Source organism: Phenylobacterium sp. CCH9-H3, from assembly GCF_001557235.1.
In the GTDB taxonomy this organism is placed as follows: domain Bacteria; phylum Pseudomonadota; class Alphaproteobacteria; order Caulobacterales; family Caulobacteraceae; genus Phenylobacterium.
In genome coordinates, this window is record NZ_LSJI01000103.1 from 1 (window position 1) to 115,343 (window position 115,343).

The 115,343-nt window shown below is 69.6% G+C and carries 97 protein-coding genes (1 of these 97 running past the window's edge); 61 read left to right on the top strand and 36 right to left on the bottom strand.

Going from position 1 to position 115,343, the window contains the following annotated elements; all coding sequences use genetic code 11:
* The 3 genes from AX721_RS09920 to AX721_RS09930 form a co-directional block, all read left to right on the top strand.
* On the top strand, window positions 1–341 hold a 341-nt coding region (locus AX721_RS09920), incomplete at its 5' end, for an NAD(P)(+) transhydrogenase (Re/Si-specific) subunit beta (protein WP_068875856.1).
* A gap of 314 nt (window positions 342–655) precedes the next feature.
* A complete protein-coding gene (locus tag AX721_RS09925; RefSeq protein WP_068875857.1) occupies window positions 656–1,495 on the top strand; it encodes a TauD/TfdA family dioxygenase in 840 nt (279 codons plus the stop codon).
* A gap of 110 nt (window positions 1,496–1,605) precedes the next feature.
* Window positions 1,606–2,430 (top strand): SDR family NAD(P)-dependent oxidoreductase, encoded by an 825-nt coding sequence (locus tag AX721_RS09930; protein WP_082765639.1) that lies wholly within the window; start codon window positions 1,606–1,608, stop codon window positions 2,428–2,430.
* Window positions 2,431–2,455: 25 nt separating this feature from the next.
* On the opposite strand, the gene AX721_RS09935 is transcribed toward AX721_RS09930, so the two are convergent.
* Entirely contained in the window at window positions 2,456–3,340 is an 885-nt protein-coding gene (locus AX721_RS09935) for a hypothetical protein (RefSeq protein ID WP_156467104.1), read from the bottom strand.
* 404 nt (window positions 3,341–3,744) lie between these two features.
* Here AX721_RS09935 and AX721_RS09940 point away from each other — a divergent pair, with 404 nt between their 5' ends.
* Together AX721_RS09940 and AX721_RS09945 are read left to right on the top strand one after the other, a co-directional pair.
* Window positions 3,745–4,644, top strand: coding sequence for an enoyl-CoA hydratase (locus tag AX721_RS09940; RefSeq protein WP_068875859.1), 900 nt, complete (start codon window positions 3,745–3,747; stop codon window positions 4,642–4,644).
* Window positions 4,645–4,666: 22 nt separating this feature from the next.
* A complete protein-coding gene (locus tag AX721_RS09945; protein WP_068875860.1) occupies window positions 4,667–6,178 on the top strand; it encodes an AMP-binding protein in 1,512 nt (503 codons plus the stop codon).
* Here the strand turns inward: AX721_RS09945 and AX721_RS09950 are convergent.
* Window positions 6,175–6,678: a universal stress protein gene (locus AX721_RS09950; RefSeq protein ID WP_068875861.1), complete on the bottom strand. Its 504-nt coding sequence runs from the start codon at window positions 6,676–6,678 to the stop codon at window positions 6,175–6,177. The two genes, AX721_RS09945 and AX721_RS09950, sit on opposite strands and share 4 nt — an antisense overlap.
* A 14-nt stretch (window positions 6,679–6,692) precedes the next feature.
* Window positions 6,693–7,868 (bottom strand): acetyl-CoA C-acyltransferase, encoded by a 1,176-nt coding sequence (locus AX721_RS09955; RefSeq protein ID WP_369796656.1) that lies wholly within the window; start codon window positions 7,866–7,868, stop codon window positions 6,693–6,695.
* Window positions 7,869–8,053: 185 nt separating this feature from the next.
* Between AX721_RS09955 and AX721_RS09960 the strand changes: the two genes are divergently transcribed.
* The 3 genes from AX721_RS09960 to AX721_RS09970 all read left to right on the top strand — a co-directional run bounded on the left by AX721_RS09960 (window position 8,054) and on the right by AX721_RS09970 (window position 12,708).
* Window positions 8,054–10,321: a TonB-dependent receptor gene (locus AX721_RS09960; protein ID WP_068875862.1), complete on the top strand. Its 2,268-nt coding sequence runs from the start codon at window positions 8,054–8,056 to the stop codon at window positions 10,319–10,321.
* A 279-nt stretch (window positions 10,322–10,600) separates the two neighbouring features.
* A complete protein-coding gene (locus tag AX721_RS09965) occupies window positions 10,601–11,854 on the top strand; it encodes an MFS transporter (protein WP_068875863.1) in 1,254 nt (417 codons plus the stop codon).
* A 68-nt stretch (window positions 11,855–11,922) separates the two neighbouring features.
* On the top strand, window positions 11,923–12,708 hold the full coding sequence (locus AX721_RS09970; RefSeq protein WP_068875864.1) for an SDR family NAD(P)-dependent oxidoreductase: 786 nt from the start codon (window positions 11,923–11,925) through the stop codon (window positions 12,706–12,708).
* A 26-nt stretch (window positions 12,709–12,734) separates the two neighbouring features.
* Here the strand turns inward: AX721_RS09970 and AX721_RS09975 are convergent, their stop codons facing one another.
* On the bottom strand, window positions 12,735–14,333 hold the full coding sequence (locus AX721_RS09975) for an MFS transporter (RefSeq protein ID WP_068875865.1): 1,599 nt from the start codon (window positions 14,331–14,333) through the stop codon (window positions 12,735–12,737).
* The gene (locus AX721_RS09980; RefSeq protein WP_156467106.1) at window positions 14,330–15,382 is read right to left on the bottom strand and encodes an NAD(P)-dependent alcohol dehydrogenase; all 1,053 of its coding nucleotides are present in this window, start codon (window positions 15,380–15,382) and stop codon (window positions 14,330–14,332) included. The genes AX721_RS09975 and AX721_RS09980 overlap by 4 nt, the downstream gene beginning before the upstream one ends.
* A gap of 285 nt (window positions 15,383–15,667) precedes the next feature.
* Here AX721_RS09980 and AX721_RS27890 point away from each other — a divergent pair, with 285 nt between their 5' ends.
* Both AX721_RS27890 and AX721_RS09990 read left to right on the top strand, forming a co-directional pair.
* Window positions 15,668–16,357 (top strand): TetR/AcrR family transcriptional regulator, encoded by a 690-nt coding sequence (locus tag AX721_RS27890; RefSeq protein WP_068875867.1) that lies wholly within the window; start codon window positions 15,668–15,670, stop codon window positions 16,355–16,357.
* Between the two features lie 147 nt (window positions 16,358–16,504).
* Entirely contained in the window at window positions 16,505–19,408 is a 2,904-nt protein-coding gene (locus AX721_RS09990) for a TonB-dependent siderophore receptor (RefSeq protein WP_156467108.1), read from the top strand.
* Window positions 19,409–19,847: 439 nt separating this feature from the next.
* On the opposite strand, the gene AX721_RS09995 is transcribed toward AX721_RS09990, so the two are convergent.
* On the bottom strand, window positions 19,848–20,300 hold the full coding sequence (locus tag AX721_RS09995; protein WP_156467109.1) for a helix-turn-helix transcriptional regulator: 453 nt from the start codon (window positions 20,298–20,300) through the stop codon (window positions 19,848–19,850).
* Window positions 20,301–20,600: 300 nt separating this feature from the next.
* Here AX721_RS09995 and AX721_RS10000 point away from each other — a divergent pair, with 300 nt between their 5' ends.
* The 15 genes from AX721_RS10000 to AX721_RS26790 all read left to right on the top strand — a co-directional run bounded on the left by AX721_RS10000 (window position 20,601) and on the right by AX721_RS26790 (window position 33,804).
* Window positions 20,601–22,439, top strand: a complete 1,839-nt coding sequence (locus AX721_RS10000) for a type IV secretory system conjugative DNA transfer family protein (protein ID WP_231733365.1) — start codon at window positions 20,601–20,603, stop codon at window positions 22,437–22,439.
* Complete coding sequence (locus AX721_RS10005; protein ID WP_068875871.1) at window positions 22,432–22,881, top strand: hypothetical protein; 450 nt, start codon at window positions 22,432–22,434, stop codon at window positions 22,879–22,881. Before AX721_RS10000 ends, AX721_RS10005 begins: the two co-directional genes overlap by 8 nt.
* Window positions 22,878–23,831 (top strand): P-type conjugative transfer ATPase TrbB, encoded by a 954-nt coding sequence (gene trbB / locus AX721_RS10010; RefSeq protein WP_068875872.1) that lies wholly within the window; start codon window positions 22,878–22,880, stop codon window positions 23,829–23,831. The genes AX721_RS10005 and trbB overlap by 4 nt, the downstream gene beginning before the upstream one ends.
* Window positions 23,832–24,149: 318 nt before the next feature.
* On the top strand, window positions 24,150–24,470 hold the full coding sequence (locus tag AX721_RS10015) for a TrbC/VirB2 family protein (RefSeq protein WP_068875873.1): 321 nt from the start codon (window positions 24,150–24,152) through the stop codon (window positions 24,468–24,470).
* On the top strand, window positions 24,470–24,739 hold the full coding sequence (locus AX721_RS10020; RefSeq protein ID WP_068875874.1) for a VirB3 family type IV secretion system protein: 270 nt from the start codon (window positions 24,470–24,472) through the stop codon (window positions 24,737–24,739). Before AX721_RS10015 ends, AX721_RS10020 begins: the two co-directional genes overlap by 1 nt.
* Before the next feature lie 7 nt (window positions 24,740–24,746).
* On the top strand, window positions 24,747–27,173 hold the full coding sequence (gene trbE, locus AX721_RS10025; protein ID WP_068875875.1) for a conjugal transfer protein TrbE: 2,427 nt from the start codon (window positions 24,747–24,749) through the stop codon (window positions 27,171–27,173).
* Window positions 27,121–27,891, top strand: coding sequence for a conjugal transfer protein TrbJ (locus tag AX721_RS10030; protein WP_231733367.1), 771 nt, complete (start codon window positions 27,121–27,123; stop codon window positions 27,889–27,891). Before trbE ends, AX721_RS10030 begins: the two co-directional genes overlap by 53 nt.
* A 10-nt stretch (window positions 27,892–27,901) precedes the next feature.
* Complete coding sequence (trbL, locus tag AX721_RS10035) at window positions 27,902–29,257, top strand: P-type conjugative transfer protein TrbL (protein WP_231733368.1); 1,356 nt, start codon at window positions 27,902–27,904, stop codon at window positions 29,255–29,257.
* Window positions 29,258–29,260: 3 nt separating this feature from the next.
* Window positions 29,261–29,944: a conjugal transfer protein TrbF gene (trbF, locus tag AX721_RS10040; RefSeq protein WP_068875876.1), complete on the top strand. Its 684-nt coding sequence runs from the start codon at window positions 29,261–29,263 to the stop codon at window positions 29,942–29,944.
* Entirely contained in the window at window positions 29,923–30,951 is a 1,029-nt protein-coding gene (locus AX721_RS10045; RefSeq protein ID WP_068875877.1) for a TrbG/VirB9 family P-type conjugative transfer protein, read from the top strand. Before trbF ends, AX721_RS10045 begins: the two co-directional genes overlap by 22 nt.
* Window positions 30,948–32,054, top strand: a complete 1,107-nt coding sequence (locus tag AX721_RS10050; RefSeq protein WP_068875878.1) for a TrbI/VirB10 family protein — start codon at window positions 30,948–30,950, stop codon at window positions 32,052–32,054. The genes AX721_RS10045 and AX721_RS10050 overlap by 4 nt, the downstream gene beginning before the upstream one ends.
* Entirely contained in the window at window positions 32,051–32,542 is a 492-nt protein-coding gene (locus AX721_RS10055) for a S26 family signal peptidase (RefSeq protein WP_068875879.1), read from the top strand. The genes AX721_RS10050 and AX721_RS10055 overlap by 4 nt, the downstream gene beginning before the upstream one ends.
* On the top strand, window positions 32,536–33,135 hold the full coding sequence (locus AX721_RS10060; RefSeq protein WP_068875880.1) for a lytic transglycosylase domain-containing protein: 600 nt from the start codon (window positions 32,536–32,538) through the stop codon (window positions 33,133–33,135). Before AX721_RS10055 ends, AX721_RS10060 begins: the two co-directional genes overlap by 7 nt.
* Window positions 33,132–33,404 carry a hypothetical protein gene (locus AX721_RS10065; protein WP_068875881.1) on the top strand — a complete coding sequence of 91 codons (273 nt, stop codon included), beginning with the start codon at window positions 33,132–33,134 and terminating at the stop codon, window positions 33,402–33,404. The genes AX721_RS10060 and AX721_RS10065 overlap by 4 nt, the downstream gene beginning before the upstream one ends.
* Window positions 33,405–33,444: 40 nt before the next feature.
* Window positions 33,445–33,804 (top strand): AlpA family transcriptional regulator, encoded by a 360-nt coding sequence (locus AX721_RS26790; protein ID WP_082765646.1) that lies wholly within the window; start codon window positions 33,445–33,447, stop codon window positions 33,802–33,804.
* A 12-nt stretch (window positions 33,805–33,816) separates the two neighbouring features.
* Here AX721_RS26790 and bioD read toward each other — a convergent pair whose 3' ends face one another.
* Together bioD and bioF are read right to left on the bottom strand one after the other, a co-directional pair.
* Window positions 33,817–34,497 carry a dethiobiotin synthase gene (gene bioD, locus AX721_RS10070; RefSeq protein WP_068875882.1) on the bottom strand — a complete coding sequence of 227 codons (681 nt, stop codon included), beginning with the start codon at window positions 34,495–34,497 and terminating at the stop codon, window positions 33,817–33,819.
* On the bottom strand, window positions 34,494–35,645 hold the full coding sequence (gene bioF / locus AX721_RS10075; protein WP_068875883.1) for an 8-amino-7-oxononanoate synthase: 1,152 nt from the start codon (window positions 35,643–35,645) through the stop codon (window positions 34,494–34,496). The genes bioD and bioF overlap by 4 nt, the downstream gene beginning before the upstream one ends.
* A gap of 69 nt (window positions 35,646–35,714) precedes the next feature.
* Here bioF and AX721_RS10080 point away from each other — a divergent pair, with 69 nt between their 5' ends.
* Window positions 35,715–36,977 (top strand): adenosylmethionine--8-amino-7-oxononanoate transaminase, encoded by a 1,263-nt coding sequence (locus AX721_RS10080; RefSeq protein ID WP_068875884.1) that lies wholly within the window; start codon window positions 35,715–35,717, stop codon window positions 36,975–36,977.
* Between the two features lie 80 nt (window positions 36,978–37,057).
* On the opposite strand, the gene AX721_RS10085 is transcribed toward AX721_RS10080, so the two are convergent.
* Entirely contained in the window at window positions 37,058–38,320 is a 1,263-nt protein-coding gene (locus AX721_RS10085; RefSeq protein WP_068875885.1) for a site-specific integrase, read from the bottom strand.
* A gap of 126 nt (window positions 38,321–38,446) precedes the next feature.
* Between AX721_RS10085 and AX721_RS10090 the strand changes: the two genes are divergently transcribed.
* From AX721_RS10090 to AX721_RS10115, 6 genes are all read left to right on the top strand, one after another.
* Window positions 38,447–39,154: a DnaJ family molecular chaperone gene (locus AX721_RS10090; protein WP_082765737.1), complete on the top strand. Its 708-nt coding sequence runs from the start codon at window positions 38,447–38,449 to the stop codon at window positions 39,152–39,154.
* 105 nt (window positions 39,155–39,259) lie between these two features.
* Window positions 39,260–39,550 (top strand): hypothetical protein, encoded by a 291-nt coding sequence (locus tag AX721_RS10095; protein WP_068875887.1) that lies wholly within the window; start codon window positions 39,260–39,262, stop codon window positions 39,548–39,550.
* Window positions 39,551–39,652: 102 nt separating this feature from the next.
* On the top strand, window positions 39,653–39,946 hold the full coding sequence (locus AX721_RS10100) for a putative quinol monooxygenase (protein ID WP_068875888.1): 294 nt from the start codon (window positions 39,653–39,655) through the stop codon (window positions 39,944–39,946).
* Window positions 39,947–39,951: 5 nt separating this feature from the next.
* A complete protein-coding gene (locus AX721_RS10105; protein ID WP_068875889.1) occupies window positions 39,952–41,178 on the top strand; it encodes an acyl-CoA dehydrogenase family protein in 1,227 nt (408 codons plus the stop codon).
* 73 nt (window positions 41,179–41,251) lie between these two features.
* Window positions 41,252–42,088 (top strand): SDR family oxidoreductase, encoded by an 837-nt coding sequence (locus AX721_RS10110; RefSeq protein WP_068875890.1) that lies wholly within the window; start codon window positions 41,252–41,254, stop codon window positions 42,086–42,088.
* A gap of 129 nt (window positions 42,089–42,217) precedes the next feature.
* Entirely contained in the window at window positions 42,218–42,727 is a 510-nt protein-coding gene (locus tag AX721_RS10115) for a hypothetical protein (RefSeq protein WP_068875891.1), read from the top strand.
* Here AX721_RS10115 and AX721_RS10120 read toward each other — a convergent pair.
* From AX721_RS10120 to AX721_RS10130, 3 genes are read right to left on the bottom strand one after another with little or no spacing between them, the layout of a single operon-like run.
* Complete coding sequence (locus AX721_RS10120) at window positions 42,724–44,715, bottom strand: CHASE2 domain-containing protein (RefSeq protein ID WP_068875892.1); 1,992 nt, start codon at window positions 44,713–44,715, stop codon at window positions 42,724–42,726. The two genes, AX721_RS10115 and AX721_RS10120, sit on opposite strands and share 4 nt — an antisense overlap.
* Window positions 44,712–46,019: a FecR domain-containing protein gene (locus tag AX721_RS10125; protein WP_068875893.1), complete on the bottom strand. Its 1,308-nt coding sequence runs from the start codon at window positions 46,017–46,019 to the stop codon at window positions 44,712–44,714. The genes AX721_RS10120 and AX721_RS10125 overlap by 4 nt, the downstream gene beginning before the upstream one ends.
* Window positions 46,016–46,723 (bottom strand): response regulator transcription factor, encoded by a 708-nt coding sequence (locus tag AX721_RS10130; protein ID WP_068875894.1) that lies wholly within the window; start codon window positions 46,721–46,723, stop codon window positions 46,016–46,018. Before AX721_RS10130 ends, AX721_RS10125 begins: the two co-directional genes overlap by 4 nt.
* A gap of 396 nt (window positions 46,724–47,119) precedes the next feature.
* Between AX721_RS10130 and AX721_RS10135 the strand changes: the two genes are divergently transcribed.
* The 6 genes from AX721_RS10135 to AX721_RS10160 all read left to right on the top strand — a co-directional run bounded on the left by AX721_RS10135 (window position 47,120) and on the right by AX721_RS10160 (window position 58,138).
* Complete coding sequence (locus AX721_RS10135) at window positions 47,120–47,764, top strand: PEPxxWA-CTERM sorting domain-containing protein (protein WP_068875895.1); 645 nt, start codon at window positions 47,120–47,122, stop codon at window positions 47,762–47,764.
* A 255-nt stretch (window positions 47,765–48,019) separates the two neighbouring features.
* Window positions 48,020–52,954 carry an autotransporter domain-containing protein gene (locus AX721_RS10140; RefSeq protein ID WP_068875896.1) on the top strand — a complete coding sequence of 1,645 codons (4,935 nt, stop codon included), beginning with the start codon at window positions 48,020–48,022 and terminating at the stop codon, window positions 52,952–52,954.
* 440 nt (window positions 52,955–53,394) lie between these two features.
* Complete coding sequence (gene paoA / locus AX721_RS10145; protein WP_068875897.1) at window positions 53,395–54,027, top strand: aldehyde dehydrogenase iron-sulfur subunit PaoA; 633 nt, start codon at window positions 53,395–53,397, stop codon at window positions 54,025–54,027.
* Window positions 54,024–54,974, top strand: a complete 951-nt coding sequence (locus AX721_RS10150; protein WP_068875898.1) for a xanthine dehydrogenase family protein subunit M — start codon at window positions 54,024–54,026, stop codon at window positions 54,972–54,974. Before paoA ends, AX721_RS10150 begins: the two co-directional genes overlap by 4 nt.
* 3 nt (window positions 54,975–54,977) lie before the next feature.
* A complete protein-coding gene (gene paoC, locus AX721_RS10155) occupies window positions 54,978–57,185 on the top strand; it encodes an aldehyde oxidoreductase molybdenum-binding subunit PaoC (protein ID WP_068875899.1) in 2,208 nt (735 codons plus the stop codon).
* Window positions 57,186–57,229: 44 nt separating this feature from the next.
* Window positions 57,230–58,138 carry a LysR family transcriptional regulator gene (locus AX721_RS10160; protein ID WP_068875900.1) on the top strand — a complete coding sequence of 303 codons (909 nt, stop codon included), beginning with the start codon at window positions 57,230–57,232 and terminating at the stop codon, window positions 58,136–58,138.
* 144 nt (window positions 58,139–58,282) lie between these two features.
* Here the strand turns inward: AX721_RS10160 and AX721_RS10165 are convergent, their stop codons facing one another.
* The gene (locus AX721_RS10165; RefSeq protein ID WP_068875901.1) at window positions 58,283–59,866 is read right to left on the bottom strand and encodes a fatty acyl-CoA synthetase; all 1,584 of its coding nucleotides are present in this window, start codon (window positions 59,864–59,866) and stop codon (window positions 58,283–58,285) included.
* A gap of 166 nt (window positions 59,867–60,032) precedes the next feature.
* Here AX721_RS10165 and AX721_RS10170 point away from each other — a divergent pair, with 166 nt between their 5' ends.
* From AX721_RS10170 to AX721_RS10220, 11 genes are all read left to right on the top strand, one after another.
* Complete coding sequence (locus AX721_RS10170; RefSeq protein ID WP_197422523.1) at window positions 60,033–61,106, top strand: aromatic ring-hydroxylating dioxygenase subunit alpha; 1,074 nt, start codon at window positions 60,033–60,035, stop codon at window positions 61,104–61,106.
* Window positions 61,107–61,236: 130 nt separating this feature from the next.
* Window positions 61,237–61,890: an RraA family protein gene (locus AX721_RS10175; protein ID WP_068875903.1), complete on the top strand. Its 654-nt coding sequence runs from the start codon at window positions 61,237–61,239 to the stop codon at window positions 61,888–61,890.
* 16 nt (window positions 61,891–61,906) lie between these two features.
* Window positions 61,907–62,920 carry an amidohydrolase family protein gene (locus AX721_RS10180; protein ID WP_068875904.1) on the top strand — a complete coding sequence of 338 codons (1,014 nt, stop codon included), beginning with the start codon at window positions 61,907–61,909 and terminating at the stop codon, window positions 62,918–62,920.
* A gap of 7 nt (window positions 62,921–62,927) precedes the next feature.
* Window positions 62,928–63,944 (top strand): hypothetical protein, encoded by a 1,017-nt coding sequence (locus tag AX721_RS10185; RefSeq protein ID WP_068875905.1) that lies wholly within the window; start codon window positions 62,928–62,930, stop codon window positions 63,942–63,944.
* Window positions 63,941–64,330, top strand: coding sequence for a RidA family protein (locus AX721_RS10190; RefSeq protein WP_068875906.1), 390 nt, complete (start codon window positions 63,941–63,943; stop codon window positions 64,328–64,330). Before AX721_RS10185 ends, AX721_RS10190 begins: the two co-directional genes overlap by 4 nt.
* 14 nt (window positions 64,331–64,344) lie before the next feature.
* Complete coding sequence (locus AX721_RS10195; protein ID WP_068875907.1) at window positions 64,345–65,655, top strand: aromatic ring-hydroxylating dioxygenase subunit alpha; 1,311 nt, start codon at window positions 64,345–64,347, stop codon at window positions 65,653–65,655.
* Window positions 65,652–66,317 carry an RraA family protein gene (locus tag AX721_RS10200; protein WP_068875908.1) on the top strand — a complete coding sequence of 222 codons (666 nt, stop codon included), beginning with the start codon at window positions 65,652–65,654 and terminating at the stop codon, window positions 66,315–66,317. The genes AX721_RS10195 and AX721_RS10200 overlap by 4 nt, the downstream gene beginning before the upstream one ends.
* Window positions 66,314–66,970: an RraA family protein gene (locus AX721_RS10205; protein ID WP_068875909.1), complete on the top strand. Its 657-nt coding sequence runs from the start codon at window positions 66,314–66,316 to the stop codon at window positions 66,968–66,970. Before AX721_RS10200 ends, AX721_RS10205 begins: the two co-directional genes overlap by 4 nt.
* A gap of 144 nt (window positions 66,971–67,114) precedes the next feature.
* Entirely contained in the window at window positions 67,115–69,361 is a 2,247-nt protein-coding gene (locus tag AX721_RS10210) for a TonB-dependent receptor (RefSeq protein ID WP_197422524.1), read from the top strand.
* Between the two features lie 78 nt (window positions 69,362–69,439).
* A complete protein-coding gene (locus AX721_RS10215) occupies window positions 69,440–70,726 on the top strand; it encodes an MFS transporter (protein WP_068875911.1) in 1,287 nt (428 codons plus the stop codon).
* Between the two features lie 89 nt (window positions 70,727–70,815).
* Complete coding sequence (locus AX721_RS10220) at window positions 70,816–71,529, top strand: TetR/AcrR family transcriptional regulator (protein WP_068875912.1); 714 nt, start codon at window positions 70,816–70,818, stop codon at window positions 71,527–71,529.
* A 52-nt stretch (window positions 71,530–71,581) separates the two neighbouring features.
* On the opposite strand, the gene AX721_RS10225 is transcribed toward AX721_RS10220, so the two are convergent.
* A complete protein-coding gene (locus tag AX721_RS10225) occupies window positions 71,582–72,721 on the bottom strand; it encodes a P1 family peptidase (protein ID WP_068875913.1) in 1,140 nt (379 codons plus the stop codon).
* 232 nt (window positions 72,722–72,953) lie between these two features.
* Between AX721_RS10225 and AX721_RS10230 the strand changes: the two genes are divergently transcribed.
* Both AX721_RS10230 and AX721_RS10235 read left to right on the top strand, forming a co-directional pair.
* Window positions 72,954–73,502, top strand: a complete 549-nt coding sequence (locus AX721_RS10230; RefSeq protein ID WP_068875914.1) for a cupin domain-containing protein — start codon at window positions 72,954–72,956, stop codon at window positions 73,500–73,502.
* A gap of 434 nt (window positions 73,503–73,936) precedes the next feature.
* The gene (locus AX721_RS10235) at window positions 73,937–76,129 is read left to right on the top strand and encodes a TonB-dependent receptor (protein ID WP_231733417.1); all 2,193 of its coding nucleotides are present in this window, start codon (window positions 73,937–73,939) and stop codon (window positions 76,127–76,129) included.
* A gap of 61 nt (window positions 76,130–76,190) precedes the next feature.
* Here AX721_RS10235 and AX721_RS10240 read toward each other — a convergent pair whose 3' ends face one another.
* From AX721_RS10240 to AX721_RS10340, 21 genes are all read right to left on the bottom strand, one after another.
* Window positions 76,191–77,801, bottom strand: a complete 1,611-nt coding sequence (locus AX721_RS10240; protein WP_068875915.1) for an ABC transporter ATP-binding protein — start codon at window positions 77,799–77,801, stop codon at window positions 76,191–76,193.
* A 1-nt stretch (window position 77,802) separates the two neighbouring features.
* Entirely contained in the window at window positions 77,803–78,657 is an 855-nt protein-coding gene (locus tag AX721_RS10245) for an ABC transporter permease (RefSeq protein WP_231733418.1), read from the bottom strand.
* Window positions 78,654–81,194, bottom strand: a complete 2,541-nt coding sequence (locus AX721_RS10250; protein WP_068875916.1) for an ABC transporter substrate-binding protein — start codon at window positions 81,192–81,194, stop codon at window positions 78,654–78,656. The genes AX721_RS10245 and AX721_RS10250 overlap by 4 nt, the downstream gene beginning before the upstream one ends.
* Window positions 81,195–81,228: 34 nt before the next feature.
* The gene (locus AX721_RS10255) at window positions 81,229–82,512 is read right to left on the bottom strand and encodes an acetylornithine deacetylase/succinyl-diaminopimelate desuccinylase family protein (protein ID WP_068875917.1); all 1,284 of its coding nucleotides are present in this window, start codon (window positions 82,510–82,512) and stop codon (window positions 81,229–81,231) included.
* Window positions 82,513–82,575: 63 nt separating this feature from the next.
* Window positions 82,576–83,904, bottom strand: a complete 1,329-nt coding sequence (locus AX721_RS10260; RefSeq protein WP_068875918.1) for an aspartate aminotransferase family protein — start codon at window positions 83,902–83,904, stop codon at window positions 82,576–82,578.
* A complete protein-coding gene (locus tag AX721_RS10265) occupies window positions 83,901–84,890 on the bottom strand; it encodes an alpha/beta fold hydrolase (protein WP_231733419.1) in 990 nt (329 codons plus the stop codon). The genes AX721_RS10260 and AX721_RS10265 overlap by 4 nt, the downstream gene beginning before the upstream one ends.
* Before the next feature lie 111 nt (window positions 84,891–85,001).
* Window positions 85,002–86,114, bottom strand: coding sequence for a 3-isopropylmalate dehydrogenase (leuB, locus tag AX721_RS10270; protein ID WP_068875919.1), 1,113 nt, complete (start codon window positions 86,112–86,114; stop codon window positions 85,002–85,004).
* Window positions 86,098–86,844 (bottom strand): glucose 1-dehydrogenase, encoded by a 747-nt coding sequence (locus tag AX721_RS10275; protein ID WP_068875920.1) that lies wholly within the window; start codon window positions 86,842–86,844, stop codon window positions 86,098–86,100. The genes leuB and AX721_RS10275 overlap by 17 nt, the downstream gene beginning before the upstream one ends.
* Window positions 86,845–86,854: 10 nt before the next feature.
* Complete coding sequence (locus tag AX721_RS10280; protein WP_156467111.1) at window positions 86,855–88,303, bottom strand: aldehyde dehydrogenase family protein; 1,449 nt, start codon at window positions 88,301–88,303, stop codon at window positions 86,855–86,857.
* Window positions 88,304–88,518: 215 nt separating this feature from the next.
* Window positions 88,519–89,367: a class III extradiol dioxygenase subunit beta gene (locus tag AX721_RS10285; RefSeq protein WP_068875922.1), complete on the bottom strand. Its 849-nt coding sequence runs from the start codon at window positions 89,365–89,367 to the stop codon at window positions 88,519–88,521.
* Window positions 89,367–89,753 carry a protocatechuate 4,5-dioxygenase subunit alpha gene (gene ligA, locus AX721_RS10290; RefSeq protein ID WP_068875923.1) on the bottom strand — a complete coding sequence of 129 codons (387 nt, stop codon included), beginning with the start codon at window positions 89,751–89,753 and terminating at the stop codon, window positions 89,367–89,369. The genes AX721_RS10285 and ligA overlap by 1 nt, the downstream gene beginning before the upstream one ends.
* A complete protein-coding gene (locus tag AX721_RS10295) occupies window positions 89,750–90,652 on the bottom strand; it encodes an amidohydrolase family protein (RefSeq protein WP_068875924.1) in 903 nt (300 codons plus the stop codon). Before AX721_RS10295 ends, ligA begins: the two co-directional genes overlap by 4 nt.
* The gene (locus tag AX721_RS10300; protein WP_197422527.1) at window positions 90,649–91,677 is read right to left on the bottom strand and encodes an amidohydrolase family protein; all 1,029 of its coding nucleotides are present in this window, start codon (window positions 91,675–91,677) and stop codon (window positions 90,649–90,651) included. The genes AX721_RS10295 and AX721_RS10300 overlap by 4 nt, the downstream gene beginning before the upstream one ends.
* Window positions 91,674–92,498: an NAD(P)-dependent oxidoreductase gene (locus AX721_RS10305; RefSeq protein ID WP_068875925.1), complete on the bottom strand. Its 825-nt coding sequence runs from the start codon at window positions 92,496–92,498 to the stop codon at window positions 91,674–91,676. Before AX721_RS10305 ends, AX721_RS10300 begins: the two co-directional genes overlap by 4 nt.
* Complete coding sequence (locus tag AX721_RS10310; RefSeq protein ID WP_068875926.1) at window positions 92,498–93,592, bottom strand: 4-oxalomesaconate tautomerase; 1,095 nt, start codon at window positions 93,590–93,592, stop codon at window positions 92,498–92,500. The genes AX721_RS10305 and AX721_RS10310 overlap by 1 nt, the downstream gene beginning before the upstream one ends.
* Window positions 93,592–94,275: a 4-carboxy-4-hydroxy-2-oxoadipate aldolase/oxaloacetate decarboxylase gene (locus AX721_RS10315; protein ID WP_068875927.1), complete on the bottom strand. Its 684-nt coding sequence runs from the start codon at window positions 94,273–94,275 to the stop codon at window positions 93,592–93,594. Before AX721_RS10315 ends, AX721_RS10310 begins: the two co-directional genes overlap by 1 nt.
* An 11-nt stretch (window positions 94,276–94,286) precedes the next feature.
* Window positions 94,287–95,228, bottom strand: a complete 942-nt coding sequence (locus tag AX721_RS10320) for a Gfo/Idh/MocA family oxidoreductase (RefSeq protein WP_068875928.1) — start codon at window positions 95,226–95,228, stop codon at window positions 94,287–94,289.
* A gap of 6 nt (window positions 95,229–95,234) precedes the next feature.
* Window positions 95,235–96,425 carry a 4-hydroxybenzoate 3-monooxygenase gene (gene pobA / locus AX721_RS10325; protein ID WP_068875929.1) on the bottom strand — a complete coding sequence of 397 codons (1,191 nt, stop codon included), beginning with the start codon at window positions 96,423–96,425 and terminating at the stop codon, window positions 95,235–95,237.
* Window positions 96,415–97,623, bottom strand: a complete 1,209-nt coding sequence (locus tag AX721_RS10330) for an MFS transporter (RefSeq protein ID WP_068875930.1) — start codon at window positions 97,621–97,623, stop codon at window positions 96,415–96,417. Before AX721_RS10330 ends, pobA begins: the two co-directional genes overlap by 11 nt.
* 43 nt (window positions 97,624–97,666) lie before the next feature.
* Window positions 97,667–98,491: a p-hydroxycinnamoyl CoA hydratase/lyase gene (locus AX721_RS10335; RefSeq protein ID WP_068875931.1), complete on the bottom strand. Its 825-nt coding sequence runs from the start codon at window positions 98,489–98,491 to the stop codon at window positions 97,667–97,669.
* Between the two features lie 22 nt (window positions 98,492–98,513).
* The gene (locus AX721_RS10340) at window positions 98,514–99,986 is read right to left on the bottom strand and encodes an aldehyde dehydrogenase (protein ID WP_369807898.1); all 1,473 of its coding nucleotides are present in this window, start codon (window positions 99,984–99,986) and stop codon (window positions 98,514–98,516) included.
* A 162-nt stretch (window positions 99,987–100,148) separates the two neighbouring features.
* Here AX721_RS10340 and AX721_RS10345 point away from each other — a divergent pair, with 162 nt between their 5' ends.
* The 10 genes from AX721_RS10345 to AX721_RS10390 all read left to right on the top strand — a co-directional run bounded on the left by AX721_RS10345 (window position 100,149) and on the right by AX721_RS10390 (window position 114,029).
* The gene (locus AX721_RS10345; protein ID WP_068875933.1) at window positions 100,149–100,637 is read left to right on the top strand and encodes a MarR family winged helix-turn-helix transcriptional regulator; all 489 of its coding nucleotides are present in this window, start codon (window positions 100,149–100,151) and stop codon (window positions 100,635–100,637) included.
* 96 nt (window positions 100,638–100,733) lie between these two features.
* Window positions 100,734–102,305: an AMP-binding protein gene (locus tag AX721_RS10350; RefSeq protein ID WP_231733426.1), complete on the top strand. Its 1,572-nt coding sequence runs from the start codon at window positions 100,734–100,736 to the stop codon at window positions 102,303–102,305.
* A 74-nt stretch (window positions 102,306–102,379) separates the two neighbouring features.
* Window positions 102,380–103,429, top strand: a complete 1,050-nt coding sequence (locus AX721_RS10355; RefSeq protein WP_068875934.1) for an aromatic ring-hydroxylating dioxygenase subunit alpha — start codon at window positions 102,380–102,382, stop codon at window positions 103,427–103,429.
* A 5-nt stretch (window positions 103,430–103,434) separates the two neighbouring features.
* The gene (locus tag AX721_RS10360) at window positions 103,435–104,160 is read left to right on the top strand and encodes a GntR family transcriptional regulator (RefSeq protein ID WP_068875935.1); all 726 of its coding nucleotides are present in this window, start codon (window positions 103,435–103,437) and stop codon (window positions 104,158–104,160) included.
* Window positions 104,161–104,171: 11 nt separating this feature from the next.
* Window positions 104,172–105,176, top strand: coding sequence for a PDR/VanB family oxidoreductase (locus AX721_RS10365; protein ID WP_068875936.1), 1,005 nt, complete (start codon window positions 104,172–104,174; stop codon window positions 105,174–105,176).
* Window positions 105,177–105,272: 96 nt separating this feature from the next.
* Window positions 105,273–106,217, top strand: coding sequence for a helix-turn-helix domain-containing protein (locus AX721_RS10370; protein WP_068875937.1), 945 nt, complete (start codon window positions 105,273–105,275; stop codon window positions 106,215–106,217).
* Between the two features lie 118 nt (window positions 106,218–106,335).
* Window positions 106,336–108,915 carry a TonB-dependent receptor gene (locus AX721_RS10375; RefSeq protein ID WP_068875938.1) on the top strand — a complete coding sequence of 860 codons (2,580 nt, stop codon included), beginning with the start codon at window positions 106,336–106,338 and terminating at the stop codon, window positions 108,913–108,915.
* A gap of 2 nt (window positions 108,916–108,917) precedes the next feature.
* Window positions 108,918–110,405 carry a benzaldehyde dehydrogenase gene (locus tag AX721_RS10380; protein ID WP_068875939.1) on the top strand — a complete coding sequence of 496 codons (1,488 nt, stop codon included), beginning with the start codon at window positions 108,918–108,920 and terminating at the stop codon, window positions 110,403–110,405.
* A gap of 8 nt (window positions 110,406–110,413) precedes the next feature.
* The gene (locus AX721_RS10385) at window positions 110,414–111,514 is read left to right on the top strand and encodes an NAD(P)-dependent alcohol dehydrogenase (protein WP_068875940.1); all 1,101 of its coding nucleotides are present in this window, start codon (window positions 110,414–110,416) and stop codon (window positions 111,512–111,514) included.
* A 226-nt stretch (window positions 111,515–111,740) separates the two neighbouring features.
* A complete protein-coding gene (locus tag AX721_RS10390; RefSeq protein WP_068875941.1) occupies window positions 111,741–114,029 on the top strand; it encodes a TonB-dependent receptor in 2,289 nt (762 codons plus the stop codon).
* A 165-nt stretch (window positions 114,030–114,194) separates the two neighbouring features.
* Here the strand turns inward: AX721_RS10390 and AX721_RS10395 are convergent, their stop codons facing one another.
* On the bottom strand, window positions 114,195–115,343 hold the 3' portion of the coding sequence (locus AX721_RS10395) for a TonB-dependent receptor (protein WP_231754708.1). The gene runs 1,515 nt beyond the window's last position; the window shows 1,149 of its 2,664 coding nt (coding positions 1,516–2,664); its start codon lies off the right edge, out of view; its stop codon occupies window positions 114,195–114,197.

The window sequence follows — 115,343 nt, forward strand, 5'->3', positions numbered from 1 at the left end:
GGATGCCCGGGCACATGAACGTGCTGCTGGCCGAGGCCAACGTGCCGTACGACGAAGTGTTCGAGCTGGAGGACATCAACTCCGAGTTCGCGACTGCCGACGTGGCCTTCGTCATCGGCGCCAACGACGTCACCAACCCCGCCGCCAAGACCGACCCGGCCTCGCCGATCTTCGGCATGCCGGTGCTGGACGTGGAGAAGGCCCGCACGGTGCTCTTCGTGAAGCGCGGCATGGCGGCGGGCTACGCCGGCGTCGAGAACGAACTCTTCTTCCGCGACAACACGATGATGCTTTTCGCCGACGCCAAGAAGATGGTCGAAGGGATCGTGAAGGGGCTCTGAGCCCTCGCTGAAGAACTCGCTCATCCCACCTCGGCGGACTTCGACAGTCAGGCGTCCCCGACGGGAGGGACAGATGCCCGGCGGCTGATCCCTTAAGTCAGGAACAGAGGTGGTCTGGTCGGCGAGACAAGCGCCGATGGGCCCGAAGCCGGTCGAAGCCGGTCGCTCGGGCAGATCCGACGCCTGGAGTTGGCCCCGCAGGTCGGTCTCCGGACGACCCCGCCGCCACCGCGGGCAGGGCGACCCCAGGTGGGTTGCTCCGAGCTCGTGTCACTCGCCGGCCGCATGGCCGCCATTGGTCTGGAGAACCTGAGATGTCTGCCGCGCTGAAGACGATCGAACCGATTGGGGTCGAGGTCGACCTGGACCTCCGCTCCCCTGAGCATGACGACGAGGTGAAGGCGCTGTTTGAGGAGCATGGGTTCCTCCTCTTCCGCAACCAGGACCTGACGCAGGATCAGCAGCGTCGCATTCTCGCGCGCCTGGGCCCCGTGCTCGAGGACTTCCGCACCGTCGGCTACGTCTCGAATACGCGCAAGGACGGCATCCTCGGCGACGCCGACGTGTCGTTCCACTCCGACTTCATCTACACGCCCGTGCCGGCCCTCGGCATCTCGCTGCATGCGATTGAAGTGCCCTACGAGGAGACCTGGACGAGCTTCGCCAACGCTGTGCGCGCGCTCAACAAGCTCCCTCCGCAACTGCGCGAGCGGATTTCGACCCTGACCGGCCTCAACCTCTTCGCCGCCAGCGAGGAGGGCCTCGGCGGACGCCAGCGGCTGGAAGGCTACCCGGCGGGGGCGCCGCAGGCGACGCACCCCCTGATCGGCGTCGATCCGATCACCAAGCGGGAGACACTCTATGTCACCCAGCAGAACACGACGCTGATCCCGGAAGTCGACGAAGCCGAGAGCGAAGCCATCCTGGCCGAGCTGAACAGCTACCTCTACGCGCCGGAAAACATCTATCAGCACCGCTGGCGTAACGGCGACTTCATCGTCTGGTCGAACCAGGCGCTGCACCACGCGCGCGGCGGCCTGGTCCCGGGTAAGACGCGCACCCTGCAGCGCGTGTGCATCACCGAAGCCGTGCCCGACCAGTATGACGCCCCGATCCCTGACGATCGGCTGCCCGAGCACATGCGGAAACACTGAGGCTTGCGGACGCAACTGACGCGCGGGTCTGGCCCGCGCGTCGGCCGACCCCGCGCCGGCGCGACGCGCCGCTCGGCCTGAACGGACTGGAACTTCGGAGCCAAACCACCGTGACCCCCCAAGACGTCGCTGACCTCTACTCGCTGAAGGACCGGACCGTCGTGGTGAGCGGCGGGGCCCGTGGGATCGGTGCGGCCGTGAGCCGGACGCTGCACGGCCTGGGCGCACACGTGGTCATCGCCGACCTCCTCGAGGAGGAAGGCCGCGCAGTCGCCGCGGAGCTGGGGGAACGCGCCCGGTTCGAGCGTCTGAACGTGACGGACGAGGCCAACTGGGAAGCCCTGATCAGCGAGGCGACCGCTTGGAGGGGCTCGCTGGACGTCCTGGTGAACTGCGCCGCCATCGCGGTCATGAACGCCATCACCGAATTCCCCCAGGCCGACTTCCAGCGGGTGCTGGACGTCAACCTGATCGGCGTCTTCCTGGGCGTGAAGCACGCCGGCCGCGTCATGCGCGAGCAAGGGCGCGGCAGCATCATCAACTTCTCGTCCGCCGACGGGACCCAGGGCGCCAACTCCATGGGGGCCTATGCGGCCAGCAAGTGGGCCGTGCGCGGCATGTCCAAGGTGGCCGCGATGGAACTGGGGCTGCACGGCGTGCGGGTGAACACCATCTGCCCAGGACCGGTGAACACGCCGATGCTCAACCCGCGTCAGCGTCCGGCGGCGGAGATCGCCAAGACCCACCCATGGATGACGCGCATGCCCCTGCAGCGCATCGCCGAGCCCATTGAACTGGCGGCCGCCTGCGGCTTCCTGGCGAGCGACGCGGCGTCCTTCGTGACGGGTGTCGACCTCATGGTGGATGGCGGCGGCACGATCGGCATGTACTACCCGCACCTCGCCGGAGGCCCGGGCGTTCCGCCGGCCGCCTAGGACGGCCGGCTGGCGCCCACGGCGCTCAGTTCATGAGGGCGAGCTGGCGGCTCGATCCATCGCGGCCGCCAGGCGCCTGGGCGGTGCGGATGGTCCGGCCCGGCCAGCGGCTCCAGGCGTCCAGGTACCACAGGAAGAGTTCGCGCTGCGTGGCGATCCCGAGCCGACCGTAGGCGCGCTTCCTGTAGGTCATGACCGTCTCGACGCTGATCCCCAGATCCAGACCGATGCCCAGGGAGGTCACGCCATAAATGGTGCGGCTGCAGACCTCGGCCTCGCGACGCGGCATGCTCGGCATCTGGGCCGAGATGCACGCTTCGATCTCGTCGAGGGATGTCAGGGCGAAGGAGACATCCACCGTGCCTTGCGCCAAGGCCATGTGCTTGGCCAGGACCGCGAACAGCAGCGGCGCGTTCTCCTCCACCGACGCAAGATGGTCCGACGCCGAGAAATCAGCGTCCGAGGACGACAGGGCAAGCCCGATCATCGCGCCCTTCGTCCGCGCGCAGATCAGCACCCGATCCTTGATCCCACGGCGGCCGTAAACGTCTTCGCGCAGCGTCTCGTCACGCAGCGCCCGAATATCCGTTCGCACCGTGGCCCGCTCGGCGTCCGCCAGCCGCGCCCGCGCCTCGGCGAAGGTCGGGTCCCTGCGCCAGAGGCCGGCGCCGAGGTAGCGGTCGAGCTTCCGGTAGTTTTCGGAGCTGCCATCGATACTGGCGGTCGTGACACCCATCAGGTTGTCCGCGGTGAGCGCATAGACCGCGGCGTGTTCGGCGCCGCAGATCTGGTGGAGTGACTTCACGAGGGCCGAGTCGAAGCCGCGTTGTCCAATCGACTCGATCAATGGAGGCAACCCAGCCCGCAGCAATTCCGCCGTGTGCCCAGTAAAGACTTGCGCCGACGCCATATCGTTTCCTCCCGATCGGTGCGTCCTGTCTTCGAACGCATCCTGTCGCGCGGATCTTCGTGTCCCTGTCTGCGACTCTAATACAAATACCCTCGGTCACAAACCGGCGGCGACCGCATAGGCCGCGGACGCATTGCCGCGGCGTACAGCAGCCAGCCGACGGGCCGAGCTTGAGGATCAGATACGCTTTACCTAAGGGCAGGTCTGTCCCGATGGACGGTGACATCGAGCGCCGGGGCGCCGTGCTAGCCCTGTCGCACTCGCAGCTTCTGCGCGTCCGGACGCGGACAACGACCCCTGCCGTTCTCCCCGAGAGCAGCCCCGCCGGGTCGCCAGTCTGGCCGACCGCTGAGCTGGCAACGGGCGGGGCCGACCCTGGCGCCCGGTCCCCTACGGAGACGCCGATGCTGAAGACCCCCGCGCCGAGCGCGTTCGAAACCATCGCCGTCGATCGCCCCCTCCCGGGCGTGGCGCGGATCACCCTGAACCGCCCGGACACGCGCAACGCCCAGAACGCGACCATGCTCTACGAGCTGAACGCTGCGTTCGACGCCGCTTCGCGCGACGATGAGGTCAAGGTGATCATCCTGGCGGCGGCCGGCCCGCACTTCTCGGCGGGCCATGACCTTCGGGTGAAGGACTTCGTGGCCGACATGGAGCCCTACGAGCCGGTCGGCACCTGGTGCGGCTTCGGCTGCCGAGGCGCCGAGGGTCGCATGGCGGTGGAGAAGGAGATGTTCCTCGGCCTCTCTGAGCGTTGGCGCAACGTGCCCAAGGTGACCATCGCTCAGGTCCAGGGCAAGGCCATCGCCGGCGGCCTCATGCTGATCTGGCCGTGTGATCTGATCATCGCCGCGGAGGACGCGCTCTTCGCCGACAACACCGTGGCGATCGGCGTGGCCGGCGCCGAGTACTTCAACCACCCCTGGGAGCTGGGCGTTCGCAAAGCCAAGGAGATGCTGTTCACCTCCGACTTCGTGACGGCCCAGGACGCGCACCGGTTGGGCATGGTCAACCACGTCGTCGCGCCGGCCCAGCTCGAGGCGTTCACCCTTGAGCTCGCCGAGAAGATCGCCCGCAAGAACAGCTTCGTGCTCAAGCTGGTCAAGGAAGCGGTGAACAGCGCGCAAGACGCGCAAGGCCGCGTCAACGCCATGCAGACCAGCTTCGCCCTGCACCAGCTCAGCCACGCCCACAATGTCGACCTCTTCGGGGTGCCCATCGACCCGACGGGCATCGCCGGCTCCCTGCAGGGCAAGGCGACCTGGAGCGATCCCAAGGCCGCGGCGACGCCGGCAAAGTAGACAGCAAGAAAGCCGACATCCGATGCCTTTGATTCCCCTGGGCCGCGTGCCCGCGATGCAGGCTGCCCGGCAGGGCGAGGACGCCTGGGCGATCCGCCATGGCGACGATGTGGTGACCTGGGGCGAGCTGGAGTTGCACGCCAACCGCCGCGCCTGGGCGTTCAAGGACGCCGGTATCGGCGTGGGAGACCTGGTCACCCTCGCCCTGCCGAACGGCTCGGCCTTCTACGAGACCATGTTTGCGCTCTGGAAAATCGGCGCGACGCCCCACGTCGTGTCCTATCGCCTTCCGGCGGCGGAGCTTCGCGCGATCGTGGCGGTGGCCAAGCCCAAGCTGGTGCTCGCCTCGAACCCCGAACTGGTCGCAGAATACGGCGCGAAGCCCGGCGACTTCGGCCTGGACCATCCCAAGTCCAGCGCCCACGAGGAGATCGTGGTCCCGCGCTGGAAGGCGATGTCCTCCGGAGGCTCGACCGGGCTGCCGAAGATCATCGTCGCGCCGGGCCCCAACGCCTTCGACACCGACAAGCCGCCGCCGCTCCGCTTTCCGGAGTCGGGCCCGATCCTCGCGACGGGGCCGGTCTACCACAACATGCCGGTGACGGTGAATTTCCGGGCCCTGTTTGAGGGCCACTCGGTTGTGGGTATGAGCCGGTTCGACCCGGAGGAGGCGCTGCGCCTGATCGAGGCGTTCGGCATCGAGTGGACCAGCTTCGTGCCCACCATGATGATGCGGATATCGCGGCTCCCGCCGGAAGTCAGGCTGCGCCACGATGTTTCGTCCCTGAAGACCGTCTGGCACTGGGCGGCCCCCATGCCGCCGGATCTCAAGCAAGAGTGGATCGACTGGCTGGGCCCAGAGACGATCTGGGAACTCTATGGGGGAACTGAGGGCATCGTCACGACGATCATCAACGGCGTCGAGTGGCTGGCCCACCGGGGCTCCGTGGGCCGACCCTACCTGGACAAGATCAAGATCCTCGACGACCAGGGCCGCGAACTGCCGCAGGGCGAGGTCGGCGAGATCTTCGCCCTTCCGGCCAGCGGCCAGGGCTCGACCTATGAGTACGTGGGCGCGGAGGCGCGCACCGCCGCCGGCGGATACGAAACCCTGGGCGACTACGGCTGGCTGGACGAAGACGGCTTCCTCTACATCGCCGACCGGCGCACCGATATGATCGTCTCCGGCGGCGCGAACATCTTCCCGGCCGAGGTGGAGGGCGCCTTGATGGCGCATCCCGGCATCGAGATGGCCGTCGTCATCGGCCTGCCGCATGAGGAGCTGGGCGCGGCGGCCCATGCCATCGTCAAGCCGGCGGCCGGATGGGAAGGCCGCCTCGATCATCAGGGCCTCGTGAGCTTCGTGAAGGACCGGCTGGTGACCTACAAGATCCCGCGCTCGTTCGAGTTCGTCAGTGAGCAACTGCGCGACGACGCCGGCAAGGTGCGGCGGCAGAGCCTGCGCGAGGCGCGCATCGCCGCGCTCGCCGCAGATGCGGAAGGCGGATCCAAGCAGTCTGCGGGCGTCGCCTAGCTGGCGGGAGGCGTCGCCGGCGTACCCTCGGGCGCGACCTCGGCGGACGCCTCCCCCTGCGCATCCAGCGTAGCGCTGGAGGCGACGCTGCGGCAGATGAGGACGCTACAGGGGAGGCGATCGATCAGATCGGCGCCGCTGTCGCCCCACCACCAGCGGTCGAGGCGGCTCCGGCGGCGGCGGCCCACCATGACGAGGTCGGCGCGGAAGGCGCGAGCATAGTCAGCGATCACCCTGGCGCGCTCGCCCTGTGCGGTCGCGCCTTGCGCCTTGAGGCCCAGCCCGCGAAGGCGAACCAGGCCCGACTCAAGCAGGGGTTCGCCGACGCCGCGCACCGGAAGCGGGTGGATGGCGTCGGCGATCGTCAGGGCGGGGTGCTCGCGCTCGACGATGAGCAGGAAAATCTCGGCCCCAGCGCTGCGGGCGACAAGAGCACCCTCGTGCAGGGCGACGAGACCCTCCCGGGTGCTGTCGCTGACGAGCAGGACCCGCGCGTACACCCCAGCGCCGGGCGCTAGAGGACTTCGAGCGCGAGCGCCGTGGCCTCGCCGCCGCCGATGCAGAGGGACGCCACGCCGCGCCGAAGTCCGCGCGCCTTGAGCGCACCGATCAGGGTGGCGACGATCCGCGCGCCGCTCGCGCCGATCGGATGACCCAGCGCCGTCGCGCCGCCGTTCACGTTGAGCCGTTCGTGGGGAATGTCGAGATCGCGCATGGCGATCATCGCGACGGCCGAGAATGCCTCATTGATTTCGAAGAGGTCGACGTCCGCCACCGACCAGCCCGCCTTCTGCAGCACCTTGCGGATGGCCAGCACCGGAGCGGTCGTGAAGAGGGCCGGCGCCTGGGCGTGAGCCGCAGCGGCGACAATCCGCGCTTCGACCGGCAGGCCGAGCCGCTTGGCGGTCGCGCCGCGGGCCACGACGAGGGCGGCGGCTCCGTCCGAAATCGAGGCGGACGACGCCGCGGTGATCTTGCCATCGTCCGCAAAGGCCGGCTTGAGCCGCGGCAGTTTCGTGGGATCGGCCTTGCCCGGCTGCTCATCGATCTCGACGGAGGTCTGGCGACCGCGCACGCTCACCACGACCGGCGTGATCTCGCGTGCGAAGGCTCCGGTTTCGATCGCGGCGTTGGCGCGCCTCAGGCTCTCGAGCGCGAAGGCGTCCATGTCCTCCCGCGAAAACTGGTAGGCGCGGGCGGTCGCCTCCGCGAAGGCGCCCATCGGCCGCCCGGGCTCGTAAGCATCCTCGAGCCCATCCATCATCATGGTGTCGATGATGCGGTCGTGACCGATGCGCGCACCGCCCCGGTGCTTGGACAGAGCATAGGGGGCATTGGTCATGCTCTCCATGCCGCCGGCCACGGCCACGTCGATGCTGCCCGCGGCAATCGCCTCCGCGGCCAGGATCGTCGCCTGCATACCCGAGCCGCACATCTTGTTGACCGTGGTGGCCTCGACGGTTTGCGGCAGGCCTGCGGCGAGGGCGGCTTGGCGCGCTGGCGCCTGACCTAGCCCAGCGGGCAGGACGCACCCCATGTAGATCCGCTCGATGTCCATCGGCTCGGCCTCAGACCGCTCGACCGCAGCGCGCACGGCGGCGGCGCCCAGGTCCACGGCCGAGGCTGGCGACAGCGCGCCTTGAAAGCCCCCCATCGGCGTTCGGGCGTAGCCCGCGATGATGATGTCCAAACTAGCCAGCGACGCCGCTCCCGTAGCTGTGGGATCCGCGTCAGCCGATCCCCGATGACATGGCTGCAGGCCGCTCCCTAGCAGGGCGCGCGCCCGCGCCTTGTCGCCCTCGATGGGGACAGGGCAGGCGCGGTCGCGCCGCTAGGTATCCGACAATCATGTGACGAACGAGGAGGGGTAGGGTCATGATGCGCAAGGTGTTCCTGTTGGCGGGGGCCTCCCTGCTGTCGGGCATTTCGGCGGCCGGCGGGGCGATGGCCCAGGAAGCGGAGAGCTCGACCTACGAAGTCGAGACCGTGGTGGTGACGGCCCAGAAGCGCGCCGAGGACGTCTCCAAGGTGCCGCTTGCGATCACCGCCGTCAGCGGCGAAACCCTTGAGAAGCGTCGGGTGGACGAGCTGCAGCAGCTGCGGGTGCTCGATCCGAGCGTGAACTTCCGGCAGAGCACCGGTCCGCAGGCCTCGGGCTTCATCATCCGCGGCGTGGGCACGAGCAGCTTCTCGACCGGCATCGAGCAGAGCGTGTCGACCGTGCTGGACGGCGTCGTCCTGGCCGATCCCTCATCGGCCCAGGACCTGACCGACCTGGAGCGCGTTGAAATCCTCCGGGGCCCGCAGGGCATGCTGTTCGGAAAGAACGCCTCGGCCGGCGTCATCTCCATCACCACCCGCGATCCTGAGCTGACCGACTACAACGGCCGGCTGAAGGTTTCGTACGGCGAGCGTGAGGACTACCAGGCCCAGGCCGTCCTGAATGCGCCGCTCTCGGACAGCCTGGCGCTCCGCGTCACCGGCTCCTTCCGCCATCTGAAGGAAAGCGTCGTCAACCAGGTCAATGGCCAGCCCGTCGATCCGGTGAACATCAAGTCCGCCCGGATGAAACTGCTCTGGCGGCCGAACGACGACCTGAAGGCGGTGTTCGCCGCCAACTATTCCTGGTCGAAGCACTTCTGCTGCGCCCCGGTCTGGCTCAACGCCACGCCAGGCTACATCGTGGCGCTGTCGAACAGCACCTACGGTGTGGAGACAGGGCTCGGCAGCGAGACCGCGGCCTATGACTTCCAGCCGACCGGCAAGGCGAAGATCTATGGCGCCTCCCTGAGCGTTGACTACAACCTCGGGGACTACACGCTGACCTCCGTGACCGGTTACCAGGAATCGCATCGCCTGGGTCATTTCGACGCCGACCAGCACGCCTTCGACTACCTGAGCTTCGGCGGCGCGCCGATCTCGTACCGGAACTACTCCGAGGAATTGCGGATCGCATCGCCCACCGGCGGTCGCTTCGACTACGTGGCCGGCGTCTATTATTTCCGCAGCTGGCTGACCAATACGGGGACGCTGGCGGGCTACCTGCAGAACCTCACGCCGCCCGCCACGCAGCCGACACCGAAACGTCTGCTAGTGAGCCTGTCCAGCTACACGAACAACCGCAACGAAAGCATCGCGGCCTTCGCACAGGGCAACCTCCATCTCACCGACCAGCTCTCCATCGTCGTGGGCGCGCGCTACACACACGACGACCTCGAGCTGCTCTTCGACACCGGACCGCTCATCCCCGGCAGCATCCCCTTCAACCCCCCGCGCACCTTCAGGAGCGCGCTGGACGAGGACAACATCTCCTGGCGCGTCGGACCTCAGTTTCAGGTCACGCCGGAGGTGATGGTCTATGCGAGCATCGCGCGCGGCTACAAGGGTCCGGGTACGAGCACCACCACCGGCGTGGTGATCGAGCCCGAGATTCCCATGACCTACGAGGCCGGGGTCAAAGGCACGGCCTTCGATCGGCGCATGCAGTTTGCACTGAACCTCTACCACAGTGATTTCAAGAACTTCCAGGCACAGGTCTTCGACCCGAATGTCCTGGCCACGGTTCTGCGCAACGCCGGCCGGCTGGAGACCCAAGGGGTGGAACTGCAGCTGCAGGGTCGGGTGACGCCAGACCTGACGCTTTCGTTCGCCGGCGCCTTCACCGACGCCCACTACAAGGACTTTGCCGGCGTCGCCTGCTATGCTGGCCAGCCCGAGCCGCCGTGCGGTCCGCCGACCCCGGGGTCGCCGCAGCGCGTCTTTAACGCCAAGGGCCTCAGGCTCAACGGCACGCCGAAGTGGACGTATTCGGTGACGGCGGACTACCGCCGACCCAACCTCATCGAAGGCTTTGACGGCTTCGCCCAGGCGTCCTGGAACTGGCAGGACGACGTTGTCTACGCCGCGAACGGCGACCCCGGCACCCGGCAGAAAGCGTTCGGCCTGTTCGACGGCGAAATCGGCATCGAACCGCAAGATGGACCGTGGCGCGTTTCGATCTGGGCCAAGAACCTATTCGACAAGCGCTGGGCTTCGCAGATCGGCGAGGCGCCGATCCGGGTCAACAACCCGGGCGGCTACACCGCCTATCGCAGCCCCGACTCGTTCCGTCGGGTCGGCGCCCAGATCGAGCTTCGCTTCTAGCGGTAAGCGCCAGGCCACCGGCTGCGGTGGGCCTGGCGCGGCCGGCTCACCGCCGATTTTCGGACTGGTCCCGGCCGTTGGGGACTTGTTGGCGGCGCGCATCGCGCCGCATCGATGGTTGGATAGACGCCGCGGCCGGCGTCGGCCCGGACGCACGCAATGGCCCAGAGCCAAGGTCGTAACCCTGATCTGCCGCCATCGACGGTGGGAAGCGGGGTTCTGAGTATCGGGCCCACGAGGGAGGCGTCCTTTTCGCGGGGATACCTGCGATACGCCCTCATGGTCCTGTTCCTGCTCAACGTCGTGAACATGGCAGACAGGTCCATCATGGGCGTGCTGCTGGAGTCGATCCGGCAGGACATGCACCTCACCGACACCCAGATCGGCGTCCTCACGGGCTTTGCGTTCGCCCTGTTCTATGCGGTAGCGGGCGTGTTCATCGCGCGCCTCTCGGATCTCTACGACCGCAAGTTCGTGCTCGCCGCCTCGCTCCTGGCCTGGAGCGCCATGACCGCGGCGACAGGGGCGTCGCATGGCTTCTGGCAGTTCTTCCTCGCCCGCATGGGGGTCGGCGTGGGCGAGTCCAGCGCCATTCCGACGTCGAACGCCATGATCGGCGACTACTTCCCGGCGGCCCAACGTCCCCTCGCGCTGGCCGTCTTCACCGCCGGATCCTTCCTTGGCGTCCTTCTGGGATCGCTGATCGGCGGCTACGTCGGGGCCCAATTCGGCTGGCGCTGGGCTTTCGTGGCCGCAGGGGTGCTGGGCCTACCCCTGGTCCTGCTGACCCTGACGCTCCGCGACCCTCCTCGGGGCGGCTCGGATGGGGCCGCGGTCGGAGAGGCTGCGACGTTCCGCACGACCCTGAAGACTTTGGCCGGTAACGAGGCCTTCCTGTTCCTCATCCTGGCATCGGGGTTCATTACGTTCCTATTGTTCGGCGTCATCGGCTGGTTCCCCGCCTACCTGATGCGCAAGCATGGTCTGGATCAGACGACCGTGGGTCTGTTCTTCGGGGTCGCCCTGAGCCTTGGTATGGCGGTCGGCGCCGTGTTGGGCGGCATCGCGGCCAACCGCTTGGCGGCGGGCTCCCTGCGATGGCTCACGCGCCTGCCCCTCCTGGCATCGCTTCTGTTTGTGCCGCTGTATGAGCTCGCGATCTTTGCGCCCGAACCCTACCTGGCCCTGGTGTTCATCGGGCTGGCCAGCGCCGTGGGCGGCGCGACCCTGGGCCCAGTGCTGGCGGCCATTCAAACCGTCCTTCCCCCGCAGATGCGCGCCACCGGGTCAGGCTTCACCGGGTTCTCGGGCAGTCTGATCGGACTGGGCGGCGCGCCGCTCGTCGTGGGAGTCCTCAGCGACCGGTTCGCGCGGGCGATGGACGCGGGCGATGCGCTGCAGCGCGCGCTGGCGATCGCCGTGCTCATGGGCGTGTTCGCCTCGCTGTTCCTCTGGGCTGCGGACCGTGCTTTTGGCCGAAGGCCTGCCGTGGCCGCCACGGCCCCCACATTCACACGGCGCCGGGCCTGGTAGCGGCGCGAACAACAACCGGTGCGGCGGCCAAGTCCGTCGCGTCGTAGGCGTGACGAAGGAGAGCGTCGATGGCGTTGGAGCAGCAGACCGACTACGGAGCGCGACTGGATCTCGCAGGCCGCGGTTTCGTGGTTCTTGGGACAGGCGCAGGCATTGGCGGGGAGGTCTGCCGCGCTCTGACCCAGGCCGGGGCCCGGGTGCTCTGCGTCGATCAAGCGCTCGCGGCGGCGCAACGGGCAGCGGACGAAGTCGGCGGGATCGCCATGGCGGCCGACATCACCCGCCGTCCCGACATGGAAGCGGTCTTCGCCAGGGCTCAGTCGGAGTGGGGCGACGACTTCCAAGGGGTGGTCGACGTGGTCGGCGTACCCGTTCCCGGTAAGCTCGCCGAGACCGACGACGCAACTTACGACCGGCAATTCGATCTGGTGCTACGCCATGCGTGGCTGACGATTTCAATCGCGGGGCCGATGCTCGCGAAGACCGGGTCAGGCTCGCTCATCTTCATCGGCTCACTCGGCGGGCTGCGATACCATCCCGGGGTCGCGCTCTACTGCACGGCCAAGGCGGCGCTGACGATGCTCGTGCAGGCGGCGGCGGACGAATTCGGCCCGTCGGGCGTCCGCGTGAATGTCGTCGCTCCCGGCCGGATCCGCGACTCGGGCGTCTCGCGGCCGACGGAAGATCAATGGGCGCGGATCTCGTCGGCGACGCCGTTGAAGCGCCCCGGAGAGCCCAAGGAAGTGGCCGGAGCGGTTCTCTTCCTGGCGTCCGACCTCTCGAGCTACGTCACGGGTGAGACGCTGGTCGTTGATGGCGGGGTGCGCGGCATGATCGCGACGCCGGCGTCGTGACCTAGGCGACCGCCACCGCCGGACGGTCAGCTCGCGGCCGGCGGTTCGCCGGCCGCCACGGCCCAGGCCGTCTTCTCTTGCTCCACGGCCGCGATCCGCCGGCCCACCTGCCAGAGAACGATCAGGGCGATCACCGGTGCAATCAACATGGCGAAGACCCCGGTCTGCAGCGATCCGGTCACCGTCGAGACCTTACCGCTGACATATGGCCCCAAGGAGATCGCGACCATGGTGTTGCCGACCAGATAGAGGGCTCCGACCGTCCCGTACATTCGCGGCAGGACGAGGTCCTGCAGCGCGGTGACCGCGCCGCCCACAATGGTGCTGGCGAAGAAGTAGATGAGGGGCGCGACGAGCAGATAGCTCTGCAGATCCTGTCGGGTGAACATGAAAAGCACGAGCGGGATGGGCACGGCCGCGGCGATCATGCAGACGAACAGGCGGCCACGGTGATCGCGCTGGCGCCAGCGATCCGCGAGAAAGCCGCCGAAGATCGATCCGAGGACGGCCGCGACCGCGCCGGGCAGGCCGATGAGCGGGCCGATCTCGGACGCGCTCACGCCAAAGGTGCGGATGGCGTAGGGGGACGCCCACAGAAGGGAAACGTTCCAGGTCATCCCCGCGCAGCCGAGCCCGAACACACACCAGGGGAAGACGCGACGCTTCCACATAAGTTCATAGGCCGGCGGATCCAGATGGCGGAGCGTTTGCACCCAGGAGACAATTGCGTAGAGGCCGAAGCCGTAGGTCACCCATTGGCCGACGTCTCCGGTCAGCCGGATCAGTAGGGCGGCGGCGGCCGCAATCAGCCCTAACGCGACCAGGTTGCGGACAAGTCCCCCTTTGAACCGGGCCGCCGATATGAGGGTGAACGGCGGAAGGATTGACATCAGGTCGGCCAGGAACAGCCGCCAGACGCCGGGGCGCACGACCGGCTGCGGCGTCCCGTCGGCCGCGAAGCGACCCGGTTCGCGCAGACTCAGCACCCAGAGCGCCAACAGCACGCCCGGTGCGCCCACGGCGAGGAACGCCACCTGCCATCCATGTAGTGCAAAGGGCGCCGCGCCGGCTCCATGCGCGTTGTTCCAGCTGTCCGACAGCCAGCCGCCCAGAGGCAGGCTGATCCCGGTTCCGAAGTAGGATCCGGCCGAGTAGATCGCGATCGCCAGTGCGCGGCGGTTCTTGGGAAACGTAGAGCCCAGGATCGAATAGGCGGCGGGCGAGGCGCTCGCCTCGCCGACGCCGACCCCGATCCGGGCCGCCGCGAGCTGGGGGAAAGAACTCGCCAGGCCGGAGAGCATGGTCATGGCCGACCACAGCCCGAGCCCCGCAGCCATGAGGCGGGTCCGCACCCAATTGTCGGCCAAGCGGCCCAGGGGGATCCCGAACACGGTGTAGAAGATCGCGAACGCCGTGCCGAACAGATAGCCCAGCTGGGCGTCGGTCAGCCCGAGGTCGCCTTTGATGTCCTCGGCCAGGATGGACAGGATCTGGCGATCGATGAGGCTGCAAGCATAGACCAGCACCATGACGCCGAGCACGTACCAGGCGTATCGCCCCGCGCGTTCCGGAGCCGTTGCGCGGAGAGGTGCCGAGTCCTGAGACGCCGGGTCCTGGGCGCTCACGCGGGCGCCTTCAGCGAGTCCATGTCGATGACAAAGCGATAGCGGACATCGCCTTTGGCCAGGCGAGCAAAGGCCTCGTCGACTTGGTCCATCCGGATCATCTCGACGTCCGCGGCGATCCCGGCGCCGGCCGCGAAGTCCAGCATCTCCTGGGTCTCAGCAAGGCCGCCGATCATCGAGCCGGTGACCACCCGGCGCCCCATGGCCAGAAGCATGGGCGACACCAGCGGCATGGTGGTGGGCATCCCCACCAGGCAAACGGTCCCGTTGAGCTTCAAGAGCTCGATATAGGGATTGAGTTCGTGGGTCCCCGAGACGGTATCGATGATGAAGTCGAACGACCCCCGGTGGGCGGCCATCGCCTCGGCGTCGGTCGAGAGCACGGCCGCCTCCGCGCCGAGCCGCTTGGCGTCTTCGGTCTTGCCGGGAGAGGTTGAGAAGACCACGACTTTGGCGCCCAAGGCCGCAGCGAACTTTACGGCGACATGCCCCAGCCCCCCCAGGCCGATGACGCCCACCTTGTGTCCAGGGCCGACGCCGGCGCGCCGGAGCGGGGAGAAGGTGGTGATGCCGGCGCAGAGCAGCGGCGCGGCGCCGGCGGGATCAAGCCCTTCGGGGACCACCAGCGCGAAGTGTTCGTCCACCACATAGTTGTTGGCGTAGCCGCCGAACGTCATGCGACCCTGGCGATCCGGCGCGCCGTAGGTGGGCGTCATGCCTTCTTCGCAATGCGGCTCAAGACCCTGACAGCAGGGCCCGCACTTGCGGCAGCTGTCCACAATGGTGCCGACGCCAGCCCAATCTCCCGGCTTCAGCTTTTTCACCTGATCGCCGACAGCGACCACCTTTCCGACGATCTCGTGGCCCGGCACCACCGGGTAGGCCTGCCAACCGTAGGCGTCTTCCACGGCGTTCAGGTCGGTGTGGCAGATGCCGCAGTACTTGATCTCGAGCACGACATCATGCGGGCCGGGATCGCGACGCTCAAAGCTGAACGGGGCGAGCCGCCCCTTCGCAGACATCGCCGCATAGCCATAGGATCGAACCACGATCAGCCTCCCAGAATCCTACCGGGCCGCCTCCAAAGCGGAGCCCGCTTTCGCGCGCGGCGCGGCAGGATCCGGCCAGGAAGCGGCCAGCCATTGGGCTGCATGGTAGGGGTTGGGATTGCGATTGATGTCCCCCGGGTGAGGGACCGGACGATGGGCGCCGCCGCTGCAGGGACGGTGTTCCAGGATCGGTCCGCGGTGAGGGCCAGACGCCGGTCGGCATTTCCGGGACGAGACGACAGCGCTTCGTTAGTCTCGCGAGGCCGCGGGGGCAGAGGGGACGTTTTGGCCAGGAAGGCGAAGACCTATCAGCGACGACGGAGCCGGGGCGAGCTCTCCCAGACCATCATGTCGGCGGCGACACAGCTCTTCGCGGACAAGGGGTACGCCGAGCCGTCGATACGCGAGATCGCCGATGCGGCCGGTGTGGCCCTGCCGACGCTCTACCGGCTCTTCGTCGACAAGCGGGACCTCTATGTTCAATGCGCGCTCTCGGCGGCGCGCAGCATCGGCCAGGAACAGCTTCGCGTCCGCGAGCTGGGGGGCGAGAGCGAGGTGGTCCTCTATCGGTACCTCCGACAATCGATGGAACGGCCGGAGGGGGATCGAGCGGCCCACCTCGCATTGGTCAACCGCGTGTTCCTAGACGGCGACGACAGCATTCTGTCCGGCCAGTTCGAAGCCTATCGCGCGTCCGCCTGGTACATCGACATGACAGCGCTCGCCGCTCGGGCCTCCGGGGGCAGGACACCCAACCTCAGAATGCTCATCCTGACGACCTTCATCTCCCAGCTCCGCACCACCGTGCGGATGTGGCCAGAGGCCGCCCGCGACCTGGGCACCCTGGATCAGGTGCTGCAGGAGACGCTGGCGATCCTCCTGCCCGGCGTCGATTGGGCGGCTGTCGCCGTGCAGGCAGGCCTCGCTCCAGAGCCCGACGTACGCGCTTCTACGACGTCCCTTTCTCTGCGCTGAAGCGGACCTAATCAGACCAGACCCCTCCGTCCCCCACGGCCGGCGGCGCGCGTCCCTTTGGAAGGGGACTTGTTCGCTTCGGCTCACATGACAACGCTCGTTGATATCAATCGATAACAACAAGCGTTCTTAAATTAGGGGGTGATCATGAATCTGCGCCATCCGCGCCTGCGCGGCCTGCGGCATGTCTGGCTCGCCACGACGGCGACAGTCGCGATCCATAGCGGCGCCCACGCAGCCGAGACGGCGCCGGAAGCGGACAAGGCCGAAGTCATTGAGGAGGTGGTGGTCACGGGGTCGCGCATCCAGCGCGACGGCTACGCCACGCCCACGCCCGTCGCGTCGCTCCCCGCAGAGCAGCTTCTGAAGGCTGCGCCCGGGACGATCTTCGAGGCCTTGGCCACACTTCCGCAAATGGCCAACACCTCGACGTCGATCAACACAACCCACCAGAACATCGGCCTTGTCCCGGGCACGGTGTTCAATCTGCGGGGGCTCGGCAGAACCCGCACCCTGGTCCTGATGGACGGTACGCGCTTCGCGCCGACCTACCAGGACGGCACGGTCGATGTAGACATCATCCCGCAGATGCTGGTCCAGCGGGTCGAGACCGTGACCGGCGGCGCGTCGGCCGTCTACGGGTCCGACGCCGTCGCCGGGGTGGTCAACTTCATCCTCGACAAGACCTTCACCGGAACCAAGATCACCGCCCAGGGCGGAGTTTCGAGCCGGGGGGACTACGAGAACTACAATCTCGGGCTGACCCATGGCCGCGACCTCGGCGAGCGCACTCACATCCTGGCGAGCGCCAACTACGTGGAGAACTGGGGCTTTCGCGCCAATGAGCGACCTCAGTACTACCTTTATGGTTTCCAGGCCGGCCAGGTCGTCGGCTCGACGGCGGCGGCGGGAACGGCGGCCAATCCGCGTGTCACCGTGCTCAATTCGGTCTGGAACGTCGTCCCATGGCAAGCGATCGCCACGTCGGGCCCGTTCCGAGGCGCGGTCATCTTCGGAAATGGCGAGTACCATCTCCCGGCGATCAGCGGGCTTCCCACCGGTTCGGCCGCCGTCTTTGTCGTGCCGCCGACGCAGCAAGGTGGCCGCTATCCCCTGCCGGGCGGTGGCACGTCCGACCTGACGACTGTGCCGGACGACTGGACCCAGGCGCCGCATACGCGCAACGCGACGGTGTTCGCGCGGATCAATCATGATTTCGGCGGCGATCTGACTGGGTTTGTACAGGCCGGCGGCGCCAAGTTCTCGCTCGACAACCTGGGCCATGCTCCGTTCACGACCGGGACGCGGATCTTCAGCGGCAATCCCTATCTGCCGGCGGCGCTGCAAGGGATGCTCACGACCTCGAACACGCCCTTCTTCACCTTCTCCCGTCAGTACACGGGCATCGGAAGCCAGGAGTCCGGCACCGACCTAACACACTTCAACCTCGGGGCCGGGCTGGACGGCAAGGTAGACCGGTTCGCCTGGCGGCTGCGCTATCAGCACGGCCAGTCGGATCTGCGGGGCTTCTACAACAAGATGATTGTCGCCACGAACTTCGCGGCGGCGTCCGATGCTGTGCGGGACTCCAGCGGCAGGATCGTCTGCGCGCCCACGCTGAGTCCGGATCCCGCCGTCCGCGCCCGCTACGCCGGTTGCGTGCCATTTTCGGTGTTCGGCGACGAAATCTCGCCGGCCGCCTTCGACTACATCACCGGCAACTCCGTCTATAAGACGAAGAACCGTAGCGACATCATCACGGCCGACATTTCCGGAGACCTGTTCGACCTATGGGCGGGTCCGGTCTCGGCCGCCGCCGGGTTTGAGTTCCGTCGCAACACGCTGGATCTGCGCAGCAACTCAGACCCGAGCATCCTCTACGACATCACCGGCCTGAGAGCGATCACCGCACAGCCGGCGCGGTTCTTCTTCAACAATGTCGGTGTCGCCGACGGGTCCGTGAACGTGAAGGAAGGCTTCGCTGAGATCGCCATCCCTCTCGCCAAGGACATGGCGTTTGCGAAGGCGCTCGAGCTCAACGGCGCCGTGCGCTACACCGACTACAGCACGAGCGGTCCCGTGACGACCTGGAAGGGCGGCTTCAGCTGGTCGCCGATCGAGGATGTGCGCTTCCGCCTGACACGCTCGCGCGACATCCGCGCGCCGAACCTTCAGGAACTGTTCCTGGGGCCAACGCAGAACCAGGCGGGCTTCACCGACCAACACACCGCGGCCACGTCCGGCCTACTGACCATCATCGGTGGCGGCAACCCGGACCTGCGTCCAGAAAAGGCTGACACGCTGACCTACGGCGTCGTGCTGCAGCCCCGGTTCCTTCCGGGCTTCCGCCTGTCGGTGGACTACTATGACATCAAGATCAATGACGCGATCTTCTCGCTGACGACGGCCAACATCGTCGCCACCTGCGAGCTGAGCGGGGGAACATCCTCGGTCTGCGACCTGATCAAGCGTCCGCTGCCGTTCGCCGATCGGACGCCCGCCAACTTCCCGCTCAGCATCCGAACGGTGCCGATCAACCTCTCCAAGTTCCAGACGCGTGGCATCGACATCGCCTCGAGCTACCGAACCGAGATTGGCGAGGGCGTCCTGAACGCCTCGCTGGCGGTGACCTATCTGAAGAGTTTCAAGACGCAGGATTCCCCCACGACGCCAAGCATCCAGTACGCGGGGAAGACGGACACTCACTTCCTCCCCAAGGTGCGCGGCAACTTGGCGCTCGACTATCAGATTGGCGACTGGTCGCTGTTCCTGCAGGAGGAGTTGATCGGAAAGGTCTCGTGGGGGCCGCTGTTTGTTTATGCGAACCCTGATCTACCCAAGGTGCTCTACACCCACGTCACGGTCTCGCGCCGGATGAAGGTCGGCGGGGCGGACGCGGAACTGTTCGTCAACGTGCGCAACCTCTTCGACAAGGACGCACCGATCTACACCGGCGACAGTCCCGCGCCGGCCTCGATCCTCGACACGCAGACGCGAGTCTACGACGTCGTGGGACGCACGTTCACGGGCGGGGTGCGACTACGATTCTAGTGAAGGCGCTCTAAAGGCGGCGCAAATCTAGCCGGAGGCGCACCTTGCGGCTCCGGCTGGGCTCGACTCAGGCTGCCCGACGCGCCGATCACAACCTCCCACGAGGCGCGATGATCCGATGCGATCAGACGCCCGCGCGCGCTCGATGCATGCCGGCGCAGCTGCGTCAGCGCCGAGCCGGCCGCGCTCTACGCGACCTTGGACGCTGTCGGGCTGCCTAGCACCTTCGTCGCCCTTGGGGCGACCTGCCGGTGGCTTCGCTTCTGGCGCGCGGGCCTGCGACGCTCTTCGTGGCCGGGGTGACCTTCGGGTTGCTGAGCGTGCGCGCGGCCGCGGGTCGCGCGGCCGGTGCGATCTCCGGTCGCCATGCTCCGTCCGAAAGATCAACAATAGAACGGGGCGCCTCAGTGAAGCTTGGAGCCCGGAAAGCCGGCGGGCGCTATGCCTTCGGAGGCCCCTTACCACGCATTGCGCGGATCTGAGTTCTGCCCAACTCCGCCAACTGGTCGTACAGCTGCATGTGAGCGTCGAGCACGGTGAGCGGGTCCACGGCGGCGACGGCATCCTGCGTGGCGTCATCGAACTCGTCGACGGCGCTGGACTGGATCAGCATGAACTTGTTCTGCGCGAAGACGTGGGCGATGCGCGGCTTGCGCAGCAGGAAAGCGGCCACGATTGCGTTCTGGTCAACCTCGAGAATTTCGGCGAAGCGCGCGACGCGCGCGAGCAGCAGGCCGGTCGTGCCGTTCTCGAAATCCTGATAGGCGCGCGTCGAGATGCCCATGCGTTGCGCCATCACTGGCGGACGGATGCCCCGCAGTTTCCGCAAAGGCTTGAGGATGAGGGGCGCAAGTTCGGCAAAGACATGGTGGTCTGGGTCCTTCGCAACCATGGCAATCGTCCCGAGGCCAACGCGACTTATCGTGGAGTAGGCGGCACGCCGCGCGCGATCAAGCGGTGCTAAGCGTGTTGCCTCCCTCGCAATACGGGTTCGACCGGTGCGAAATGCGCCATTCGGCAGGATTTCTGCCGTGATTGCGCAGCCGTTCTTCCGAGTATTCCGAAAACATAGACCCCGACGGTGTTCGCTGGAACATTCGTCGAGTTGTCGTCATTTCTGTGGATATCAGTAACCTGCCGCGGGTGCAGTGTCTTGGGTTCGGGTCTTCGCGTAGCAGGTGGGGTCCTTGGCGTGGCGTTAGGCCTCCAGGCCGCCACCCAGTTCGTCGGCTGGACCTTCGCTTGGTCGTCCGCCCTGGGTCCTGGACTCACCGTCTCCAGCGACCTCGTTCTCTACCCGCCCTGGCGCGTGGTCGCGTGGCGCGCGGCCTTTGCCGATCAGGCTCCAAAGGTGTTCTCGGCTGCCGGCTCCTTGGTCCTGCTCGGGACCGCAGGCGGCCTCGGCCTTGCGGTGCTTTTTGGTGGCGAGCCTACCGCGCGGCGGGCGCGTGGCTGGGGCGGACGCGCCGAGGCAAGGGAGGCGGGCCTTCTCGCCAAGGCCGGCTGCGTTCTCGGTGAACTGCACGGGCGACTCCTCATCACGGCCGACCTCCGCCCGACCCTCGTCACCGGCGGCACCCGCAGCGGCAAGGGCCGCGGCCACGTCGTGCCCAGCCTGTTGAGCTGGACCGAGAGCGCCATGGTGCACGATCCGAAGGGCGAGCTCTGGGAGACCACGGCGGGATGGCGCAGCAGCTTCTCCCATGCGCTACGCTTCAATCCACGCGAGCTGCAGTCGGCGCGGTGGAACCCGCTGGCCGAAATCCAGCCGGGCGCGACGGAGCTCGCACAGGTCCAGCGCCTGGTCGCGATCCTGTCCGACCCCGGGGGTGTGAGGGACGATGAGGCGATCTGGGACAAGTCGGCCTCGGAGATCCTCGAGGCCGTCATTCTTCACGTGCTCTACGCTTCCGAAGACACCGACAAGACGCTGCTGAAAGTGCGCGAGCTGTTGGCCGATCTCGACGAGGCGGCCGAGGCAATGCTGCGCACGCAACACCGGGTCGGCCCCGGTGGCGAGCCCGAGACGCATCCGTTCGTCCGCACCGCCGTGAAGGGCTACGCGGCGATGCACGACCGCTTTCGTACGTCTGTTCAGGGCACCGCGCGCTCGTACCTGAAGTGGCTCGCCGGCGACGATGTGGAACGCTGCCTTTCGGCCTCGGACTTCGCGGTGGGCGACCTGATGTGCGCGACCGCGCCCGTGAGCCTCTACGTCCAGGTGGCGCCCGCCGACGCCGCGGCGCTGAAGCCGCTGGTGCGGCTCCTCTTCTATGCGGCGGCGCAGAGTCTGACGGCGCATGAGAAGACCGATGCCGGTGGGCGACCGAAGCGGCACAGGCTGCTCATGGCGATGGACGAGTTCCCGCTGCTCGGCCGGGTCGAGTTCTTTGAGAAGAGCCTGCGCCTGATGAGCGGCTACGGGCTGAAGACGATGTTCGTGGCCCAGAGCCTCAACGACATCGTCGAGACCTATGGCCCGAACAACACCATCCTCGACAACTGCTTCGTCTACACGGCCTTCGCCGCGCTGGATCCGCGGACCCAGGACAAGGTCTCCAGGCTGACCGGCACCATCTCCGAAGTCCGCACCACCCGCAGTGGCCCGGCCGGCCTGGGGGCGGGCCGAAGCAGCGTTTCGCGTTCGGAGGTCGAGCGACCGCTTCTGGAGCCCGGTGAGATCCGCGGTCTGGCCGACGACGAACAGCTGGTCTTCGTCGCGGGCCACAAACCGATGAGAACCCGCAAGGTTCGCTATGACGCGCGGGAGCCTTTCCGCAGCCGCGCGGCCGTGCCTGCGCCGGTGGACGAGCGCATCGACACGCCGGGGCGCATGGCGCACCCGTGGGCGGGCCGCCGCGCCCTGGGAGAAGACCTCACGGCCAGCCTCCCGCTCTTCAAGGAAGTCGCCGCCGCCATGGACGAGAAGAAGGCGGTCGCAAAGGCGGCCGAGATCTACGAGCGGGTGGCCCACGACTATGCGGCCCAGGAGGCCGTGCTCGATCAGCTGCAAGGACGGCGCAATGGCTAGGCTGGACGACCGACCGACGCCCCGGGTGCAGGTCTACTTCGAGAACCCGAAGACCGAGGTGGCGCTGCGGCGAGAGGCGAGGGCGGGGCGGATGACGCTCAGTCGCGCGGCCGAGCAGGCCATCGCGCGGGGGCTTCAGCGCCGCCCGAACGCCGACCCGGAGGATCGGCTGCAGGCGCTGGACCGCGATCTTCGCGACCACATGCGCGCCACGGCGCGCGACATGACCATCGTCCAGGAGCTGCTGGTCGAATTTGCGCGCGCCTTCTTCACGCGGCTGCCCGACACGACCGCCGACCAGGACCCGGTGCTGCGCGCCGCCGTCGAGGTGCGCATCGAACGGCTGCTGGACGCCGCCGCGCATCGGATCGCCAACGGCGGCGGCCGCGTCGCCGAGGCGCCCGCTGGCTCGGAGGCGCGCACCATCCTGGCGGCGGAATGAGCGCCGAAGCCCTCGCCGACGCCCGCAAACGCGAGGCGTTGGATCACGCCCTCGGCGCGGAGATCCTGACGGCGCTCGGCGAGCCGGATGTGGTCGAGGTGCTCGCCAATCCGGATGGACGGTTGATCATCGACCGGCTCGGCGAGGGCCGCCAGCCGCTGGAGGTGCGCCTCACCCCTCAGGCCCGGGAACGCGTGATCCGGCTGGTGGCGGACTATGTTGGCGAGCCGATCACCCGAGAGGATCCCCGGCTCGCGGGCGTGCTGCCGACGGGGGAGCGCTTTCAGGGGTTCCTGCCGCCGGTCACGACCCAGCCGGCCTTCTCGGTGCGCAAGCGTCCCGCGGTGATCTGGTCGCTCGAGGCCTACGTGGAGATCGGCATTCTGAGCCAGCGCCACGCGGAGATCCTGCGCGAGGCCGTGGCCGCGCGGCGCAATCTGGTCATCTCGGGCGGGGCAGGGTCCGGGAAGACGACGCTCGCAAACGCGATCCTGGCGGAACCGGCGTTCGCCGCGGACCGTGTCTTCCTGATCGAGGATACGCCCGAGCTGCAGTGCTCAGCCTGGGACCTCGTCGCTGTGCTCACACGCCGGCGCCCGCGGCCGATCACGGTCGCCGACCTGGTGCGCGACGCGCTGCGAATGCGGCCCGACCGCATCGTCATTGGCGAGATGCGGGAGGGCCAGGCGGCGCTCGAAACCCTCAAGGCCTGGAACACGGGCCATCCCGGAGGCGTCACCACGGTGCACGCCAACTCCGCCGAAGAGGTGCTGTTCCGGCTCGAGGACCTGCTGGCAGAGGTAACGGCAAATCCCCCGCGGCGCCTCATCGCCCAGGCCGTCGACCTGATCGTGCACATTCAGCGCGCCGGCGCCGCGCGTCGGGTCGAGGGCCTACTGGTCCGGGACAAGGCCGAAGGCGGCAGCGGCTACCGCGTCGTGCCGGCCTAGCGCGCGCCCACTCGCCTCATTTCACGGCTGCCACCCTTTGAAGGCCGACCTGCGCCCTGCGTCCGGGCGTGATTGTGGCCGTAGTCCCGGAGCGTTTGCGGCGGGCTGCGCGGGCCCTTCGTCCGGTGGTCGGCTCGCCGCTCGCGCGTTTTCCCTTGGGGATCGCAGGTTGTCGGCGACGCGCGGGAGACTTGTCCGTGACGTGCAAATAACGCGCGGAAAACGTACAATATTTTTCCACAGATCGCAGTTGACAATACGAATCGTCTGGCGCTGACATTGCAACCATAGCGCGATGGAGCGCTCGGGATTGCATGGATGCGCAAGCTCTTCTCACGCGGCCTTTCGGTCGCGACGGCGACGTGCGGCCTGATGGCCGCCGGGCAGGCCTGGGCCGGCGGGGCGGGGATGCCCTGGGAGGGACCCCTGCAGCAGATCGTCGAGTCCGTCACGGGCCCGGTCGTGCAGGCCGCCGCGGTGATCGCAGTGGTGATCTTCGGGGCCGGGATCGCAATGAGCGAAAGCGGCTCCGGCATGCGGCGCGGGTTGGGGATCCTCTTCGGGCTCTCCATCGCCTTCGCGGCCTCGACCTTCTTCCTCGACTTCTTCGGCTTCGCCGGCGGCGCGGAAATCGCGTGATGAGGGACCCCCTGCATCGCGAAGGCTGGGATCTGCCGGTCGCCCAAGGCCTCGCCGAGCCCGTTCTGCTGGCGGGGATGCCCCGCGACTACGCGGTGGTGATGGGCACGGTGGCGCTCGTCCTCGGTCTGGCCCTACGGATCTGGTGGCTCGGGATCGGGTGGTGGGCGGTGGCTCACGCGCTTGGCCTCTACGTCGCGCGGGCCGACAAGCGCTTCTTCGACGTGCTGCGCCGCCATCTCGCCCGTCCCGGGCACCTGGACGTGTGAGGCGGTGATGCGGTTCCTCGACGAAGCCCGTCGCCGTCCGGCCAGCCTGGCCGACCACCTCCCTTGGGCGGCGCTGGTGGCCCCGGGCGTGATCCTAAACAAGGACGGCTCGCTCCTAACGGCCCTGGGATTCCGGGGCCCCGACCTGGAGTCCTCCACCGAGGACGAACTGATGGCCGTCCGCGCCCGGCTCAACAATGCGCTGCGGCGGCTCGGCAGCGGCTGGTGCCTGCACGTCGAGGCGCGCCGTCGGGCGGCCGATCCCTATCCGCAGACCGACTTTCCGCTCGCCGCCGCGCTCCTCGTGGACGCCGAACGGCAGGCGGCGTTCGAGGACGCCGAGCCCGCCTTCGAGACGGACTTCCGCCTCAGCCTGACCTGGCTGCCGCCGGCGGACGAGACGCGGCGCATGGAGAGGCTGCTGTTCGACGGGCTGGAAAAAGGTGATCGCGACTGGCGTGCGGCCCTGGAACGGTTCCAACGCGACGCCGACGCGGTGATGGACCTCCTGGCCGACACGCTTCCAGAGGCCCAGCCTCTGGGCGACGCCGAGCTCCTGGCCTGGCTGCACGCGAGCGTGTCGACGCGGCCCCACGACGTCGATCCGCAGGCCTGCCCCGCCTTCCTGGACGCGGCTCTGGCCGACGAGGCGCTCACAGGGGGCCTCGGCCCGCGGTTGGGGCGACAGACGTTGAAGATGGTCTCGGTCCGCGCGCTGCCGGCGGCCACCCGACCGGGCCTGCTGGACGCACTGTCGGCTCTGCCGTTCGCCTACCGTTGGACTGCCCGCTGGATCGGGCTCGACAAGACGGACGCGGAACGTGAGATCGTGCGGCTGCGCAAGCGTTGGTTCGCCAAGCGCAAGGGCGTGGGCGTCCTGCTGCGGGAGGCGATCACCAAGGAGGAGGTCCCGCTCCTCGACACCGACGCCGCCGGCAAGACCGATGAGTGCGACGGCGCCCTGGCGGCGTTGGGCGCGGAAGCCTGCGCCTTCGGCTATCTCACCCTGACCGTCACCCTGCTCGACGCGGACGCTGCGCAGGCCGCGGAGAAGGCGAGGGCGGTCGAGGCGGTCCTCAACGCCCAGGGGTTCCTGGCGCGGGTGGAAGATCTGAACGCGGTCGAGGCCTGGCTGGGGTCGTTGCCTGGCGAGCCCTACGCCGATGTGCGCCGCCCGCTCATCAGCACGCTCAATCTCGCCGATCTCCTGCCGGTCTCGGCCGTTTGGGCCGGGCCCTCGGCCGACGGATGCCTGGCCGGCCCGCCGCTCGCCGTGGCGCGGACGACGGGCTCGACGCCGTTCCGGCTCGTCCTGCACGTGGGAGACGTCGGCCACGCTATGGTCGTGGGCCCGACCGGTTCGGGCAAGAGCGCGCTGCTCGCCTTCCTCGCCCTCCAATGGTTCCGCTACCCCGGTGCGCGGGTCGTTTTCCTGGACAAGGGCCGAAGCGCGCGGGCCGTGACCCTGGCCTGCGGCGGCGCGTGGCGGGCGCTGGAGCCGGGCGCCGACATCGCGCTGCAGCCCCTGGCGCGTGTGGACGGGCCTGCCGAGCGGGCCTGGGCGGCGGAGTGGATCGGCGATGCGGTCGCGAAGGCCGGCGTCGAGGTGACGCCAGGACTGCGGGATGAGGTCTGGCGGGCCCTCGGCGCGCTCGCGGATGCACCGGCAGATCAACGTTCGCTGACTGTGTTCTGCGCTCTCGTGCAGGACCGATCGGTGGCCGCGGCGCTGGAGCCGCTGACGTTGAAGGGACCCCACGGCGGCCTGCTCGACGGCGCCGGCCAAACGCTCGACCCAAGCCCGTTCGACACGTTCGAACTCGAAAGCCTGATGGCCACGCGCTCGGCCCTCGGCCCGACACTCGGGGCGCTGTTCCATGAGCTCGAGCGCGACTTTGACGGTCGCCCGACGCTGCTCGTTCTCGACGAGGCATGGCTATTCCTGGACGACACGGCGTTCGCGGCGAAGATCCGCGAGTGGCTGAAGACGCTGCGCAAGCGGCGCGTCGCCGTGGTGTTCGCAACGCAGTCGCTAGAGGACGTCGCCGCCTCCTCGATCGCGGCCAGCCTGATCGAGTCGTGCCTGACCCAGGTGTTCTTGCCCAACCCGAGGGCGTTGGAGCCCGCGTCGGCGCCGCTCTACCAGGCCTTCGGCCTCAACCGCCGCCAGCTCGAGCTGATCGCCTTCGCGACGCCCAAGCGCGCCTACTACTGGCGCCAGCCCCAGGGCCGCCGGCTCTTCGATCTCAAGCTTTCTGGAGCCGGTCTCGCGCTCTGCGGCTCGGCCTCGCCGGAAGACCAGACCCTCATCGACCAGGTCCTCGCCCGCGCGGGCCCGACCGGCTTCGCGCGCGCCTTCCTCGCAGCCAAGGGATTCACCGATGTCGACCGCCTCTTCGACAGCCTCGCCGCGCCCGCGCTCGCCGCGGAATAGCTGGGTCGGCGCGCTGGCGCCGCTCGTGCTGGTGCTCGGGTCCTGCTCGGATCCGAAGCCCGCGCAGGCGCAGCAGGTCGTGTTCGATCCCAAGAACCACCTGGAGAATGCGCTCCAGGCGGCCCGGCAACTGGAGAGCCTGGCCAATGAGGCGCGCAGCCTCGCCAACCAGGCGCGCGAGTTGGCGGCCTCGCCCTACAGTCATCTCGGCGAGACGTCGCAGACCCTGCGGGACATCGGCGAACTCGCCCGCGCGGTGAAGGGCGTGGCCTCGGACGTCGATGGCCTGCAGCGCGACTTCGAGCGGATCTATCCGGCGACGGTCGACGGCCTCGATCCGAAGAAGGCGCTCGAGCAGAACCGGGCGCGAAACGCCCAGGCCCGGGAAACGGCCCTCGACCTCGCGCGCACCGCCGCCGAGCTGGAACGGCTCAGCCGTGGCCGCACCGGCCGGCTGGAAGGGGCGCTCAACGCGAGCAAGGGCGCCGAGGGGCAGACTGCCGCCATCCAGTCCTCGACCCAGGTGCTCGCGGTCCTGGCGGAGGACCTCGGGTCCATGCGCACGCTCCTGATGGCTCAGTCCCGGCTGCTTGCAGCAGAGAGCGCACGCCGATCGGCCGAGCGTGTCGCGGGCGCCGAGGCGAGGCGGCAGTTCTGGGGACGCGAGAGCACGTCAGTTCCGAATCCCGACTTCGATCCGTATTCGCCGCGGCGCTGAGGGCACGACGATGGCCGACGTCAGCATGCAGACGCCCAACGACCTGATGGTGGTGTTCTCGAACACCATCTCATCGGGCTTCGCGGCGCTTCAGGGGCCGGTGAATGGTGTCTTCGCGCTGATGATCGCCCTCGTGGTGGCGCTGACGGGGATCCAGTGGGCCCTGTCGTCAAACCGCGAAGTGTTGGCGAGCGGCTTCGCGAAAGTCCTGCTCATCGGCGCCTTCGCCTACCTGATCAATGACTGGGAGAACCTTAGCCTCGTCATTCAATCGGGTTTCGTGGATCTCGGCTTGAGGGCCGGCGGCGGCAACCTCTCGCGCGCCGACTTCCTCAATCCAGGCGAGGTGCTCGAGCAGGGCTGGCAGATCGTGAAGGCGCTCGGCGAGACGCCGGCGCCCGTCAACAACCCGCTCGACGTCATGGGCAACCTCACCGACGCCCTGATCCTGGGCTTGGCGATGATCGGGATCATGCTCGCCTTCGCGGTGCTGGCGCTTCAGATCATTGTCACCCTGCTCGAGTTCAAGATCGTGACCCTGGGCGGGTTCGTGCTCCTGCCCTTCGGCATCTGGTCGAAGTCATCGTTCCTGGCGGAGCGGCCGCTGGGCTTCGTGGTCTCCTCGGGACTGAAGGTGCTGGCGCTGGCCATCGTGGTGTCCGGCTCGCGCTCGGTGTTCGACCAACTGCAGCCCTCGGCCAACCCCGACCTCTACGAGGCGCTGGCGATCCTCGCGGCGTCCCTCCTGCTGGCCATGCTGGCGCTCTTCATCCCCAACCTGGCCTCGGCGCTCGTGACGGGTGGCCCGGCGCTCGGCGCGGGCTCCGCAGCCGCAGGCGCACTTGCGGTGGGCGGCGCTGCGGCGGCCGCAGTCGCCGGCGCGACAGGCCTGGGCGCGGCTGCGGCGCGTATCGCGGGGCCGTCGCGCGCCGCAGCCGGCGCAATCTCCGCGCGGCCGCCGAGCGCTCCCGGCAACGCGCCGCCGCGACCCTCGAACGACAATCCGCCACGCGGGGCGCCAGGATCGCCTTCCCCCTCGGCCGGAGGCGTCTCCGAGGCGCCGGCCCGCTGGCGGCCTGCCCCTGACGCCGGTCCCCCAACCCAGGGTGCGAAGCCGGACGCGGGGCCGGCGCCGGGCGGCCCCGGGCCATCGGAGGAGCCGCCCCACATCGCCCGCGAGACCGAGGCGGCCCGCCGGGACTTTTCTGCCGCGCTCAAGGCCGAACATCGGCCGCCGCAGGCGTCGCGGTCGGGCCGCCAGGCCGCCCTGCAGGCCTTCTTCGTCGCCAATGCCAGCCGGGGACTGCTTCCGGGCAACGAGACCTCGGGCGCACTCGCGCCGCAGCTGAAGGACGAGGAGGCCTGAACCATGCACGTCTTCTTCCGACCCAAGCGCACGCTTTCCGCCGCGCCGGAGGCGACGCCCTACCAGCGCGCAGGACAGGTCTGGGACGAACGCATGGGCCTCACCCTGGCGCATGCCCGCAACTGGCGGCGGATGGCGTTCGCGAACTTGGCGGTCGCCGCCTTCCTGGGGGCGGGGTGGTGGATGCAGGCCCAGCAGGCGGTGGTGAAGCCCTTCGTCGTCGAGGTCAGCCAGTGGGGCCAGACCCAACGGATCACCGCGCTGGACCAGCGCTATGAGCCGACCGAAGCCCAGGTCGGGCGCGCGCTCGCCGATTGGGTGCGCAACGTCCGGGGCAAGTCCGTCGACCCGGTGGTAATCCGGCAAAACTGGCTGGCGGCCTACGACCTCGTCACGCCGCGCGCCGCCGCCTTCCTGAACGCCTGGGCGCAGACCAACGACCCTTTCGCGGAGGTGGGACGCGAGGCCACCGCCGTCGAGATCCTGAACGTCGTGCGGCGAAGCGCCCGCACCTATGACCTGCAGTGGCGCGAGACCCGTTTCGTCAACGGGCAGCAGGCGAGCCAGGCCCGCTGGCGAGCGCTGATCACCTTCCGCCTCCAGGCCCCGAAGACCGAGGCCGAACTGCTGAAGAACCCGCTCGGAATCCGCATCGAGGACGTGTCATGGACCCCCGACGCCTCCTGATCCTTCCTCTCGTGGCGCTCGCGCTTGGCGGCTGCGCCGAACTCGCCCGCTTGGGCGTGACGACGGCCGGATCCAAGCCGCTGCCGGCCATGGCGGCCGAGCCGGAGCCGGCGACGGCGACGCAGGCCGAGACGGCCGTGGCGCCGCCTGCCCAACCGTTCTTCCCGTCGCCCGCGGTCTCGGCGATGGTGCCGATCCCCAACCCGCCCGCGCGACACCGCAGCGCCGCGGCGATGAGAGAGCAGGCGGCGCCCCAAGGCCGCGCCGCGATAGCCGCCGCCAACGTCGAGGCCCGCGAGACCTCGCGGGCTAAGGCTTTCCTCGGCGGCGTGCAGGTCTTCGACTACGAGCCTGGTCGGATCTACGAGGTGTGGACGGCGCCCTTGCGGGTCACGACGCTCAGCCTCTCGCCGGGCGAGAGCGTGATCTCCAAGGCCGCCGGCGACACGGTGCGCTGGCAGATCGGCGAGACCGAGTCCGGCGAAGGGCCGACCCGCCGCGCCCACGTCATGATCAAGCCGCTCGAGCGCAATCTCGAGACCAACCTCGTCCTGGCGACGTCGCGGCGCATCTACCTTCTTCAGCTGCGGAGCGGCGCGGCGGACGCCTTCAACCCGGTCGTGACCTGGGATCTGGCGGCCCTGCTGGCCCAGGGGGCGCGGGCGCCGCAGGCGCCGCCGCCCAGCGCCGAGGCGGCGCTGGTGACGCCGCAGGGAGCCCTCGACGCGGGCTACCGGATCCGCCCCAAGGGACGCCCGCCCGTGTGGACGCCCACCGCCGTCATGACCGACGGCGTGCGCACCTTCCTGACCTTCCCGCCAGCCGTGGGCTCCGCCGAGGCGCCGGCGCTGTTCGTCCTCAGCCCGAGCGGCGAGCGGCAGCTCGTCAACTATCGCCAGCAGCGTGGCCTGTGGGTCGTGGACCGCGTGCTGGAGGCGGCCGAGCTCCGCGTCGGCGGCCGTAAGGGCCAGGTCGTCCGCATCGAGCGCAGTGGAGGCGCTTCATGACCGCGGTACCCCAGGATCCCCCGATCCCCCCGAAGGCGCCGATCGCGCCGCTCGACGCCCGCGCGCCACGGCCGAAGGTGATCCGGCTTCGGCGCAGCTTCGTGAGCGTGCTGGTGATGGGCGCGTCCGGCCTGGTGGCCGGCGCGCTGGCCTGGGCGTTCGTGGTCCAGCCCGAACTTCGCGCCAACGCCCAGGCCGCCCGCCGCGCCGAACCCAGCGAAGTGCGCGGCGCCGTGCGACCGAGCGAGCGGGTGACGGACGGCCCCGCCAACTACGCCCAGCTGGACAGGCTGCCGCCGCCGCGAACCCTCGGCGCGAAGCCGGACGTGGAGCGATCCACCCCTGAGGCAGGAACCCCGGCGCCGCCGCAGCCGCCACCCGCGCCCCGGACCCAAGGGCCGGAGGCCCGCGCCTCGGCGCTCTTCTTCGCGGGCGACACATCCGCCGGAACCCCGGCGCCCGCTAGCGGAGATGGAGCACCTTCGCGGGACTATGCGGCGGTCTACAACACGCACGCCCTGCTGGCGCCCATCAGTCCCTATGAGATCAAGGCGGGCAGTGCACTTCCGGCGGCCCTCCTCACGGCCATCGACACGTCGCGCGCCGGACCCGTGGTGGCGGCGGTCACCGAGAACCTGTTCGACACCGTAACCGGCCGGCACCTCCTCGTGCCGCAGGGCTCGCGCCTCCTGGGCCGCCACGAGGGCGAGAGCCGCTACGGCGATACGCGCGCCGTGATCGTCTGGGAGCGTCTCCTGCTCCCGAACGGAAAGAGCCTCGTGCTCGCCAAGGAGCCGGGCGTCGACGCGCAGGGCGCGGTGGGGGTGAAGGGCCGGGTTGACCGGCGGCTGGGCTCCCTCGCCGTGGCCACCCTCTTCGCGGGCGCGATCACCACGCTCGGCCAAGCCGCCCGAGACCGGGACCACGAGTCCGGCGGCTTGCTGGGTGACGCGGGCGACGCCGCAGCGATCGAGGCCGCCCAAATCGGCGGCAAGCTGATCGACCGGGAGCTTGATGTGCGACCTGTGATCCGCCTCGCCCAAGGCGCACGCGTGCGGGTCCTCGTCACCCGCGACCTCATTCTCGAGCCTTACCGGCCATGACGCGGCGCGGAACAGCCGGCATCGCCACCGCGATCACGTTGCTGGCCTCGGGCTCCGCCAGTGCGGCGCCCGGCGCCTGGCTCGTCGTCAATGAAAGTCCGAGCGTGCCGACCGGCATCTACGTCCGATCCCAGGACCCCCTCCGGATCGGCGTCATCGTCGCTGTGCGTCCACCGCCCGCGGCGCGGGGTTATCTGGTGACCCTCGGCGCAGGCCCCGAGGCGCGGCTCCTCAAGCGTGTGGCGGCGATGGCCGGAGCGCCGGTGTGCCGCCGATCGGATGTCCTCACCTGGCCTCGGGGCGCGGCGCGTGTGCGTGATCGCGATCGCCTTGGCCAGCGGCTCCCGCAGTGGCGCGGTTGCCGGCCGCTCGCGGCGGGCGAGCTGCTGGTCATGGGTGACACGCCCACCAGTTTCGACGGCCGCTACTTTGGGCCGGTGAGGACCAGCGACATCGACGGCGTCTACGCGGAGGTAGTGCGATGGTGAGGTGGTGGACCCTGATCGGCTTGGCGGCCGCCCTAGCCGGGACCCCGGCGACGGCGGGACCGGACTGGCGTGCCGCAGGCGGCGCCATCTTCGCGGCCCCGGTCCCGACGCCGGTCGTGGCGGCGTCTGGTGCACTGGAGCAGGACCCGCGCCTGCCCGACGCGGAGCAGCCCTTCGCGGCCGCCATCGACGAAGCGGCGCTGCGCCACCGGATCGATCCCAAGCTGCTGCACGCCCTCGTCACGGTCGAGAGCGCATACCGCGTGCGCGCCGTCTCCCCGGCCGGAGCCGGGGGCCTCACCCAGCTCATGCCGGCGACCGCGCGGGATCTCGGTGTAGCGGATCGGTTCGACGCGGGCGCGAACGTCCAGGGCGGTGCGGATTACCTTGCCCGCCAACTCCTGCGTTTCCGGGACGTGCGGCTCGCGCTCGCCGCCTACAACGCCGGGCCCGAACGGGTCGCGCGGCTCGGGCGAGTGCCGCGGATCGCCGAGACCGAGCAGTACGTCGCGAGCGTCGTCGACTGCTACTTGGCGCTCTCGGCAGGTCGACGGGTGCGCAGCGCCGTCGACTGCCGGGGAGGTGGCCGATGAGCGTGCTGGACGGTCAGGTCGGTGCTGTGGAGGCCGAACGCGACGACGACATGCTGAGCCGCGTCGAAGCCTCCGCCTATCTCGCGCGATTCAATATCCGCCTGAAGCCCGCGACCCTGGCTAGGCTGTGGTCGGTCGGTGGGGACGGCCCGCCCTGCCAGCATATCAGGAACAAACCCTGGTACCCGCGCGGCGCCCTCAAGGCCTGGGCCGCGACGCAACGCACGGCGGTGCGCCGCGTGCGGGCCTCACCCGTCCAGGAGACCTGAGATGGGACACTGGAAGGACCGCCTCGACCCTGCCGCGCCAATGGGATGCCTTATCGCGTGGAAGGAGGTGGCCCGTCGCACGAGTCTCAGCCGGACCACGGCCTGGCGTCTACAGCAACGCGGCGACTTTCCGATGCCCTACGCCATCTCGCCGGGGCGGGTCGGCTATCGGGAGAGCGAGATCGCGGCCTGGCAGGCGTCGCGGGATGACCGGCGCGCGCCCTGGCCGGAGCCGCCCGTCGCGGGGCGCTCATCGGAGCCTGAGCCGCCATCAGCGGCGAAGGGCGTGCCGGAAGGGCGCCCCACGCCTCCGCCACCTCGACCAGCCGCCCGGCAATCTCCGCGTCGCCGTTCGCAGCACGCCAAGGCGATTGCCCAGCAGATGCGCTTCGACTTCTGAACCTGACCTCGGTCAGTTCGACGAGAGCGTCAGGACCGCGCGCGCCCAATCGCAGCTGTGGGTTGGAGCTCCGATGACCGGAGGGTCGCGCACGTGTTCGCGCAGGAGCGCAAGGGTCCCTTCCAAGGGCAGGTCGTCGGCCGCTCCACGTTCACTGACGACGAGGGCCGCGGGACGCAGCTGTCGCGCCCGCAACACCTCCAGCGCCGTCAGGCCGTGGCTCACCGCGCCGAGATAGCTCCCCACCACGAGGACGTTGGGCCCGCCGATCGCGGTCATGAGGTCGAGGCTGGTCGCCCCGTCCGCAAAGGGCGACATCAGACCGCCCACTGCCTCGACGACCATGAGGTTGGCGCCGCTGGTCGAGACGCGCTGGCGCGCGTAGGCGACGACCTCAGAGAAGGGGAGGGCGCGCGCTTCGAGCCGCGCGGCGGAAGGCGGCGCGACTGGAGCCTGGTAACGCCAGGGTGAAATCTCGTCCAAAGCCGGAGGGGTCAGCTCCGCGCCGCACGCTGCCAGGAGCCGCCCCGGATCGCTGTCCGCCCATCGAGCCTCGTCGAACCCCGATACGACGGGCTTCGCCGCCGCCACGCTCAGGCCCTCGGCCCGGGCCGCGCGCAGCAGCGCGCAGGCCACCCAGGTCTTGCCGATCTCGGTGTGGGCTCCGGCGACGAAGAGCGTCTTCGTGGTCATCGCGAAAGCCAGGGCCGGACCGCGGCGGCGAGGCGATCCACGTGCGCCTCCGTGTGCAGGGCGCTGAAAGCGATCCGAAGCCGCGCCGTGCCCGCGGGAACCGTCGGTGGCCGGATCGGAACGGCCAACAGGCCCTTCGTTTCGAGGTCGGCGGCGGCTGCCAGTGCGACGTTGGCCTCTCCAAGAAGGATGGGGACTACAGCGCTCGTTGCGGGTGGGAGCGCGAGGGCGGTGGTGAAGCGACGGGCGCGCGCGAGCGGCGCGGCGACGCGATCCGGCTCCGAGGCGATCACATCGAGGGCGGCGATCGCCGCGGCGGCGCTCGCGGGCGGCAAACCCGTTGTGTAGACGACGGTCCGCGCGCGGGTCTTGATGAGATCGATGACGGGCGCGGCCGCGCAGATGTAGGCGCCGTAGCCGCCGGCGGCCTTCGACAGCGTCCCCATGGCGAAGTCCACGGTGGCGTCCGGAAACAGCCGCGCCGTTCCGGCCCCGCCGCCCACGACGCCCAGACCATGGGCATCGTCGACCAGCAACCAGGCGTCGTGGTTGCGGCAGAGGGCGCTGATCTCGTCCAGCGGAGCGAGGTCGCCATCCATCGAGAAGACACCATCGGTCGCGACCAGAGCGCGTCTGGCGCGGCCGCGGTGGGCGCCCAGCTTGGCGGCGAGGTCGTCTATGTCATTGTGGCGGAAGCCAAGGGTCGTTGCCCCAGAGAGCTTGGAGCCGGCCCAGATGCAGGCATGTGCAAGCTCGTCGGCGAGGACAAGGTCGCCCGGCCCCACGAACGTCGGGATCAGGCCGGTGTTGGCAAGATAGCCGGAGCCGAAGACGCAAGCGGCCTCGCCGCCCTTCAAGCGCAGGAGCCGCGCTTCGAGTTCACCCAACAAGGGGTGTTCGCCGGTGACCAGGCGCGAGGCGCCGGCGCCGGCCCCGTATCGCTCGATGGCCGCGATCGCTGCGGCTTTCACCGCGGGATGCTGCGAGAGTCCCAGGTAGTCGTTGCACGAGAAGGAGACGAGCCGTTTGCCGTCGCGCTCGACCTCGACGCCATCTTTCCGGAAGGTGGGCCTGAGCGTCCGCATGAGACACTGAGCAGCCAAGCCATCGAGCTTGGCTTCGGCGAACCGGATCAGGCTATCTTGCATGGCGCGCGTCTTATCGAGGCGCCGCTGCGTCGGCTAGCTTCCCCGGCGGCGCCTTTGATAGAGGGTGGCATGCCTCCCTCATGGTTCGACCCGGGCGCCCAGCACGTGTGGCGGCCCTACTGCCAGATGAAGACTGCACCGCCGCCGCTCCCGGTCGCACGCACGCAAGGCGCGCGCATCATCCTTGAGGATGGTCGCGAACTCGTGGACGGCATCGCGTCGTGGTGGACTGCGTGTCACGGCTACAATCATCCGCACATCCGCGAGGCGGTCGCGGCCCAGCTTGATCGGGCGCCGCATGTGATGTTCGGGGGCCTGGCGCACGAACCGGCGTACCGCCTCGCCGCGCGCCTCGCGGGCCTGCTGCCTGGCGACCTCGACCATGTGTTCTTCGCCGAGTCGGGCTCGGTCTCGGTCGAGATCGCGATGAAGATGGCGCTTCAGTACTGGATCAACCGTGGCGTCGCCGGAAAGACCCAGTTCCTGGGCTTCCTGGGCGGCTATCACGGCGACACCCTGGCGACGATGACGGTCTGCGACCCGGAAGAAGGGATGCACCGCCTCTTCGCCGGAGTCCTGCCCGATCAGCACATAGCCGCGCTTCCCGTCGACGACGCCTCCGAGGCTGCCCTTGAAGCCCTGCTCGACGCTGTCGGCTGTGGAATCGCGGCGATACTCGTGGAGCCCCGGGTTCAGGGCGCCGGCGGCATGCTCTTCCACGATGACGCGGTGCTGCGGCGGCTGCGCCGGCTGGCGGACGCCCATGACCTTCTGCTGATCTTCGACGAGATCTTCGTGGGCTTCGGCCGGACGGGCGACCTTTTCGCCTGCCAGGGCGCGGGCGTCACGCCCGACATCGTCACCCTGTCCAAGGCGCTGACTGGCGGCACGCTGCCCCTGTCCGCAGCGATCGCTTCAAAGACGGTGTTCGAGGCCTTCTGGTCCGACGACGCTGGCGCGGCGCTGATGCACGGCCCGACCTACATGGCAAATCCTTTGGCCTGCGCCGCGGCGAACGCGTCGCTCGACTTGTTCGAGGGCGGCGGGTGGCGCACCGACGTCGCGCGCATCGAAGCTGGCCTCGTAGAGGGCCTAGCGCCCTGCCGAGGCGCGGCGGGAGTGAAAGACGTGCGCGTGAAGGGGGCGATCGGCGTGGTGGAGTTCGAGGGCGCGTTACCTGCGGGCGACCTCTGCCGCCGCTTTGCGGGGGCAGGCTGCTGGATTCGGCCCATGGGCCGTGTCGTCTATCTCACGCCGTCCTACATCATCTGCGATGAGGATCTGAGCGCTCTGACCCACGCCGTTCGGGAAGTGGTCCGGGCCGGGGTCTGAGCATACGGCGCGGCGGGCCTGGCCTCAGCCAGCGACCTGAGCGATGGACGACAAACCTTCGCGACGCGCGCTCGCGAACTCTAAGCAGCGCGGCGGATGGGCACGATGTTGGGAGGCCGCGTGGGGAAGCACCATTTCGACCAAGCCCTCATCACGGGCCGCCGTCGCGCAAGCCACCGGTCCCGCAAGTAGGCAGCGCTTGTCTGGCCCCCGATGCGGTGGGCGATACAGGTTTCCATGAGTTCCCGATCAAACGGTGGGTAAGGCCCGTGCGGGATCGCCGAACCCCACCCCACGAGTGAGGTCCGGAAGCCGTGGGTCGTGACCGTGGGATTGATGCGCTTCACCCGCTTCCACACCGCGTGGTGGGTATAGGCCTTGCCCGTCTGTGCGCTTGGGAAGATCAACGATTTTGGGTTTGGCTTGCGGCAAGGCCGAACCTGGCGGAGCAGGCGCGCCATACCCGGGGTGATCGGGACTTCGTGCGCCTCACCTCGCTTGTCGTCTTCCATCTTCATTCGGCTCGCCGGCACGGTCCATGTGCGGCGTTGCCAATTGATCTCTCCCCAACGGGCGTGGGTCGCCTCCTTGCCGATCCGCACGCCCGTCAGGATCGCCCACTCGACGATCCTTGCGCTCATCAGGGGGTCGGCGCGTAGCTCGGCCATGAAGGCGGGAACCTCTTCGTAGGCTAACGAAGGGTGGTGTTTGGTAATGTGTTTACGGCGTCGACCCATCATGTCGCCGATCAGCGCCGGGTCTGCCGGGTTTGCGAAGGGTTCGTCGGGCCGAGTGTTGCGATGACGGTGCTTCAATACACGGCTCACGCGCTGGCAGATCACCACGGCCTGGGTTGGGGTGGCGTACCAGTAGGGCTGCAGCAGCGCCTTCACGTCCGTGGCTTTGATCTCGTCGATCAAAAGAGTCCCGAACTTGGCGGTGGTAACGGTCATCTGCCGCAGCCAGTCCTTGCGACCCTTTGGAGGAGCCAGCGCGTCCGCATGCTCCTTTGCCCAGCCGGCGAACGTGGGCGAGACTGCGTCGACACCGCCAAGCTCTTCCGATGCTCCGGGCTTCTTGCCCTCACGCAACAACAGACGGTCGGCGTCGCGGAGCGCACGCGCATCTGCGAGGCTGATCTCGTCAGGGTAGGTTCCCGGGATCGCGCGCTCGGCGCCTTTTCCTTGCCACTGGAACCGGTGAATGAAGTGGCGGTGGCCCGCCGCGGTGATCTCGAAGAACAGCCCTCCGCCGACCGCAAGCCGGCGAACAAGGACGCCTGTTGCGTTCACGTGGGGTTTGAATGCGCGGACTTCCCTGTCCGTGACGGTGGCTTTCGTCATGGCTGCGTCCTACAACTCGTCCTACAAAATCGCCCGGGGGATGGGGCAATGGGACGAAACACCTTGGACGCTGAGACTTCAATACGTCATTGAAGTTATTGGGAAATTGGAACGGAAAGAAACCCCCTGAAAGAGCCCTTTTCCTTCTGGCGCAAAATTGCCGGCCTGGCGGCGCGCAAGGTCGATGAGGCGGAATGCGATGTCTGCCCGCCCGGCCTTCCGGGCGAAGATCCTGCATTCTCCACGGCGGTGACGGCCCTCGGCGCCAAGCTGGCCAAGGTCGACGGCGAGGCGCGTGCGGCCGAGTACGACGCCTTCCACACCGTGTTCCAGGCCGACGCCGGGAGCGAGGGCAACATCCGGCGGCTCTACCAGTTGGCCCGGCAGACCACGCGCGGCTTCGAGGGCTATGCCCGCCGGCTGCGCAAACGCTACGGCGCCTGCCCGCAGCTGCTGGAGGACGTGCTGGACGGCCTGTTCCATATCGCCGCCTCCGACGGCGTGGTGACCGGTGACGAGCTGGCCTACCTCGAACGGGTGGCGGAGCTCTTCGGCCTGTCGCCCCTGACCTTCCGCCGGCTGAAGGCCACCCACCTGGGCGCCGCCAACGACGACCCCTACGTGATCCTGGGCCTGGCGCCGGACGCCTCCGACGAGGCCGTGCGGTCCGCCTGGCGCGCCCAGCTGTCCCAGGCGCACCCCGATCGCGCCCGCGCCCGGGGCCTGCCTGCCGAATTCATCGAGGTGGCCGAGGCCAAGGCCGCCAGCATCAACGCCGCCTATTCGCAGATCGTGCGCGAGCGGAAGTCCATGACCCTGGAGGGTGCGGCATGAGGCCCTGGCGTCGCTTTCCCGACGCATCGGCAGTTGACGTCGGGAACCAGTGTGCTGACATGCATCTTTCACGGATCGGCGGACGCCGCCCGCTGAGGAGCTGATATGGTCAAGGACTTCGCCGCGCCTGAGGGTTCCGCCCTTCGCAGCCTGGCCGCCGTCGGCGCTGCGCTCGCCACGACCGGGGCCGTGATCGTCGGCGCCGTCCTCGCCGTCTTCGCCGCCGCCACGGTGGCGGTGATCGCCGTGATGGCCTCCGCCCTGCTCGGCTTCGCGGCGCTCGCCATGCGCGCCCGCCGCAAGGTCCGCGCCCGGCGCGCCCCCGACGGCGTGATCGAGGCCCGTCACCTGGGCGGCCATCACTGGGTCGCCTACGGCTGGAACGAGCGCCGCTAGCGATACTCTGCGACGTCACGCACGGCGGGATGGCGCACGTCGCGCTTGCCCGCGCCCGCCTGCGCCTCTACCGTCCATTCAAACATCTGTTGGAGGGACGGCATGACCATTGGCGTGATCGCGAAACTGCCCATTCAGGAAGGCAAGACGGCTGAGTTCGAGGCCTTTTTCACCGAACTCGCCAAGCAGGTGCGCGCCAACGAGCCGGGCAACATCGCCTACCAGTTGGTGAAAAGCCGCACGGAGCCCAACGTCTACAAGGTGCTGGAGCTCTACAAGGATCAGGACGCCCTGACCCACCATGGCGGCACCGACTACTTCAAGGCGGCGGGCCCGAAGTTCGCCGGCGTGCTCGCGGGCCGTCCCGAAATCGAATACCTCGACGGCGTGGGCTGACCGCCATGGACCTGGATTTCTCCCCTGAGGACCTCGCCTTCGGCGAGGAGGTGCGCGCCTTCATCGCCGAGGCGTTCGACGACGACATGCGGGCCAAGCTCTCGCAGTCGAAGAACAACCACCTCGACAAGGAGGCCCAGGTCCGCTGGCTGAAGCGGCTGGGCGAGAAGGGCTGGATCGCGCCCGACTGGCCGGTCGAGTACGGCGGCACGGGCTGGAGCCTGGGCAAGAAGTACGTCTTCGACATGGAGATGGCGCTGGCCGGCGCCCCCTCCACCTCGAACATGGGCCTGAAGATGTGCGCGCCCGTCGTGATGGCGTTCGGCACCGACGAGCAGAAGAAGCAGCACCTGCCCAAGATCCTCTCCACCGACGTGTGGTGGTGCCAGGGCTATTCCGAGCCCGGCTCGGGCTCGGACCTGGCGTCGCTGGCGCTGAAGGCCGAGCGGGATGGCGACTACTACGTCCTGAACGGCTCGAAGACGTGGACGACCCTGGCCCAGTGGGCCGACTGGATGTTCTGCCTGGTGCGGACCTCGAACGAGGACATCCGCCAGAAGGGCATCTCGTTCCTGCTGATCGACATGAAGACCCCGGGCATCTCCATCCGCCCGATCGTCACCCTGGACGGCCCGGCGGAGGGCGAGCAGGAGATCAACGAGACCTTCTTCGACAACGTCCGCGTCCCAGTCTCCAACCGGATCGGCAAGGAAGGCGAGGGATGGACCTACGCCAAGTACCTGCTGCAGTTCGAGCGCGGCAACGCCTATGCGCCGGGCCTCTCGGCCCAGCTCAAGAAGGTGCGGAAGATCGCGGGTATCGAGCGGTCCGACGGCGGCGGCTCGATGATGAGCGACCCGGATTTCCGCAAAAAGCTCTCCGAGGTCGAGATCAAGGTCGAGGCGCTCAACGCCACCGAGCTGCGGATCTTCTCCGGCCGGGCCAACGGCGACGCCATGGGCGCGGTCTCGTCCATGCTGAAGCTGGAAGGCAGCCAGATGCAGCAGGCGATCACCGAGCTGGCGCTGGAGGCGGCCGGGCTCTACGCCCAGCCGTTCGTACAGGACACCTGGAGCCACCTGAAGGGCGACGGCGCAAACTACTTCCGCGCCGGCCAGGACTATTCGGCCACGGTGGCGCCCACCTACTTCAACTACCGCAAGACCTCGATCTACGCCGGGTCCAACGAGATCCAGCACAACATCATGGCGAAGATGGTGCTGGGGTTGTAGCGGGCCGTTCTATTGTCGCGACGGCCTGAACTCTCCCGAGACACACTGGGCATCGGAGGAGGGAGAGCATCGCATGGGTGAGCACGTCGCGGGCAAGACCGTCGTTATCACCGGCGCCGGCGGCGGGTTCGGTCGGCTGGTGGCGCAGAAGGCCGCCGCCCGTGGCGCGCGGGTGACCTGCGGCGACATCAACGAGCCTGGGGCGCGGGAGACCGTCCAGAGCATCCTGGCGGCCGGCGGCCAGGCCCAGGCGCTCTCGGCCGACGTCACCCGGCTGGAGGACCTCGTCGCGCTGGTCCAGGCGAGCGTCACCGCCTTCGGCGGCGTCGACGTGATGGTCAACAACGCCGGGATCATGCCGCTGGCGTTCTTCTCCGACCACGCGGCGGCCCACGCCGCCTGGACGCGCTGCATCGACATCAACATCAAGGGCGTGTTGAACGGCATGGTCGCCGCCTATGATCCCATGATCGCGGCGGGCCGCGGGCAGATCATCAACGTCTCGTCCATCTACGGCAACTTCCCGGTGGCGGGCGCGGCGGTCTACGGCGCCAGCAAGGCGGCCGTGAACTTCCTCTCGGAGTCCTTCCGGCTCGAGACGCGCGGCAAGATCAAGGTCACCACCGTGAAGCCCACCGGCGTGCCCGCCACGGGTCTCGGCGCGTCGGTGATCAATCGCGAGGCGGTGGTCGGGATCCTGGGGGCCAACATGCCGGCGTTCCAGCAGATGGTCGGCGCGATGACCGACGGCAGCCTGCCCGCCGCCGCCCTCGATCCGGAGGAGATGGACTACGTCTCGCTCGCCCCGGAGCACATCGCCGATGCGATCCTGCATGCGATCGACCAGCCATGGGGCGTTTCGATCGGCGAGATCACGGTCCGCGCCGCGGGGGATCACTTCGTACTCTGAGCGCAAGAGCTCCAGCCATGTTGCGATCGCCCCCGCGCATCCAGATCCGCACGTGTTCGAATCGGGATTTTCACGCGCATCTTTCGCCAGCGTGCTGGTAGGGGCCTGGGCTCGGGAGTAGGTGGCCGTATGCGTGTGCAGATCCTAGCGTCGCTCCTTGCGGTGGCCGTCACGGCCTGCGCCAGCGGTTCGCCGAGGGTTGAGATGCGGGCTGTAGGACCGCTCGCCCCCGCTACCTTCCGGGTCTCGGCGCCGCCAGCGGACGGCGATGCGGCCGGCCGTCGCGTCGACCGCCAGGTGGCGGCCGCCCTGGTCGCGAAGGGGCTCATGGAGGCCGGCGCCGAGCAGGCGGCCGACTACACCGTTGAAGTGGCCATCGCCGACCGCCCGAACGGCGTCGGCGCGGCGATACCGGAGGCGCAAGGGCCGGCGACGCCGATCGTGGCGGCGCAGCGCCGCAGTTTGGCCAGGCCTTTCGTTCGGGGAGCCAGCGCCGTGACCGTGAGGATCCTCGAGACCGGCGCCGGGCGCGAACTTTACGCGGCCAGCGCCACCCGGCCGCATCGCAATCCCAGGCCGGAGCTCGCGGCCGGTCTTGTGGACGCCGCGCTCAAGCCTCTGCAGGTGATGACGCCCTAGTCGGCGCCGGACTCCACCGGCAAGGTCAGGATGAAGGTCGCTCCGCGCCCGGGCGTGCTCTCACACGTCGCGCCGCCGCCGTGCCGGCGAGCCACTTCCGCCACGAGCGACAGACCCAGGCCCACCCCCGGGGCCGCCCGTCCTGCGCCGCGGCCGTAGGGGGCGAAGAGCGCCGGGCGATCTTCCTCCGCGACGCCTGGGCCGCGGTCGCGGATCGCCAGCTGCGCCGTCGGCCGGCCGCCAGTCTCCGTCCGGCGCAGTTCGGCTTCCACGACGCCGCCCGGCGGGCTGAACTTGATCGCGTTGTCGATGAGATTGGCCAGCGCACGCATCAGCAGCGACCGGTCGCCGGTGGTCCAGACCGGCTCGCCGGCGCCGGTGCGCGTGAGGCGTACGGCGGCGCGGCGGGCCAGCGGCCAAGCCTCATCCATCGCCACGTCCAGCAGATCGGACAGGTCGAGCGGCTCAAGGCTGACGGCGCCGCTTTCCGCCTTCGCGAGATGCACGAAATTGTCCGCCAGCGAGAGCGTACGCCGAGCGGCGCCTGCGATCCGCGCCTCGAGATCACTCCGTACCGCCCCGGGCTCCGCCCCCTCGAGCAGCGCCAGGATCGAACTCTGCGGCGAGCGCAGGTCGTGCGACAGCAACTGGACCATCTGCTCCCGCTGGGCGGCGGCGGCGGCGGCCTGCGCGCGCAGGTCCCGCGCCCGCTGGACGGCGCGCTGCATCAGGTCGATCCGCCGGCTGACCACATCGCCTGTCTCGCGGACGGTCGGCGCGCCGTCTTCGCGCGCGAAACGGTCGAGTTCCTGCAGAAGGTAGGAGTTAGCCGCCTGGAGTCGCAGCCAGCCCCACGCCGGGAACACCACGAGCAGGGTGACGAGGGCGGGCGCCGGCGGGATCCAGATCCTGGCCAGGACCAGCAAGGCGCCGCTGATCGCGACGGCCCCGCCCATGGTCCCCAGGGCGACGGCGAGGTTGCGGCGGGGGGAGGCGAGGCGCAGCGCCGCGAGCTGAATCCAGACCAGGGCCAGGGTGATCGCCAGCGAGAGGGAGAGCGGCGCGGGGCGGATCAGCCTGTCCGTCAGCAACCCCTCCAGCAGATTGGCCTGCAGTTCGACGCCGGAGAGGGTCTCGTCGCGCCGCGAGAGCGGAGTGCCATGACGATCGTGCAGGCCGCTCGCCGTGGCGCCCACCAGCACGTAGCGGCCCCGAACGAAGCCGTCCGGGACCTCGCCCTTCAGGAGGCTTGCCGCTGAAACGGTGCGGAACCGGCCCGCGGCGCCGGCGAAGGGGATCAGGACCTCGCCGCGGCGTTCCAGGGCCTCGCCAGGCTGGGCTTTCGGGAGGCTGGCGACGCTCGCGCCCGCCCGACCGGCGCCGACCGTCGCGGCGCAGGTCATCAGATGCGGCGCGCTCCGCGGCCCGGCCGCCTCCGCGAGGTTGGCGCGGCGCGAGACGCCATCGGGATCGAACGCCAGGCTCACGTGGCCCAAGCCTCCGGCTTCGCGCGCGATCACCGCCAGCGGAGGCGTGATGCGGAAACGGTCGCCATTGGGGCCGGGGATTTCGGTCAGCACCGGCAGGCAAACCCGCTCCGCCGCCGCGATGGCGCGGCCGAGCGCCGCGTCCGCCGCGGGGTCCGCGGAGGGCTCGACGAAGAGCACGTCGTAGGCGATCGCCCGGGCGCCCGCGGCGCTCAGGCGGTTCACCAGCTGCGCGTGGACCTGACGGGACCACGGCCAGCCGCCAACCTCGGCCAGCGCACGTTCGTCGATCGCCACGATGAGAATGTCGGATGAGGCCGGCCGAGGCGCCAGCCGCAGCGCGGCGTCGTAGACGAGATTGTCCAACCGTGCGGTCCAGCCGGTGACCAGGAGCAGGACGGCGAGAAGCGTTGCGGCCGCGGAAGCCGCCAGCCACTCCCACAGTCGCTGACGCGGGCGTATCCGATCCTCGTACGGCGTGGGACCGTCCTGGCCGTTCAACGGCCGATCTCGAACCGTTGCGGCGCGGACCATTTTTCGAACAGGCGGCCGCCGTCGCGGCGCGCCACCATCACGCGCCAGTAGTAGACGCCAGGCGGAAGGTCCGTGACGACGATCTGCCGCTCAGCGAGGCCCGGGGTGTCGATGACGGCGGCCGAGGCGTCCGGCGCTCGAGCCAGGATGAAGCGGAAGCTCTCTGCGCCCGCGCCGTCGCTCCGCCACTTGAAGAGGTATTGTCGCCGCGCGCCGGGGACGGTCTGCGGCGGGTCCAGGTCCAGGGCGTTGAGCCGCCGCTCGAACGCGAAGGTTGCTGGCAAACCTTCCAGCCCGGAGCCGTCGATGGCCGTCAGTCGCAGGAAGAAGGTCCCATTCGGGATCTCATCGAAGGCCAGCTGGGGCACCGCCGATTCCACTTCCGAGATCAAGTCGATGAACCCGGCGTCCCGGCCGACCTGTCCGCGATAGGCCACGGCCCCCGAGGCTGGGCGCAACGCGAAGGTCACCCTCGGCTCGTCCTGTAGCCGCAGCGCGCCGGACAGGCTCGGCGCCGGCAGCAGCGGCGTCGGCGCGGACACGGCGCGTTGGGCCGAGGCGCCGAAGCCGGCGGTCACCGACGTCTCGTCGGGCGCGTCGACCAGGGCTTCGCCGACCCGGCCCTCGATCACCTCTACGGTGGAGCGCCCGGCCGTCTCGTCATGACGCACCCGGAACTCGGTGCCACGCACCGCGGAAACGGCGACGGGGGTCAGGATGCGGAACCGGCTATCCGGGGTGGGCAAGGGGGTCACGGTCGAACTGGCGCGCCCGGTGTCCAGCCGGACATCCCGTTGCACGGCGCCCGTGAGGAGGACGCGGCGCAGGCGGGCCAGACGCACGCGGCTCTGCGAGGGCAAGGTCACCCTCGAGCCGTCCGGCAGCTCGATGGTCAGGAAGGCGTTGGCCCCGGTCGAGAGCTCGAACCCTTCGCGGACCGGCATCTCCGGTCGCAAGGCCCCCGCGCCCGTCCCCCGCACGCTCACCGGGCCGCTGTACGCCACGAGGCGCGCCGCGACGGGCTCGGTGCGCAGCAGATCCGCCGGGACGGTGAGCAGACGGCCTATGGGAAGGCGGCGCGGGTCGCCGATGCGGTTCAGCCGCTGGACCTGGCCGCCGGCTGACGGGCTGACGAGATAGCGCTGGGCCAGGTCGTAGAGCGTGTCGCCAGCCCTGACCCGGTACTGGACGGGCGCCTCGGGCGGCTCCGCGCTTCGGGCGGCGACGGGCAGGGCGATCGCGAGGAGGAGAGGAAGCCACCGCAGGATCATGGCGCGGCGCGCCCCTCGGCATCGAGGTGTTCCAGGCGATAGCCGTAGCTGTAGACCGGCGCGAGGCGGAAACCGTTCTCGGGGCGCAGGTCGAGCTTGCCGCGGAGGCGCGAGACGTGCGCGTCGAGCGTGCGCGTCTGCACGTCGGGGCTCCATCCCCAGACCGTCTCCAGCAGGTAGGCGCGCGACAGCTGGCGGTTGACGTTCCTGAACAGGATCAGCGCCAGCGCGAACTCCCGTTCCGTGAGGGCGACCTCTCCGCCGGGCCCCTCCACCGTGAGGTCCAAGGGATTGAAGCGTCGCCCAGCGAATTCCAGGGCCGCGGGCCCGCCGGCGGCAGGGTAGGCGCGCCGGATCAGGGCGCCGATCCGGGCGAGAAGCACCGTGGCGTCGATGGGCTTGACGACATAGTCATCCGCCCCGGCCTCGAGGGCCGCGACGATATCCTCCGATCCCGTCCGCCCGGTCAGCACGAGGATCGGGGGCGTCGGATTGAGGTGCTCGCGCGCCCAAGCGATGACCTCCAGCCCAGACACGTTCGGCACGTTCCAGTCCAGGAGGAGAAGGTCGACGGTCTCCCGCCGAAGGTGGGCGATCAAGGCGTCGCCCGTGGCGCAGATCAGCGGGACATGCCCGCCGCGCCCGACGACGGCGGCGACGTACTGAGCCTGCTCGGGTTCGTCTTCGAGAATCGCAACTTTCACGCCGATCTCCCGGGGGCTTTCTGCCCGCAACGGGCCGCACCGGCCAGCCCCGTCGGGGCTTTGAACACCCTGCGGCCGCAGGCTTTACCCTCCGTTACATTCTGTTCCGCGGGCGTTCTGAAATCCCGAAGCGGGCGGCCGCCGCCCGCGCCCGGTGGAGTGTAACGGGTTGTAAATACGAGGGTTCGGCGGCTCCAACTCCTGCGCCCGCCGTGCGAACAGCGGCCGGCCGAGGCGTCTCGGCGCAGTTGGCCGGTGAGTATGCGTCACATCAGTTGTCTGGCGGGGAACCTTACGTCGCCCGCCCGTTTCCGGGTCCTCGCCCTCGCTGTCCTTGCGACCAGCCTTGTTCTTACGGACCCCGCCCACGCCGTCTGCGTCGAGAAGATGAGCCGCATGCCGATCGCCGCGGCCGCGCCCGGCGCCGCGCCGGTCTATCGCGCGAACATGATGCGAGGCGGCCTGGCTGCGACGCCCGCGGCGGCTCCCGGGCGAGCGCGGGCGTCCAGGCCCAGGGCTGGCGGCCCGCCCAAGGCCCGGGCGGTCCGCAAGGCCGCGGCCCATCGTTCCGCACGAAAGGCGGGCGCCGGCCGGCGCCGCCTCGCCGTGGCCGCGCCAGCTCGCGCGCCGGCGCTGCGGCGACCGACGCCGATGCTTGCCGCCGCCCGGGACCTGGCGACCCCAGTCGCCTACGCTTTGATCGCCACGACCATTTGCGAGGCGGGGCCCGCGGCCGCAGCGCCCGCGCCGCCGGACGGGGCGTCGGGCCTGCCGGGGGACGGCGTGATCCCGGCAGCGGACATGGAGACGGTCCTGCCGCCGATCCTTGGGCCTGGCTTCCTGGGCTTGGAGCCGTCGTTCGGCGATCCCGGCGGAGAGCCGCCCGTCATCGCGCCGCCGATCCCGCCGCCGCCGCTCGCGCCAGTGCCGGAACCAGGGACCTGGGCCCTGATGATCCTGGGGTTCGGCTTGATGGGAGCGAGGCTGCGGCGCGCTGGCCAAGGTTGTCGGCGATCGGGAAGCCCTCCGCGCATCCCGTGAGACGATGCAGGATTGTAAAAAGATGTAACGGATCACCGTAGGTAGTAGAACCTTCATCGACTCGCCGACATGTTGCCGCGGTCGGGTTCGAAGTGGGCCGCGGCGCGAGCGATGACCCGGCCGCCCGGTCCTTCCCGGATCGCGTCCGGCCCCTTGTTCCGCCCGGACCCGCCGCGGATGCCGATCTGAGTGCAGCGTCATCAGCGTGCGGAAGTCCGTGCTCCCGCACGCTGACCAGTATCGAGTAGGGTCGTCATGGTTCGCGTTCACCGTCTGTCGCGCTCGGCGCGAGCGCCCGGCCTCCTGGTCACCGCCTCCTACCTTGCCCTGGCCGCCGCGGCGCTTGCTCCGCACGCCGCGTGGGCGGGGGCCTACAGCGCCGGCAGCGAGGCGGCGCTGAAGACGGCGATCCAGAGCGCGAATGCCGACGCCGACGCCAGCGCCACGATCACCCTGACCGGCGCCTTCGCCATCACCGATCCCGCGACGATCCCGGCGGCGACCAAGCCGATCGAAATCAACACGGGGGGGTTCACGCTCAGTGGGGCCGTGTTCAATGGGCCGGGCGCACTGTCGGTCAGCGGCGGAGGCACGGTCGGCTTCTCGGGGACCACCAGCGTCCTGGGCGGCGACCTTACCGTGAGCGGCGCCACGCTGCGGGTGGAGAGCGGCGCCAAGCTGACCGCCCCCGCCGGCGCCATGAGCCGCATCACCGGCGCCACGTCCGATGTCGTGGTGGATGGCGCCGGCAGCGTGCTGACGAGCGGGCTGATCCGCATCGGCGAAGCCGCCGGCGCCGCGTCCACCGTGACGGTGCAGAACGGCGGCACGTTTCGCTTGAATTCGACTTCGGGCGCGTTCAGCGTCATCGGGTTCGGCGCGAATTCCAACGGCAGTCTCACCGTCACCGGAGCCGGCTCGCGGCTCGAAGTCGATAGTCTGCTCGGCGTGGGGAGCAGCAACGTCAGCGCGGCCGGGACGCTGACAATCTCGAGCGGCGCGACCGCGACCATCGGCAGTTATCTGCAAATGGGCCAGCTTTCCGGCTCGGCGCCGACCACGCAGCCTCATGTGCAGGTCGTCGGCGCCGGCTCGACCCTCGTCGCCGGAAACCAGGTCCGGATCTTCAAGGGCGACATGGAGGTGCTCGGGGGCGCGGTCGTCACAGCGCCCAGCATCCAAATGGGTGGCGCGAACGGGACCTCGATCCTGCTGGTTTCCGGGGCGGGATCCAACTTCACCTCCAGCGGGGCGGTGACGGTGGGCAATGGCAACGGCAACACCAGCATCGTCACCCTGGCAGACGGCGGCGTCCTGAGCGCGGACGGCGGGCTTACCATGGCCACCGCGGCCACGCGGACCGGCGTGCTGAACATCGGCGGGACCGAGGGCGGGGCTGCGGCGGCGGCCGGCTCGCTCAACGCCGCGACCCTGGCCTTCGGAACCGGGACCGGGCGGCTCAACTTCAACCACACCGGGACGAACTACGCGTTCAGTCCCGTGATCACTGGCGCCGGGGCGATCAATCAGGTGGCGGGCGTCACCCACCTGACGGGGAACAGCGCCGCCTTCACCGGGACCACGACGATCTCCGGCGGCGCGCTGCACGTGGACGGGACCTTGGGCGGCGCTGGCAGCTCGGTCTCCGTGGCCAGCGGCGGCGTGCTGGGCGGCTCGGGGAGCATCGGCGGGAACGTTGCCGTCACCAACGGCGTGCTGGCGCCCGGCAACAGCCCAGGGACGCTCAACATCGGGGGGAACCTGACGCTGGCGGCGGCCTCGGTGCTCGACGTCGAGTTCGGGGAATCGAACGTGGTGGGTGGGCCGCTGAACGACCTGGTCAAGGTGGGCGGGGCGCTGACGCTGGACGGGACCATCAACGTGGCGGTCACCGCCGGCGGCGTGTTCGACGCCGGCCTCTACCGGGTGATCGGCTATGGCGGCGCCCTGACCGACAACGGCCTCGTCGTGGGCACGACCCCGCCGGGATCCACCGTGACCGTCCAGACCGCGGTCGACGGGCAGGTGAACCTGGTCAACACCGCCGGCTTCACGGTCAACTTCTGGGACGGTGACGGCGGCGGCAGCTCGGGCAACAACGCCCTGGACGGCGGCGCGGGCACGTGGACGGCGGCCACCACGAACTGGACGATCGAGACGGGCGCGGTCAACGCGGCCTATGTCCCGGACTCCTTCGTCGTCTTCGCTGCGGCGCCGGGTCTGGTGACGGTGGACAACGGCGCCGGCGCCGTGCGGGTGGGCGGCCTGCAGTTCGCCGTCGACGGCTACAGCCTGGGCGGCGCGCCGCTGACGCTGACCGGCGCGGCGGCCACGATCCGCGTGGGCGACGGGACCGCCGACGGAGTGAATTCCACGGCCACCCTGGGCGGCGTGCTGAGCGGGACGGCCAGGCTGGTGAAGACCGATCTGGGCACCCTCGTGCTCTCGGCTGACAACACCTACACGGGCGGCACCCAGGTCTCCGCCGGCCGGCTGCTGGTCAACGGAACCCAGGCGGCGGGCGTGGCGGCCAATACGGTGGGCGCCAGCGGGACGCTGGGCGGGACGGGCCGGCTGGGCGGGAACCTCACCGTCGACGGCGCCCTGGCGCCCGGAGGCCTGGCCGGGCCTGGAACCCTGACGATCGACGGCGACCTCGTGATGAACGCCGGCGCGCGGCTGAACGTCCGCCTGGGCCAGGCGGGGACGACGGGCGGGGCGCTCAACGACCTGCTGGTGGTCAACGGCGACCTGACCCTGGACGGGACGTTGAACGTCACCCAGTCGGCCGGCGGGATCTTCGGGCCGGGCATATACCGTCTGATCGACTACACCGGCGCGCTCACCGACCAGGGCCTCGCGCTGGGGACGCTGGCGGGCACCGGGACGAACGCGATCCAGACCTCCATCGCGGGCCAGGTGAACCTGATCAACACCGCGCCTCCGTCCGGCGGCGGGGGTGGTGGCGGAGATCCTCCCGGGCCGCCGCCCCCGCCGCCGACGTTCAACTTCTGGGACGGCGGCGGCCAGGGCGCGGACGGGGCCATCAGCGGCGGAAGCGGGACGTGGCGGGCGGCCGGCGGCCAGGGTTGGACCGACACCGCAGGCGCGACCAACGGCGCCTACGCCAACGGCGGCTTCGCGATCTTCGCCGGCCAGGGCGGGTTGGTGAACGTCGACAACAGCCAGGGCGCGGTCCAGGCCTCGGGCCTGCAGTTCGCCGCCGACGGTTATCGGATCGGGGGCGAGTCGCTGACGCTCACCGGCTCGGACGCCATCGTTCGCGTCGGCGACGGGACAACGGCCGGCGCGGCCTTCACCGCGACCATCGGTGCGCAACTCACGGGCGATGCGCGCCTCGTGAAGACGGACGCCGGCACGCTCGTGCTCGGCGCGGCGAACAGCTACGCCGGCGGCACGGTGGTCCAGGGCGGTCAACTGGTGGGCTCGGCCGGCAGCTTCGGCGCGGGCGCGATCGTCGACAATGCGGCGCTGATCCTCGACCAGGCGACGGACGCCGCGTTCGCCAACGCCATCGAAGGCGCCGGGACCTTGGCGAAGCGCGGCGCGGGGCGCCTGACCTATACGGGCGCGGCAACGCTGACCGGCCCGACGACGGTGGAGGCCGGGATCCTTGCCGTGGACGGTTCGCTGGGCGGGTCGGCCGTGACGGTGCTAAGGGGCGCGACCCTGGGCGGCTCGGGCGCCGTGGGCTCGGTGACCCTCGAGGCCGGGGCCGCGATCACTCCGGCGGGCGACAGCATCGGCGTCCTGACGCTGAACGGGTCGCTCAGCCAGGCGGCGGGTTCGGTCTATCGGGTCCAGATCGACCCGAGCGGGGGCGCCTCGGACCGTCTCGCGGTGACCGGCTCTGCGAGCCTCGCCGGGGGCGCGGTTCTGGAGGTCTCTCGGGTCGGTTCGGCGCCCTACAGCCTGGGCGCCGTCTATACCGTGCTGCACGCCGAGGGCGGCGTCACCGGAACTTACAGCCTCACCGGCGACCTGGGGCCGATCTCGGCGTTCCTCGGCCTGCGCGACAGCTACGACGCCAGCAACGTCTACCTGACCGTGACCCAGGTGCGGCCGCTGGAGGACGCCGGCGCGACGCCGAACCAGGTCGCCGCGGGCGGCGGCGCCGACAGCCTGCCGGCCAGCAATCCGGTGCGCGGAACGCTGGTGGGCTTGCCCACCGACGCCGGCGCCCAGGCGGCCTTCGACCAGATCTCGGGCGAGCCCAACGCCGCGGCCAAGGGTGTGCTGGTCGCCCAGGCTGCCGCCGTCCGCGACGCGGCTCTGGCTCGCCTGCGAGACACCGTCTGCGAGCTCGGCGATGGCACGGCTCGCGCCGCAGGCTGTTCCGGCCTCTCCGACCGGGCGGCCGGCTGGGCGCAGGGCTTGGGTGGCTGGGGGGAGTTCGATGGCGGCCGCGGGACCGCGGCGGTCGATCACGACACAGCGGGGTTCCTCACCGGCCTCGATCTTCCGTTGGGGGCGTGGCGGCTTGGCGGGTTCGCGGGCTATAGCCGCTCAAGCTGGGATGTGGACGCGCGCCACGCCTCGGGCGACAGCGACGACTATCACGTGGGCGTCTACGGCGGACGGGCCTGGAACCGGCTTCGCCTGAAGCTCGGCGGCGGCTACACCTCGCACGACGTCTCCGCGCAAAGGTCCGTCGCATTCGCGACGATCTCCGACCGCCTGGAGGCGGACTACGACGCCAGCGCCGTGCAGGCGTTCGGAGAGTTCGGCTATCGCTTCGACGGCGCGGTCATCGGCCTGGAGCCGTTCGCCAATGTCGCTCATGTGCGCCTCCGCACCGATGGGTTTGCCGAGAAGGGTGGCGCGACCGCGCTCACTGCGGAGGCGCAGACCATGCAGTCCACGATCGCCATCCTGGGCGTGAGGCCCACGACCCAGGTCGATCTCGGCTCGGCCCGGGCCCATCTGCGAGGCTCGCTGGGTTGGCGGCACGCCTTCGGCGACATCGTTCCCAGGGCGACCCACCGCTTTGTCGGTGGGGCAGCCTTCAGCGTCGAGGGCGCGTCGCTGGCCCGCGACGCGGCCGTGCTCGAAGCTGGCGCCGACCTTGCCTTCGGACATGCGGGCGTGGCGAGCATCACCTACGGTGGTCAGTTCGGAGACGGCGTCACGGATCAACGCGTGCGGGTCGATATCCGTCTGACCTTCTAAGCGAAGCTTCCGTCGACGGCGGCCAGGTCGAGACTGCGACCTTTCCGTCTCGGCTCCAGACGATCGTGCTCTGCCGGGGCGTCGGCGACGCCCCCGGGAGGAAGCGCGTCATCGGCCGGCCGATCGCTGCGATGCGACGCGGGAAACCTCGCGGTCTTCCGCGCCCTCAGCCATTTCGCCTACCGGCATGCCGAGGGCGCCTTCGCCCGACGGGCGCGGCTGAGCCCCCTTACCGCGAGATTGAAGTGGCCGGGCGCGCGCCGACGGAACGTTGAGCGGCGCTCACTGCTTCATGAAACGACGCCGGGCTCATCAGCGACGGACCGGAGGTTCATCTTGGAACGACCGATCCAACAGTCCCATCGCCGGATGCGAGCCGCGGCGTCGCTGCGCGCCGGCGGCGGGGCGTCGCCGGAGAACCACGAAAGGATGGCCGACCTATGCAGAGTCCGTTTGACGAGGTGTCGCGGCGAGGCGTCCTTGCGACCGGCGCGGCGGCCACGGTCGCCATGACCGTGGCCGACCCCGCGGCCGCCGAGACGCCGACCTCCCCTGCGCCCTCGTTCGCCAAGGTGAGTTTCGAGGTCAATGGCGCCCGGCGCGACCTGGAGCTCGACACCCGCACCACCCTGCTCGACGCGCTGCGGGAGCACCTGCGGCTGACCGGCACGAAGAAGGGCTGCGACCATGGCCAGTGCGGCGCCTGCACGGTGATCGTCGACGGCCGCCGCATCAATTCCTGCCTGAGCCTGGCGGTGATGCACGAAGGCGCGAAGGTCACGACCATCGAGGGGCTTGGCGCGCCCGAGAGGCTGCACCCGATGCAGGCGGCCTTCATCAAGCACGACGGCTTCCAGTGCGGCTACTGCACGCCGGGCCAGATCTGCTCGGCCGTCGCGGTGCTCGACGAGATCACGGCCGGCGTGCCGAGTCACGTGAGCGAAAGCCTCACCGAGCCGCCGCAGCCGACCGAGGATGAGGTGCGTGAGCGGATGAGCGGCAACATCTGCCGCTGCGGCGCCTATTCCAACATCCACGAGGCGATCGCCGAAGTCGCCGGGAGGACCGCATGAGGGCCTTCACCTATGAGCGCGCCGGCTCGCCCGTCGAGGCGGCGACGAAGGCGGCGCGCACGCCCGGAGCGCGGTTCATCGCCGGCGGCACCAACCTGCTCGACCTCATGAAGCTCGAGATCGAAACGCCCACGCACCTGATCGACGTCAATGGGCTGGGGTTCGACAAGATCGAGCGGACGCCGGAGGGCGGACTGCGGATCGGCGCGCTGGTCCGCAACACCGATCTGGCGGCCCATGACACGGTCCGGCGCGACTACGGCGTGCTGAGCCGCGCGTTGCTGGCCGGCGCCTCGGGGCAGTTGCGCAACAAGGCGACGACCGCCGGCAACCTGATGCAGCGGACGCGCTGTCCGTACTTCTACGACACCAACCAGCCCTGCAATAAGCGCGAGCCCGGCAGCGGCTGCTCGGCCATCGGCGGCTTCAGCCGGCAACTCGCGGTGGTCGGGTCGAGCCCGGCCTGCATCGCCACCCACCCCAGCGACATGGCGGTGGCCATGCGAGCCCTCGACGCGACGGTGGAGACGGTGGACGCGTCTGGCCAGACGCGGGCCATTCCGATCGCGGACTTCCACCGCCTGCCGGGCGACACACCGCAGGTGGAGACCGCGCTGAAGCCCGGCGAACTGATCACCGCGGTCACCCTGCCGAAGCCGCTGGGCGGGCGGCACGTCTATCGCAAGGTGCGCGACCGGGCCTCCTACGCCTTTGCGCTGGTGTCGGTGGCGGCGGTGGTCCAGCGCGACGGCTCAGGCCGCGTGGCCCTGGGCGGCGTGGCGCACAAGCCCTGGCGCGTGGAGGCCGCCGAGGTCGAGATGCCGAAGGGCGCCCAGGCCGTGACGGCGCGGCTGCTCGCGGGCGCCAAGCCCACGGAACACAACGCATTCAAGGTGAAGCTCGCCGAGCGGACGCTCGCCGGCGTGCTGGCCCAGGCGAGGACCTGACCGATGAAGTTCGACACTCCCGCCACGACCAACCCCATCGACCAACTGAAGGTCGTCGGCAAACCCGCCGATCGCATCGACGGAGCGCTGAAGACCACGGGTACGGCGCCCTATGCGAACGACCGGCATGACGTCGCGGCCAACCAGGCCTACGGCTACGTCGTCGGCGCCGCGATCGGGAAGGGCCGCATCGCGTCGATGGATCTCACTCGGGCCCGGGCCGCCCCAGGCGTGATCGCCATCGTGACGGCGCAGAACGCGGGCAAGCTGGCGAAGCCCGAGCGGAACACGGCGCCGTTGCTGGCCGGGCCGGAGGTCCGCCACTATCACCAGGCGGTGGCGCTGGTCGTGGCCGAAACGTTCGAGCAGGCGCGCGCCGCGGCCGGCCTCGTCCAGGTTCGCTATGTGAAGACCGACGGCCGCTTCGATCTGGCGGCGTCGCGGGGCTCGGCGATCAAGCCGCCGCCGAGCTGGTACGGCGATGCCGACACGGCGGTGGGCGACTTTTCCGGCGCCTTCGCGGCAGCCCCGGTGAAGCTCGACGCGACCTACACGACGCCGCCCCAGTCCCACGCGATGATGGAGCCGCACGCCACCGTCGCGGCTTGGCGGGGGGACGAACTCACCGTCTGGACGTCGAACCAGATGATCGATTGGGGCGCGACCGACCTCGCCCAGACGCTGGGGATCCCGAAGGAGAAGGTGCGGCTGGTGTCGCCCTTCATCGGCGGCGGCTTCGGCGGCAAGCTGTTCCTGCGCGCCGACGTCGTGCTGGCCGCGCTGGGGGCCCGCGCGGCTGGCCGGCCCGTACGCGTCGCGCTGACCCGGCCGCTGATGGCCAACAACACGACGCACCGTACAGCGACCATCCAGCGCATCCGTATCGGCTGTTCGCGCGACGGGAAGATCACCGCGATCGGCCACGAAGGCTGGTCGGGCGACCAGCCGGGCGGGCAACCCGAGCCGACCGTGTCTCAGACCCGCCTGCTCTATGCCGGCCCGAACCGGATGACCGCCATGCGGCTGGCCGTGCTGGACCTGCCCGAGGCCAACGCCATGCGCGCGCCGGGCGAGGCGCCCGGCATGATGGCGCTGGAGATCGCCATGGACGAGATGGCCGAGAAGCTCGGGCTCGACCCCATCGAGTTCCGGATCCTCAACGACACGCAGGTCGATCCCGAGGACCCCAAGCGGCCCTTCTCGCAGCGTCGGCTCACAGAATGCCTCCGCCAAGGCGCGCAGCGCTTCGGCTGGAGCCGCCGGAACCCGGCTCCCGGCAAGGCGCGCGAGGCCGACTGGCTGGTCGGGATGGGGGTCGCGGCGGCGTTCCGCAACAACATCGTCGCGAAGTCCGCCGCCCGTGTCCGCCTGGAAGGGAGCGGTCGCGTCGTCGTCGAAACCGACATGACCGACATCGGCACCGGCAGCTACACCATCATCGGTCAGACGGCCGCCGAGATGATGGGCGTGCCGCTGCGCCAGGTGCTGGTGCGGCTCGGGGACTCGTCGTTCCCGGTCTCGGCCGGCTCCGGCGGCCAGTGGGGCGGCAACAGCTCCACCGCCGGCGTCTATGCGGCTTGCATGAAGCTGCGCGAGGCGGTGGCCCAGAGGCTGGGCCTGAACGCGGTCGACGCCGAATTCGTGGAGGGCGAGGTCAGGTCCGGAGGCCGCGTCCGCAAGCTGACGGAAGCCGTCGCCGCCGGCGACCTCGTCGCCGAGGACGTCATGGAATACGGGGATCTCGACAAGCGCTACCAGCAATCGACCTTCGGAGCCCATTTCGTGGAGGTCGGCGTCGACGCCTACACCGGCGAGACGCGCGTGCGGCGCATGCTGGCGGTCTGCGCCGCCGGCCGGATCCTCAATCCGAAGACGGCGCGGAGCCAGGTGATCGGCGCCATGACCATGGGCGTGGGCGCGGCGCTGATGGAGGAGCTGGCCGTCGACACCCGGCGGGGCTTCTTCGTCAACCATGACCTGGCGGGCTACGAGGCGCCGGTGCATGCCGATATCCCGCACCAGGAGGTGATCTTCCTGGACGAGGTCGATCCCGTCTCCTCGCCGATGAAGGCCAAGGGCGTCGGCGAGCTCGGCATCTGCGGCGTAGCTGCGGCGGTGGCCAACGCCATCTACAATGCGACGGGCGTTCGGGTGCGCGACTATCCGATCACCCTGGACAAACACCTCGACCGGCTGCCTCAACTGGCGTGAGGGGAGGGTTCACTGCGTCGGGCCCGCGCCACCCGCGAGGCCGCATGCAGTTCCGTCGCTCAGATTTCGCCGATCTCTCCTACTTCCTGGAGATCGCCAGGCATCGCAACTTCCGCCGCGCTGGGCTCGAGTTGGGCTTGAGCGCCTCGGCCCTCAGCCACGCGCTGAAGGGGCTGGAGGCGCGCCTGGGCGTGCGGCTCTTGAACCGCACCAGCCGCAGTGTGACCCTCACCGCCGCCGGCGAGAAACTGCGCGATGCGATCCTCGCGCCCTACGAGGACATCGGCCGCGCGGTCGATGTGCTCAACCGGTTCCGCGACTCGCCCATCGGCCGCATCCGGCTGAGCGTACCCACCGAGGCCGCCGAGTTGCTGGTCGGCCCGGTGCTGGCGACCTTCGTCGAACGCTACCCGGATCTGGAGATCGAGATCTCGGTCAGCAACCGTCTGATAGACGTGATCGAGAGCGGGTTCGATGGCGGCATCCGCTACGGGGGGACCGTGCCCGAGGACATGGTCGCCCAGCGCCTCTCCCCCGACATTCGATGGCTCGTCGTCGCCGCGCCCACCTACCTCGAGCGGTTCGGCGTTCCGAGGCACCCCAACGATCTGCTGCAGCATCGCTGCATCCGCATCCGGATCGGAGACGACCGTATCTATCGGTGGGAGTTCGAGCGGGGCGAGGAACAGCTGGAGATCGACGTCCCCGGCTCCATCGTCGTCGACCAGGCGGAGGTGGGTCTCGTCGCCGTAAAGCGTGGGGCCGGTCTGATCTATGCGCCGGAGCCGGCCGTGACCCGGGCCGTCGAGGCGGGCGAACTGCAGATCGTGCTGGAAGAGTGGGCGCCGGTCGGCGGTGGTCTCCACCTCTACTATCCCAGCCGCCGACAGGCGCCGATCGGCCTGAAGCTGTTCGTCGATCTTGTCCGCGAGCTGCAGCCGCTCGGGCTCTGATCATCGACGTCCGTGCATCGGGCCATGAGATGACGACGAGCTCGTCGCGGGACGCTTCAGCCCGCCGCCATCGTGATCAGGCCGCCGTGGTCGTGCCGCGGCGGGGCGCCCCGCATGCCCGCGCCCACATGTCCGACCGGCGGGTTATGGCCTGCTCAGAAAGGTCTCCCGCAGTTCACGCTTGAGGACCTTGCCGCTGGCGTTCTTGGGAAGCGCCTCCGCGATCTCGATCCGCTTCGGGCGCTTGTAGCCGGCGAGATGCTCGCGACAGTGGGCTTCGAGGTCCGCCACCGTCGGCGTCTCGCCGGGACGCGCGACCACAACCGCGGTGACCGCCTCGATCCAGCGCGCGTCGGGCAGCCCGAAGACCGCCGCCTCCGCCACCTGCGGATGGGCGAAGAGCACCTCCTCGATCTCGCGGCTGGCGACGTTCTCGCCACCGGTCTTGATCATGTCCTTCTTGCGGTCGACCACATAGAGGTAGCCATCGGCGTCGAGGCGGCCCAGGTCGCCGCTGTGGAACCAGCCGCCCCGGAAGGCGTCGGCGGTCTTCACCTCGTCCCGGTAGTAGCCCAGCATCGCCTGCGGGCTGCGATGGACGATCTCGCCGACCTCGCCCGTCGGGACGTCGTTGTCGTCGTCGTCGACCACCCGGGTCTCGACATTTATGGCCGGCCTGCCGGCGGAGCCGAGTTTGCGCAGCTGGTCGCCGGGCTTCAGCACCGTCGCCATCGGGGCCATCTCGGTCTGGCCGTAGAAGTTCCACAGCCGCAGGCCCGGAAGCCGCCGCAGCAGTTCCTCGATGATCGCGGTCGGCATGATCGAGGCGCCATAGTAGCCCTTCATGAGCGACGAGAGGTCGCGCCGCTCGAAGTCGGGGTGCCGCAGCAGCGAGATCCAGACCGTCGGCGGGCAGAACAGCTTGGTGATGCGCTCAGCCTCAATGGTCGCCAGCATGGCCGCGGGATCGGGCGCGCGGAGCAGGATGCTGGTGGCGCCCAGGTAGAGGTCAACGCTCAGGAAACAGTCGAGCTGGGCGCAGTGGTAGAGCGGCAGGCAGTGCAGCTCGATGTCGTCGGCTTCCATGCCGCCGTCGACGACGCAGCTCACATACTGGGCGAGAAGGGCGCGGGAGCTGAGCAGGGCGCCCTTGGGCCGGGACTCCGTGCCGCTAGTGTACATGATCTGCACCGCATCGTCCTCGCTGCGGCCGCACTGGGCCGGCGCCTCGGCGGGGTGGTCGAGCCAGGCGTCGGCCGCAGTCCAGCCCGCCGGGGTTGCGGCGCCCGTGTGGTGCAGGAAGGCCTTCAGGCGGGGCGGCGAGGCCATCAGGGCGAACGCCTCGTCGCATGTGGCGCACAACGCGTCCTCGGCGATCACGGCGCAGGCGCCCGAGTGGTCCAGGATGTAGGCGACCTCGGTCGGGCCCAGCATGAAGTTGATGGGCGTGAAGACCGCTCCGGCCCGGATGATCGCGAAGCGCAGGATCACATAGCTGCGGTTGTTGTGGGCGAAGACGGCGACCCGGTCGCCTTCGATGACCCCCGCCGCCCGGAGCGCATTCGCCGCCCGGTCGATCAGGCCGTCGAGCTCGGCGTAGGTGTCGCGCCGGCCTTCGTAGACCAGCGCCGTCTTCGTGGGCGTGCGTCGGGCCTGCAGGCGCACGACGTCGCTGACCAGGCGGTTGCGCGCGGCGGCTACCAACGACCGGGTCTGGGGAGAGAACATCTGCGGCTCCTTCGGAGGGGTGGTCGCTGTCGGTCGGCGAGCGGTCTCGGCGCCCCTTCCGGGTCTTGTTCTTTGCGGCCGAGACGGACCGCGCGGTCTGTTGATCATTGAAAAACTATTCCAACTGGTCAATATTTTTCGAAACAAGATGAATCGGGAGGACGACATGCAGGCGCAAGCTAAGGAACGGGAGCGCGGGCGGCCCAGCCGGCTGGCGGATCACACGACGCCGTTTGTCCGCAACGAGTGGTATGTGGCGGGACTGAGCGACGAGATCGGCCGTGAGCTCGTGGCCCGTAAACTGCTCGGCTTGGAAGTGCTGCTTTACCGTCGCCAGGACGGGACCGCCGTGGCGCTGCGCAATCGCTGCCCGCACCGTTCGTTCCCGCTGTCCCGCGGGCGATTGGAGGGCGATGTGGTGGTGTGCGGCTATCACGGCCTGGCTTTCGGCGACGACGGCGCCTGCGTCCGCATTCCCTCGCAGGCGCTCGTGCCGAGCGCCGTCCGCGCCCAGGCGTTCCCGGTGGTCGAGCGCGCGCCGCTGGTCTGGATCTGGATGGGCGATCCGGACCGCGCGGATCCGGCGGCCATCCCCGAGCATCCCTGGCTGGAGGCGCCCGACTACGCCTACGTCGGCGGCTACCTGCACGTGAAGTGCAACTACGTCCGGCTGCACGAGAACGTGCTGGACCTCACCCACTTTCCGTTCCTGCACGGCGAGGCGGTGGGCGACCTGGCTTACGCCCAGGCGCCGTTCGAGGTCGCGGAGGCGGGGAACTCGGTCCGCATCACGCGGCGGCTGGAAGACCATCCCGTCAACGCCGGCTACGGCGCGGCGATCGGCAACCTGGGCCACCGGGTGAACCGCACCTCGGAGTCCTGGTTCAAGACCCCGGCCTTCCACGTCGCCCACGCGACCATCGAGGACCTGGAGGGCGGCGTCGGCGGCCGCGCCGACTTCCATTTCCAGATCCTGCACATGTTCACGCCGGAGACGGCGACTTCCACCCACTATTTCTGGGCCAGCGCCCGCAACGTGGCGATCGACGACGAGGCGCTGTCGCAGGCGAGCCGCATGCGGGCGGTGAACACTTTCCTGGAAGACGTCGAGGCTCTGGAGCGGATCGAGGCGATCTGGACCGCCGAGGAGGACGACTTCGCGGAGGTCAGCGTGACCGGGGATCGCGCGGGCCTGCTGATGCGCCGGATCATCGCCCGCCGCGCTGCGGAGGAGGGCTGAGGCGTCGCCGATCTCGCCGCCAAGAAAATGCACTGACGGAAAAATATGTCCTTTTATATTGTCCATCTGGTGAATATAAGAATGTGGAGGCGGGCGAATGAACCCGCAGGCGACGAGCGGGGGAGGCGGTATGAATCCAGCGAGATCCGAGCAGGTCCGATCGGGCGCCGGCGTCGGAGATGATCTGGTCGCCGCCGCGGCCGGCCTCTCCGCGGCCAGCTTGCACGAGGCGGCGCGCAGGGCCGGCGCTCTACCGGCGGCGCTCAAGCCGGTCGATCCGGCCATGCGCCTCTGCGGCCGGGCCCTGCCGGTCCGGTGCCCCGCCGGCGACAACCTCTGGATCCACCGCGCGCTGGCCGACGCCGATCCCGGCGAGGTGCTGGTCGTGGAGACCGGCGCGGGCGCGGACTTCGGCTACTGGGGCGAGATCATGGCGACGGCGGCGATCGCCCGCGGCCTGGCCGGCCTGGTGATCACCGGCGGCGTCCGCGACAGCCTGCGGCTGATCGAGTTGGGCCTGCCGACCTTCTCGGCCGCGATCAGCATCCGCGGGACGCTCAAGAACCCGGCTGGCGCCGGCGCGGTCGGCGAGCCGGTCCGGATCGGCGAGGTGGTGGTCCGGCGAGGCGATCTTGTGTTCGGCGACGCCGACGGGGTCGTGGTGCTGGACCCCGAGACTGCCGCCGCCGCCGTGCCCGCCGCCGCTCGCCGCGACGCGGACGAGGCAGCCATCCTCGATCAGGTCCGCGCCGGCGCGCTCACCCTCGACGTCTACAAGCTCTGACCAACCGGGACCTTTCATGACGATCATCGACGCCCACGCGCACCTGGTGGCCCCGGCCGCCCTCTACGCGCACCGCAGCAATCTCGACGTCTCCGGCGGCCAGTACGGCGACCCCTACCGGGCCGTGGTCAGCGACGCGGACCTGGAGAAATCCGCCGCCCAGAACGTGGCGATCATGGATGCCGTCGGAACCGACGTGCAGGTGCTCTCGCCGCGCCCCTTCCTGATGATGAACGGCGAAGCGCGCTGGGAGAACATCACCAGCTGGGTCTGGGACCAGAACGACACGATCGCCCGGACGATCAGGATGCATCCCACCCGCTTCCGCGGCGTCGGCGCCTTGCCGCAGCAGGCCGGCCGGCCGGTGGAGTCCCTGTTTGACGAGATCAAACGGGTGACCGAGGGCCTGGGGTTCGTGGGCGTCCTGATCAATCCGGACCCGGGTGAGGGAAACGGCAGGACGCCGCCGCTGGGCGATCCCTACTGGTACCCGCTCTACGAGCGGCTCTGCGAACTGGACCTGCCCGGCCACATCCACAGCGGCAACTGCTGCAACGGCCGCGAGACCTACGACGAACACTTCATCGCCGAGGAGAGCCTGGCGATCACCTCGATCTACCGGGCCGGCGTGTTCGAACGCTTCCCGACGCTGAAGCTGATGATCAGCCACGGCGGCGGCGCCATCCCCTATCAGGTCGGCCGCTGGCGCTCGCACCGCGAGATGGCCCGGGCGGCGGGCAGGATCGCCAAGGACGCGCCGAGCTTCGACGAGGTCCTGAAGCGGTTCTGGTTCGACACGGTGGTGCACAACAAGGGTTCGCTGGAACTGCTGTTCGACGTTGTGGGGGCGGACCGCTGCTGCTTCGGCACCGAGCGGCCGGGCAGCGGCGGGGGGATTGATCCCTCGACCGGGCGGCCGTTCGACGACCTGAAGCCGGTGATCGAGGGCATCGCGACCCTCAGCGACGCCGACCGGCGGGGCCTGTTCGCGGACAACGCCCGGCGTCTCTTCAACCGGCTGGACGTCTGAGGCCGGCATGGCGCGCATCGTGCTCGGCCTCGGTTCGTCCCACACCCCGCTGCTCACCCTGCCGGCGGAGGAGTGGGCGCATCGTGCGGCCGCGGACTACGCCAATCCCGAACTCAATCTCTCGGACGGCCGGCGGGTGACTTATGGCGAGCTGCAGGCCGAGGTGGGCGACCGCTACGAGGACGTGGTCTCGGTGGACGCGCTGCGGCGCAAGGCGGAGCTGAGCCAGGCGGCGCTGGACCGCCTGGCCGATGCGCTGGAGGCCGCGGCGCCCGATGTCGTGGTGATCGTCGGCGACGACCAGGAGGAGCTATTCAGCGCCGCCAACCAGCCGGCCATCGCAGTGTTCTACGGAGACGAGGTCGCCACCTCCGACAAGTTCGGCGCCGAGGAGCTGCCCGACTGGATGCGGACGGTCGGCGAGGGGTACATGATGGACGACGTCCACGTGCTGCCCGGCGCGCCGCGCCTCGCGCTGGACGTGATCCAGGGGCTGCTGGACCGCGACGTCGACGTCGCGGTCTCGTCCCGGGTCGAGGACGCCAGCAAGGCCGGGTTCGGCCATGCCTACGGGTTCATCGTCAATCGCCTGTTTCGCGGCCGCCGCATCCCGGTGCTGCCGGTGCTGCTCAACACCTACTACCCGCCCAACGTGCCCAGCGCCTCGCGCTGCCACGACATCGGCCGCGCCCTGAAAGGAGCCTTGGAGGCGAGCGCCGCCGATCTGCGTGTCGCCGTCATCGCGTCGGGCGGGCTCAGCCACTTCGTGGTGGACGAGGCGCTGGACCGACAGGTGATCGAGGGGCTGCAGGAGGGTCGTGCCCACATCCTGCGCGCCATCCCCCGCGGCGCGCTGAACTCCGGGTCGTCCGAGATCCTGAACTGGGTCCTGACCGCTGGTGCGCTCGAAGGGCTGCCGCTGACCTGGTGCGAATACCAGCCGATCTACCGCACGCCCGCCGGCACGGGCATTGGCGTCGCCTTCGCTGTGTGGGGCGCTGACATCAGGGAGCCTGCGCAATGACCCGTCGAAGCATCGAGGTGGAGGGGTTCAACCACGGCGCCCAGCCGATCCCGGCGGCCTGCCGCGTCGGCCCGCTGATCATGACCGGCGGCGTCTACGGGCTGGACCCTGCGACGGGGACGATCCCAGACGACGTGGCCAGGCAGGCGCAGCTGATGTTCGCCAACCTTGCCCGCATCCTGGACGCCGCCGGCGCCGGCCTGGCTGATGTGGCGAAGGTGACCGTCTATGTGAAGATCCCCGAGGCGCGGCCCGCGGTGAACGCCGAATGGTTGCAGGCCTTCCCAGACCCGGCCTCGCGCCCGGCCCGGCACACCCAGCAGAACGATCATCTCCCGGCGAACATGCTCGTCCAGTGCGACGCCACGGCCTGGGCGGCGGATTAAGGCGGAGGCAGCTCATGCTCAGCGAAGAGAAGAACCGTCAGCTCACGGAGGTTGGCCCCGGCAAGCCGATGGGCGAGCTTCTGCGCCGCTACTGGCACCCGGTCGCCGGCGTCTCCGAGTTCGATGCTCGTAGCACAAAGCCGGTGCGGCTGCTGGGCGAGGACCTGGTGCTCTACAGGGACCTGAGCGGGACCTTCGGCCTCGTCGACCGCCGTTGCCCGCACCGGCGCGCCGACCTCAGCCACGGAATGGTCGAGGCCTGCGGCCTGCGCTGCAACTACCACGGCTGGCGCTTCGACCAGAGCGGCGCCTGCGTCGAGCAACCCTACGAGGATGTCGCCCATCCCGAGCTGCGGATGCGCGAGAGGATCACCGTCAAGGCCTATCCGGTGGAGACCAAGGGCGGGCTCGTCTGGGCCTATCTCGGCCCGCAGCCGGCGCCGCTGCTGCCCGACTGGGAACCGTTCTCGTGGCCGAACGGCTTTGTCCAGATCGTGATCTCGGAGGTGCCCTGCAACTGGTTCCAGTGTCAGGAGAACTCCATCGACCCGGTCCACTTCGAGTGGATGCACGAGAACTGGGGCCAGCGCCTGCGCGGAGACGACGGCCCCTACGGCCCCACGCATCAGCAGTTGGCCTTCGAGGAGTTCGAGTTCGGCTTCGTCTACAAGCGGATCAAGGAGGACACCTCGGCCGCGCATCCGAACTGGACCATCGGTCGGGTCTGCCTGTGGCCGAACGGCTTCTTCCTCGGCGAGCACTTCGAATGGCGCGTGCCCATCGACGATGAGAACACGCTCAGCGTCACCTGGAAGTTCACGCGCGTGCCGCGCGAGCAGGAGCCCTACGTCCAGACCACCATACCCACCTGGTATGGGCCGGTATTCGACGAGGCGGGTGAGTGGATCACCAGCCATGTGATGAACCAGGACTTCCTGGCCTGGGCGGGGCAGGGGCGGATCACCGACCGCGCGCAGGAACACCTCGGCCAGAGCGACCGGGGCATCCTGATGATCCGCAAGCGCTTCTTCGAGGAGATGAAGACCGTGGGCGAGGGCGGTCCCCCCAAGTTCGCGATCCGCGACCCAGGCCGCAACCGCGCGGTGGAGCTGCCGATGATGGATCGCGAGGCGGTCGTCGACGGCTATACCCAGGCCGAGATCCTGGCGGATCCCCGCAAACGGCTGATGTTCACCTCGTACGTCTTCCAGGCGGGACAACCCGGCGAGGTGCGCGACCAGTTCGCCGCGGCGATGGGGCTGCAGGCCACAGACTTCTCCGGCCTGGGCGCCTTGCGCGCAACATCGAAGGCCGAAGCGCAGTGACCGGCCTCGTCGCGCGCCTGGCTAAGCTGGACACCTGTTCGGTCTCCGACGCCCTGGACAAGCTGGGCCTGCCTGGCGCCGTGGTCGGCCTGTCGCCGCTGACCGTCCGCCGCCGCGTCGCGGGCCATGCAGTGACGGTGAAGCTGGGCGCTCCCATGGAAGGGCTCCCCAAGCGCCACCTCGGCGCGGGCGCCGTGATGGCCGCCGGGGCGGGCGACATCATCGTCGTGGAGCATCGCGGCCGCCTGGATGTCTCCGGCTGGGGCGGGCTGCTCAGCCGCGGCGCGGTGATGAAGGGCGTGGCGGCGGTCGTCATCGACGGCGCCTGTCGCGACCTGGACGAAAGCTTAGAGCTGGGCCTGCCGATCTTCGGGCGGGCGGGTGTCCCGGTGACCGCGCGCGGCCGCGTCGCCGAACACGATTTCAACCTGCCCATCACCCTGGCCGGAGTCGCCGTGCGGCCCGGCGACCTGGTGCTCGCCGACGCAAGCGGCGTCGTGTTCGTCGCGGCCGGCAAGGCCGAGGTCGTCGTGGCTACGGCCGAGGCGATCTTCGCCCGGGAGCAGCTGATGGCGGCCGACATCGACCGCGGCCGGCCGATCGCCGAGGTCATGGGGGCGGACTACGAAGACATGCTCAAGCATAAGGATGCGGCGCCATGAGCGACACCCTGGCCGATGACCTGAAGGCGATCGGCGTCACCACCCTGTCCGACGCGCTGGACCGGCTGGCGATCGAGGGGCAGTGCCTGGGCCTCATGCCGTTCGACCGCGGCATGGCGTTCGCCGGCCGCGCGTTCACGATCCGCATGGTGCCGGTCGGGCTCTCCGGCGGCTCGGTGGGCGACTACATCGACGAGGTGGCGCCCGGCCAGATCGTCGTCCTCGACAACAATGGCCGGCTCGACGCGACGGTGTGGGGCGACATCCTCACCCTGGTCGCTCACGGCAAGGGCGTCGCCGGCACGGTCATCGACGGCGTGTGCCGCGACATCGGCCGCAGCATCGAGCTGGGCTACCCGATCTTCGCCCGGGCCAACACGATGCGCACCGGCAAGGACCGGGTGACCGCCGACGCCTACAACGTGCCGGTCCAGGTCGCCGGCGTACGTGTCGAGCCCGGCGACTGGCTGGTCGGCGACGGGGACGGTGTGGTCGCGATCCCCGCGGCCAGGGCCGAGGAGGTGTTGCGCGTCGCGCGCGAGATCGCCGAGGCCGAGGATCGCATCCGAGCCGCCGTGCTCGCCGGCGCCCGCCTCGACGACGCCCGAAAGGCCGCCCGATACCACGCGCTGCAGACGCGCGCCGCCGGCTGACGGACCATCATGCCGATGTCCCAAGTCGACCTATTAAATTGACCAGCTGAGCAAGTATTTCTTGCATCTACAGTCCATGTGATCAAGATGGTGGCCATGACGCCGCGACGTGCGTCAGCCAAAGATCGAGGGGGAGGAATGCGGATGCGAGCCCAGCTACGGGCGCGGCGAACGGCTGCGCTGCTTGCGACCTGTGCGGCCATGGCTTTGGGGGTCGGCGAAGCCCGAGCCCAGACGTCCGACGCGACGCTCGAAGAGGTGATCGTCACCGCCCGGAAGCGAGCCGAGTCGCTTTCCGACGCGCCGGCCACGATCGCGGTGGTCAACGAGGACAAGCTCCGCGCCGTCGCGGTGACCAGCGCCAACGAATTGAACGGCGTGGTCCCGGGCCTGGTGATGATGGCGGGCGTCGGCGGCGGCCCGGGCGTCACGTTCCGCGGCCTGGGCTCGAACTCGGCGCTGTTCTCGGTGGAATCGTCAGTCGCCCTGTTCGTGGATGGCGTCTATTCGGCCCATACCCGCGACTACGTCACGCCCATCTACGACCTCCAGCGGGTCGAGATGGTGAAGGGCACGCAGGGCACGCTGCTGGGCAAGAACACCACGCTAGGCGCCATCACCATGGTGACGCGCCGGCCGGGCGACGAGCTGGGTGTGAGCCTGGAAACGAGCTACGATTTCAAGAGCAACACGCCCCGCATCGAGGCGGCCGTCGACCTGCCGATCAACGATCAACTGAAGGCGCGGATCTCGGGGCTCTTCATCGACGACGGCGGCTATGTCCGCAATCCGTACTCGGGCCAGCAACCCGATACCCGCGACGTCTCCGGGCGGCTCAGCCTGGCGTGGACGCCCACGCCGGACTTCGACGCCACCTTCATCTACCAGCACGACGACCACGAACAGACCGGACAGCCCCTGGAGGTCCTTCGGGACGCCGTGGTGGGTCTGACCCTTGCCAATCGAGCGCTGGCGACGGGCCAGACCGACTTCGAAGGGCGGCCCGATCGCCGCAGCGAGAGCGGTTCCGATGCGTTCGGGGCGGGCGTGCCGGCCGGCCGGACGCCCTACGACAACCAGGTTTCGGACCGCTTCAACCTGATCGCCAACTGGCGGGTCGGCGGCCACACCCTGACCTCCCAGTCGGCCTATGTGGACTGGCAGGTCGAGCGCCTGAGCGACCTCGACTTCCTGAAGGCGAACCTTCTCAACCTGGGCGACAACGAGAAGAACCAGCAATACTCGCAGGAATTCCGGCTCACCTCCCCCTCGGAGGGCCGGCTGACCTACGTGGCCGGCGTCTATTATTTCTACAACGACTGGACCCTGAACCGCCTGCTCTACGGCTACCAGCCTTCGGCGCTCTTCGGCTCGGCGCTCTCGCTCTACAACCAGAAGACCGAAACTATTTCGGCCTTCGGCCAGGCCACCTATGCGCTCACCGACAAGCTGAACGCCAGCGTCGGCCTGCGCTACACCAACGAGACGAAGGACGCGACGCTGTTCCGGCCGGCCGGCGCGGGCAACCTCGGCGGGGCCTTCCCCGCCTATCCCCGCACGAAGCTCACGAACAAGGAGGAGGATGTCGATGGCGACATCGGGCTCCAGTACAAGTTCGAGCCGGGCCGGATGGTCTATGTCTCGGCGTCCAAGGGTAGCAAGGGCGGCGGTTTCCAGAACTCGCCGACGACGGTGGCCGGCGCGCCGTACACCGGCGAGACCGCCTATACGGTGGAGGCCGGCGGCAAGTTCGTGTTCGATCGCGCCTCGCTGGACGTCGCCGTGTTCCAGACCACCGTGGAGAACTTCCAGTTCTCCCGCACGGCGGTCGTCGGCAATCCCGGCGTCGCCCAGACCGTCGTCACGAACCTCGATGTCCGCTCGCGCGGCGTGGAGCTCAATGGCAGCCTGCGGGTGGCCGAGGGGCTCAGGCTGAGTGGCGGGGTCGTCTACGCGGATTCGATCTTCACCGAGACCGTGCCGCCGGCGCCGGCCGTGCCCGTGGCCGTCGACGGCCTGCGCCAGCCGCGGGCGCCCAAGTGGAGCGGGAACCTCGACGCCAACTTCAGCCGGCCGCTCACAGACGAGCTGACACTCAATGTGCTGGGCAGTGTCGAGTTCATGTCCAAGACCTACTTCCAACCCAATGTGGGCGTGAACCTGAATGCGCCGCTCAGGGACGGCTTCGGCAAGATCAACCTGCGGGTCGCCGTCGAGAACGAGGCGGCGGGCTGGGAGATCGCCCTGCTCGGCAAGAACCTGACGGATGTCACCGAGCCGCAGTTCGTGACCTCGGTCTCCGGGACGGGAGCCGGCGGCAACACGCCGGCCTGGTATGGGATCGTCAATCCGCCGCGCTCGATCGTCCTGCAGTTCCGGATCCGGCGCTAGTCGGCGGTGGGCGGCGCATCCTCCCCGCGCGTGCCTGGGGGAGCCTGGTGGGCGGTCGCGCTCCTCGGGCTCCTCTACGTGCTGTCCTTCGTCGACCGGGTGATCCTGGCGCTGCTGGTCGCGCCGCTGAAGGCGGACCTGGGGGTTTCCGACCTCCAGCTCAGCCTGCTCTTCGGGCCTGCGTTCGCGGTCTTCTACGCCTTGCTGGGTCTGCCGATCGCCCGGCTGGCCGACCACGGCGATCGCCGCAAGCTCATCATCGCCGGCGTGATGCTCTGGGGCGCCGCCACCGTAGCCTCCGGCTTCGTGGGGACCTTCTGGCTGCTCCTGGCGTTGCGGATAGGCCTCGCCATGGGGGAGGCCGCGCTGACGCCGGCCGCCTACTCGATGATCGGCGACCTGTTTCCCCCCGAGCGCCGCGCGCTGGCCGCCAGCATCTATTCCGCCACGGGCATGGCGGGAGCCTCCGGCGCGTACATCCTCGGCGCCGCGGTGGTACAAGCCGTCGACTCCGCGGCCCTGGCGGGCCACGCCCTGCCGCTCGCCAGCTGGCAACTGGTGCTGGTGATCGTCGGCGCGCCGAGCCTGCTCGTCGGCCTCGTGTTCGCGCTGACAGTCCGCGAGCCGCCGCGCACCCAGGCGGAGCAGGGCGCGCCGGGCGCGAGGGAGATCGCCACGTACCTGCGGGCGCGCGCCAGACTGTTCGGGGGGCTGTTCCTCGGCGCCGGCCTGACCCAGGCCGTCGGCTACGCCTATTCCGCCTGGGGTCCCGAGCTCCTGCGCCGCCAGTTCGATCTCACGATCCAGCAGGCGGGCTACGCCTTCGGACTGACCGGGCTGCTGGCGGGCTTTGGCGGCACGCTGGCTGCGCCGCGGCTGACGCGGATCCTCGAGCGACGCGGTCGTCGTGACGCGGTGGCGCTCGGGTCGATGGCCTGCGTCGCGGTCGGCGGATCGCTGGCCGTCGCCGCTCCCCTGCAATCGAGCGCGATCGCCTTCCTGGCGATCCACGCCGCCAGCGCCTTCTGCCTCGTGGGCGCTGCGAACAACGTGGTGGTGGCGTTGCAGTCCCTGGCCCCAGGCCGGATGCGCGCGACCTTCGTGGCGCTGCTCCTGATGTGCATCACCCTGCTCGGCCTGGGGATCGGACCGCCCGCGGCCGCCGCGATAAGCGCTGCGCTCGATCCGGAGGGTCAGGCGCTGGGTTCCGCCCTCGCGATCCTGGCGCCCGCCGTCGGCTTGCCCGCGCTCCTGCTCTTCGCCTGGAGTCGCCAGGGTTTCCTTGACCAAGCGGATACCAAGCCGGGGTCTAAACCGACTAGTTGGCCAGGATCGTCGCTTGGCCCGGTGCGTCGCGAGCGCTAATACCACCGGGAACCGTGCACGACAGGCGGAGGCTCGCGCCGCCCCTGAGCGCCGGTGCGGGGTACGGGGTGAAGCGTGTGCGGGCAAAAGTGAAGAGTGATGCGGAAGCTCCGCCGCGCAAGCGCGAGCGCGCGGTGCAGCAGCGCACCCTCGATACGCGCCGCAAGATCATCGACGCGGCGATCGAGGAATTCGCCCGCAACGGCTACGAAGGCGCCTCGACCCGCACGATCGCCACCAACGCGGGGCTGCAGCACACGCTGGTCACCTACCACTTCAACAGTAAGGAAGGTCTCTGGCGCGAGGCGATCTCCAGCATCCTCGCCCAGTACAAGGCCGCGTTCGATGCGCGGCTGGAGGGGCTGCGAGGGGTCGACGACGCCACGAAGCTGCGGCTGATCCACGAGGACTTCATCCGCTTCGGCGCCTCCAACCTCGATTTCCACCGGATCATGGCGCACGTCGCCGCAAGCCCAAGTCCACAGCTCGACTGGCTGATCGAGGAGTACCTGCGTCATACCTTCGACGCCCGCGCAGAGCTCATCCGAGGGGCCCAGGAGGCCGGGCGCTACGTCGCGGGCGACCCGTACCATCTGGAGTACATCTTCATCGGCGCGGTGACGCGGATCTACATGCTGGCGTCCGAGGTCGAGAAGATCATGGGCCGTTCGCCTTTCGACCCCGAGTTCATCGAAGAGCATGTCCGCGTCTGCCTGGGCCTGTTCTTCCGCGACGCGCCCGCGCAAGCCGCAAAGCCGGCCGCGATCAAGGTGCGCGGCGGGCGACGTAAGCCTTCAAGCTGAGCCTCGCCTCCAACAAGAGCCGGCGGCCGCCGAGCGCCTCCGGACTGAACACCTAGCGGCGCGGCGCCGGGTCGTCACGGTAGGCTTTCACGGCACAGCCCGGCCAGGCCGTCGCCTCATAGACGCCGCGGGCGATGGCCCGTGAAAGCACGTCGGCGGCCAGCGCGCCGATGCGGGCCACGTGATAGGCGCGCGGTTCCGGCAGGTCTTGCCGGCCCGTGGTGAGCGCGAAGACGACGTCCCCATCGAACGGAGCGTGGACCGGCCGGATCGCGCGCGCCATGCCGTCCTGGGCCATGATCGCCACGCGCTTGATCTCGCCCGGATCGAGGCGGACATCGGTGGCGATGCAGGCGATGGTGGTGTTCTGCCGCGGCTTTGGGTCCGCCGCCGTCGGCCCCCACTCGTCGGGGCGGGCCGCCAGGCCCTGGACGCCGAGGCCGCCGAATTCGCGCTCCATCTCGTACGGCGCGGCCCAGAAGCTCCTCGCGCCCGGCGCGACCGTGGAGCCGGCGCTGTTCACGGCCACGATGGCGCCCACCGTGAACCCGTCGGAGCTCACCACGGACGCCGAACCCGTGCCGCCCTTCAGGCCGCCCGAGAAAGCGCCATAGCCGGCGCCGGCCGTGCCCAGGCCGAAGGTGTCGGAGGCCCGCTCCACGGCCTCGATGCCCAGGCGGCGATAGGGCGGATCGAGACCCCAGGCCTTGTCGCCGCCGTGCGGCAGGTCGAACAGGATCGCGCCCGGCACGATCGGCGAGGGCGGCACGCCCGGTGGCCGAGGCCCCGCGCCATAGCCGATCCCCTTCGCGCCCAGCCAGGCCGCGACGCCGTCGGCGGCCGCGAGGCCGTATACAGACCCTCCGGCCAGGACGATGGCGTTGACCGCATGCACCAGATTCTCGGCGTCGAGGGCGTCGGTTTCGCGGGTGCCCGGCCCACCGCCGCGCACGTCGACGGCGGCGATGGCCGCCTCGTCGGGGAGGATGACGGTGACGCCCGTGCGGGCCTTCTCGTCGTGGGCCTGGCCGACCCGGACGCCCGGCACGTCGGTGATCAGGTTGCGAGCGCCCATCCGTCCAGGGAGAGGCGTCCGCGGCCGCGGCGCAGCCGCCGGCTGGGGCGCGGCCTTCACGGGCTCTGCCGCTGCGGCGGCTGTGACCAGGGACGCCAGCAGAGCGCGACGGTTCATCGGATCGTTTCCCTTGCCGCGCCTGGGCGGCCGACCGACGCGGCGCCAGAGCCGCCCACGCTCCGCACCCGCAGCGTAAATCATGGCGCCTTGCCCGATATCGGAGCAGGCATCGGGCCGCAGTTTCAAGATGTGGGCAAGTCTATTATTTGCCGCCGGTAAGTCGTTGTTAGAGCACGAGCGCGGGTATGCGACGCTCATGATATTGAGCGTGCCTATCGGAGTTTCGAGCATGGACGGCGAAGTCGGACCGCGGCTACGGACGGTCAGGGCGAAGATGGGCCTCAGCCAGCGGTCGCTGGCGCGCAAGGCCGGCGTGCCGAGCAGCACCGTGTCGCTCATCGAAGGCGGACGCACCAATCCATCGATCGGCTCGCTGAAGCGCCTGCTGGACGCCGCGGGCCTGTCGCTGGCCGAGTTCTTCAGCTTCGACCTCGCCACCGAGCAGAAGATCTTCTTCCGGCGCGACGAACTGGCTGAAATATCAAGCGGCGACGTGTCTTACCGGCAGGTGGGCGCCGGGGCCGGCATCTCGACGCTGCAGATCCTGCACGAGACCTACCAGCCCGGTTCCGACAGCGGGCGAGTGATGCTGACCCACGAAGGCGAAGAGGGCGGCATCGTCATCCAGGGGCGCCTGGAGGTCACCGTTGGGCAGCAGACCCGGGTGCTGAAGGCGGGGGAGGCTTATCTTTTCCAGAGCACGACGCCGCATCGGTTCCGCAATGTCGGCGACGAGGTCTGTGTCGTGGTGAGCGCCTGCACGCCGCCCACCTTCTAGTTGCGCCTTCGGCGCCTGCGACGGTCTAGGTGCTCAATGGATTGAGCGACCTCGCGAACATCATGTGTAAAAACAGCATCTTACGATGTGAAACAAATAGGCTGGCGCGGCCTTGAAGTCAGCGCGAAGCTTTCATTGCAATTGTGAGGAACCGCATGCGGACCGCACATATACTTTAGGTGGTTGATGGTCCGAATATCCACAACCGCAGGATCTTCGATAACAGCGCAGCCAGGCGCTCGCATAGTCGTTCGCTCCACGACGACGGACTTATGTCGATGCAGCGATGACGCGCCTCTGGGTTACTGATCTCGATCGCCAGTCGGCCAAGACCGACGTCTGAACAATGTCCGTCATGCCCGGGAGGGGCCGCCGCGAAGGTGTCAACAGACCGCCAGCAGCGGGTCGAGGGTCTGCACATTTGGGGGATTGTGATGAAGCGATATTTCGTCGGGGCCGCCATGGGCGTTCTGGGGTTCGTCAGCGCCCAGCCTTCCAGCGCCCAGACCTCGGGGACCGGCACGACGGTCGACGAACTGGTCGTCACCGTGCAGAGGCGTGAACAGGCCGCCCAGGACGTGGGCATCGCCTTGTCCGTCGTCTCCTCCGAAGAGCTGGTCCAACGCGGCGTCACCAACATCAACCAGTTGCAGAACGCCACGCCCAGCCTGGAGGTCGAGCCGGCCTTCGGCGGCGGCGCACCGCAGTTCCGACTGCGCGGCGTGGGCTTCTCGGACTACGCCTCCAACAACGCGCCCACCGTCGGCGTCTATGTAAACGAGGTCGCCTACCCGGTCCCGATCATGACCCAGGGGCTGATCTTCGACGTCGCGCGGGTCGAGGTCCTGCGCGGCCCGCAGGGCACGCTCTATGGCCGCAACACCACCGGCGGCGCGGTGAACATCATCACCAACCGGCCGAGCAAGGCGCTGTCCGCCGGCTTCATGGCCGAGTATGCGCGCTTCGACCATCTGCGGGCGGAGGGCTACGTCTCCGGTCCCGTCCTGGGCGACGCCTTGCTGGCCAGACTGTCGCTGGCGACGGAGCAAGGCGGCGCCTACCAGCACCGCCGCACCACCGGCGAGGAATTGGGCGACGCCGATCGCCTGGCCGGCCGATTGCTGCTCCAGTACAAGCCGGGCGGGCCTGCGGAAGCGCTGTTCGACGTCCACGCCGGCCGCGATAGGTCGGAGGCGATCGGCCTCTATCTCTTCCGCGGCTTCACGACGCGCAGCGGCGCCGGCGTCTTCATTCCCGCCGACGCCGACCGCTTCGCCACGGACTGGAAGATCTCGCCCTTCCTGGCGCGCGACGCCAACCTGCCGCTGGACGCCAAGCCAGGGGTGGACAACGAGACCTGGGGCGCGTCGCTCAACGCGTCCTACGATTTCGGGCCGGCGACGCTGACCAACATCGTCAGCTACGACCAGTTGATCCGCCGCCAGTACGGCGACTGGGACTCCAGCCAGTCCATCGAGGCCGACACCTATTTCGGCAGCAAGGTGAACGTCGTCTCGGACGAACTTCGCCTGACGTCGAGCGAGGAGGGGCCCCTGCACTACGTGGTCGGCGTCTACTATTCCCGCCAGGAGCTGAAGGAGCAGTACTACTCTGACTTCCTCGACAACTTCGGCACCTATGCCCGGGTAAACTACGACCAGAAGGTCGAGTCGATCAGCGGCTTCGGCCAGGCCGAGTACGCGTTCAACGAGCAATGGAAACTGATCGGCGGCCTCCGCTACGAGCGTGAGACCCGCCACCTGAACGGCTTTGGCTCAGCCTTCGGCGGCGCCCAGGCGCTGCGGCCCACCAACGTCTCGACGAAGATGACGCCCCTGACCGGGAAGATTGAGCTGGACTTCAAGCCTGTGGAGGGCGCGCTGATCTACGCCTCGGCGAGCCGCGGGGCGAAGTCGGGCGGCTTCACCACCTACAACACCGGCAATTCCTCGGCGATCCAGCCGTTCAAGCCGGAGATCCTCCGGGCCTACGAAGTGGGCTTCAAGACCAACCTCGTTCCGTCGCTACAGGTCAACGGTTCGGCGTTCTTCTATGATTACAAGAACCAGCAGGTGCTCTCGACGGTGTTCACGGCCAACGGCCTGGTGGGCCGCTTCGCCAATGTGCCCAAGTCCGAGATCTGGGGCGGAGAGCTCGAACTGGTTTTCCACCCGACGCCCGCCTTCGTCCTGACCCAGAACGTCGGCTACAAGAAGGGCGAGTACAAAGAGTTCTTCGAGGTCGACGCCGGGGCTTCGCGTCTGGCTGGCCGGGAGATCACCGTCGACCGGGCCGGTCAGAAGATCCCCTTCCCGGCGTGGTCCTATCAGGGCTCCGCGACCTACACCTGGGACCTGGGCGCCTACGACCTCGCCGCCAACGTCAACTACAACTTCCGCGACCGCAACGTGAACTTCCTCGGCGTCCGTTACGCGGTGGCCAGTTCCTGGACGGTCAATGGGGATCTCACTCTGCGGCCGCACGACGGTCCCTGGGCGGCGACGATCTTCGGACGCAACATCCTGAACGAGAAGTACGACCTGACGCGCAACTTCTTCACCAGCTCGGACATCGCCCAGCCGGCGCGCCCGCGCGAATACGGCGTGCGGCTGGCGTACGACTTCTAGGCTTCAATGATCGAGGTCGGGGCCGCCGTGGCGATGCGGCGGCCCTTCGATTCCGTGGAATTCAGCCGCCGCGCGCGGCCAGGGCCCGCTCCAGATTCGGCGTCGCGGCCAGCAGGCTCTGCGTATAGGCGTGCCGGGGGCGCAGGAAGACCTCGTCCGTCGTCCCCTCCTCCACGATCCGGCCGCCCTGCATCACCGCCACCCGGTGACAGATCGCCCGCACCACGCCCAGGTCGTGGGTCACGAAGAGATAGGACACGCCAAGCTCCTGAGAGAGCCTGGCCAACAGCTCCAGCACCTGCGCCCGGACAGTGACGTCGAGGGCGGAGACCGCCTCGTCCAGGACGACCAGCCGCGGCTCGGTGATCAGGGCCCGCGCAATCGCGATCCGCTGGCGCTGGCCGCCGGAGAACTGGTGGGGGTAGCGGTCGCCGGCGTCCGGCGGCAGGCCGACCCGCTCCAGCATGGCCTGCACGGCCTCCCGGCGCGCCGCGCCCACGGGCGGGCGCTCCAAAAGATGGAAGGGCTCGGCGATCAGGTCCTCGACCCGCCAGCGCGGGTCGAAGCTGCCGAAGGGATCCTGGAACACCGCCTGGATCTTGCGTCGCAGCCGGCGCGCCTCGGCCGGTGACGCCGGCGGAAACGGCGCCCCGTCCAGACGGACCTCGCCGCCCTGCAGCGCCTCGAGGCCGAGCACGGCGCGCAGCAGCGTCGACTTGCCGGAACCGGACTCGCCCACCAGCCCCACCGTCTCGCCGGCCCGGACCGTCAGACTTACGCCATCTACCGCGCGGAACGGCTGGGCCCGTCGCCACGGCGACGTTCGGCGGCCCGGATAGGCGCGCACGAGGCTCCGCGCCTCCATGACCGGCGCGTCGTCCGAAGCCCTTGCCGGCGGCGCGGCCTTGGCCAGCACGGCGTCCTCCGCAAGCTTGCGGGCGTAGGGGTGCGAGGGGTTGCGGAGCAGGACGCCGGTCGGCCCCTGCTCGACGATCTCGCCCTGGCGCATGATGGCCACCCGGTCGGCCATCTGGGCCACAACCGCCAGGTCATGGGTGATCAGGATGAGCCCGGCGCCGTCCTCGCGCACCAGGTCCCTCAGAAGATCGAGGATCTGCGCCTGGGTCGTGACGTCGAGCGCCGTCGTCGGCTCGTCGGCGATGAGCAGCCTCGGCTTCGCCGCCATCGCCATGGCGATCGCCACCCGCTGACGCTGGCCCCCCGAGAGCTCGTGCGGGTAGCGGTCGAGGGGGAACCGGCTGGCGGGAAGTCCCACCCTCTCCAGCGCCCGGGCGGCCTGCGCCGTCGCCTCCGGCCGGCCCACGCGCCGGTGCAGGGCGATGGACTCGGCGACCTGGTCGCCGATGCGCATCAGCGGATTGAGCGCCGTCATCGGCTCCTGGAAGACGACGCCCACCCGGCCGCCGCGCACGGCGCGCATCTCCGCTTCGCCGGCGGCCGCCAGGTCCTGGTCGCCGAGAAGGATCCGCCCGGACATGGTCGCGCCCGGCGGCGACAGGCGTAGGATCGAGAGTGCGGTGATCGACTTGCCGGACCCGGACTCGCCGACCAGACCCAGGATCTCGCCCGGCTCCACCTCGAGCGACACGCCCTTGAGCAGCTCGGCCTGACCGATCCGGAGTCTCAGGTCCTCAATCCGGAGCAAGGCCATATCAGCGGCTCCGGTCGAGCTTGGGGTCGAACAGGTCGCGCAGGCCATCGCCCAGCAGGTTCAGCCCCAGCACGCTGAGCACGATGGCGACGCCCGGGAAGATGGCCAGCCAGGGTGCGAAGCCGATCAGGGTCTGCGCCTCGTTGAGCATCCGGCCCCAGCTCGGCGTCGGCGGCTGCGCCCCCAGGCCGACGTAGGACAGCGCCGCCTCGGCGAGAACGCCCATGGAGAACTGGATCGCCCCCTGCACGATCAGCAGGTTGGCGATGTTGGGCAGGATGTGCTGCAGCGAGATCAGGCCCTTGCCCTTGCCCGCGACGCGCGCCGCCAGGACGTAGTCGCGGGTCCAGAGCGACAGGGCCGCGCCACGGGCCACGCGGGCGAAAACCGGGATGTTGAAGACGCCGATGGCGATGACGGCGTTGATCGCGCCCGGCCCCGTCACGGCGGTGATCATGATCGCCAGCAGCAGCGATGGGAAGGCGAAGATCAGGTCGTTCGAGCGCATGACCAGCTCGTCCGTCAGCCCGCCCTTGGCCGCCGCCAGCAGGCCCAGCGGCACGCCCACGAGCAGGCCCACGCCGGCCGCCACGACCGCCACCGCCAGCGAATTGCGCGCGCCCACCAGGATCATCGATAGCACGTCGCGCCCGAAGTGGTCCGTGCCGAACCAGTGGGCCGCCGACGGCGCCCGCAGGCGCCCGGCCATGTCGAGGTCCGCGACGGGATAGGGCGTCCACACCAGCGACAGCAACACCGCGACTACGAACAGTCCCGTCAGGGCCGCGCCCAGCCAGAGCGCCGGCGACGCGCGCCCGCCGCGCGCCGTGGGACCGGGGATGGTCGCCTCGCTCACGCCGATCGCCTTCTCAGGCGCGGGTCGATCGCGGCATAGCCGAGGTCGACCAGGAAGTTCACCACCACCACGGCGAAGACCAGCAGCACCACGACGCTCTGCACCACGATCAGGTCGCGTTGCGTGATCGCCTGGAAGACCAGGCGTCCGAGGCCGGGCAGGAAGAACACGTTCTCCACGATCACCGCCCCGGCCAGCAGGAAGGGGAACTGCAGGCCCACGATGGTCAGGGTCGGGATCAGGGCGTTGCGCAGCGCGTGGCGGTAGACCACCTGGCCTTCGCTGAGCCCCTTGGCGCGCGCCGTGCGCACATAGTCCTCGTCCAGCGTGTCGATCAGGGCGGAGCGCAGCACGCGGGCCAGGATCGCCGCCTGGGGCAGCGCGAGCGCCAGGGCGGGGAGGAGCAGCGCCTTGAGCGCCGGCCAAGCGCCTGCGTCCCAGCCCGGAAAACCCCCGGCCGGCAGCCAGCGGAGCCCGACGGCGAACACCAGCACCAGCAGCATGGCGAACCAGAAGTTCGGCATCGCCATGAACACCTGGGTCATGCTCATGGTCACGGTGTCGGACGCCTGCCCCCGCCGGCGTGCAGCGAAGACGCCGATCGGGAAGGCCACGGCGACGGCGAGGACCAGCGCCATCAGCGCCAGCGGCAAGGACACGGCCATGCGCTCGGCGATGAGTTGGCCGACCGGCACGCGGTAGGTGTAGCTGACGCCGAAGTCGCCACGCGCCAGCCCGCCGATCCACTCGAGGTAGCGCTGCGGGAGGCTCCCATCCAGGCCCATCTGACTGCGCAAGGCGGCCACGGCTTCGGGGTTGGCGTTGAGGCCCATCATGTACGCCGCGGGGTCGCCGGGGGTCACCTGGATCAGCAGGAAGACCACGCCCGTCGCCGCCAGGAAGGTCAGGGCCAGGGCCAGCAACCGGCCCCCGACATAGGCCGCCCCCAGCCGCAGGAACGCGACCAGCGTCAGCGCCCCCAGGGCCACAAGCGCGATCGGGCCGCCCTGGGCTGACGTCCGGCCGGCGCCCGCCGCGGCGGCGGCGGGCGATCCCGGCTCGTCGAACCAGGCGTCGGCGACGACGTTGGCCTGCACGGGCGAGTCCCGCCAAAGGCCGCGCAGGCGCGAGTCCCAGACGTTCAGCTTGGGGAACTCGAACAGGAAGACGTTGACCGAATCCTCGGCGATCCGCCGCTGGACCGCCTTCAGCAGGCCGGTCCGCGTTGGGGCGTCGACGGCCCGGTCCAGCTGCTCCAGCAGAGCGTCGAACGCGGCGCTGCGGTATCCGAAATAATAGTCGCGGCCATAGATGTCGTAGTCCATCGGCTCGGTGTGCGAGACGATGGTCATGTCGAAGTTCTTGTTCTTCAGCACCTGGTCCAGCCACTGGGCCCACTCCAGGTTCTCGATGGTCACCCGCACCCCAGCCTGGGCGAGTTGCGCCGCGACGATCTCGCCGGACCGGCGGGCGTAGCTGGGCGGCGGCAGCTTCAACGTCGTCGTGAAGCCATCCGGATAGCCGGCCTGGGCCAGCAGCGCCTTCGCCCGCGCCACGTCGTGCGGATAGAGGCCGGTGAGGTCCACATGGTCCGGGTTCTGCGGCGGGAAGTGGCTCCCGATCGGCTGGCCGTAGCCGAACATGGCGCCGTCGATGATCGCCTTGCGGTCGATGGCGTGGGCCAGGGCGCGGCGGACCAGCAGGCTGTCGAACGGCGCCTTGGCGTTGTTGAGCGCCAGGATCGTCTCGCCTTCCGTGGCGCCCACCACCACCCGGAAGCGCGGGTCGCGGCGCAGTTCGGCCAGGTTCTCGGGGGCCGGGAAATTGGGATAGGCGTCGATGTTGCCGGCCTTGATGGCGGCATAGGCGGCCGTCGGGTCCGGGATGAACCGGAACACCACGGCGTTCAGGCGGGGCTGTGGCCCCCAGTAGGTGGGGTTGCGCACCAGCTCGATCGCATCGCCCCGTCGCCAGCGGGCGAACCGGAACGGGCCGGTGCCGATGGGGTGGGCGGCGTTGTCGGCGGCGCTCTTCGGCGAGACCATCACCGCATCGCCCCAACCCAGCAGGTAGATCAGCGAACCGGCGGGATGCCCCAGCACGAGGCGCACCGTCAGGGGATCGATCACCTCGACGCGTTCGATCGGTTCGAAATAGGCCTTCTGGGCGTTGGCCGAGTCCTTCGCCCGCGCCCGGTCGAGGGCAAACTTCACGACGCCGGCGTCGAACGGCGACCCGTCGTGGAACCGCACGCCGCGCCGCAGGCGGAAGACATAGATCCGGCCGTCGGGCGAGACGTCCCAGGACTCGGCGAGCGCGGGTTCCACCTGGCCGGCCGGGCCGATCCGCACCAGTCCCTCGAAGACGTTGCCGTAGACCACCTCGTCGGTCGCCGCGGCCGCGCCGGCGGTGGGGTCGAGGTTCGGAGGCTCGAGAGCCATGGCCAGGCGAAGGGTGTCTCGGGCCTGGGCGGCGGTCGCCAGCGTCAGCCAGGCCAGCAGCATCGCCACGCCCGCCAGAAGCGTCCTGAACCGCATCCAGAGCTGACTCCGCGCCGCGCCCACGCGCGCGTCAGACCTGACGGGTCAAGAGCGCATAGGCCGACAGCGCCATCACCTTGGCCGAGTTCACCATGTCGTCGATCCCCACGTACTCGTCCGGCTGGTGGGCCAGGTCGAGGATGCCGGGACCGTAGGCGATGCAATCGCGCAGCTTGCCGATACGGTCGATATGCTTCTGGTCGTAGGTGCCCGGCGAGCAGACGATCTGCGCCGAGCGTCCCATCACCTGTTCCACCGCCTCGCAGGTGAAGCGCACCACCGGCCGCTCGGGCTCGGTCATCGACGGTCGCACCTCGAACAGGTCCCGCAGTTTGTAGCGGAAGCCCTGGCGGGTCTGGACGAGGCCATCGAGAAGGCCACGGATCTGGGCCTTCACCTCCTCCAGGTCCTCCTCGATGAGCAGGCGGCGGTCCAGGACCATTCGGCAGGCGTCCGGCACCACGGGCGCGGGTAGGCCGCCGGTGACGTCCGGCTGGCCGCCGTGAATCGAGTTGATGTTGAGGGTCGGCGTCCGCGCTCCGTCCGGGACCACCGGCATCGCGGTCTGGTGCGAGGCCAGCGCCGGGAAGATCCGCGCCTCCAGTTCGTCGATCACGGCCCCCATGTGGCGCACGGCGTTGTCGCCCAGGAACGGCATGGAGCCGTGGGCGATGCGGCCCTCGGTGGTGATCTCCGACCACCAGACCCCGCGGTGCCCGATGCACACCCGGTCGACGTTCAGCGGCTCGGGGATGATCACATGGTCGACGCGGGGCTTGGAGAACCAGCCTCGTTCGGCGAGGTAGGCCACGCCGCCGTAGCCGCCGCTCTCCTCGTCGGCGGTGCCGGAGATCTCCAGCGCGCCCGGCAGGGGAACGCCGGAATCGATCAGCGCCTCGACGGCGATGACCGAGGCCGCCAGGCCGCCCTTCATGTCGCAGGCCCCGCGGCCATAGACCTTGCCGTCCTTCACCACCCCGTCGAACGGCGGGACGGTCCAACCCTCGCCGACCGAGACCACGTCGATGTGGCTGTTGAAGTGCACGCAGGGGCCGGGGCCTGCGCCTTCCCAGCGGGCGATGACGTTGACCCTCGGATAGGCGTCGCTGTCGCCGGGCGTGCCTTCGGCGCGCACGTACTCCACCTGGAAACCTCGTTTGCGCAGCCGCTCGCCCAGGTATTCGGCGCAGGGCCGGTAGGCGTCGCCGGGCGGGTTGATCGTCGGGAAGCGGATCAGGTCGCGGGTCAGGGCCACCACGTCGTCGGTGCGGGCCTCGATGGACTTCAGCAGGGCGGCTTCGGCGGGGTGGGACATCAAGGAACCTGTGGACTGGGAAGATGGTCGGCGCGGCGAGGAACGGTCGTGGTCGGCTTGCCGTCAAGCGATGGTCGCGAGCACCTCCCGCAGCAGGCTCACCATTTCGTCGATCTGGCCGGGTTCGACGATCAGCGCCGGGGACAGGGCCACGATGTCGCCGGTCACGCGCACCAGCAGGCCGCGATCGAAGCAGGCGTGGTAGACGTCCTGGCCCCGCTCTCCTGGCGCGCCTGGCCGGGACTCGAGCTCGATGCCGGCCACCAGGCCGATGTTGCGTATATCGATCACATGGCGTGCGTCGCGCAGGGAATGCACGGCGTCCTCGAACGTCGCCTCCAGGCCCGCCGCCCGTTCGAACAGGCCTTCGTCGCGATAGGTGTCCAGCGTCGCCAGACCCGCCGCGCAGGCCAGCGGATGGCCGGAATAGGTGTAGCCGTGGAACAGCTCGATGGGCGCGTCGGCCTCGCTCATCAGGGTGTCGTGGATGTGCTGGCGCACGCCCACCGCGCCCATGGGCACCAGACCGTTGGTGATCCCCTTGGCCATGGTGACGAGATCGGGCTGCACCTCGAAGCGGGCGGCCGCGAAGGGCGCCCCCAGCCGGCCGAAACCGGTGATCACCTCGTCGAAGATCAGCAGGATGTCGTGCTTGTCGCAGAGCGCGCGCAGGCGCTGCAGATAGCCCACGGGCGGCGCCAGCACGCCGGTGGAGCCGGCCACCGGCTCCACGATCACCGCGGCGATCGTCGAGGCGTCGTGCAGGGCGACGATCCGCTCCAGGGCGTCGGCCAGTTCGGCGCCGTGCTGGGGTTGACCGCGTGAGAAGGCGTTTCGCGCCAAGTCGTGGGTGTGCGGCAGATGGTCGACGCCCGCCAGCAGCGTGCCGAAGTACATCCGGTTTTTGACGATGCCGCCCACCGAGATGCCGCCGAAGCCGACCCCATGATAGCCGCGCTCCCGACCGATCAGGCGGGTCTTGGAGGCCTTGCCCCTCGCCCTCTGGTAGGCGAGCGCGATCTTCAGCGCGGTGTCGACCGCCTCGGACCCCGAGTTGGTGAAGAACACGTGGTCCAGGTCGCCCGGCAGCAGGCCCGCGACGCGCGAGGCGAACTCGAACGCGCGCGGATGGCCGAGATTGAAGTTGGTGGCGTAACCCATCTGGGCCGCCTGCTGCTGGACCGCCTCGACGATCCGGGGGCGGTTGTGGCCCGCGTTCACGCACCAGAGGCCGGCGACGGCGTCCAGCACCTTGCGGCCGTCCGGCGTGAAGTAGTGCATGCCGTCGGAGCGATCGACCATCTTGGGGGCCGCCTTGAACCGCCGGTTCGGCGTGAACGGCATCCAGTAGGCGTCGAGCGAGTTGGGGACGGCGGTCGACAGGTGGTTCATGCCGGCTCCTTGGCCGCCGCAGGGGCGGCGGGGGTCTGGGCTTTCAGAAAGGCGGCGACGTCCGCCGCGGACCGGTCGGGGATTTCCAGCTGCGGCAGGTGGCCCGCGTCGGGATAGGTGATCAGCTTTGCGCCGGGGATGGCGGCGGCGAACTTGCGGCCGCTTTCCGGCTTGATGATCACATCCTGGTCGCCGTGCAGCACCAGGGTCGGCACGGCGATCTTGCCGAGCACCGCCGCGGTCGCGGCGCTGTGCTGACCGGGCTGCATGCTCATCAGGATGTCCCGATGGCCGGGCGCGCGCTGCACCTCGACCCAGCGGTCCACGAAGGCCGGCGTGATCAGCGACTTGTCGACCACATCGGCCTTCAGCGCCGCCGAGGTGAGGGGCCGGGTGTCGATGTGCTTGAGCAGGAAGACGCCCACCGGCGACTGCAACAGGCGGAACGCCAGCGGCGGCTTGGTGAGCGTGGAGGCGGGCCAGCCCGCGGCGTCCACCAGCACCAGGGCGTTCAGCCGCCGGGGATGCCGGACGGCCACCTGCCAGGCGACGCCGCCGCCCATGGAGTTCCCGGCGATCGCGAAGGGCGGCAGGTCGAGCTTCGCCGCCAGGGCGTCCACCAGGTCGGCGTAGTTGCCAGGGCTGGGCTGATAGTCGGCCGGCGCGCGGGTCAGGCCGTGGCCCGGCAGGTCGATAGTGATCACCCGGAAGTCGGGCGACAGCCGCTGGATCCAGCGGTCCCAGGTCAGGAAGGAGTCGCCGTAACCGTGGACCAGCATGATCACCGGCTTCGCGGGATCCCCGTCGTCCCGGTAGTGCATCCGCACGTCGCCCGGCAGGTCGGCGAACTTCGAGGTCGGTCCAGCATACTTCGCGTCCAGCCGCGCATAGGGAATGTCGGGCCGATTCAGGACGAGGCCCGCGACGACCACCAACACCGCCAGCACGGCGACGATCACGCTCAGCACCACGCCCATCTTGGCCATGCACCCTCCACGCGACCGTTTTCGACGCCCGAAAAAGACTCTATCGCTCCGGCGACCGCGTCCCAACCGGGTTAAGTGCTCAATCCCTTGAGCACCGGCATCGTACGGGCGTCAGGCGATCTCCAGCTGCCGCAGGACCGCGTCGGTCATCGCCGTGGTGGAGACCGCCGTTGCGTCGGGCGCCGCGATGTCCGCGGTGCGCGCGCCGGCGGCCAGCGCCCGGCGCACCGCCGCGTCGAGCCGGTCTGCCGCCTGCGGGGCGTCCATCGAATGGCGCAGGCACATGCCGAAGGAGAGGATGGTCGCCAGCGGGTTGGCGATCCCGCGCCCGGCGATGTCCGGCGCCGAGCCATGCACCGGCTCGTAGAGCGCCTTGCGCCGACCCTGGCTGTCCGCCGCGCCCAGGGAGGCCGACGGCAGGAGGCCCAGCGATCCGGTGAGCATGGCCGCGGCGTCCGAAAGGATGTCGCCGAACAGATTGTCCGTCACGACGACGTCGAACTGCTTGGGCCGCCGCATGAGCTGCATCGCGCAGTTGTCGGCGTACATGTGGCTGAGTTCGACGTCAGGATAGTCGGCGGCCACACGGGTGGCCATGGCGCGCCAGAAGGCGCCCGTCTGCATGACGTTGGCCTTGTCCACCGAACAGACCCGGCGCCCGCGGCCGCGGGCGATGTCGAAGGCGGCGCGCACCACCCGCTCGACCTCGATGGACGTGTAGGCCTGGGTGTCGTAGGCGCGGCTGACCCCGGCCCCCAGGTCCTCGACGCCCCGCGGCTCGCCGAAATAGACCCCTGCCGTCAGCTCGCGGATGATCAATATGTCGAGCCCCTCGACGAACTCGGGGCGCAGGCTGGAGGCCGCCACAAGCTCCGGATAGCAGAGCGCGGGCCGCAGGTTGGCGAACAGGTCCATGTCCTTGCGCAGGCGCAGCAGGCCCGCTTCCGGACGCAGGGCGATCGGCTGGCGGTCCCAGGCCTCGCCGCCCACCGCGCCGAACAGCACCGCATCCGCGGCCAGGGCCAGGGCCACCGTCTCTTCGGTGATGGGGACGCCGTGGGCGTCGATCGCCGCGCCGCCGACCAGGGCCTCTGAAACCACGACCTTGCGGCCCAGCTCGCGCTCGAACCAGCGCACGATGCGCAGGGTCTCGGCGACCACCTCCGGGCCGATGCCGTCGCCCGGCAGGACCAGCAGGCGGAACGGCTCAGATGCAGCGCCCACCGTCCACCTCCATGGCGACGCCGGTGATCATCGAGGCGTCGTCGGAACAGAGGAACGCGGCGGCGGCGCCCATGTCTGCGGGCGTGGAGAACCGGCCGAGCGGAATGGAGGCCAGGAACTTGGCCCGCATCTCCGGGGTGTCTTCGCCCATGAAGGTCGCCAGCAGCGGCGTGTCGCCCGCGACCGGATTGATCGCGTTCACCCGCACCTGGAACGGCGCCAGCTCGACCGCCATGGCCCGAGTGGCCGTGATCATCCAGCCTTTGGAGGCGTTGTACCAGGTCAGGTTCGGCCGCGGGCTGACCCCGCCCGTCGACGCGACATTGAGGATGGCGCCGCGGCGGGCCGCCTTCATGGCCGGGACCAGATGCCTGGCCGTGAGATAGACGGATTTCACGTTGACCGCCCAGATGCGGTCGAAGTCCGCCTCCGACAGGTCGTCGAGCGGTTGCGGCGTGTGGCCGACGCCGGCGTTGTTGACCAGGACGTCCACCCTGCCCAGGGCCTCCTGGACCTGACCCGCCATCACCGTCACCGCCGAGTCGTCGGAAACGTCCGCCCGCACCGCGATGACGCCGTCACCCAGTTCCGAGGCCAGCGCCTGCGCCGCGGCCAGGTTGAGGTCCACGATGGCGACCCGGGCGCCTTCGGCCACGAACCGGCGCACGATGCCCTCGCCGAAACCCGACGCCCCGCCGGTCACGATCGCCGTCCTGCCCGAAAGCCGCATGCCGCCCCTCTCATCCATGCTGCGCCGCCACGGTCTTCAGCACGGTGAAGCCGTACAGCGCCTCGAAACCCTTCTCCCGCCCGTGACCCGAGCGGCCGACCCCGCCGAAGGGCAATTCGACGCCGCCGGCCGCGCCATAGTTGTTCAGGAAGACCTGCCCGGCGCGCAGCCTGCGGGCCATTCGGAACAAGCGGTCGGCGTCCCGGGTCCAGACGCCGGCCACCAGGCCAAAGGGCGTGCCGTTGGCGATCCGCACGGCGTCCTCTTCGCTGTCGAAGGGGATCACCACCTGCACCGGCCCGAAGATCTCCTCCTGGGCCAGCCGATGGTCGGGCGCGACATCGCCGAACACCATGGCCGGCAGGTAGTGGCCGCCGCGGGGCGCATCGGCGACGACCTGACCTTCGCCGATCAGGGTGAGTTCCCGCCGGGCGACTTCGACGAAGCCCTCGATCATGGCCTTCTGCCGGGCGCTGATGATCGGGCCCAGGTCCAGATCAGCCCGCGCCGGCCCGGACCGCAGCACCGCGAACCGTTCCCTGAGACGGGTCGCGACCTGATCGTAGACGCCGCGCTGGACCAGGATCCGTGAGCCCGCCGAGCAGGTCTGGCCAGCATTCTGGATGCCCGCGTTGACCAGGGAGGGCAGCGCCCGCTCCAGGTCGGCGTCATCGAAGACGATCTGGGGCGACTTGCCGCCAAGCTCCAGAGTGACCGGCACGGCGTTGCGCGCAGCCGCCGCCTGGATCGCCGCACCGACGGCGCTGGAACCGGTGAAGGAGATATGGTCGACGCCCGGGTGTCCCGCGAGGTGCGCGCCGGCCGCCGCGCCCGTCCCCGGGACCACGTTCAAGGCGCCCGCCGGAAGCCCCGCCTCGGTGGCGATGCGCGCGAAGGCCAGCGCGGTCAGCGATGCCTGCTCCGCCGGCTTGAGCACCGCGGCGTTGCCCACGGCCAGGGCCGCCACGACCGAGCGCCCGATGATCTGCATCGGATAGTTCCAGGGGATGATGTGCCCCGTCACGCCGTGGGGCTCGCGCAAGGTGAAGACCGTGTAGCCCGGCAGGTAGGGGATGCTCTCGCCGTGCAGTTTGTCCGCCGCCGCGCCGTAGTACTCGAGGTAGCGGGCGAGGGCCACGACGTCGGCGCGCGCCTGCTTCAGCGGTTTGCCGACGTCCAGCGCCTCCAGCTCGGCCAGCCGGTCGGCCTGGGCCAGCACGGCCCGGCCGATCTGCGTCAGCACCCGGCCACGCTCGGCCGCCGACAAAGCGCCCCATTCCGACGACAGGGCGCTCCGGGCCGCGCTCACCGCTGCGTCGACATCGTCGGCTCCGCCGGCCGCCAGGCGGCCGACGATCTCTCCGGTGGACGGGTCCTCGACCGGCAGGGTCTCACCGCCTGATGCGCCCCGCCAGCGGCCCCCGATGAAGAGGCCCTCATGCGCGAAATCCAGATCCACTCGACGCACTCCCGGCCCCGACCGCCGTCTGATTGGGTCGCCGCCGCCGCGGGTTCAAGCGGAAACTCCAGGGCCGACGAGGGCGGGACCGAGAAATCGCGCCGATTGCCGACGCTCGGTCAGCCTTGCCACGAGAACACGGCAGGCTGATCCCGCGCCAGGCTTCGCGCTGGATGACGAGGCAGGGGAGGTGACCGTGTCGCGGCGCCCCGCGATCAGGAGCGGCCGGAGTCTTCCAGGATGAGGTGGCCCACGGCCGTGTTCGACGCGGGCACGTGATAGAATCGGTGCGCCTCGCGCACGCTCGCCGAGAGCGCGCCGCGCATGACCAGCCACATGACGAGCTCGATGCCCTCGGACCCGGCTTCGCGCACGTAGTCGAGATGGGGGACGGCGGCCTGCGCGGCAGGGTCTGCGATCAGGCGGTCGAGAAAGGCGGTGTCGAACGCGCGGTTGATCAGGCCGGCGCGTGGGCCCTGGAGCTGGTGGCTCATGCCGCCGGTGCCCCAGATCTGGACATTCAGGTCCTCGGGGAAGCTCTCCACGGCGCGGCGGATCGCCTGGCCGAGGCGGAAGCAGCGGTTTCCGGTGGGCGGCGGGTACTGCACCACGTTCACCGCCAGCGGGATCACCCTGCAGGGCCAGGCGTCGGGCTGGCCGAACATCAGCGAGAGCGGCACGGTCAGGCCATGGTCGACGTCCATCTTGTTGACGATGGTCATGTCGAACTCGTCGAGGATCAGCGCCTCGGCCAGATGCCAGGCCAGCTCGGGATGACCCTTCACGACCGGCACCGGCCGTGGGCCCCAACCCTCGTCGGCGGGCGCGAACGCGTCCGCGCATCCGATGGCGAACGTCGGGATCAGCTCCAGCGAGAACGCCGAGGCGTGGTCGTTGTAGACCAGGATGACGACGTCCGGCTTCTGTTCGGCGATCCAGCGCTTGGAGGGCTCATAGCCCGCGAACACCGGCTGCCAGTAGGGATCGCCCGCCTTGCCGTTGTCGAGGGCGGCGCCGATGGCCGGCACGTGGCTGGTCGCGACGCCGGCGGTGATCCTGGCCACTAGAGCTGTTCCTTTTTCGAGCGGACGCCTTCGACGCTGCGCCCGCCTTTGAGCATCATCTCGGCGTATTCCGGCTGGGTGACGCCGCTCATGATCGCGGCGATCTGCTGGAACGACAGGCCGTCGGTCGCCGCGATCTTCGAGGTGAAGTAGATGTTGCCGCCCAGCGCGAGCATGCCGTTCCAGTCCCGGGCGAGCACCGCCTGCTTCTGCGCCTCGGTCATCGGCCAGGCGTCGAGATAGGCCCGCTCGTCGGCTTTGAAGGCCGCCCGGTTCTCGGCTTTCATCAGCGACATGCAGAACTGGTTGAGGTGGAAGCCCTTGCGGGACTGCTCGGCGTCGAACAGCACCGTGCCCGGGATGTCGTGGTACGGCTTCTCGGTCATCCGCCGACCTCCTCGGGCCAGTAGAGGCGCATGGGGTTGTCCACGAGCAGCTTGCGCTGGAGTTCGGCGGTGACCGCAATCTTCGGGATGAAGTCGACCAGCTGCCCCTCGTCGGGCGTGTGGGTCTTCATGTTCGGGTGCGGCCAGTCCGTGCCCCAGAGGACGCGGTCGGGGAAGGCTTCGACCACGCGCCGGCCGAAAGGGATCACGTCGGAATAGAAGGGCGGCCCTTCCTTCGACAGCCGCTCGGGGCAGGTGACCTTGCACGAGATGTCGTCGCGCGCGGCCATGAAGGCGATGAAGCGGTCGAACAGCGGGCTCTCGGCGCCCTGGCCCACGTCGGGCGTGCCCATGTGGTCGACCACCAGCGGCGCGGGGAGCCTTAGGAGGAAGTCGGCCAGCTCGGCCAGTTCGGCGGCCTCGAAGTAGATGACGATGTGCCAGCCCAGCGGGGCGATCTTCGCTGCGATCTCCGTCAGTTCGTCGGGGTCCAGCCGGTCGACCAGCCGCTTGACGAAGTTGAACCGCACGCCGCGGACCCCGCCGGCGTGCAGGTGTCGGAGTTCGTCGGCGGTCACGTCCCGCTTCACGGTCGCCACGCCGCGCGCGCGGCCGTTGGAGTGGGCGATGGCGTCCAGCATGGCCCGGTTGTCGGCCCCGTGGCAGGTGGCCTGGACGATGACGTTGCGGGAAAAGCCCAGATGGTCGCGCAATGCCCACAGCTGGTCCTTACCGCCGTCGCAGGGCGTGTATTTGCGGCTGGGCGCATAGGGGAACAGGTCGCCCGGCCCGAATACGTGGCAGTGGGCGTCCACGGCGCCCGGCGGGACCTGGAACGCGGGCTTGGCGGGGCAGGGGTGCCAGACGCGCCAGCCCGCATCCATCACGAACGCGCTCATCGGCCCTGGCTCTTCAGGATGGCGTCGAGGCGCGGATAGACCCGCCGGGCGTTGGCTTCGAACACCTTGTGCTTGTCGGCCGCGCTGATGGGCAGGGCGTCGATGTAGCGCTTGGTGTCGTCGAAGTACTGGCCGGTCTCGGGATCGATCCCGCGGACGGCGCCGACCATCTCCGAGCCGAACAGGATGTTGTCGACGTCGATGACGCGGAACAGCAGGTCGATGCCGGGCTGGTGGTAGACGCAGGTGTCGAAGAAGACGTTCTTCATCACGTGCTCGCGCAGCGGCGGCCGCTTCAGCATGTCGGCGAGGCCCCGGTAGCGGCCCCAGTGGTAGGGCACCGCCCCGCCGCCGTGCGGAATGATGAAGCGGAGCGTCGGGAAATCCTTGAAGAGGTCGCCCTCCAGGAACTGCATGAAGGCGGTGGTGTCGGCGTTGATGTAGTGCGCGCCGGTGGCGTGGAAGTTGTGGTTGCACGAGCCCGAGACGTGGATCATCGCCGGCACGTCCAGCTCGACCATCTTCTCGAAGAACGGATACCAGGACCGCGCCGTCAGCGGGTCGCTGGTCCAGTGCCCGCCGGAGGGGTCGGGGTTGAGGTTACAGCCCACGAAGCCCAGCTCGGTGACGCAGCGCTCAAGCTCGGCGATCGAGTTCTCGATGCTGACGCCCGGCGACTGGGGCAGCTGGCAGACCCCCGCGAAGGTGTCGGGGAAGAGGTCGACCACGCGCTTGATCAGGTCGTTGCATCGCCGCGTCCAGGCCTGGCTGACCGCCTCGTCGCCAACGTGGTGGGCCATGGTGGAGGCGCGCGGGCTGAAGATCGTGAAGTCGCCGCCGCGCGCCTTGATCAGCCGCAGCTGGTTCTTCTCGATGGTCTCGCGGATCTCGTCATCGGAGATGTCGGGATAGGCGGGGTCGATGTCGCTCCTCGCCTTGAAGGCCGCCTTCTGGGCGTCGCGCCAGGCGTCGTGCGGCGCGGGCGCGGTCGTGTAGTGGCCGTGGCAGTCGATGATCAGGGTCATCTCGGCTTCTCGTTGATGGCGTCCAGCATGGCGGCGAGATCGGGCGACAGCGCGTCGCTGTGGCCGGCGGCCCAGTCCTGGCGCGCGGCGATGGCCCGGCTCATGAGGCCCGCGACGCCGGCCTCCTCGACCGTGCGGGCCGCCTCACGCATCTCCTCGGCGCGGCGGGTCCCGTGCTCGAGGCTGCGCGAGATCATGTACTGGGCGGTCCTGTTCCAGTCGGGCAGCGGCAGCAGGTCGGACAGTGAGTCCAGCACCACCTGCTCGACGCCGTAGTGGCGGGCCGCGAGCATGGATTCGGTCAACAGGGCCTCGATCCCCTTGATCATCACCGACCGGCACAGCTTGGTCGCTGCGGCCTGGCCGATGGTGTCGGAGTAGGCCGTCGCGCCCGCGAACCCGAGGCGGTGGGCGGCCTTCAGGAAGTCGCGCGCGTGCGGCCCGCCCAGCAGCATCGGCGAGGCGATCCGCTTCGGCCCGATCGGGCTCATGACGGCGGCCTCGACATAGCGGCCGCCGGCCGCTGCGATAGCTTCGGCGGAGGCGATCTTCTGACTGGGCGAACAGGAATTCAGGTCCAGGAAGAAGGCGCCGTTCAGCGGTCCCACGGACTGGGCCGCGGCGAGGTCCTGGTCGGCGGTGACCGCGCTGACGATCAGGTCGGCGTCGCGCACCGCGTCCGGCGCGTTCTCGGCCCTTCGAACGCCCGATGGAACCTCGACGCTGAAGGCTATGTCCCAGGCGGCAAGCTCTGCCTTGCCTGCGAGGTCCTCGGCCAGGGTCTGGCCGACCTCGCCGAACCCGATCAGGGCGACGCGCATCACGCGCCACCCCAGACGCCGGCCGGCACATGGACTTCGCCGCGCATGAGGCGGCGGCAGGTGCGCAGCAGGGCCGAGCGGCGGACCTTCACCGCGCCGTCCTCCAGTGCCACGTCCATGGCGACGGTGAAGAACCCCGTGGGGTGTTCGACCTCCAGCTCGGAAACCGCCTCGACGTCGGCGATCCCGGCCACCTCGGCGGCGACGGAGCCCGGCGTCACGCAGGCGGTGGCGACGCTCACCGCGCCGAACACGCCGATGGCCTCGTGCACCCGGTGCGGGATGAAATTGCGTGTACAGACGGCGCCGCCATGCTGGGCCGGCGCGACCAGGCACATCTTCGGCACGGTCTTTTTCGCCACGTCGCCCAGGTTCATCCGCGGCCCGATCTGCAGCCGGATCGCTTCGACGCGGGCCTTCAGCTCGTCGTCGGCCTCGAGCTCTTCCGGGGTTTCGTAGCCGGTCTTCCCGAAGTCGGCGGCGCGCATCACGACGACCGGCATGCCGTTGTCGATGGCGGTAAGCTCGATCCCGCCCACGACGTCGCGGGCGTTTCCCGTGGGCAGCAGGGCGCCGCAGGTCGAGCCCGCCACGTCCAGAAAATCGATGGGCACGGGCGCCGCCGCGCCCGGCACGCCGTCGATCCGCGCCTCGCCGTCGTAGCGCACGCGCCCGCCGGGTGTCTGGATCGTCGCGACCGCCAGGCTCCGGGTGTTGAGCATGTTGATGCGCACGCGGGTCTCGCCGTCCTGCGCGGCGATGAGGCCCTCCTCGATGGCGAACGGCCCGACGCCGGCCAGCAGGTTGCCGCAGTTCTGGCCGGCGTCGATGCGCGGCTCGTCCACCACGGCTTGCAGGAACAGGTAATCCACGTCGGCGTCGGGATGCGTAGCCGGCCCCACGACGGCGATCTTGCTGGTCAGCGGGTGCGCGCCGCCCATCCCGTCGATCTGACGCGCGTCGGGCGAGCCCATGGCGGCCAGCAGCACGGCGTCACGGGTGGCGACGTCAGTCGGGAGGTCCCTGGCCTGGAAATACAGGCCCTTGGACGTGCCGCCGCGCATCACCGTGCAGGGGATCGCCGTCTGGACCATCAGGGCGCCTCGTCCACCCACTTCAGGCCCTTTTCGGCCAGGCGCTCCCGCATCTTGTAGAGGTCCAGCCCCAGGACGCCGGCCTCGAGCTGGGCGCGCTTGTCGATCTCGTTCGCCTCGCGCTGACGGGCCTTCTCGGCGACGGCTTGGGCCTCCTCCCGCCGCACCACGCAGACCCCGTCGTCGTCGGCCACGATCACGTCGCCGGGGTTCACCAGCGCGCCGGCGCAGACGAGAGGCAGGTTCACGTTGCCCAGCGTCTCCTTGACCGTGCCCTGGGCGTAGACGGTCTTCGACCAGACCGGGAAGTCCATCTGCGTCAGCACGGCCACGTCGCGCACGCCGGCGTCGATCACCAGGCCCCGCACGCCGCGCGCCTTCAGCGACGTGGCAAGCAGGTCGCCGAAGTAGCCGTCCTCGCAGGGGCTGGTCGGCGCCACCACCAGGACGTCACCAGGTTTGCATTGCTCCACCGCCACGTGGATCATCCAGTTGTCGCCGGGCGCCACCTCGCAGGTGACCGCCGAACCGGCTATGCCGCAGGGCCGGTAGATCGGCCGCATGTACGAGGCCAGCAGGCCCTTGCGGCCCTGGGCTTCGTGCACGGTCGCGACACCGTAGCCGGCCAGGGCGTCGATCGCGGCAGTGTCGGCGCGGCGGATGTTGCGGACGACCAGGCTCATGCGGGCGGCTCCTAGAGCAGGCTCTTCTCGATGACGTCGAGGGTCCGGTAGGCCGGCAGCACCTGGGTCACCGAGCCGTTGGGTTCGCGGCCTTCGCGGATGGCGGCGAGGAACTCCCGGTCCTGCAGCTCGATGCCGTTCATGGACACATCGACGTTGGAGACATCGATCGGCTGCTCCTTGCCGTCCACCAGGTCGTCATAGCGGGCGACGTAGGTGCCGTTGTCGCAGATGTAGCGGAAGAACGTCCCCAGCGGCCCGTCGTTGTTGAACGAGAGGCTGAGCGTGCAGACGGCGCCCGACGGGACCTTCATCTGGATCGACATGTCCATGGCGATGCCCAGCTCCGGATGCAGGGGCCCCTGCACTCCGCGGGCGACGCTGATCTCCTCGCCGGTCTGATAGGCGAACAGGTCCACGGTGTGGGCCGCGTGGTGCCACAGCAGGTGGTCGGTCCAGCTCCGCGGCTGGCCCAGCGCGTTCAGGTTCTTGCGCCGGAAGAAATAGGTCTGCACGTCCAGCTGCTGGAGCTTCAGTTCGCCGGCGGCGATGCGCTTGTGGATCCACTGGTGGGACGGGTTGAAGCGCCGGGTGTGGCCGGCCATGGCGACGAGCCCCGTGCGCCTGGCGGTCTCGGCCAGCCGCTCGGCGTCGGCGAGATTGTCGGCCATCGGGATCTCGACCATCACATGCTTGCCGGCCTCCAGGCATTGGATCGCCTGGGCGGCGTGGATCGGGGTGGGCGTGGCCAGGATCGCCGCCTCGACACCTGGCTGCGCCAGCGCTTCGGCGAGGTCCAGCGTCCAATAGGGGATACCGAACCGCTCGGCCGTCGCCTGCGTGGCTTCGGCGACACCGCCGGCGAGGCCCACCACCTCCGCGTCGGAAATACTGGCCAGGGCCTCCAGGTGCTTGGCGCCGAACGCGCCTTCGCCGGCCACGATCACTTTCATTCGCAATTACTCCAGGGGCAGGCCGACATAGTTCTCGGCCAGGACGGTCTGGGCGGCGCGGGAGCCGCGGATGTAGTCCAGCTCGGCGGTCTGCATGCGCCGGTCGAAGCCGTTCGTGCCGGGAAACCGGTGCGTCAGGCCCGTGAACCACCACGAGAACCGCTCAGCCTTCCAGACGCGCGCCAGCGCTCGATCGGAGTAGCGGTCGAGCTCGGCGTCGGACCCCGTGCGGTAGAACGCGACCAGGGCCTCGCTCAGGACGGCGACGTCCGCCGCGGCCAGGTTCAGGCCCTTGGCGCCGGTGGGGGGCACGATATGGGCCGCGTCGCCGGCCAGGAACAGGCGGCCGTAGCGCATGGGTTCGGCCACGAAACTGCGGAGCGGCGCGATGCTCTTCTCGAACGAGGGGCCGCGGACCACTTGGGCGCCGGCTTCAGGCCCCAGGCGGGCGCAGAGCTCGTCCCAGAACCGCTCGTCCGGCCAGTCGGCGACGTCCTCGTCCAGGCCGCACTGGATGTAGTAGCGGCTGCGCGTCGGCGAGCGCATGGACGCGAGCGCGAACCCCCGCGCGTGGTTGGAATAGATCAGCTCGTGCTGGCACGGCGGCACGTCGGCCAGGACCCCCAGCCAGCCGAACGGATACACCCGCTCGAAGCTGCTCAACCGGTCGGACGGGATGCTCGCCCGGCTGATCCCGTGGAACCCGTCGCAGCCGGCGATCGCGTCGCAATCCAGTCGGTGCTCGGCCCCGTCCCTGCGCCACGTCACGTACGGCCGAGGCGAGGTGATATCGTGCAGCGCAACGTCCTCGGCGTCGAAGACGATCTCCAGCCCGCGAGGGCCGGCGGCGTCGAACAGGTCGCGCATCACCTCCTGTTGGCCGTAGACCACGACGGTCGAGCCGCCGGTAAGCTCGGCCATGTCGATGCGGAAGACCTGGCCGTCGCACGCGAGCTGCGTGCCCGCATGGACGAGGCCCTCCGCGCGGAGCCGTCTGTCCAGGCCCAGGCGGGCCATAAGGTCGACGGTGATCTGTTCCAGCACGCCGGCGCGGACGCGGCCCTCGACGTAAGGGCGGTCGCGGCGTTCGATCACCACGCAGTCGACGTCGGCCTGCCGCAGAAGGTGCGCGAGCAGCATGCCGGCGGGGCCGGCGCCGATGATGGCGACCTTGGTGCGTCGGGCGCTATGCGTCATGGACCTTCGCCCTGAGGGTCATGACGGTGGCGGCCAGTCCGGCGACGATGACGACGGGGGCCATGGCCGCCGCGACGCCCCCTGCCGTGAAGCCGAGGCCAAGCAGTTGGCCGGCGACCAGGGGCCCCGCGATCGATCCGAGGCGCCCCACGGCGACGGACGCCCCCGTCGCCAGCCCGCGCGAGGCGGCGGGGTAGTACATGGGCGTGACCCCATAGAGCGAGTATTGGGCGCCCAGCAGGCAGAAACCGGCGGCGGCGGCGCACGCGAGGATGGGGCCCAGCGCCTGCGAGAGCGCCAGGCCGACCATGGCGGCCAGAAGGCCCAGGTAGGCGAGGGGCACCGGAAGCCCCGCGCCCATGCGGTCGACCACGCGTCCGAGCATCAGGGCGCCGGCGATGCTGGCGAGGTTGAAGGCCATGGCTGCCTGGGCGCCCGCCGTCGCTGGCAGGCCCCGGGCCGTGACCAGGCTGGGCAGCCAATTGAGCAGGAGATAGAGCACGAGCAAGGTCAGGCCGTACGTAGCCCACACGAGCAGTGTGACCAGGGCCCGCCCCCGGCCGAACAACGTCGCCAGCCCGCCTTCCTGCCGCTCGGTCGCGGCCTGCCCCGCGGCGCGTGTCTCGGGCATCATGAGCAACAGCGCCGGCACGAGAAGCAGCGGCAGGACCCCGCCTAGGAGGAAGATGCTGCGCCAGTCGAGATGCTCAAACGCGATGCTCGCGAACAGCGCCGCCGAGGCGCCTCCCGCCGGCATGCCGCAGAAGATGGTGGTGGCCGTGCGGGTCCTGCGTTCGGGCTCGCTGACTTCCAGGGCGATGGCCACCAGCACCGGCATGGCGACGCCCAGGCCCAGGCCGGTCGCCAGGCGCGCCGCCAGCAGCGTCGGGTAGTCCGCCGCGATCATGGTGGCCAGGGTCGCCAGTCCGAACAGCGCCACGGCGGCGGCCAACAGCACCTTGCGGCCCATCCGGTCGGCGAGCCAGCCGCCGACCAGGGCGCCGACCACCAGTCCGGCCATGCCGCCGCCGAAGGCGATCCCGGCTTGGCCGGGCGTCAGGCCCAGGGCCGGGATCAACTTGGGCGCTGCGACGCCGATCGCCTGGATGTCATAGCCCTCCAGCAGCGCCACGGCGAAGCACAGCGGCACCGCGGCCCGACTTCGGCGGAGCGCCCTGGGGACGGGAACGGCGGTCATGGTTTCCTCCTCGCCCTGCCTCTCGTGGGCCGGTGGCGTGGGATCAGCGGCGGTAGGCGGCGAGGCCTGGCTTGTAGCTCTTCTCGTCGATGAACTGACGGATACCCTCCTTGCGACCTTCGCTCTTGTCGAGGTGGTTGGCCGCTTCCTGGCGGACGACCAGATAGTCCTCGGCGTCGTCGTAGGTCATATCGACCACGCGCTTGAACGCGTCCTTGGCCGCCTTCAGGGTCACCGGGTTCTTGGCCAGCAGCACGTCGGCGAGCGCCCGGACGCGACCGCGCAGATCCGCCAGTGGGACGGACTCGTTGACAAGGCCGAGCTCCGCCGCCTTCTGGCCGCCCAGCAGCTCGCCGGTGAGGATGTAGTACATGGCCTGGCGCTGGTTCATCAGCTGCTCGACCACCTTGGTCGCGCCGCCGCCGGGAAGAATGCCCCAGTTGATTTCGGACAGGCCGAACTGCGCCTCGTCGGCCGCAATCGCCAGGTCGCAGGCGAATAGCGGGGCGAACGCGCCGCCGAAGCACCAGCCATTGACCATGGCGATGGTCGGCTTCTCGAACCAGCGCAGGCGCCGCCACCAGCCGTAGCTGTCGCGTTGCGCCCGCCGGGTGGCCATGTGGCCCTTGGCCTCGGTCTCGCGGAAGTACTCCTTGAGGTCCATGCCCGCGGAGAAGGACGTCCCTTCGCCGGTCAGCACCAGCACACCGCAGCGGTCGTCGTCTTCCAGATCGTCGAGGACGTCGTGCATCACCCGGTTGAGGGTGGGGTTCATGCAGTTGCGCTTCTCGGGCCGGTTGAGCGTCACCCAGGCGACGCCGTTTTCGAACTCGACCTTGACGACGCCCTCGTAGGGTTCGGTGGACATGGCTGTTCCGTTTCTTGCGATATCAGATGGGGAAGTGACCGGGCTGGGTCTCGACGGTGATCCAGCGCAGGTCGGTGAATTCGGCGATGCCCGCCTTGCCGCCGAAGCGGCCCCAGCCGCTGGCCTTCACGCCGCCGAACGGCATCTGGGCCTCGTCGTGCACAGTGGGTCCGTTAACGTGGCAGATGCCGGACTGGATCTGCCGGGCGACCCGGAGGCCGCGGGCGATGTCGCGCGTGAAGACGGCGGCCGACAGGCCATAGTCGGTGTCGTTGGCGACGGCGACCGCCTCCGCCTCGTCCTTCACGCGGACGATGCTGACGGTGGGCCCGAAGGATTCCTCGGCGTAGATGGCCATGCCGGGCGTGACGCGGTCGAGCACCGTCGCCGACATCAGCACGCCGTCGGCCTCGCCGCCGGCGACGATCTGCGCGCCCTTGGCGACGGCGTCGTCCACCAGGGCCTGCACCCGCGTGGCGGCGGCCTTGTCGACCACGGCGCCCAACGGCGTCTTGGCTTCCAGCGGGTCGCCGGCGACGAGGGTGCGGGCCTTCGCCGCGAACATCTCGACGAAGGCGTCGGCCACGGCGTCGACCACGACGATCCGCTCGGTCGACATGCAGATCTGGCCCTGGTTCATGAAGGCGCCGAAGGCGGCGGCTTTCACCGCCTCTGCCAGGTCGGCGTCCTCCAGCACGATCAGCGGGGCCTTTCCGCCCAGCTCCAGCAGGACCGGCTTCATGTGCTCGGCGCCGAGACGGGCGATGATCTTCCCGACCTTGGTGGAGCCCGTGAAGTTGACCCGCCTCACGGCCGGGTGCGCGATCAGGGCCTCGACCACGGCCGGCGCGTCGGCTGGGGCGTTGGTGATGACGTTGAGCACGCCCGGCGGCAGGCCCGCGTCGCGAAACGCCTCGCCGATCAGGCGGTGGGTCCGAGGGCAGATTTCCGAGGCCTTCAACACCACGGTGTTGCCGCAGGCGAGCGGCGTGGCGACGGCGCGGACCCCGAGGATCACGGGCGCGTTCCAGGGCGCGACGCCCACGACCACGCCCACGGGCTGCCGGATGGCCATGGCCATGCAGCCCGGCTTGTCCGAGGGGATAACCTCTCCCGCGATCTGGGTGGTCATGGCCGCGGCCTCGCGGATCATTCCCGCGGCCAACATCACGTTGAAGCGGGCCCAACCCTCGGTGGCGCCGATCTCCTCGCGCATGGCCGACACGAAGGCGTCCGCCAGGGCCTCGAGCCGGTCGGCGGCGCGGGACAGGAGTGCGCGGCGCGCGCTCGGGCCCAGTTCGGACCAGGCAGGGAAAGCCTTGGCGGCGGAGTGGGCGGCGGCGCGGGCGTCGTCAGGCGTCGCCGCCGCCGCGCGGGTGGCTACGGCGCCGGCGATCGGATCGAGGCGGTCGAACGTGGCGCCGTCGGCGGCCGTCACGTCCTGGCCGTCGATCAATAGGGCGAGGCGCGGCTTGGCGGCGATCTGGTCCATCATGCTCCTCCGGGACGGCCGCCGGCGAGATCGTTGGGCGCTCGCGGCTGACGAATAGGTATATGACATAACAATAATTGAGTGTCATCATCTAAAAGCGTCGGGACGGCGCAGGCGCCGCGTGGCGCGCGTGGGTTGGCAAAGAACGAGAGAAGCCAAAGGGAAATGAGCAAGTCGCGTCTTCAGGCCGCCGCCGCCCGCGAGGCGGCTGATCCCCAGTCACCCGGCGTCGCGCTGGGCGGACTCGACGCGCAAGTGGGCTTCATGCTGCGTCTGGCGCAGGTGGCCGTGTTCAAGGATCTGATCGAGGCCCTGCGGCCATTCGGCCTGCGCCCCACCGACTTTTCGGTGCTGCTGGTCATCGAGGCCACCCCCGGTCTGAAGCAGCAGGCGGTGGGCGAGGCGCTCAGCATTCAGCGGCCGAACCTGGTGACGATCATCGACCAACTGGAAGGTCGCGGCCTGGTGAAACGGGGCGCGGCTCCGGGCGACCGGCGGTCGTACGCCCTGGCTCTGACGCCGGAAGGCGAGAAGCTGCTGGCGGGCGCCAAGGCGGCGCACGGCGCGCACACCGAGCGGGTGACCGCCGCTCTGGGCGACATGGACAAGCACATGGTGCTGGAGGCCTTGACCCGCATCGCCAGGATGGCTTGACGTATATTACATAATAGTTATGCAATATACGAAGAGCGCGCGCTGAAGCGACGCGCCACGGAAACGCCATAGGGAGGCGGCGGCGCGCCGCGCCACATGATGGACGAAGCCCGAGCGGCGCACGTCGACGGACCGGCCAGGCTCGCGCGCCATGTTCGCGAGGCGCCCGGCAAACTGGCGTGTGTCGACCTGGGCTCGGACCGGCGCCTGACCTATGCGGAGCTGGACGCCTGGGTCGATCGTTGCGCGGCCTGGCTGGAGGCCGAGCTCGGCGAGCCAGCCGGCGAGCGCGTCGCGACCCTTGCGCGGAACAGCGTCGACGTCCTCGCCCTGCAGTTCGCCTGCGCCCGCATCGGCGCGATCTTTCAGCCCCTGAACTGGCGTCTGCCCGGGCCGGAGCTGGCGGTGCTGGTGGACGACGCCGGCCCGAGGTTGCTGGTCTACGATCCCGAGTTCGCGGCGGCGCTGCCCGCGCTGGCCCGGTTCGCGGCCCTGGAGAGGGTGGCCTTCGACGACGGCGCGAGCGGGTTCCGCGCCCGCGCCGCGGCGGCGCCCGCGCGCCCGGTCCGGGCCGCGCCCGCGCCCGACGAGGCGCCGGCGACCCTGCTCTACACCTCCGGCACCACGGGACGGCCGAAGGGCGCGATGATCTCCGAGCGGAATGCGCGCGCCTGCGCTGAAAGCTTCTCGAGCGTCGGGCGCGTCGGACCGGACGCGGTCTTCCTCTGCGACGCGCCAATGTTCCATACGGTAGGCCTCTACGCCGTCTGCCGCACGACGCTGCACATGGGCGCCACGCTCCTGATCTCGCCGCGGTTCGAGCCGGGTGTAACGCTGCGCCGCCTATCGGACCCGGAGCTCGGGATCACCCACTATTTCTGCGTGCCCCAGATGGCGCAGATGATCCGGCAGGAGCCCGACTTCTCGCCCGTGGGCCTGCGGCGGCTGACCGCTCTCTGCACCGGCGGGGCGCCGATTCCGGCGGCGGTGATCCACCGCTGGGTCGACGACGGGGTGATGCTCATCGACGGCTACGGCATGACCGAGTGCGGCACCGTGCTCGGGATGCCGGTGGGCGACCTTGCCGTGGTCCGCGCGAAGGCCGGTTCGGCCGGCCGACCGGCGCCCGGTGTCGCTGTGCGCCTGGTGTCGCCCGACGGGCGCGATGTGGCCGACGGCGAGGTCGGGGAGTTGTGGCTCAAGGGCGAAAACATAACGGCCGGCTACTGGGCGCGGCCCGAGGCGACGTCCGAGACCTTCTGCGACGGCTGGCTGCGGACGGGCGACGCCGCGCGGCGGGATCCCGACGGCTTCTACTATCTGGTGGACCGCTGGAAGGACATGTTCATCTCGGGCGGCGAGAACGTCTATCCGGCCGAGGTAGAGGCCGCGATCCTCGAGATGGACGACGTCTCCGAGGTCGCCGTCGTCGGCGCCCCTGACGCCCGCTGGGGCGAGACGGGCGTGGCCTATGTCGTCCCCGCGCCGGGTGCGGTCGTCACGGCCGAGGCCGTGCTCGCCCACTGCCGCGCCCGTCTCGCCGGCTTCAAGCGCCCGCGCGCGGTGGACATCGCCGCGGCCCTGCCGCGCACCGGCTCGGGCAAGGTGCGGAAGGATCTCCTCCGCGCCCGCGCGGCGTCCGAGCACGCGCCCTCCGCGCCAGCCTGAACCCCGGGGCCCCACACCTTGACAGACGACGCGCGCCCGCAAGGATTGTATACATTGGCGACAGGAGACGCCCGATGACCGCCCGGCCGACTTTTCCCCTCAACGCCTGGTACGCCGCCGCCTGGGACGCGGAAGTGAAGCGCGAGCTGCTACCGCGCACGATCTGCAACAAGAAGATCGTCCTGTATCGCAAGGGGAACGGCGAGGCCGCCTGCCTTGAAGACGCCTGCTGGCATCGGCTGCTCCCGCTGTCGATGGGCAAGCTGCGGGGCGACGACGTTCAGTGCGGCTATCACGGTCTTGTATTCAATGCTCACGGCCGCTGCGTGCGGATGCCCTCGCAGGAGACGATCAACCCGTCGGCCTGCGTGCGCAGTTTCCCGATCGTGGAGAAGCACCGCTTCGTCTGGATCTGGCCGGGCGATCCGGCGCTGGCCGACCCGGCCCTCGTGCCCGACCTGCACTGGAACCACGACCCGGCCTGGGCGGGCGACGGCAAGGTGATCCACGCCGAGTGCGACTATCGCCTGATCGTCGACAACCTGATGGACCTGACCCACGAGACCTACATCCACAGCACGTCGATCGGGAATGAAGCCGTGGCCGAGGCGCCGTTCGACGTCACGTGCGGCGACAAAACCGCCATGGTCACCCGCTGGATGATCGACATCGACCCGCCGCCGTTCTGGCGCCAGCAGCTGGGCAAGCCCGGCAACGTCGACCGCTGGCAGATCATCCGCTTCGAGGCCCCCTGCACGGTCGCCATCGACGTGGGCGTGGCGCCGGCCGGGACGGGGGCGCCTGAAGGCGACCGCAGCCAGGGCGTCAGCATGGTGGTGATCAACACCATCACGCCGGCCACCGAGAAGACCTGCCATTACTTCTGGGCCAACGTCCGCGACTACCGGCTGGGCGAGCAGATGGTGACCACCCAGATCCGAGAGGCGATCACCAAGGTGTTCGCCGAGGACGAGGCGATCGTGGAGGCCCAGCAGCGGGCGATCGACGACCACCCGGACCACGTCTTCTACAATCTCAACATCGACGCCGGCGCCATGTGGGCCCGCCGTCTGATCGACCGCATGATCGACGCCGAGCAGCCGGCTGCGATGGCGGCGGAGTAGGGGCGATGTCCCGGACCCTTTCGGCGCTGCTCAAATTGCGCGACCTGATCCTCAGCGGCGAACTGGCGCCCGGCCAGCGGCTGCAGGAACTGGCGGTGGTGGATCGCCTGAACGTCTCGCGCACGCCGGTGCGCGCGGCGCTGGCGCGGCTGCAGGAGGAAGGGCTGGTCGAGGCCGTCCCGTCGGGCGGCTACGCGGTGCGCGCCTTCTCGGAGGAGGAGGTCGACGAGGCCATCGAGCTGCGGGGCGTGCTGGAAGGCCTGGCGGCGCGGCTGGCGGCCGAGAAGGGCGCGGCCCCCGAGCGTCTCGCACCGCTCAAGGCCTGCCTGGCCGAGATCGACGCCGTGCTGGGCGCGACACGGCTCAGCGAGGCCGACTTCGAGCGCTACGTCGAGCTGAACGAGCGCTTCCATGCCAGGCTCACGGCGCTGGCCGACAGCCCGATGGTGGCCCAGCAGATCGCCCGGGCCTATGCGCTGCCGTTCGCCTCGCCCAGCGGCTTCGTGATGGCCCAGGCGGCCCAGCCGCAGGCGCGTCACATCCTGGCGGTCGCCCAGGACCAGCACCGCTGCGTGCTCGAGGCCGTCGAGAGGCGGGAGGGCGCCCGCGCCGAGGCGATCATGCGCGAGCACGCTCGCCTCGCCCGCCGCAACCTGGAACTGGCGATGCGCGACCAGGCCGCCCTGCGCCAGGTGCGCGGCGCGGCCCTCATCGCTCCCCGCCGCGCCTGAAGGACTTCACGATGCGCTACGTCGACCACTGGGACACCGTCGTCGTCACCGCCGTCCGCGACCTGACCCCACAGGTGCGCGAGATCACGCTGGAGACGCCCTGGACCGCGGCGCACGCGCCCGGCGCGCATATCGACGTGGAGGTGCCGATCGACGGCCGGCCCGACACCCGGTCGTATTCGCTGGTGGGTGAGGGCGCCGGCGCCCCGCGCCGGATCGCCGTGAAGGCCGAGCCCAGCTCGCGCGGCGGGTCGCGCTACATGTGGTCGCTGCAGCCGGGCGCCCGGCTGAAGGTGACGCCGCCTTCGAACAGCTTCGAACTGTCCTTGGAGCCTGCGCCGTATCTGCTCGTCGCGGGCGGGATCGGCGTGACGCCTATCGTCGGCATGGCCGGCGTCCTGGCCCGCCGAGGCGCGGACGTGGCCATGCTGTACGCCGGCCGAAGCCGGGGCGAGATGGCCTACCTCGGCGAGTTGGCCTCGGCGCTGGGCGACCGGCTGAAGGTGTTCGCCGACGACGAGGCGGGCGGCCCGCCGGACCTGGCGGCGGCGTTCGCGGCGCTGGCGGCGGATGCGCAGGCCTATGTCTGCGGGCCCGCCCCGATGCTGGACGCCGCCCGCGCGGCCTGGGCCGCGGCCGGCCGGCCGGCCGCGCGCCTGCGGTTCGAAACCTTCGGCTCCAGCGGCGCCCACCCGAACGCCGCCTTCACGGTGCGCGCGCCGGGGCTGGGCGTCGAGGTCGAGGTGCCTCCGACGCGCTCGATGCTGGACGCGCTGCTCGACGCCGGCGTCGAAGTGCTGGCCGACTGCCGCCGCGGCGAGTGCGGCCTCTGCGCGGTGGACGTGGTGGCGGCGGACGGCGTCATCGACCACCGCGACGTGTTCCTCAGCGAGGGCCAGCGCCAAGAGGGGCGGAAGATCTGCGCCTGCGTCTCGCGGGTGGCCGGCGGTGTGATCACCATCGAGGCGCCCTGGCGCGGCGATGTGTCCATCACCCCTAGCAAGGTGTTCGGCTGACAGCTTCGCTGTTGTCGGTTATGCTTCATAACAATTCTGGAGGATGCGCGCCGGTCAGAAGCGACTCCAGGTCGCCGGCCGGTGGGAAAGGGACCGATGCTGCAGGAGGGCCTGGCGCAGGACGCCGCCCATGACCGCATGGTGGTGCGGGGGCTGGACGCCTGGAACGGCGTGATCAACGGCGCGTTCGAGAACCTCACCATCGACGCCACGTGCGACGGCTTTGAAGGCGCGATCGACACGCGCCGGTTCGGCGGGCTCGACCTTTCGCGGATCGCCTCCAGCCCGGCGCTCGTGCGGCGCCATCGCCCGTCGGGCGGCGGCGGACCCGGCCGCTACTTCAAGCTCCACATCCAGGAAACCGGCTCAAGCCTGAACGTCCAGGACGGCCAGGAGGCGGTGCTGGGGCCGGGCGACCTGATGCTGTGCGACTCGTCGCGCCCCTACAGCATCCGTTTCGATGCGCCCAACCGCATGCTGGTGCTGCGCCTGCCGGAGGATCGTGTCGCCGCACGGTTCGAGGACCCGGACGCCCTGGTCGGCCGCCGCCTGGGCGTCGAGAGCCTGGGCGCCTCGCTGCTGTCGGCCTTCGTGCACAACCTGTGGACCGCGCCGGCCGCCAACGACGACGAGGCCGACTGCGAGGGCCCGCTGCTGGACGCGGCCCTGAATCTGCTCGCGGCGGCGAACGGCTTCGCGCCAGCCGCACCGACGGCGCAGGCGAGCTGCCCGCGCCAGCGGATCCGCCGCTTCGTCGACGAGCACCTCACCGACCCGGAGCTCAGCGTCACCGGCGTCGCCCGCGCCCTGGGGCTCAGCCCCCGCTACGTGCAGATGGCGTTCGCCGAGATCGCCACCACCCCCCTGGCCTATATCCGCCGCCGGCGGCTGCAACTGGCGGCCCAGCAACTCCGCCGCCAGGGCGCCGGGTGCAACATCACCGAGCTGGGCTTTAGCCTGGGTTTCAACGACCTCAGCCACTTCAGCCGCGCCTTCAAGGCCCGCTACGGCGTCGGCCCGCGCGAGTACCGGGCCGCCTGACGACAAAAGGAGCCCGCCGGTTCGCGGCTGTGAAAGTCGACTTCGCGCCTGGCCAAGCGCCGGCCGGGCCGCAGTGCTCTCCTCAAGGCAACGAGAATGCCGAGGGGGAGGTCTACGAATGGCTCGCAAGCTGTCGCTCAAGTCCCTGCTGATCGCCGCGTCGGCGCTGCCCATGGCGGCGCCCGGCGTGTCCTGGTCGCAGGAAGCCGCGCTGGAGGAGGTGGTCGTCACCGCCCAGAAGCGGGCCGAGAACCTGCAGGACGTGCCGATCACGATTTCTGCGTTTACGTCGAGCGCGCTGCAGGAACGCGCCGTCGGCAACGTCGCCCAACTCTCGAACCTGGCTCCGAACGTCAACCTGGACGCCGGCACGCCGTTCTCGGGGTCGCCATCGGTGCTGTCGGCGTTCGTGCGCGGCATCGGCTCGGACGACTTCGCCTTCAACATCGACCCCGGCGTCGGCATCTATCTCGACGGCGTCTACCTGGCCCGCACGGTGGGGGCGAACCAGGACCTGCTCGACGTGGAGCGGGTCGAGATCCTGAAGGGCCCGCAAGGCACCTTGTTCGGCCGCAACACCATCGGCGGCGCCATCTCGATCGTGACCCGCGACCCCGGCGACCAGTTCAGGTTCACGGGCGACGTGACCGCCGGCAGCCACAAGCTGCTGCAGGCGCGCGGCAGCGCCGACGTCCCGCTGGGCGAGAACCTGGCGGCCGCGGTCACGTTCGGCGTCAAGAGCCGGGAGGGCGTCGTCAAGCGGGTCCCGTTCAACGATCCCCGGGCCCGCAACAGCGCCTCCTTCACGGCCTTTCCCTCGTCCGGATACGACACGGCCGAGCGCGAAGGCGGCGAGAACGGCTGGAACCTGCGCGGCAAATTGAAGTGGACCGGCGACGCCACCAAGGTCGTGGTGACCGGGGACTACACCCGCGAGGACAGCAGCGGCCTGGCCAACACCCTGCTCACGACGACGGAATTCGTGCCCGGCAACTTCGCCGGGACGACCAACCTGCCGGGCACGGCCTTCGATCCGACCGCGACGACCGGCTTCCTGTTCGCCGGCCTCTACAACTTCTGCATCGGCTCCACCCAGGCCCAGATCGCGGCGCGGAACGCCCAGGCGCTGTGCGGCGTGCGTGGAACGCAGGTCCGCCCTGGCCTGCGCGTGCCGTCCATCGCGGGCGTCAACGTCGACGGTAATCCGAACAACGATCTGCTGCCGTTCGACGGCCGGTTCGTCACCGGCGATCCCGACCGCAGCTACGCCACGGGCAACAGCTTCTCCAAGATGAGCAATTGGGGCGTGGCGGCGACGGTCGAGCACGAACTCACCGACGACATCACGCTGAAATCAATCAGCGCCTACCGTGACCTGAGCTGGCGCAGCGGCATGGACGCCGACGGGTCGTCCCTGAACGTGCTGCAGCTCAGCTTCGACATGCAGCAGTGGCAGCTCAGCCAGGAGGTCCAGGTGCTGGGTTCGGCCTTCGACGACAGGCTGCGCTATGTGCTGGGCGGGTACTACTTCAAGGAGAAGGGCAGCCTGCACGACTTCGTCACCTTCGACGAAGGGCTGCTGCAGGTCGACGGGCCCAATGACCTGAAGACGGAGAACTACGCCGTCTTCGGCCAGATCGACTGGCGGATCAGCGAGCTGATCGGAATCACGGTCGGCGGCCGCTACACCAAGGAGAAGAAGGATTTCGAGGGCGGCCAGCAGGACCTCAACGGACTGAACTACAAGCTCTTCGGCTGCTCGGACGCCGATGGAAACATCACGCCGGGCGGACCCTTCCCGCTGGCGCCGGTCCCTTGCCAGCCGGCCCTGGGCTACCCGAACCCCGCCAACCCGGTGCAGGTCTATGTGCCCGGCGTGAACCACAAGGAATTCAGCGATTTCTCGCCGAAGGTCGGCGTGCAGCTGCACCCGAGCGACGAGGTGATGGTCTTCGCGAGCTGGTCCAAGGGCTACAAGACCGGTGGGTGGACCACGCGCCTGACCAACCCGCAGCCCATAGCGCCCGACTTCGACGAGGAGAAGGCGACCACCTGGGAGGCCGGCTTCAAGACGCGCCTGTTCAACCGTCGGCTGCAGTTGAACGGCGCGGTCTTCACGACCGATTACAACGGCATCCAGCTCAACTTCCAGCAGGGCACCTCGCCCACGATCCGCAACGCCGGCAACGCCCGGATCGACGGGGCGGAGCTGGAGGCGGTGGCCACGCCGCTGGCGGGCCTGACCCTCAACGCCTCGGTCGGCTGGCTTGACGCGCGCTACACTTCGGTCCTGCCGGGCGTGCTGGCGGTCAGCGGCCCCAACCCGTTCCAGGCGGGCACGTTCAAGGGCGCGCCGCTGCCCAAGACCCCGGACTGGAAGCTCAACTTCAGTCCCCGCTACGAGTTCGAGGCGCCCGGCGGCGGTCGCGTGACCCTCCTCGGCGACTGGACCTATGTGTCCAGCGTCTGGAACGACTCCCAGCGCAGCTACGCGCTGAAGCGGCCCGGGGTCCATCTCCTGAACGCGAGCGCAACCTACGAGGAGCCGAACGGCGCCTGGTCGGTGGCGATCGGCGGGACCAACCTCGGCGATGAGCGCTACGTGACCACCGGCGGGCTCAACGTGGCCGCCGGCCTGGCGTTCGGCTCCTACAGCCGGCCGCGGGAAGGCTACGTCCGCTTCGGCATGAAGTTCTGAACATGGACGCCGACATCAGCTGCGCGCCCGACGGTGTGGCGCCCCTCCTGGCCGAGGCCGATTGGCGCGGACGCCTCTATTCGGGGGGCTGGATCGAGGGCCGCGGCGGGCTGATCGACGTCGTCGAGCCCGCCACCGGGATGGTCCTGACGCAGGTCGCCCGCGCCGACCGGGGCGACGTCGCCGTCGCGGCGGCGTCCGCCCGGGCCGCCCAGCCCGCCTGGGCGGCGCTGCCGGCCGATGCGCGGCAGGCGGTGCTGCTGGAAGCCGCCGCGATCCTCGCGGGCAGGGCGGGGGAGCTGGCGGACTGGATCATGCGCGAGACCGGCTCGGTGGCCGCCAAGGCGGCGGTCGAGCTGGAGCATGCCGCCGGATTCGTGCGCCAGGCCGGCGCCATGGCGACCGAGCCGCAGGGCCTGCTGCTGCCGTCCGCGGACAGCCGGCTCAGCATGGCGCGCAGGGTTCCCCTGGGCGTGGTGGCGGTGATCTCGCCGTTCAACTTCCCGCTGGTGCTGTCGATCCGCGCCGTGGCGCCGGCGGTGGCGGCCGGCAATGCGGTAGTGCTGAAGCCCGACCCGCGGACGCCGGTGAGCGGCGGGTTCCTGATCGCCCGCGCGTTCGAGGCAGCGGGCCTGCCGCCAGGCCTGCTGCACGTCCTGCCCGGCGACGCCGAGGTGGGCGACGCCCTCTGCCGCGACCCGAACGTCGCCATGGTGGCCTTCACCGGCTCCACCGCCGCCGGGCGCAAGGTGGGCGAAGTCGCGGGCGCGCACCTGAAGAAGGTGGCGCTGGAGCTGGGCGGCAAGAACGCCCTGATCGTGCTGGACGACGCCGACCTGGACATCGCCGCCTCGAACGTGGCCTGGGGCGCCTGGCTGCACCAGGGGCAGGTCTGCATGACCACGGGCCGGGTGCTGGTGCAGCGGGCGCTGCACGACGGCCTGGTGGCGCGGCTGGTGGACAAGGCCGGGCAACTTCCGGTGGGCGATCCGGCGGTGTCCGCGCTGGGCCCGCTGATCAGCCCGGCGCAGCGCGACCGGGTCCACGCGATCGTGCAGGACAGCCTGGCGGCGGGCGCCAACCTGGCGGCTGGGGGGACCTACCGGGACCTCTTCTACGCGCCGACCGTGCTCACCGGCGTGCAGCCGGGCATGCGGGCGTACGACGAGGAGATCTTCGGCCCCGTGGCCGTGGTCACGGCCTTCGACGACGACGCTGAGGCGGCGGACCTGGCGAGCCGCGGGGACTACGGGCTTTCGGCCGGAATCATCAGCGGCTCGGTCGGCCGCGCGATGCTGCTGGGCGAGCGACTGGCGGTCGGCCACCTGCACATCAACGACCAGACCATCGAGGCCGGGCCGCATTCGCCGTTCGGGGGCATGGGCGCCTCGGGCAACGGCAGCCGGATCAGCGGGCCCGCCAATCTGGACGAATTCACCACCTGGCGCTGGACGACGGTGAAGACCGCGGCCACGCCCTATCCCTTCTAGGAGCGGGCATGCAGATCACCGCCGCGGTCGTCCGCAGCCGCTCGGGTCCGTTTCGTCTCGAGACCCTGGACATCGAGGCGCCGCGCGAAGGCGAGGTGCTGGTCCGCGTGGTCGCCACGGGCGTCTGCCACACCGACATGGTCATGCGCGACCAGGATCTCCCGACGCCGCAGCCGGTGGTTCTGGGCCATGAAGGGGCCGGTGTGGTCGAGCGGGTGGGGCCGGGGGTGACCAAGGTGGCGCCGGGCGACCACGTGGTGATGACCTTCAACTCCTGCGGGGGCTGCCCGTCGTGCCGCAACCACGCGCCGGCCTACTGCCACGAGTTCTTCCCGCGGAACTTCATCGGCGTAAGGCCGGACGGAAGCTCGGGCCTCTCCAGGGACGGCGAGGCGATCCACGCCAACATCTTCGGCCAGTCGTCGTTCGCGACCCATGCGCTCTGCCACGAGCGCAATGCGGTCAGGGTCCCGCGCACGGCGCCTCTGGCGATCCTGGGGCCGCTGGCCTGCGGGGTGATGACCGGCGCAGGCGCGGTGATGAACGCGCTGAACGTCGAGGCCGGACGGTCGCTGGTCGTGTTCGGCGCGGGCGCGGTGGGTTTGAGCGCGATGCTGGCCGCCGAGGCAGTGGGCGCGGGGCCGATCACCGTGGTGGACATCAACCCGACGCGCCTGGAACTGGCGCTGGAGCTCGGGGCCGACCATGCGCTGGACGCCCGCCGCGGCGGTGTGGTCGAGCGCATTCGGGAGATCACCGGGGCCGGCGCCGAATATACGCTGGACACCACCGCGAACCTGACGGTGATGCGCCAGGCGGTCGACGCGCTGGCGCCGCGGGGGATCTGCGGCCTGGTCGGCGCCTCGCGGATGGGCGACGAACTTCGCCTGGACGCGGTGTCGCTGATGAGCGGCGGCCGGGTGGTCCGTGGGGTCGTCGAAGGCGACGCCGATCCCGACGTCTTCATCCCGCGCCTGATCGAGCTGTATCAGGCGGGGCGCTTCCCCTTCGACAGGCTGATCACCTTCTACCCGTTCGAGGCGATCGACCAGGCGGTGGCCGACGGCGAGGCCGGGCGGGTGGTGAAGCCCGTCGTCCGCATGGGCTGACCGCGGCTCCGGCCCAACGACCGTCGAGCGGCGTCCTGCAGGGGCGGGCCGCACAGCGGGGCTGTGGCGCGGCTGCAACATCGTTCGGCGAAATTCACGGTGACGCTCTGTCGCAATTGCCGCCGCGCGAAAAACAGCGCCTCAATAATAGTTAGCAGGCATAACAGTTATCCGCGCGACGTCACGTAGCGGAAGGCCCAAGAACAGCCTGCGCGGAGGAAACACGATGTCCAAGCCCAAGGCTGGAAGCGACGCCGGCTGCCTGACCGTCGGCGGCCTGTTCCTGGCGATGGCCGCCGTGGCGGCGCCAGCGCCCGCCGCCGCGCAGGCGAGCGGCGAGACGGCCCAGATCGAGGAGGTGGTCGTCACGGCCCGCAAGCGCGAGGAGCGGTTGCAGGACACGCCGGTGGCGGTGACGGCGCTGGCGGGCGAGGCCCTGGCGGCCCGCGGCGTCGACAGCGTCGACCAGATCGCCAAGTTCGCGCCCAGCATCCGCTTCGACGGCGCCGCGGCCTTGAGCGGCGGCAACTACAACGCCACGGTCTTCATCCGCGGCGTGGGCCAGAACGACTTCGCGATCTTCAGCGATCCGGGCGTCGGCATCTACGTCGACGGGGTCTACTACGCCCGTTCGATCGGGGGCACGGTGGATGCCTTCAACGTCGGCCGTATCGAGGTCCTTCGCGGGCCGCAGGGCACGCTGTTCGGCAAGAACACCATCGGCGGCGCCGTCGTGATCACCACCGCCCAGCCTGGGCGCGAGCCGGGCGGCCAGATCGAGGTGACCACCGGGCGCTACGACCGGCTCGACGTGAAGGCGCACGTGGACCTGCCGCTGGGCGAAAACCTCTTCGCCCGCATCTCGGCGGCGCACCTGGGCCGCGACGGGTACGGTAAGCGGCTGAGCACGGGAGACGACCTGGGCGACCGCAACGCGAACGCCATCCGGGCCCAGTTGCACTGGGACGCCTCGGAGACGGTGACAGTGGACTTCGCCGCCGACTACACCCGCGCCCGCGAGAACTCGGCGCCGCAGAAGGCCCTGGTGATCGGCGCGGCGCCCGGTTTCGTCATCGGGCCGTTCCTCGGCAACTTCAACACGTTCGTCGCGCCCGGCCTGGGCATCACGGCGCCCAACGGCGCGCCGACGCTGAACGCCTCGTTCCTCACCGATAGCCCCTTCACCACCTACGGGACGGGGCCGAACGTCAACGATCTGGACCTCTGGGGCGCGTCCGGCACGGTGAACTGGGACCTCGGCTCGGTGTCGGTGAAGAGCATCACCGCCATTCGCGGCCTGAAGGCCACCTTCGCCCGCGACGGAGACAATTCGCCCTTCACCTTCCGCGAGACCTTCAACCACGACGTCCAGGCGCAGGTCAGCCAGGAGTTGCAGTTCAACGGCACCGGGTTCGACGACCGCCTGACCTGGGTGGCCGGCCTCTACGGCTTCCGCGAGCGGGGCACGGATTCGGGCTTCGCCAAGCTGGCGCTGGGGTTGGCGCCCGGCGTCTCACCGCCCCCCTTCAGCCCCTCGGCCTCGGTCTACACGCGCGTCGTCGGCAAGACCTACGCCGCCTTCGCGCAAGGCAGCTTCGCCCTGACCGACCAACTGAGCGCCACCGTCGGCGCGCGTGTGAACCGCGACGAGAAGACCTACTACCTGGACCACCGTCGCATCCGGGACGGCGGGATCATCGCCAACCTGACGCGCAAGGGCTCATGGGACTCGTTCACGCCCAAGGTGGGCCTGGAATACAAGGCGACGCCTGACGCGCTGCTTTACGTCTCCGCGGGCAAGGGCTTCAAGAGCGGCGGCTTTAACGCCCGGCCGCTCAACGACGCCTCCGAGGTCACCGAGTACCAGCCCGAGACGCTGTGGACCTACGAGGGTGGCGTGAAGACCGCCTGGCTCGATCGCCGGCTGATCCTCAACCTCGCGGGCTATTTCAGCGAGTACAAGGACATCCAGGTCACGGTGAACCAGACGCCCCGCAACTTCGTGGCCAACGCCGCGGCGGGCGAGGTGAAGGGCGTGGAGTTCGAAGCCCAGGCCAAGCCGTCCGCCGCGTGGGACTTCAACCTGGGCGTCGGCTACATGGACGCGGAATACACCTCCGTCGGTCAGGGTCTGGGCGCCGGACAGGTCCTGCCCATCACGGTCGCCACCCACTTCGTGAAGGCGCCCAAGTGGACCGCCAACGCCGGCGTCCAGTATACGCACGAGCTGTCTTCGGGCGCGCGGGTCGTCGCTCGCGGCGACTGGAGCCACTACAGCACCGTCTACAACGACGTCGCCAACGATCCGGACCTGACGCAGAAGGCCTACGACCTGTTCAGCGCGCGCCTGAGCTTCACCACGGCGGACGGCAAGTGGCAGGCCGCGGTGTTCGGGACCAATCTCTCGGACGAGCGGTACATGGTCTCCGGTAACGCCTCGTCGGGCTTCGGCCTGAAGGAGGCCAGCTTCGGCCGGCCGCGGGAGTGGGGGGTGAGCCTCAGCCGAACCTTCTGACGGAGGCTCGTCCCCTCGACATGTAGAGCGCCTCGGCCGTCGGCGTCCCGGCGGCCGAGGCGGCCGAGGCGGCTGCGCGGGGTCGCCAACCCTTCCACGACTGCAGGGCTCCCACGGCGGCGTTCCGTGGGAGCCCCTGGCCGGAGGTTTCGAAGGTCGGGGAGATCAGAAGCTCTGCCCGAAGCGAACTCCAAAGAACTGAGGCTTGACCGGGAAGGCGCGGGACGAGCCTGAGCAGAAGGTGATCGAGCAGAAGGTGTTGCGGGTCACCAGGCCGCGGCGGTCGAAGGCGTTCTGGATGAAGGCGCTCAGTTTCCAATTGTCCTTCCTCACCCCGGCCGAGAAATCGAAGGTGACGAAGCCCGAGGTGTTGCCCAGCAGCGCGTTGTTGAAGACGTTCAGATCCTGGGTCGCGCCGGTCTGGTAGAGGGCCGCCCCCTGGAAGTAGGCGTCGTAGTCGCCGAACTCGGTGTCGTAGCGGATCGACGTCGTGCCCTTGAACTTGGGCTGGCGGGGCAGGCGGGTGCCGTCGGCCGCCGCGACCTGGGGCGTCGGCGGGCTGGAGCCGGGCACCGTCGCGCCCAGCGTGCAGGTGGACAGCTGCGAGATCGACATGGTCGTCGTGTTGAGCGCGAAGTTGCAGAAGTTGCCGTCCAGCGCCGCGTCGTTGTAGGCGCCGGACGAGGAGATGGTGAACTTGTCGAGCTTCAGGTCGGCGTCGTACTCGACCCCATACACCCGGGCCTTGCCGGCGTTGCCGGTCATGCCGGCGCCTTGGGCCCCGGAGACGACGACCGAGTACTGGATCCCGTCCCAGACCTCGTAATAGACCGCGGCGTTGAAGCGGAAGACGTCGCCCCAGACCGTCTTGACGCCCAACTCGTAGTTGGTGAGCTCTTCCGACTTGAAGGGCGGAACGGTCGCGACACCGATGTTGCGGATGCGCAATGGGCGGTTGAAGCCGCCAGGACGGAAGCCCGTCGAGTAGTTGGCGTAGACCATCTTCGACGGCGTGATCTGCCAATCGAGCGCGATCTTGTGCGTCTCGCCCTTCTCGTCGTAGCGGCCGACCTGGTCCGCCGCGGCGAAGTTCGAGTTCAGGCATTGCAGGCGTTCATCCGGCAGCGGCAACGTGCAGCCGAACGTCCCGGTCGGGACATAGAGGGACGTGGTGGTGTTGCGGGCCGAAGCCATCACCCCGCTGAAGCCCTTGGTGCGGTAATCCGTCCAGAAGTAGCGGATGCCGGCAGTGAGCTTGAGGGTGTCGGTGATGTTATAGTGGCCTTCGGCGAAGACCGCCTTGTCGTGATAGAT

Coding starts and splice junctions, on each gene's coding strand:
- AX721_RS09925 (WP_068875857.1), top strand. CDS start 656: ATGTCTGCCGCGCTGAAGACGATCGAACCGATTGGGGTCGAGGTCGAC.
- AX721_RS09935 (WP_156467104.1), bottom strand. CDS start 3,340: ATGGCGTCGGCGCAAGTCTTTACTGGGCACACGGCGGAATTGCTGCGG.
- AX721_RS09940 (WP_068875859.1), top strand. CDS start 3,745: ATGCTGAAGACCCCCGCGCCGAGCGCGTTCGAAACCATCGCCGTCGAT.
- AX721_RS09945 (WP_068875860.1), top strand. CDS start 4,667: ATGCCTTTGATTCCCCTGGGCCGCGTGCCCGCGATGCAGGCTGCCCGG.
- AX721_RS09960 (WP_068875862.1), top strand. CDS start 8,054: ATGATGCGCAAGGTGTTCCTGTTGGCGGGGGCCTCCCTGCTGTCGGGC.
- AX721_RS09965 (WP_068875863.1), top strand. CDS start 10,601: ATGGTCCTGTTCCTGCTCAACGTCGTGAACATGGCAGACAGGTCCATC.
- AX721_RS09970 (WP_068875864.1), top strand. CDS start 11,923: ATGGCGTTGGAGCAGCAGACCGACTACGGAGCGCGACTGGATCTCGCA.
- AX721_RS09990 (WP_156467108.1), top strand. CDS start 16,505: ATGAATCTGCGCCATCCGCGCCTGCGCGGCCTGCGGCATGTCTGGCTC.
- AX721_RS09995 (WP_156467109.1), bottom strand. CDS start 20,300: ATGGTTGCGAAGGACCCAGACCACCATGTCTTTGCCGAACTTGCGCCC.
- AX721_RS10005 (WP_068875871.1), top strand. CDS start 22,432: ATGGCTAGGCTGGACGACCGACCGACGCCCCGGGTGCAGGTCTACTTC.
- trbB (WP_068875872.1), top strand. CDS start 22,878: ATGAGCGCCGAAGCCCTCGCCGACGCCCGCAAACGCGAGGCGTTGGAT.
- AX721_RS10015 (WP_068875873.1), top strand. CDS start 24,150: ATGCGCAAGCTCTTCTCACGCGGCCTTTCGGTCGCGACGGCGACGTGC.
- AX721_RS10020 (WP_068875874.1), top strand. CDS start 24,470: ATGAGGGACCCCCTGCATCGCGAAGGCTGGGATCTGCCGGTCGCCCAA.
- trbE (WP_068875875.1), top strand. CDS start 24,747: ATGCGGTTCCTCGACGAAGCCCGTCGCCGTCCGGCCAGCCTGGCCGAC.
- AX721_RS10030 (WP_231733367.1), top strand. CDS start 27,121: ATGTCGACCGCCTCTTCGACAGCCTCGCCGCGCCCGCGCTCGCCGCGG.
- trbL (WP_231733368.1), top strand. CDS start 27,902: ATGGCCGACGTCAGCATGCAGACGCCCAACGACCTGATGGTGGTGTTC.
- trbF (WP_068875876.1), top strand. CDS start 29,261: ATGCACGTCTTCTTCCGACCCAAGCGCACGCTTTCCGCCGCGCCGGAG.
- AX721_RS10045 (WP_068875877.1), top strand. CDS start 29,923: ATGGACCCCCGACGCCTCCTGATCCTTCCTCTCGTGGCGCTCGCGCTT.
- AX721_RS10050 (WP_068875878.1), top strand. CDS start 30,948: ATGACCGCGGTACCCCAGGATCCCCCGATCCCCCCGAAGGCGCCGATC.
- AX721_RS10055 (WP_068875879.1), top strand. CDS start 32,051: ATGACGCGGCGCGGAACAGCCGGCATCGCCACCGCGATCACGTTGCTG.
- AX721_RS10060 (WP_068875880.1), top strand. CDS start 32,536: ATGGTGAGGTGGTGGACCCTGATCGGCTTGGCGGCCGCCCTAGCCGGG.
- AX721_RS10065 (WP_068875881.1), top strand. CDS start 33,132: ATGAGCGTGCTGGACGGTCAGGTCGGTGCTGTGGAGGCCGAACGCGAC.
- AX721_RS26790 (WP_082765646.1), top strand. CDS start 33,445: ATGGGATGCCTTATCGCGTGGAAGGAGGTGGCCCGTCGCACGAGTCTC.
- bioD (WP_068875882.1), bottom strand. CDS start 34,497: ATGACCACGAAGACGCTCTTCGTCGCCGGAGCCCACACCGAGATCGGC.
- bioF (WP_068875883.1), bottom strand. CDS start 35,645: ATGCAAGATAGCCTGATCCGGTTCGCCGAAGCCAAGCTCGATGGCTTG.
- AX721_RS10080 (WP_068875884.1), top strand. CDS start 35,715: ATGCCTCCCTCATGGTTCGACCCGGGCGCCCAGCACGTGTGGCGGCCC.
- AX721_RS10085 (WP_068875885.1), bottom strand. CDS start 38,320: ATGACGAAAGCCACCGTCACGGACAGGGAAGTCCGCGCATTCAAACCC.
- AX721_RS10095 (WP_068875887.1), top strand. CDS start 39,260: ATGGTCAAGGACTTCGCCGCGCCTGAGGGTTCCGCCCTTCGCAGCCTG.
- AX721_RS10100 (WP_068875888.1), top strand. CDS start 39,653: ATGACCATTGGCGTGATCGCGAAACTGCCCATTCAGGAAGGCAAGACG.
- AX721_RS10105 (WP_068875889.1), top strand. CDS start 39,952: ATGGACCTGGATTTCTCCCCTGAGGACCTCGCCTTCGGCGAGGAGGTG.
- AX721_RS10110 (WP_068875890.1), top strand. CDS start 41,252: ATGGGTGAGCACGTCGCGGGCAAGACCGTCGTTATCACCGGCGCCGGC.
- AX721_RS10115 (WP_068875891.1), top strand. CDS start 42,218: ATGCGTGTGCAGATCCTAGCGTCGCTCCTTGCGGTGGCCGTCACGGCC.
- AX721_RS10125 (WP_068875893.1), bottom strand. CDS start 46,019: ATGATCCTGCGGTGGCTTCCTCTCCTCCTCGCGATCGCCCTGCCCGTC.
- AX721_RS10135 (WP_068875895.1), top strand. CDS start 47,120: ATGCCGATCGCCGCGGCCGCGCCCGGCGCCGCGCCGGTCTATCGCGCG.
- AX721_RS10140 (WP_068875896.1), top strand. CDS start 48,020: ATGGTTCGCGTTCACCGTCTGTCGCGCTCGGCGCGAGCGCCCGGCCTC.
- paoA (WP_068875897.1), top strand. CDS start 53,395: ATGCAGAGTCCGTTTGACGAGGTGTCGCGGCGAGGCGTCCTTGCGACC.
- AX721_RS10150 (WP_068875898.1), top strand. CDS start 54,024: ATGAGGGCCTTCACCTATGAGCGCGCCGGCTCGCCCGTCGAGGCGGCG.
- paoC (WP_068875899.1), top strand. CDS start 54,978: ATGAAGTTCGACACTCCCGCCACGACCAACCCCATCGACCAACTGAAG.
- AX721_RS10160 (WP_068875900.1), top strand. CDS start 57,230: ATGCAGTTCCGTCGCTCAGATTTCGCCGATCTCTCCTACTTCCTGGAG.
- AX721_RS10165 (WP_068875901.1), bottom strand. CDS start 59,866: ATGTTCTCTCCCCAGACCCGGTCGTTGGTAGCCGCCGCGCGCAACCGC.
- AX721_RS10170 (WP_197422523.1), top strand. CDS start 60,033: ATGCAGGCGCAAGCTAAGGAACGGGAGCGCGGGCGGCCCAGCCGGCTG.
- AX721_RS10175 (WP_068875903.1), top strand. CDS start 61,237: ATGAATCCAGCGAGATCCGAGCAGGTCCGATCGGGCGCCGGCGTCGGA.
- AX721_RS10180 (WP_068875904.1), top strand. CDS start 61,907: ATGACGATCATCGACGCCCACGCGCACCTGGTGGCCCCGGCCGCCCTC.
- AX721_RS10185 (WP_068875905.1), top strand. CDS start 62,928: ATGGCGCGCATCGTGCTCGGCCTCGGTTCGTCCCACACCCCGCTGCTC.
- AX721_RS10190 (WP_068875906.1), top strand. CDS start 63,941: ATGACCCGTCGAAGCATCGAGGTGGAGGGGTTCAACCACGGCGCCCAG.
- AX721_RS10195 (WP_068875907.1), top strand. CDS start 64,345: ATGCTCAGCGAAGAGAAGAACCGTCAGCTCACGGAGGTTGGCCCCGGC.
- AX721_RS10205 (WP_068875909.1), top strand. CDS start 66,314: ATGAGCGACACCCTGGCCGATGACCTGAAGGCGATCGGCGTCACCACC.
- AX721_RS10210 (WP_197422524.1), top strand. CDS start 67,115: ATGCGAGCCCAGCTACGGGCGCGGCGAACGGCTGCGCTGCTTGCGACC.
- AX721_RS10225 (WP_068875913.1), bottom strand. CDS start 72,721: ATGAACCGTCGCGCTCTGCTGGCGTCCCTGGTCACAGCCGCCGCAGCG.
- AX721_RS10230 (WP_068875914.1), top strand. CDS start 72,954: ATGGACGGCGAAGTCGGACCGCGGCTACGGACGGTCAGGGCGAAGATG.
- AX721_RS10235 (WP_231733417.1), top strand. CDS start 73,937: ATGAAGCGATATTTCGTCGGGGCCGCCATGGGCGTTCTGGGGTTCGTC.
- AX721_RS10240 (WP_068875915.1), bottom strand. CDS start 77,801: ATGGCCTTGCTCCGGATTGAGGACCTGAGACTCCGGATCGGTCAGGCC.
- AX721_RS10250 (WP_068875916.1), bottom strand. CDS start 81,194: ATGCGGTTCAGGACGCTTCTGGCGGGCGTGGCGATGCTGCTGGCCTGG.
- AX721_RS10255 (WP_068875917.1), bottom strand. CDS start 82,512: ATGTCCCACCCCGCCGAAGCCGCCCTGCTGAAGTCCATCGAGGCCCGC.
- AX721_RS10260 (WP_068875918.1), bottom strand. CDS start 83,904: ATGAACCACCTGTCGACCGCCGTCCCCAACTCGCTCGACGCCTACTGG.
- AX721_RS10265 (WP_231733419.1), bottom strand. CDS start 84,890: ATGGCCAAGATGGGCGTGGTGCTGAGCGTGATCGTCGCCGTGCTGGCG.
- AX721_RS10275 (WP_068875920.1), bottom strand. CDS start 86,844: ATGCGGCTTTCGGGCAGGACGGCGATCGTGACCGGCGGGGCGTCGGGT.
- ligA (WP_068875923.1), bottom strand. CDS start 89,753: ATGACCGAGAAGCCGTACCACGACATCCCGGGCACGGTGCTGTTCGAC.
- AX721_RS10295 (WP_068875924.1), bottom strand. CDS start 90,652: ATGAGCGCGTTCGTGATGGATGCGGGCTGGCGCGTCTGGCACCCCTGC.
- AX721_RS10300 (WP_197422527.1), bottom strand. CDS start 91,677: ATGACCCTGATCATCGACTGCCACGGCCACTACACGACCGCGCCCGCG.
- AX721_RS10305 (WP_068875925.1), bottom strand. CDS start 92,498: ATGCGCGTCGCCCTGATCGGGTTCGGCGAGGTCGGCCAGACCCTGGCC.
- AX721_RS10310 (WP_068875926.1), bottom strand. CDS start 93,592: ATGGTCCAGACGGCGATCCCCTGCACGGTGATGCGCGGCGGCACGTCC.
- AX721_RS10315 (WP_068875927.1), bottom strand. CDS start 94,275: ATGAGCCTGGTCGTCCGCAACATCCGCCGCGCCGACACTGCCGCGATC.
- AX721_RS10320 (WP_068875928.1), bottom strand. CDS start 95,228: ATGAAAGTGATCGTGGCCGGCGAAGGCGCGTTCGGCGCCAAGCACCTG.
- pobA (WP_068875929.1), bottom strand. CDS start 96,425: ATGACGCATAGCGCCCGACGCACCAAGGTCGCCATCATCGGCGCCGGC.
- AX721_RS10330 (WP_068875930.1), bottom strand. CDS start 97,623: ATGACCGCCGTTCCCGTCCCCAGGGCGCTCCGCCGAAGTCGGGCCGCG.
- AX721_RS10335 (WP_068875931.1), bottom strand. CDS start 98,491: ATGTCCACCGAACCCTACGAGGGCGTCGTCAAGGTCGAGTTCGAAAAC.
- AX721_RS10340 (WP_369807898.1), bottom strand. CDS start 99,986: ATGATGGACCAGATCGCCGCCAAGCCGCGCCTCGCCCTATTGATCGAC.
- AX721_RS10345 (WP_068875933.1), top strand. CDS start 100,149: ATGAGCAAGTCGCGTCTTCAGGCCGCCGCCGCCCGCGAGGCGGCTGAT.
- AX721_RS10350 (WP_231733426.1), top strand. CDS start 100,734: ATGATGGACGAAGCCCGAGCGGCGCACGTCGACGGACCGGCCAGGCTC.
- AX721_RS10355 (WP_068875934.1), top strand. CDS start 102,380: ATGACCGCCCGGCCGACTTTTCCCCTCAACGCCTGGTACGCCGCCGCC.
- AX721_RS10360 (WP_068875935.1), top strand. CDS start 103,435: ATGTCCCGGACCCTTTCGGCGCTGCTCAAATTGCGCGACCTGATCCTC.
- AX721_RS10365 (WP_068875936.1), top strand. CDS start 104,172: ATGCGCTACGTCGACCACTGGGACACCGTCGTCGTCACCGCCGTCCGC.
- AX721_RS10370 (WP_068875937.1), top strand. CDS start 105,273: ATGCTGCAGGAGGGCCTGGCGCAGGACGCCGCCCATGACCGCATGGTG.
- AX721_RS10375 (WP_068875938.1), top strand. CDS start 106,336: ATGGCTCGCAAGCTGTCGCTCAAGTCCCTGCTGATCGCCGCGTCGGCG.
- AX721_RS10380 (WP_068875939.1), top strand. CDS start 108,918: ATGGACGCCGACATCAGCTGCGCGCCCGACGGTGTGGCGCCCCTCCTG.
- AX721_RS10385 (WP_068875940.1), top strand. CDS start 110,414: ATGCAGATCACCGCCGCGGTCGTCCGCAGCCGCTCGGGTCCGTTTCGT.
- AX721_RS10390 (WP_068875941.1), top strand. CDS start 111,741: ATGTCCAAGCCCAAGGCTGGAAGCGACGCCGGCTGCCTGACCGTCGGC.